Genomic DNA, 111,939 nt, shown 5'->3' on the forward strand with positions numbered 1-111,939 from the left:
AACGCCTGCGTCAGACAGCCGCCAGACAGGATAATCCCCAAGCCAATGAAACAAATGTAGATGTTGAGACATACCGTGAGCGGTTTACCCAGTATTTGGACAATGACTTTAATACCTCAGCCGCTTTGGCTACTATCTTTGACCTCAGTAGGGAGTTAAACCGTATTGAAGCTGAGGGTGGTAAAAGTACGGACGGACAAAAACTGTTTAAAGAACTTGCAGATATCCTCGGGCTGAGTCTAAAAATAGCAGAACCCGAGACTGGGACCGATGCCGTACCTTTTATAGAGTTGTTGATAGAACTCAGAAAAGACCTGCGTCTGGCAAAGCAGTACCAGCTGGCAGACAAAATCCGTACCAGTCTGGATTCTGCCGGGATACTTCTTGAAGATTCTGCCGGTGGCACTGTCTGGAAAGCAAAAAAGTAAAGTAAAACACGGAATCTTGGGGTTAAATAATCGCCCCGAGGTTTTATTATAAAGCTAAAAAAAGTTGCACTTGGTGTCTATTTGTGATAGATTATCTATCTGTTGCTGGGGCCGTAGTTCACTTGGGAGAACGTTTGACTGGCAGTCAAAAGGTAGAGGGTTCGAATCCCTCCGGCTCCACCATAAAGCTAAAAAGCAGTCCGGTAGCCAAAAATGAATGCTTTCTTACCATTTAACTACATCTGGTTCTCACGAACAACCCCTAGCTAAAACCTACCATTTAACTAATTTCAAAAACCTTTCTGGAAGGCTAAATGCCTTTGTCTTGACGTGCAAAGTTGCTCGTCTTTCTCCCCATACTATCAATTATTACACCTATGCCTTAAACTCATTCCTTAGCTATTGTGCAACACTCGGCATAAACACAGTTGAGGAGATAGAAGCAAACCACGTCAGGCTTTACCTAGTCAAACTACAGGAGAGGAATAACCCAACCTCAGTACTTGATTACTACAAGGCTGTAAAACGCTTCTTTAACTGGCTTGTTGAGGAAGGTGTACTTTCAAAAAGTCCCCTGGCAACCATTAAGCCGCCTAGGACAGAACAAAAAGTAATTCGGCCGTTCACCAAACAACAGATAGCAGATTTGCTTACTACTTGCGGAGACAGCCCAACTGGGTTAAGAAACCGGGCCATGATACTTACCATGCTGGATACTGGCTTGCGTGTCTCTGAAATGGCAGCTATCCAGTTAAAAGATATGGATTTTGATAAAGAAACCATAATCGTAATGGGCAAGGGTGCAAAGCAGCGGATAGTTCGCATTGGACACAAAACCCAGGAATCTATTCTGCGATATTTACTTACCAGGCAAGACGAATGCCCGGCACTCTGGCTTTCAACTACCGGTACAGACCTTTCGACTGAAGGGATAAAGGTGGTAATCCGTGAGCTTGGCAAAAGAGCTGGCTTAACAGGTGTCAGGTGTAGCCCTCATACTTTCAGACATACCTTTGCTACTCAATCACTTATAAACGGAGCAGGGGAGTTTGAAGTCCAATCCTTGCTTGGCCATAGTACCTTGACTATGACCAAACGCTATACAGCCAGCCTGAGAAGTGAGTATGCTGTTCAGGAGCACAAGAAGTTTAGCCCCGTGGATAATATGAGACTTTAAATCAATTTTTTATAGATAGATTCGATTCTCTTGCTTGCTAATACACCGTTTGCAATTTTATTCCAAATATATTCAGAAATCTCTTCTATAATACGTAATTCATTTTTACTATTTTTTGTGATTAAGTCTTGAAGAGTTATGGTATGTAGTTCATTACAGTCAATTATTGAAGGAAATTTTAGAATAGGATATTCTTCCGGGCCAATAAACACCAGAGTATCCCTAGAATTATTATTGCAACTTACTACTCTAGAGACATTTTTTGTAATATATACATATATTAATATAGGATCAGATAGAGGGTTTTTGTTTAAGATAATACAGTAATGAGATTTCTCAGGGAATTCGTCTATAGGAAACAAATATACTGCGCCTTGCTTGATTTGAGCTCGAATGATTTCTGGAGGGAGATCCACCACTATATCGACCAGGCAATCTCGATCTTATTGCGCTCCACTATTTGTTCGCGTAGGCACTCTTTATCTTGGTCGCTTAGTTCAAATATCTTATCAATATCTTCTCGAGGATCGTCTAAGAAATCTATTATCTCCATATCAACCCGACGATTTCGCTTAGCTACTTTACTATGTTTTTGCCATTCAGGATAATCATGCGTCATTTCAGCAAGTCTAAATGGCTCTATTTCTCCGAATTTTTGCCAAACATAGTTTATTGCCTCTATATCTGTCTCAGAAAATAAATCCAAATCAGCGCTTTTAATCGAATTATATTCGATAGAGTTTTCACAGCCATTGTCAATTGGATGAATATATTCTCCTGCATATTCTAAATAACTATCGTCTAAATACGCATCAGATTCAGCAATATCACAGGCTAATGATGGCACAGGGCCAAGCTTCATCGCATAATAAGTATCATTTGAGATTAATCGCCCATATTTGCGCAAGTGATATCTATCGGCAAAGTAAATTAGCTTTAAAGCCTTTAATTTGTTTATTCTTCCCCCTGCTTTAATAGCAAGATAGTTCAATACCTGGACAATCTTTTGCATTTTCATGAACTTAATTGGATCATCACAAGTATACCTTCCATTGAAAGCCATTTTTACTCCTACCCTTCTAATGTATGGTATATCATTTGATAGTCAATATTAACATGAAACTTGAAAATAAACAACCATTGTGCTAAACTATATGCTCATTTTTTCAGGTTTTATATATAATAACAATATAAATTTTGTATAGTGGTATTTTAAAAGTTGTTAATGCATAATTCTGCTCCGATTTTGATTGCTTCCTCTACTAACTTAGGCAGTTTCTCATTATTCATACCGCCAACTTCTATAATCCGATTTTGAACTTCAACCCGGAATTCATCAGAGTTAAACCATTGTGCTGCTTCCTGATTCACTTGACTGGCGGCGTGTATAGTACCAGTTGAAACACAGCATAAAGCCGCAGCTGTCAAGAGTACTCCTCTGGCCTGCCTCATAAGGTGATCATATTTACACTTCTTCTGTTTATATCTCAACACCCCGTAGAGTTCTCCAAAGAAGCTATAACCTTCTTCTATTACATTCCACCAGTCTTTGATCTTCCATCTGTGGCGGTGGCTGTCATTACCCGGGGTTCTAATAGTAAGCCAGTCCTGAGCGCAGTATCTCCATATGTCGCTTATACGTTCAGTAAGAGACCAGAAATCATCAACGCTCATTTCCTTGAGAAAGTCACGTCTGCATTGGAATTCAACCCGGGTTACTGCGCTTACACCATCCCAGCCATTGGCTGACCAAAGGGTTTGAAACCACTCTTTTTGTGAGATAACAACTTCCAGGCTTTTATCATATATCCGGCTGATAATTGCACCCTGGCCGAAACGGTAACCAGTATCCCTTTTACCATTCACATAGTGTTCAGCCGGTAAGCTGCCATAGTATTCAGTCTTGCCTCTGGCCCGGGTTACTACGTCATTAGCCAGGTTTATTTGAGGCATATCCATTTGCAGGTCTATACACAGATCACACCGGGAGACTTTATCACCGGTTATAATAGCCCAGGTACTTAGCCAGTGTTTGAGGTCATAGACAACGTTACGTTCATTGAAAGACCAAAGATATTCGGCCCTGAAGGTTACATATAATTCAGGATAGATCCGGCCATTCTCCGGCTTTCTGGCAATACAGATGCTTACATCGGCGTTTTCAAGCACCCATTCATAGCCCTTAGCGCCTCTGGCATGGACTACAAAAGGCTTGCCGTACCAGTCTATACCTGTACCTTTACCACCAAAGAGCTTTTCGCCGGCTTCTTCTTTGGCTTGCTCAAGGATTTTAAAGCTCTCGGGGTCTCTGTATCCTGCTACGTTAAAACCTATTACCAGGCTATCTATTCCAGAACCAATAACTGTATACATTTTGCTGCCTGCCTTTATCCGGGTGTATTCATATGGCGTTTGCGACCTCCCTGTTAGTAGGTGAGGGAGGTCGCCGGTCTTCCCGGCATTTCTTAATCCCTTGATATTTTTAAATTCTTCCCCATTGTTCAGCCATAGCCCTTGCGATTCCAGGATATGTCCTGCTTCGATTCGCCGCTCTGTCACCGTGTTCCTGCAATACATTATGCAAGTAACCTTCTCTGCCGCTGAATTCGGCCATCAGCGGAGGAACACCCTTAAGCCATAAACAAGTTGCTTTCCGTGCGGCATCTCCATAATGATATGGCTGAATGATTTGGTCATAATGAAGACCAATCTGTTTTAATGCGTAGCTGCTGGGTATCGGATTTTCTACAACCAGCCTCTTGCATGGCAAGCCTAAACACCAACGAAAGAATTCAGCAGCTATTTGAAGCTGTTTCCATCTGTCTGGATATCTATGCAGCCACCTTACGCCTGCATTACAAAGGTAAGTGCAGGGCGGATGTGCAATAACCAGGTCGTAATCATGCCAATCATAGTCTCGTATGTCCCCCTGAATATGATTACCCGGTTGTTCAGCCGGTAAAATATCGCAGCTGACGGCGTCATGGCCAAGTGCTTCAAATGCACTGGCAACACGTCTGGATTTTTCACAAAGAACTGCTACCTTCATTTTGCATTCCTTTTTAAACTGTTCCCCCGACCTGAGTTTTCCAGTCTAGCCCTTGGTCAAGGCCTCGCCGCCCTGATCGGCTATCGCCGGATCTGGCGGCTTGTTACACAGCCTTGACTGGCAGGGCAACAGTAAAAACTGTTCAAGTCGGGGGATGTTCATTTTTAATAGACTGTCTGCTTCGTGTCATATAGCTTGAACACTTCAGAGGCCGGTGCGATTTCAAGCAAATAAGGATCTCCGCCAAACCGGCCATCTATGGTATAGATGACTATCCGGTCTCCGGTTATTTCGGGAAGAAGTGACATTATGGTTGCTTCACGGAATATCAGGTCTACGCCCAGGCCTTCGTGCATGGTGTATATAATGAGGTTATCCAGCTTCATGGTCTGCCAAATGTTAACCAGTACCTGGCTTTGCTGCTTACCGGTGTATCCCCGGTGGCTGAACAGCTGATCTGCTTCGTCTATAAGTATCAGCCAGCTTCGCAGCTCTTCTTCTTTCATTCGGGCCAGGAAGTCTATTATTTCCGAGTTGCGCTTCTGCTCTATGCCGTAAGAGGGAATAGAAACGTTAGAGATAACTTTGTCAGGTCTGAAATGGCCAAGTTTTATCTCATTAACAGCCAGGGCTACCATGCTGGCAGTCTTGCCGCAACGCATATAGCCCCGGATTTTTACTACTCCCTCTATCAGGCGGTCAGTTTCCATTTTTTACACCTTGCCGATTCCGAACTGGAAAAAGCCCTGCTTTCGTTTTTCTTCCAGGGCTACCGCTTCATACTTGGCAACTGTGGCCGCCTGATCTCTTACCAGAGTATCAGCTGTATGGGCGTATCTTTCGCATTGGTCTGCAATCTGGTGAAAGCAGGAAATGCCAAGTACCTCAGATGTCATATGACAGAGCTGTAGAGTCCTGGCCAAAGCTACCGGACAGTTGCGGTTAGTGGATGAATATTCCAGCATCTGGCTGGAAACATTTTTATTCCCCAACTGGCTGGGATGAATTCCGATTTTCTCCTGTTCTTCTAAATATGACATTTAACTGCCTCCAGCCGGAGGATTAGTCGGTATATAATCCCCTTCGGGTATTTCCGTGCCGTCAGAAGGGTTGTTTGCCGGATTGTCAGGATAGACCGGATTATCCGGTATGGTCTGTTCAGTGGCAGGCTCATTACTGCTGAGATTGAATATTTTGTCTTTGTTCTGAAGTACGAATAAGCCGCCGACAAAGATAGCCACTACCAGGAGAATGGTCATAAAGTTGATGGACATCTTCTTATTAAGCCCTTTTATCTCCTTGAGGGCGTCTGAAGTAATCTTGCCGTTTACAGCCTGGTCAAACATATTGCCGTCAAACATGGCTTGCCCGGTTACTACGTCATAATCTACCGCCGAGCCAAAGACATGGGCGAATAGGGGTCTGTTCCATAACTGAGGCACCCGGTATTCTTCGTCGTGTTCATGATAAACATGATGCTTGCCATTGAGACGGTATTCAAAATGCACACCCTTGTCTGTTACATCAGTAACCAGCCCTTTTTCCAACAGCCGTCTATCCATATAATTCACCAGTACATAACACCGGTTTGAGGGCCGGAATATTTCCAAATCACGCATTGTCTTCACCTCTTATTAAAATCATCATGGCCCAGACAAAACACCAGGCCATGCCAACCGCTATGCCTATCTTGGCAAACTGGGGTATAGCTTCATTGGGCAGCAGTGACATCAGGAGAAAGCCGCAGGCACTCAGCAGAAGCCAGCTGCCCCTGGCCAGTATTGCCCCGATAAAAAGCACTGCGAATACCACCAGGGTGATTATGAGTCCAATATCTATCATTACTCTGTACCTCTCAGCAGCTTAAGTACGATATAAACCAGGATATAGCCGATAGGAGTAAAGAGTATGATGTTAAACAAAACGGGCACGCCTTCCAGCTGGAAGGTTACAGCGCCCCACAGGAAGGCTACGCTGTCTCCTATCTTGGTAAAGGCATCGACTATACCCGTTGGCTGTTCTATGGGTACTCCGCCAGTGTAAGAGCCGACTCCGCCAATGCCGAAGTGAGCGCCCACCAGACTAAGCAGCATAACCAGCAGTACGGATAAAATCAGCAGCCCGTTATTGCTGAACATTACCCGTCACCACCCATCAGCCGCTTGCCGCTTCCCATCTGCCAGACTACAAAAGCACCCAGGGCAGCCAGTAAAAGCACCAGCCAGATATCTATCCACTGCATGGCAATAAACGCCCCCACAACTAACAGAGGGGTTACAATAGCCATTATACGTACTTTCCAGCACAGAGCTATGGAAGCAGCTACGCAGGTAAGCATAATAAGCCAGCGGACACCGCTATCCTGCTCCCCGATTTTACCTATCGTATCGGGTATTATTTGGAGTAAGTCACCGATAGTGGGAGTTTCCGGCGGCGGTACATAGAAAGCCCCGTTTACATAAGTAACTATGATATAGGGCTCTATCTTTACCGTATCTTCGCCCAGTGTTATATCCGAACAGCCGGGGCTTACCCATTCGTCAATATAAGCTTCCCCCGGATTCCAGAGTACATTATTGCTACTGTCATAAGAGGGATAGCCCAGCATGGCATCTTCCAGTATTACCCCGATGCGTAAATTGTCATTGTCATCTAAATAGGGGGTAAGCCAGGAGACTTGATTAGCCGAATCCCATTCTGTGGGTACTAAATCCCAGCTGTGCAGGCCGTTTGCCCCTTTATCCGCATCCGTTTGACCTGCCGGGTAATACTGGGTTGAGTTATAGGCATTGGCCATAAACCAGCGCCCGTCAGTCTGGCTTTCCAGATTTGCCGGGTTAAATACCAGTACCGCTTTGGTCTTATGGTAGATAGTGCCGCCCTGATGCAGGACTACCTCAATACTGCGTATCTTGGAGTTATCCAGCAGCCCTTCAAGGTTGAAGTACAGAATATTCCGGTAGTAATCATCTAAAGACATCAAACCGGTCATTCTGGTCACGCTGAAATACAGGTCAGCAGTTGTCTCATAAACTGTACTGCCATCAGTGGTCATTACAGCGCCACCGCTGTAAGGGTTATTGGTGGCACAATAAAACTTGTAGTAGTTTGAGGATGTGCCTGTACTGCACTGGCCAACTACCACATATTTAAGCCCTTGTTCTATGGGCAGATTGCTCATAGCCCAGGTGTAATTGGTAGTAGAGGTGCTTATTTGTGCCTGAGGTATTACTACACTGCCTATAAGCGCCCCTAATGATGTAGGCGTATTATAGGAATACAGCTTTAGTGTCAGGTCGCCCGGTGTGCCTGTTTTAGACACCTTGAATGTTATATATTGCAGTCCGCCCGAACCTAAAGCAGTAAACGACTGTCCTCTGATATATTGCCCGTATATCATGACGCTGTCTGAGGTGCTGGCCACATTCTGGGCATCAGTTACACTGCCGGCTGTAGAGCAGGTATAGCCGTTATAAAAGGTGCTGCCCCCGTCACCCAGCATTATTGAACTGGCTATTGAGGTCTGAAAAGGGTTGCCGGATACGGCCAAATCAGACCAGGTAAGGTTTAAGTTATCTGCATAATATTCATAGGCCGAGGTTGCTGTAAACGTCTTGGTTTGCAGCGTTTCGGCAGCAGATACCGTACCGGGCAGCATAGCAACCAGCATTACCGCCAGGCTGGATATTACCCTGATTATTCGTTTAATGTTTGTCTTCATTCCATTTGTCCTTTCTGTATTAATCTAACTATCTCTGCCCTGAAAACTACCTTATCGCCTTCAGGGCAGGGGAGAGAGATTAGTCGTTTTTGAACAGGTTTACAGCCGCCATGATGATACCGGCGCCGCCGCCCAGAGGAATAGCCCAGACAAGCAGGTCCATAATGGTTTTAACCATTTCGCTGGAACTGACATCGGCCTGAATGGTAGCATTGGCACTTACCAACGCCGGGGTGAGGGCCATCAGGAAGAAGGCCGCCATGAACAGCATTATCAGGCCGCCTACATTTACGTTCCCAACCTGATTACAAGCCAGGCTGGTAATGAAGCTTTTGGCACGGCCCTGCAATACTTCTACCCGGGCAGGGTCAGGGATGATTACGTGTTTTATCATTGAAAACAATTTGCCCATTTTCTTTTTCACCACCTTTCTTTTGCGTATATCTCAAAGCTGCGCAGGCTTTAAAACCTAGTGTTTGCCGGCTTTTTCCTTGTTGTTGCTTTCAGCCAGCAGCTGGCGTTCGCCGGTATCAAGTTCTATCTGGATATCTTCGGCCGTCAGGGAGTCATACTTTTTGCCTTTGTATTCACTGGTTTCTTCTATCCCTTCCAGGTATACGAACTGGCCTTTTTTAAGTTCTTTGTAACTGTTTTCGGCTAAAGTTCCCCAGCATTTAATGTTCTTCCAGGTAGAGGCTACAGTTTCCTCTTTCTTTTCCTTGTCCCAGTAACCGCCGTAACTTACCGAGAACCTGGTTACGGCTTTGCCGGTGGGTGTATAGGTCATTACCGGTTCTTTGGTTACCCTTGCCCTGTGGATTTTCATCTCACAATAAGATTTGCGTTCATACTTCTGGTCCATGTGTTTTCCTTTCGTTTTTAAAAGTTAAGCCGTACCACTTACGCAGTACGGCTTGCCCACATCAGCTTTAGCTCCTTTAATGAATAACCGCCGGTAGCCACTCCTTTGTTATTTTCTATATTTGAAGCTTTCGCTTTGCGGTCTCGTATCTCCTGAAGGGTAGGCAGCCGGGGTCTACCCCCAAGCTTGCCCAGTTCCTTCATATGTTCCCGGCCATATAGGGCTACTGTTTTAAGTCCACCCAGGCGGCCAGCCTCTTTATTTGTTAGTTTGTGTCTCATCTAGCACCTAATGTTAAAAATACAACAGAATTGCCTATAATGTAACCGAATACTGTTTTAAATACAACAGTGAATACGGTTAAATAGACGTAAATACAACACTAATTTAGTCTCAATACCTCTCCATATCTTTAAAATTCACAACGATACTGTTACAATTGCCACAGTTGAGGTAAAAGATGTCTAATTTAGGGATAATAATTAAAGAGTTGAGAGAACGCCGGGGGTGGCCTCAGACTGAATTAGCTGATAGAGCTGGTATTTCCCGGTCTAGTCTGGCCACAATTGAAATTGGCCGTTCTGTGCCGAAGGTAGAGACTTCAATAAAGATTGCCAAAGTTTTCGGCATGACTGTTGAAGAACTCTATTCAAAAGCTGGATTTGAAACAGGTAAAGCCTTTACTGAAACTCCTGAAGATATCCTGGAACGCCTAAGATTGGCTTCGCCCATAGCCGTACCAGTTTACACAGATTTCGTTATTCATGCCGGTGATAATGTTGAAGCCCCGATTGAATATATCTACCTGGCACGGCCTAAAGCCACTGGCAAGAATATAGAGGCTTACCTTATAAAAGGGCAGTGCATGGAGCCGGATATCCGGGACGGGGATATTGCCATTGTTGACCGCGACACAGTCCCGGAAAAAGGTAATATAATCCTCTGCCTGATAAACAATGAGATTGTTATCGGCCGCTACCTTATGGATAAAGAAGGCAAGCCTTATATTCAGAATGGTCACGGCAAACATGACCTTAAAGAGTGCCAGGCTACAGCCGTAGTTATTAATATATCGAGAAATATGAGATAAATAGGATTATTAAATGACCAATTCTAGAAGTGATAATAGGGAATACTCAGCAACAAGTCTAGCTAAAGAGCTCAATATCACGCCTCAAGATACGTTTAATAATCTTCAAACACTTGGTTTTATAGTAAGAAAAGATAGCACCTGGGAATTAACGCCTTTAGGTATTTCTAAAGGTGGAATATATAAGAATAGTGAAAAATTTGGCCGCTATATTTCTTGGCCAGAATCTGTCAAAGACTTTTTATCAGATGATAAACTAGGACAAAGCAATTCAGATATTACTTCCACAATTATAGGTAAACATTTCAATGTCCCTGTTACAAGAGTCAATTCTATCCTTTCAGAATTAGGTTGGATAAAAAAGCATCCCGTAATGGGTTGGGAAATCACTGCTCAAGGTAAACGCTTTGGGGGTGTGCAGCATAAATTCAGTGCTACCGGTGCCCCTTTTGTTAAATGGCCAAATGAAATTCTCAATAATAAAATACTTATTATGAACGTTGAAGAGACGCAAGGCCAAGTGAGTAAAGTAGGTAGCGATAATAATCATTCCACAGATGACCAGGGCTTTAGAGAAAAATTTAAGGCGGAATTCAGAGTTAAAGATGGGCATTATGTTCGTTCAAAATCTGAAATGATTATTGATAACTGGTTATACGATTCTAAAATAATTCATGCCTATGAAAGAAAACTTCCAATAGAGGAAGATCTTTATTGTGACTTCTATATTCCTACAGAAAAAGTCTATATAGAATATTGGGGATCAGAAGAAGCCGCCTATTTGAACAGAAAGAAGAAAAAACTTGAAGTTTATAATAAATATAACTTTAGGTTAATTGAATTGACTGAAAAAGATATAGCCAATATTGATGATGTATTGCCTGCCAAGTTACTGGATTATGGTATTGCGGTTGAATAGGGTTTTCAACTATTTCATGCAAAGGAATGGTTATTGTTTTGACATCTAATAGTGTTATAAATTTAGATTCTGAAATAGTATATGGAATAACAGCTCGCCAGATTGAATTTTATAAAGAGGCTGCGGTAGTTTGTTTTTATAAACAAGATCACACTAGTGGTGTTAAGATGGAATTTTCGGGTATTTTTAATGGAGAATATATATTAGTATGGAATAATTTTCCACGAGATTCCGAGCATTCTTGGAAAGATTTACAAGAGGCTATAGAATATGGGGCATGTGCAATTGCTTGCATTATGATTACAAAAATTACTCCGTTTAATTATATTGAGCGTTCTCAAAAGGGAACAGGTTTTGATTTTTTTATTGGAAATACTTCTGATGAAACTTTAATTTTTAATAATAAGGTGAAATTGGAAGTATCAGGAATACTGAGCGGAGATGACACAGATATTAATAATAGAGTTAAACTCAAAACAAATCAGATAAATAAATATGATAATAATTCAGGGTATGTGTTCGTTGTTGAATTTAGTAAGCCAAAGTCGTGCATAAAAGAAGTATGAATACGATAAAAGAACTTCATCAACATGCTATGGAACTTGCCGATAAAGCCGTATTTGAACGTATAAATGGCAATGTAGAGGCATCTATAGATTATTATAAACAAGCTTGTGAATACGAAAAACAAGCGGCTAATTCTATATCTAAAGACGCGCAAAATGAACCCACGAGATCAATTCTGTTTCGTAGTGCCGCTTCACTGGCTATTAAAGCAAATGATAAAGCTGTTGCTGAAAACTTAGTTTTTAATGGATTAGCAGGTTTCCCCCCAGATGATATAAAGGCTGAATTATTAGAATTATTCGACCAGATTGATTTTGAAAGGCATCTAGATGCGAAAGGGATTGTTTTAAATTCAAATGACTGTTTAATTACTTTTGACGGTAATGCCATCGGGCCAGGAACTACACCTGGTACTATATTAATTAAAAAACTCCAGAGTTTTCAAAAATTATTATCTCGTACTGTTGAAAGGAAGCTCGGTCATCCTTTCAGAGAATTTGGAACACTTCCTAAAATCATACAAGACTACGATTTATATATTACAGCTAGTAGATCTGGTAGTTTTAAATTAGCTTTGAGAGTATCAAATCCTAAAGCGAGACCTTTACCAGGATTTGGAATTGAGTTTATTGAGCCAGATTTAATTGTTGAAGAAATCATGGATTGTCTTGATGTTTATAATAGAGGAGATTCTAAAGAACTACTGAATAGGATTACTGATGAAGCATACTATAGGAATTTTGTTAGCATAGCTAAGAACTTATCCCCAGATGGAGAAGATGTAACGAGTGTAATATTTGAAGCGAATAAAAACAATAATAAAAAGCTGGTAGTGCTAAAAACTCCTAGAACTCAAATAAAATTCCCAATGTTAAAGACTGCAGATTCAGATAAGATCGAATCAATTGAAGTAACTGGATATCTCAATTCTGCGAATAAGATCCGAGATAATTATATTATAATAGTAGATTCGAATGAGAAAGAATTAGGTAAATTTGAAGTTCCCAAGGGTATAATGGATGATATCGTAAAACCTTTGTGGGGTTCTTTTGTAAATGTGATTGGGCATAAAATAGGTGCCAATAAATATTTAGACGAAATAAAAGAAGTGCCTGAAAACTATTAAGAATAACAGCTTCTATTTTTTATAAAGGAGTTAGTGCATTGGTTGCTTAACGCTTTTATAGCTGGCAGTCAAAAGGTAGAGGGTTCGAATCCCTCCGGCTCCACTTAGCTTTAATTTTAATGACCTAGGGTAACAATAGGCAGAACTTTTACGTATAAATCATGATAAATATCTTCGGGGGGAGCTAGCTCCCCCCGAAGATATGTTTTTCTACTTAGACTAAGACTGTTTTGCTTTCCTCGCGACTAACTGCCATGCAACCAATAAGAGTATTAGGGCTGGCACACCTATTATCGCAAACCCGACCCAAGCGGCAAAGGGAAAAAGCTCTGTCATGGCTCCGAATAAGTGCTGAATAGCGAGGAGCAGTAAGGCTAAGCCTGCTATTCCTATCAACCATTCATACCAGCTTGCCTTTATGTTTCGCTTACGTAACCAAGAGATACCTCCAAACAGACTCGCTGTAACAATAGCGCCAACCAATATGACAGGAATATAATATGCCATGTTTTTCTACTACCTCCGTTAGTAATTATTGCTAAAGCATTAATTTAGAATTGGCCCCGTAGACAAACCAGGAATTTGGGTCATTCCACCATGATTCTGGATCCTTATCCTGTTTCCCATAATGTAATAAGCCTTCCATCTCGCGGAAGAAACTATTAAAAATTGGGGTCGTAGAAGAAGTAGCTTTCACCACACTGTGCAGGAAACTCGAATCTGGGAGAGTATTAAAGGGACAGGAAAACTTGCAACTGCAGCATCCCTGGCATTTACGCATATCCAATCTCCAGCCTTTATATCCAGGGATATTCCACATTACCTGCGAACCGCCTTCCTGAATATCATCACCCCAATTCTGTCCACTGGCATTATCCCAATTTCGTTGGATATCTCTTGGAGGAATAGCACCTACAGGGCAATTTTCTGAACAGATGCCACAGGTTTCACAGAATTTGGTTACACCGCCATCAGTTGGAGGTGTATATGCCTGAGGCAAATCAGTATATACAATCATATGGGTCCTTAAGTTACAGCCGTAAATCGGCGAAACAAACATACTGCCCATGCGAGCATGCTCTCCAACGCCGGATAATTGAGCCCACGCCGCTGCCGGCTGAAGTGTATGGCTATAGAAACAATGATAACCTATACCGCGAATAAATTGCTCGAAGAAAACCTTAGCCATCTGAGTTCGGCTATAAGATATTGTCTCCACATGGGCACCTACATTTACAAGCCGAGACCCGGTTAGGACTGAAGGGGATCGGCGACCCAATTCGGTAGTTCCCATATTGTTTGTAACTACCACATACCTGTGTGAAGATGGTAAGTACTGGATCTTTTCCGTTTCAGAATAATAAGTTTCAGTAATATTATCATCCCACACATATTCAGGGTAATGATTCTGATAGAAAAAATTCTTAGTTTTTGTATTTAACTCTGCGCAACCAACTGCTGGTCCCATACCAATAAATGTTAAGGCAGCCCTAACCATACGTTGGTTTTCTTCCGGCGTTCCTTCCCAACGGGGTACACCCAGCTCTTCAGGAGTTGGTGCCTTGACTATTCGCTTTAGTGCGCTCCCGTTAAAGAGGTTTCCTTCAAGTGCTGCATCCGTAAATGGAGACCCGATACCAGCTGAGGAACAGGCATTAGCAAAAGCATAATCTCTGGTAGATGGCCTATAATCCGGCCAGAGCTCCTTTGTTTTGGCATCTACGGCTTTATCAAATGCGGCTGCATTGAAACTGGGTATAGCTGCTTCTTTAGCTGCATTGTTCCATGTGGGACTAAAACCAGGCACCAAAGCACCTAGACGCGGCTTTAAAAGGTCCCAGTCAAGCTCTATGCCTATATCCCCATACTCTCTATTCTTTACATACCAAGGTTGTTTTAATGTTGCCGACGGCGAAGAAATTAGCTCATCTAAGTCATGAAATACGGGGGTGCTGACTGCTGCAGCTCCAAGCCCCACAGTTCCAAGTCCCAGTGCTTTCATAAAATCACGTCTTCCCATGATACTATGGAATCTCGACATCTAAACCTCCTTATGTGTCATAATTTTTCAGGTGATATTTAGCTTAAGTTATTACGTTTCATACCTCCTTATAAAAACATTTAATAGCTCTACAAGCACTGATTTACGCTGGTTGAATTGGAAATACTGGGGATTTCTACTGTTTCCATGATTTGTAGAAACCAATATCCATCTTTCAAGAGTGCCTCGCTTTTAATTATTTCCATACGATTTTTAAAAATTGGACCATCAATAATAGTCGTGTGGTATATGCCTGCTTTTTTATGAGGACTGAGATTTATGACATCGCTTAAGCTGTTAATCTGTTCCAAAAAACCACGATCAATTTTCCGACCTAACCACTGCTTACCGAATACATCCGCTCTGACAGTAACTGTAATAGCTTCAAATCCTAAGTCGACAAGTTGTTTTATTATTTCATCCTCGTTCAAATCATCCAGCGGGAAATATGGAGTTACATTAACTTCCTGGCAAACTCTGCCAATCCATGAGTGCTCAACATCACCATTCCCAAAAACAGCTCCGCTTATTCCTTGTTCCCTAAAATCGCAACATAGTTTTTTAAGATCTGACTCGTACTTTTCGCCATTAGTTCGAAGCTGTATTATCGGTACACCTATTGAATGTGCCTGTGCCTGCAGGAAACTAGTTGGCAATCCATGTGTACAAGAATATTTACCATCTTGATTAGTTATATTTACTAAGCAACTCACTTCTAAACCATTTTCCAGTGCTTTGTAGTAGGATAAACAACTATCCTTGCCGCCACTCCAGGACACAAAAACTTTATTCATCAGTATCTCCCTGAATATTTGCTAAACGTATTTCTGAAAAATAATTGCTTACGAGTTCTAGCCCTTCTTCAGTTTTTGACAATGACTGTAATTGCCTGCTACCCTCACGATAGCAAATGGCACCTTTAAGCCCTTCTTTATAAGCCAATATAAATATGTTAGCCACATCTTCCTTAGTCGCATCTTTAGGTAGGTTAATCATCTTTGAAACTCCGTTATCCACATACCTTTGGAAAACTCCCTGCATTTTTACGTGCAATTCAGGTTCAATTTCGTGTGTAGTTACAAATAATCGGCTTATACTATCCGGAATAATTCTGTTATCTTTCCATCCATTACCTGCAACGATTTGCAGCAATAAATCTTGTGAATAGAAGTTTTCCTTTTTCGCAATCTCTGCAAAACACGGGTTTATCTCAAGTAAATGTTCACCTTCAAGAATATTACGAACAAATACCATGGCGTAGTTCGGTTCTATGCTATGAGAACAACCTGCTATTAGGCTAATGGTCCCTGTAGGAGCAATGGTATTGCAAGTGGCATTCCTTAATGGGCAACTCCCTGAAATATCATATTTGCTTCCCTTAAATGCTGGAAAGGCTCCCCGGTCCTTGGCCAATAACTCAGAAGTTCTAACCGTTTCTTTTCTAATAAAAGACATGATATTATCTGCAAATTTAATAGCTTCCTCAGAGTTGTATGGAATACCTATTTTTATCAGCATGTCAGCAAATCCCATTACGCCCAGGCCAATTTTTCTAGTCTTCTTAGTAATTTCCTCAACTTGGGATAAGGGATATGTAGTAACATCTATGGCATTGTCCAAGAAATTTACAGCGGCAGTTACTGTTTGTGATAATTTGGTGTAGTCAATTTCCAAAGTCCCGTGGATATTTTTAAGCATTTTGGTTAGATTAATAGAACCAAGAATACAAGCCTCGTAAGGTAGCAATGGTTGTTCCCCGCAACCACTAACACTCTCAATCTTGCCTAAATTAGGGGTTGGATTATCCAGATTGATGCGATCAATGAAAATAATGCCAGGGTCACCAGTCTTCCATGATTGCATAGATATCTTGTTAAAAACTTCTTTTGCTTTAAGTTTTCCAACCACTGTTCCAGTGCATGGATTTACCAAGCTATAATAATTATTATTTTCTAACGCCTGCATAAATTCATCTGTAATGGCTACAGCAAGACAAAAGTTTGTCAGCGAAAGAGGGTTATCTTTGGCTCTTATAAATTCAAGAATGTCTGGATGATCTACTCTAAGCACACCCATATTGCATCCGCGGCGAACACCTCCCTGCTTAATGACATCCGTTACCGCAGAGAAAATGTCAATGAAAGGAACAGGCCCATTGCTTATAGAATCGGAGCCCAAAATATTACTTGCGGGTCTTAACTTAGAGAATGAAAATCCAGTGCCGCCACCGCTCTTATGAATAATGGCCGAATCTCTAACGGCACTAAAAACTCCTTTAACAGAATCTGTAATAGGAACAACAAAACAGGACAATAGCTGTTTTGTTCTGGTACCTGCGTTTAACAGCACAGGAGAATTGGGAAGAAATTCGAGATTGCTCATCATGTTAAAAAATTCTTCCTCTTTGGCCGCCAGATCTGCTTCTGGATTATAGATAAGCTCGCCAGCAGCTATTGCTCTGGCTACGCGACGGAACATATCTGCAGGCGTTTCAGTAATATTCCCCAAGTTGTCTCTTAACAAATACCTTTGTTCTAAAACTCTCAGGGCATTACTCGTTAGACTTGTGCCTGGGCATAGAGGAGGCATTACTTCTGCATCCCGTAAAACCATAAAATAATCTATCCCTTCTAACGTTAATTCGGATTACTAACAGCATTTGACGTAATGCCGGATGTTATTGCCATTTTTATGCGTTTAAATACTTTTCATTCTGTCAAACAGGCTATTCGATTCGTCTTATAGCTTATTTGGCATTGAGTTTTTTGCTTTGAAGACTTACATTCGTAATATGCGACATAAATGCACATGGAAGGAATATGCTAATTACTAGGATTTATTTTAGTATACGAGTATAAAATAGAGGTAAAATGTAGAAGAAAGTAATGATTTTTTGTTAAGCTTACTGTATCAATATAGATACGATGGTATGACAATTTTTTAATAATAGAGAAAATGATCTAGCTTAGTTGGCTATTGGTGATTGGTATTTTTTATTGCGAACTATGATTCATATAACGCATAACCTATGCCCACAATAGTACGAATTAATCTTGGTTTATCGGGATCTGCTTCGAGTTTTCTGCGTAATCTTCGTATATATACCCTAAGGCAACACCTTGCCGTATCAAGCTCATCACCCCATATTTCATTCGCTAAGCTAGAATAAGTAACCGGATGCTTGAATTCATCCATCAGCTTACCTAATATCTGGCATTCAGTATGGGTCAAGGATATATTTCTACGATTGTATTTTAAGCTGAGTTTAGATGTTTCCAGATAAAATGGACCGGCACTTAAGCTAATATCATTATTATTTTTTTGTCGATTACGAATGATAGCCCTTGTACGCGCAATCAACTCAAGTGGTCGTACTGGTTTAACCAAATATTCATCAGCCCCCAGCATTAGTGCTTTAATGATAGAAGATTCATCATGAATCAAGGTCAATATAATAATGGGAATATGTGAAAAAAGCCTTACTTGCTTAATTAGCTGAAAACCATCCATATCATTGAGTGTTAATTCGCTTATTAGTAAATCAGGGAATTGATTTTCTAGCATATCCAGAGCTTCATTCCCAGTGTCGACAGATAGTACGCTATCTTCCGGATTTGATGCTTTAAGGGATAGCTTGAAATATTCAGTAGCATTTTGATCAGGATCAACAACAACTAACTTCATATCTATATATCTCCCCATACATAAACATATTTTAAGACGAGATTTATGATATTGCGGCTGTGTACAATTGGAAATTCTAATAAAAAAAGAGGGGGAAACTAGCTTCCCCCTCTTTTCGCATGACTTTTGCAGTCCAAATTACAGTTATTTGGCTCTTCTAATTACCAATTGCCATGTAAGTGCAAGCAATATTACCGCTGGCAAACCAGTAACCAGAAGGAACAGATAAGCAGCCTTTGGCTCTAGTTCGGTGAAGCTTCCCAGAAAATTCTGCAATGTGAATACGAGCAAAAACAGACCGATTATTCCGATTACCCATTCATACCAATTCAAGGCTAATCCTTTATTCTTAGTCCAATTAACTAGCCAATAGGATAATATACCCAAGACAAAACCAATGATTATCCACATATAAATATCTCCTTAAATATTTGTTTAAAATCTAGTAACGTCTAAGATTGCCCGGTCGGTCTTCATCCCACCATGAGTCTATATCATCTCGCATCCCATACCCGAAGAAATCATCCATATTGCGGAAAAATCCGTTAAATAAAGGAGTGCTTGCCACAGTGGCCTTAACAATCTCATGGACAGATGCATTATCAAATTTTGTGAAAACACAAGAACCTTGGCATATACCACAGCCAAATGTATCACCCTGTAACCAGTACTTAAAACATGATGAATAGTTATTCTTGAAACCTTTTATGCCAGGATTATTCCAAGGACCTGTCACGCAATCCCAAGAAGGTTCAGAATCTTTGTTTATTGAAGATGAGGGACAAGCTTCAGCACATTTCTTACAGGTTTGGCAAAATTTAAACATACCCGCATCTATAGGCTTTGTAGGTTCTAACGGTAAATCAGTAAAGACAACAGTTGACTGTCTTACTGTTGCGCCATATTCCGGTGATAACATAAAACTGGCACGGGAAGATTCACCGAGTCCACTGACAACTCCAAACCCAGTAACCATTGCGTTGAAAGTATTTCCAGCTAACCCCTGATAGCCGAGGCCCTTCAAGAATTGCTGGGTGAAGCCTTCCATGATAATGAGATCAGAGTATCCTCTAGCAAACCCGGCGACTCCTAAGGGAGTAGTAGTGCGTCTTGAAAGTTCATTAGATTGTGCAACCGTATAGACTATAGCCCATTTACATTTGTTAGGAATAACTACTTTAGTAGTAGTCTCGTAACCTTTATCTACATCTTCAAACACTATTTCCCTGGCACCGGAGCGCAAGATCGGTGTAGACATTTTGCCGTAAGACAATATAAGCTTTTTGGTTCTCTCATCAAGCGGCAGGAAAGCCACCTGCCAAGCACCCAGATGTTTTAAAGCGGCACGAAGTGTTTTACTATTTTCCTCAGGGGTGGCTTCCCATTTGGGTAGGGCAGCCCATCTCTCATCAGATTCAAATTCTCTATAGAACAACGCATTCATTACTGGGCCTGTCCAATTGCTATAGGTTAGACTGCCGCCTTGATAAAGCCAACAAGTTTGACTAAGGGATCTATCCCGCATCCGATATCCAGGTTTATTATCTAATGTGCCTTGATCCCAACGGTCCATTTGTGCTGCTTGTAATTGCTGTGACTCTAGTGGGTCAATAACAATAGATTTGCGTACATCGTATCGTTCAAGCTTATCCCAGTCAACCTCCATTGTAGGTTCATCTGTTTGCTTGACATACCAAGGGCGCTTCCATGTTGCAGACGCACTGCTTGAGACTTCATCCAGATCATGAAAAACAGGACTAGCAGCACTTGCTACTCCAACACTCGCACCTGTCAGACCCAGCGCTTTCATAAAATCTCGGCGTGAAATGGTAGAATGAAATCCAGACATAACTCCTCCTCCTGATTATTTCTTAAACGATATCAGATAGAGGATTACATTCTGCTAACTTATAATGCCGAATACATTACAAAATGGTAATACGATTTAGTAATTCTTCGGTATATAATATATTTTAGTTATACTTGCAGATATTTTATACCCACCAATCGAATATAAGCGCTGAATAAAAATAACTGCAAACCCAACAATTTTTAGGGATAACTTTTTGTTAGGTCCATACTCTGAGGATATTTGACACAAAGGCTGTGCCTTAGTTAGTTCATATAAGAATAAACTTAAAACCATTGCGAGTGTGTTTGTGATGAAAATTGGAAATCGTAAAGATAAGCAAAAAGATCCCTTCCGATACTTTTTTGATCATTGTATTGATGGATTGGCAATAGTTGATTGCTCTTGTGTACCAATTGAATCAGGGAAATACCTATTGGTGAATAAAAGTTTATGCAAAATGTTAGGATATACTAAAGCAGAACTCCTAAAAATGTCACCTGCCGAAATAGCGGCACCTGACCAAATGCCAAAGCATATTGAACGTGTAAAAACCCTGAACTCAAACTCAAAACTGTGTTTTGAAACAGTCTACATCACGAAATTTGGTGAAAGATATCCGACAGAGTTAACCGTAAGTCTGAGTGAATATAACAAAAAAGTTTCTGCTTTCAGCGTGTATCGGAATATCAGCGAAAGAAAAGCCCTGGAAAATCACTTAAAGCAGCAATACAACGAAGCCAAACAAAGGCTTCAAACTAATAAGGCATTTGTCAGAGGCATGATACATGAATTGAAAACACCCATAACATCTCTGTTGGGGCTTAGCGAAATCCTCTCAAAATCTTTAGTTAACGATCCCAAATTAAAGGTGTTAGCAAAGAATTGTTTACTAAGTACAAAAAAACTCGATAAAAGGATTTCGGATTTAATAGATCTCGTCAAAGGTGAGATCGGAATACTTCAAATTAAACCAAAAGCTGTTGATATATCTGGTCTATTGCAAGATATTGTTTCCCAGAGGCAACTTGAAGCGAAGAAACATGGTCTTGAAATCGGATTGGAAATAAAATCCGCCCCCAGCATTTTATGGGCAGATGAAGACCGATTGATACAAATAATTGATAATTTGCTTAGCAATTCAATAAAATTCACTAAACCCAACGGACAAATACTAATAACAAGTGATGTTATTGGCACTACAGAAATAATCACGGTTGAGGATAATGGTTGCGGTATCCCTATGAAAGATCAAAAGGTAATTTTTGAACCATACAGTGTTAATCTGCGGAGTAAAGATAATCTCAGCGGGTTTGGAATGGGTTTATCTCTGACAAAAATGCTAGTTAATCTACATGGTGGTACGATTTCTCTTTCAAGCAGAGTCCATAAAGGTACCCGCGTTTCATTCACGTTACCATTTCAAGTAGGATAGATGTATGAAAGTACTTTTAGTAGAAGATGATTCCGGGATTATCGAATACATTTGCTTTGCTTTTGGCATAGGCTGGCCTAATTGTCAGATTATAACAACCAGCACAGGAGAACAGGCTATAGACTTAGCAGAACAAGAAACTCCCGATATTGTAATATTGGACATAGGGCTACCAGATATTTCTGGGTTCGATGTCATAAAAGAAATCAGGAAATTTTCCGATGTCCCCATTCTCATAACATCTGTGCGAGACAGTGAGCAGGATATTGTGAAAGGCATTCAGCTTGGAGCAGATGAATATGTTGTAAAACCGTTCGGCCAGCTCGAACTTATTGCTCGTGTTAAGGCACTTATACGCAGAAACTCACATAATCTTAGGTCTCCGATCGTAAAGGGGGCACTCTCTTTCAATCCGATATCTGGTGAGTTATTTAATAAATCAAGAAGGATTATTTTAACTAAAACGGAAAGTATCATTATAGGAATTCTCCTTAAGAATTCACCAGAGCTAGCCACTTTTTCAGAGCTTTCAGAGGCAATTTGGGGAGAAGAATACGATGGTGCAATTGAAGCATTGAGGGTTTACATTAATCGTTTACGCTCAAAGATCGAAACAGACCATCAAAATCCTGTCGTTATTGTCACAAAACTTGGCAAAGGTTATTGCCTTGAAAATGTTTCTTCAAAAATCTAGTCTCGTAACAAGCTCTATTCTATTAATAAATTCGCTTTTACTTGGCTAATGACGCTGCAGATTTATGCTAAAAGTTAAATCAAATTCTTTAAGCGTTCCGCCTACTGCCACCTCAGCTCCACCATAAAGCTAAAAAGCAGTCCGGTAGCTCGAAATGGCGCATGAATGACCGTTTGTCTACTCAAAAATCCCACGATTGCTCCAATATAGCGAGCTACCTGTTAACTGCCGAAAATAATCTCGAAAAGAGCCTTGCCTCATTCCTTTTGGTCTGCAAGGTGGGGCAGTTAAGCCTGGCAACAATCCACAATTACAGCTACATGGTGGGCAGATTTATTGCCTTTTGCTCACGAAATGGCGTTACTAAACCCCCTCAGATAACCCAGCTGATAGTCTGTTTATTTATTCAGGAACTCCAAGAGACTAATTCGGCACAATCAGTCCTGGACTACTTCAAACAGGTGAGAAGGTTTATAAACTGGTTAATAGAAAATGACCAGATAACCACTTACCCGTTAAAGAATATCCGCTTGCCTAAAGTGCCTAGAAAAATAATCCAGCCGTTCAATAAAGAACAATGCCAGGTGTTATTAGATCTGGTATCAATGGACACCTTTGAAGCTTGAAGAAACAAGGTAAATTGTTCCTGCCGGTTGATAGGGCTGTAACAGTGCGTTTTGGTAATTACTGCAGGTAAGAACGGAGCAGGGATAAGCAGTGTAGCCTTGTATTAAAATCACTGGCGGTAATACAAAGGGACATTGCCCGACTACAGACAGCGAGGTATATGAACGGGCGGTATTTGGGATTAGGCCCGTTCATATACCCCATTTGTTTAGAAACAAGCGTTTAACTGTTCTGCAGTACAGAATACTCCGAAGCAGATAAAGTCAGACTACTTGTTTTTGCGTTTTTCTATTTCCTCTTCTACTTCTTTAGCTCCATCAGCGTAGAAAGATTCTTCGTCGGGGGCAAGCTCCTTCAGAAGCCTGAGGAATTCACCTGCGTGTACTTTTTCTTCATTGGCAATATCTCTGAGTACTTCTATAGCCAGCCTGTTTGTTGTAGATTCGGCTAACTGCATGTATAGCTGGATAGCTTCATATTCGGCTGCTACCATAAACCTTATCGCACGGATAAGTTCTTCATTACTCAGTGGCTGGCTTTTGGCCATGCCGGAAAAGGGTGATCCAAACTCTGGCATTGTATCCCTCCTGACCCAATATTTTTGTCACTATTTAATTATAATATATTTTTTGTTCTTAAGGGGATGCCTCTTTGGATTTCACGCTGTCTTTGGGGGTAAGAAATAGTTTCAATCGGTGTGATGTTTCGGGAAGGGGGATGGCGGGTAACGAGAAATAGGGTATACCTGAATAGCTATAGCTGTTTAGGTATCTGCTATGTTTCTGGCCTTTTCCAAATCTTCCGGGCGGTTGATATTGAAAAAACTGCGGTGTTCAGGGTCGAAGCCGTTTATCTCGTCTTCTTCGATATAGCGTGTTTTCAGGCAGGCAAGTAGGTCACTTACCGCAGATTTGCCCTCTTTTATCAGGCGAAGGGCTTTTTCGCCGGCTGATTTAGAGTAGATTGCATGGAGAGGTTCAGGCTTTTGCCCGAGTCTGGGTACGACAGCCTCAAAACCTGTTATCTGGTCTTTCATGTACTCAAGCAGCGGGCGGTTGATAAAGGGCATATCACAGGCTATTACCAGATTAAACGGGGATTTTGATGCCGTAAGGCCGCTGTAGATACCGGCCAGAGGCCCTTTTCCCGGCAGTATATCTTGTATTATTCTTACACCAGGTGGTGGCTTTATTTTTTCACCTGCTTGGCCGTAAGCGGTAACCACCAGAATTTCACGCCCGTAACCGCTAAGGTTAGATACAGCCCGTTCCAGCAGTGTTTGTGAATTTAAGGTGGCGGTAACTTTATTGCTGCCTAAGCGGGTGCTTTTGCCGCCTGCCAGTATAATGCAGCTGATATCAGTTTGGTCAGGCTTATTTTTAAAAAAGGCGGGGTGTATGTCTGCATCAGTATCTATATCATGTATGATGAAGATATTGCTGGATTCCTCCGGTGCAAAGGCGGTCAGAAATTTTGGCAGGAGAGATTTGCGGACTACGGATATAGTATGGGGTGCTTTTTGGTAAGCCAGACGGGCCTGTTCAGAGAGCCCTTTGCCGGCTATTTCCAGATGCCCTATTTCATCAAGAAAAATAACCTCACAACCTGTCTTGAGAGCTTCCCTGATGGTGTTACAGGCAAAAGCGAGGCCGCTTTGGAGGATAGAGTACTTGCCAACCTTTTCACCTTGAAAATCAGCCTGGGGGTCAGTCAGGCTGAAAACTGCCTCTGCAGAAGTGCGGATATCAACGGCACTGTAACCTACTTTAATACCTCCCTGAAATACAGGGCGGCAGATTACACCGCCGGTTTTAAAACCGCACTCCTGCAGGTGTCTGGCATATCTCTGGCAATGTGAGCTTTTTCCGCTGCCCACTTCTCCGGTGATAATAAGGTTCACCTAACCTCCCAGATGAAATACTGCCGGAATAACCCAGCATGACACCACTGTCACAGCCGAAGTTATGTAGTATGCGCGGGGATAACTGGTCTTGAAATTTGCCAGTTTTGGCATACCGAATTTACCCAGATAGTAGCCGGCGGCAAGGGTGATAGTACCGGCCAGTGCAACCGGCAAACCTGTACTTACGATAGTATCTATCTTGCCGGCCATATCAAGCATAGGCCATTTGCCCAAACCGAACACCGAGGCTATAACGGCATATAATACTATACCCAAACCACCTGCCAGAAAGCCGGTGGTTATTTGAGCTAAAAGATGTTTTTCCATAGCCTTTTTGAAGATAAAGGCTACCGCTCCGAAGGCAACTGCTTCCATTATGATGGCTATGGCGGGGTTTATTACATAAGCCGAAAATACCGGTTCGCCGAATATAAACGCGGAGAAGGGTTTGAAAGCGGCTGCAATGACACCCAGCAGGGGAATCAGGGCAGGTTTTTTTGTAATGCTCAGGAATATAGCCATAAGGGATATAGCCAAACCGCCCATAACTGCCCCTTGATTGGCAAAATGAATTGCGTGCAGGAAACCTCCCAATGCCATTTCCAGAAGCCCCCAAACAGAGCCTACAACTGCCAGGGTCAGTACGGCTGGGATACGGTTTTTTTCAGGGTTTAAATATGTACTCATAATCAGTCTCCTCTTGCTTTAGTTAGATATTAACTTTTTCCAGTCTGACCTTGGTATCGTAGAAAACTGCACTGCCTCCAATGGTATCAATCAGGCAGGTATTTTTCAGATAGGGGTCTACTCTCATGGCAGCGTTGGCATTGACACCCTTGGTACGTTTTGTCTCACCCGGAATCAGCTCACCGTCAATGGTGATATCCAACCCACCGTAGGCAAAGTGGCCGTACCCCAGTGAGAAGGCTACTACCCCGGGGCGGATACCCTGCATAATGCTTAGTTTGGCGTTCATGGGCCATTCCTGTCCGTTACGCAGATTCCAGACACCCCTGGGGTTGCTTTCGGATACTACCCTGACTATATCTGTTTCGATCAAGCCAAGCCTGTCCGCATCAGCTTGATTAATAAGTATCGTATTTTCAGGCAGCAGGGGGTTCAGATAATAGTTGCTGGCGGTGGTGGGAGTGCGGGCAATCTCTCTGTAGGTGATTAAGTTCAGGTCATACCCATTCTTTTCGTCATTCAGTTCCTGCCCGTAGCAATCACGCCCGGCGGTAATATAACAGGCATGGCCGGTAATGGGCGCACCCGTTTGCGAGTTTTTAACTTCGGTGGTTTTTTCCAGAAATACATTCAGCAGACGGCCGTATTTGTTGCCCAGCTGCTGATTAGCCGGGTAGCCACCCTCATAGTCCTGGAAGCGGCCGCCTCTGTTCAGCATGTATACAACCTTTGGCCAGTTTTCACCCGCCAGGCTTCGCCAGCGTTCAAGATTGTAAATGTTGTTTGGCATATGGCGTCTGGCTTGGGTAAATATCCGTATTTCTTCTTCGTCTGCATCAGGCACAGCATCAGAGCCGTCAGCTTTTTCACCGAAAGCCAGATTTGCTGCCATCCTAAGGTAAAGGTCATCAAAATGGCTAAGAGGGATACCTGCGCCCAGTCCGTCCGGCCCGAATCCCGGCAAGCCTATTTTTTCGGCCAGCCCCAGCAGCATGGCTTCCATTGAAAGGGGAATATCCTGCCCGAATACTTTTACTATTTCCACCAGCGGGGCAATAGCGGGCTGTCTGACCGGCTGGGATTTGAACGGGATAGTATTCTGGCTGCCGGCAAATTCCCAGCGTTCCATATTGGTCAGGTCCGGGAAAATATAATCTGCATACATGGATGTTTCACTGACCACTATATCCGTAACAACCAGCAGGGGCAATTTCGCCGTATCTGTCAGAAACTCCAGAGCGGTATGGCCGGCCGGGACTACGTAAACAGGTGAACCCATGTGCAGGAAAAGAGCCTTGATAGGGTAGGGATAAGCATCTCCTGCCGAAGGGATAACCTCTTGATAAATATCTTCCGAAAGAGGATACCAGTTCCGCTTGGCCGGGTAGCCCTGACTCTTAAATAGGGTGGTATCCTCGTATACATTTCCGTGCCTTACTATATTTACACCGGATGGTGTGAGTGCGCCGGGTTTCATCTTGCCCAGATTAAAGGGGCCACCGGCTTTGCTGCCGCTGATGTCATAGGCAGAGCCTTTGAGCATGCCTCCCTGCCAGTCATAGTTGCCTATAAGCATATTAAGGTTCCACCAGGCAAGGGCGTTATAAAAGCCGTTTGTATGCTGGCTGACTCCCCGGTGGACATCTGCTGCCGCTTTTTTGCCGTGGCTGGTAAATTCATAAGCTATTTCGGCAAGGTCATCTGCCTTGACCCCGCAGATATCGGCCCATTCCTCCAGAGTGTGGCTGGAAGCTTCGTCATGGAGTATCTGCAAACTGCTTTTCACCCGTACACTATTTATAACAGTATCAACCAGCAGTTCGCCTTCAGCCGCATTTACTGTGTCATTTGGGTCAAACCGGGTAGGCTCTCCATTTTTCATAATAAGCGGAGTGTCAAAGCTGAAGCTGCCCTGTTCCAATCCTATATCCGAAGCTCGAAGAAGCCTCTCAGCCTTGCCTTCGTCATCTATCTTTACCAGCCAGGTGGAGCCGCTCCAGGTAGGTTCTCCATCTGCATTAGCCGCGGCTTTATTGGCATTTGCCAGATATCTGGCGTCATAGCGGTTGTTATCAAATATCCAGCGGATTAATGCCAGCGCCAGTGCCCCCTCGGTGCCGGGTTTAGCCGGAAGCCATTTCCAGGCCTTTGAAGCAGCTTTGGAGAAGCGCGGGTCTACTACGGCGTATTTCATCCGTCCGCTGTCTAGTCCGTCTGCTATCCGCATGGCGCGGCTGGTCGGGCCGAAGCTGGCCTCGAAGGGGGATGCGCCGGTAAAAATAACAAATTCGCTTTTGCCTATGTCTGCCATCCAGTAAAATTTATCACCTTCAAGAAATGCGCCGGTTGAGGAATCAAACCTGGCACTTAGGGCTTTTGATGCCTGAAACAAACTGCCCTGACAAACTGTTGTGTGCCCGTGAGCGTTTATAGAGCCCATGGCGTCATGGGTAAACCGCTTGATGAAGTCCACCCGTCCGCCCTGAGTCCGCCCGAACATAAAGCAAAAACCGTTGTTCTTAGTGCCCAAATCAGGGTGGTCGGGGTCTATAAATTTGTCCAGATAATCCCGGTGTTTTTCTTTAAAAGCCTCTACCAGAGCTGATTTTTTAGTTTCATCTTTTTCAGCCCAGATAGCCTTTATATCTGTGCTGATAGTCTTGGTGATTTCGGGTGAACGCAATGCCCAGATATCTTTCAAACCTTCAATTGTGCGGTTTTCTTCACCGGGAACGTTTGAAAAGAGTTTGCCGCCGCTGGCTATTTCTTCTACTGCCTGGTCAAAGGGAATGCTCTTCCATTTGTTGGAGCCGCGGGGACCGTCACGTTTTATCACTTTGACCAGTCGGAACGGGTCATATGATGTTTGGGCACCCGAATGTCCTTTGGGGCAGATGCTGGCATCTGTCAGGGCAGATGTTGTCACCGGAGTTTTATAGTCCAGCTGGGGCATCATATTCCAGGGGCTGAACGGGTTTCCGTCCACTTTGGCAATGACGCCGTCAATCAGCTTTACTTTTATACTGCACTGAGTGGCACACTGCTGACAGGTGCTGTAGATGATATCCTCAGGCTTGGATAGGGTATAGTCGTTGTTGCCCAGTATCTTTCTGGGTTGGGTTACCAGTTCGCAGCCGGACAGCAGGGCGGTTCCTCCCAATAAAGCGGAAACCTTTATAAAATTGGCCCGGGTTATACCCCCGGAGGGATTTTTTGCTGCTCTTTCTTTATTCATCACCGGCTTCCTCATTTCCAATTCTGATAGGTATCAGTTTCATCATCTTGGCTACAATGTAAAATACCAGAATGACGGCGGCGGTAATACCCGCTGAAAGTGCCCATTCGGGCAGGCTGGGGATATAACTGTCTATGTATCGGCCATCTACTATGGGGCTGGATAAGAAATCTGCCCCGGCCACTATTTGAGCCGGAATGATAAAATTTAAACGGGCAACAGCCGCCCCAATCAGTACCAGAACGCCTACGGTAAGTCCCCAAGCCGGTTTCTTAGATAAACCGGGTTTGGACAGGATTTTTATCAATGCACCCAGAGCTACCACAATACCCAGACCCATCTGGACTATCCAGAAGCCGTACCAGTACTGTCCGAACATTATATAGTTGGCGGCCTCAATAGTAGGCGGGGTAGCGTCATATATGCCCACAAACAGCACTGAGCCTATTATGTAGGTAATGGCAAGCAGCAGGGTCATGGTGGAAATAACCATAGTCTTGGCTAGACGGGGATAGCCGGGGCTGGTTTTATCCCCGTACAGGGCAACTATTATACGTGAAAGGGCAAACCCGGCGGACATACCGAAGATAGGGAAGAGTACAGGGAAAAGTCCTACGCTCCAGAATGAATGGGAAGATTGGGTGGAAAGGGTAAAGCCGACCGCGCCGCTGGCAATGACTGCTACCGGAAAGCCCAGAATCATCAGCCATTTTATTACCGGTTCTTTGCGGAAAGGCAGGCGTTTCTGAGGCATAAACAGAACAAACAAAATTGCGGCTGTAGCCAGTGCAATCAGGGTATAAATCCAGACGGACCAGGCCAGCACCGAATCAAAATTCGGGTGCAAAAATACGTTCATAACCCGTTCGGGTCGGCCTTCATTGATAAGAATATGTACCAGACCGGCACCCAGGCTGGTCAGTGAAGCCAGCATGAATATTTTACCCGTGCCGGCAAAAGTTTTAACTTTAAAAAGAAGATCAAGCGATGCTATGAAAAACATACCGGCTGCGGTACTGGCAAAAAACACGTAGAGTGCCATCCACAAGCCCCAGACTACGAAACTGCCTAGTCCGAGCATTTGCTGACCGTTGTTGAGGAGCATCAGAAACCCCCAGACTCCGGCAGCAAGGGAAAGGATTAATATGCCCAGTGCTATCCTTTTCCAATTCATGGTTTACCGTACTCCTCCCGCTAAAATAAATAATAAACTGAGGGGTCAGTGCCCAACTCTGATTTAAGTTGGATAATGCCTGGGTTTGCTATAAGCTCCGAAACCAGACTGTCAGGGTCATTGGCGTCACCGAAGTAATTCACCCGGCCGATACAGGTGGTAACACAAGCTGGCAGCATACCCTTTTCCAGACGGTGCAGGCAGAAATGACATTTACGGGCGTTGCCGATAGGCGAATCCCGCTTGGGTGTGCGTGAATGCGCGTTGCCGTATTCAAAATTGGTCGTACTCTGCCAAACTCCGCCTTGTTCATAACCCAGCACCAGACCGGAGTCCTCAGGTTCGTCTTCCAGATAGTTGTCACCGTAATCCATAGTGCGGGCGGTATAGGGGCAGGCTACAATGCAAAAACGGCAGCCTATACAGCGCTGGTAGTCAATAACCACTATCCCGTCCGGCTGTTTAAAGGTGGCACCTACCGGGCAGACTTTGGTGCAGGGGGGGTTATCACAGTGCATGCAGGGGCGGGGAGTAAAGCGTCTGGAGACATTGGGGTACTGCCCCATTTCCTCGTCCATAACAAAACGGTAAATTACTCCCGGAGGTAATTTGTTTTCCGAGACGCAGGCTTCGGTGCAGGCATGGCAACCGACACACTTCCTAAGGTTGATTACCATAGACCAGTGGCGTTTTTCAGCCGGTTTCTGCATGGCCCGGCGAAGGTCTACCTGCATACGGATCAGGGGGTCTTCTTTGGTAGAACCGGGGACAAATGCCGTTTCTTCCAGCGGGAAGCTCACCGTAGATGGGGGTGCCACAGCCGCCGAAAGTTTTTGGGCACGTTCGTCCAGCTTTAGTATTGCCGCCAATCCCAGCACGCCTCCGGAACTTTTTATAAAGTCTCTGCGTGTCGGGGGCGGGATTGACCGGTTAGTCCCTTTTTTGCCTTTATCTGTCATCGCTTACTCCTGCCATAGTTGATACTTATCTAACAAGATACCTTGTATAGTTAGGCTGTTTCGGAGGTTAATGGGTGATAGATATTGTGAGGCTTGCTTATTTAATTGCCGGTATTAGGGGGGGTATTAGTCCTAAGGTACTAGTACCACTTGAGTAAAGTATAATAAATAAATTACCTCGTTGTCAATTTATTCAGGTTTACGTTTATTGTCAGAAATAATATAGCACAGACTTCAGACATATTGGGATATGGCTATAAAATGTATCCGTTTATCACTCTAGATATTTGCGTTGACGCTTTTTTTATATTGGTATAATATTACTTATGGGCATATGCCCATAATAACAAAGCAAGTTTCGGACTGCAAATCAATATTTACCAGCCGGATTATTTTTTCTAAAGGATCGGAATTTGGTCAGTACACTTGTCAGTGTTAATATATGTCAAAAAAATATACAGGGGAATGTATAAATTATGTCTATTGAACCTGAAATAAGAGAAGCTCTGGGGAAAATATATGTGGCTGTTGCCGGGCGTATTTTGGCAGACCTGAATCTGCTGAGGAATGTAGAGGTAGAGCCGGATAAGATAAAGCTAAGCTTGGCCAGAGCCGGTTTATCTGAAGACAGCCGGAAAGTATTGCAGCAGGAAATAGGTCTGGCGCTGAAACCGCTTCTTGATAAACAAAAGCTTGAGATTGAGTATATTACCGTGCCGCTAAATGAACTCAACCGGGTTAAAAAAGTAGTGGCTGTTATGAGCGGCAAGGGCGGGGTAGGCAAATCACTTATAACTGGTTTGTGTGCGGTAGCACTAAACAGGCAGGGATATAGGGTGGGCATACTGGATGCTGATATCACCGGTTCAAGCATACCCAAGATGTTTGGTGCCAACGAGCACCTTTCGGGCAACGAGGAAGCCATTTTACCGGCTAAGTCACCTGCGGGCATTTCACTGGTTTCCACCAGTCTGCTGCTTAGCAACCAGAGTGATGCCGTCATCTGGCGCGGGCCGCTTATTTCCAAGATGATTAACCAATTTTGGGATGACGTACTTTGGGGAGAGCTGGATTATATGATAGTTGATCTGCCGCCCGGAACCAGTGATGCCGCACTCACAGTCTTACAGTCGTTGCCCATTTCGGGTATTGTGGTGGTATTTACTCCGCAGGGATTGGTGGAAATGGTAGCCCGAAAGGCGGTCAATATGGCGGGGAAAATGGGCAAATCCATTATCGGTTTAGTGGAGAATATGGCATATTTGAAAGTTCCAGAATTGGATAAAAAGATAGAGGTTTTCGGTTCCGGACACGGCGAAGAGTTGGCAAAATCAATAGGTGTACCGTTTATAGGGCAGATGCCATTGGATCCCGCACTGGCGGCTTTATGTGATAACGGGGATATTGAAAAATACAGCCATCCTCTGCTGGATGAATTGGAAAAAGCTATTTCCCGTTCATAATTAAGTAATAACAGAAATAAAAGGGCAGATTTTTAAGCTCTGCCCTTTTATTATATCCGGTTTAAACTGCGGCTCAGCTATTTTTGACTATGGTTTTACAGGAACAGTATTATTCCAAGTATAGCCAGTTCCAAAGCTATGGCATAAGCAGCCACTACCGACCAGTTTTTTTGCTGAACAAAGTAACCGGGGCTATTTATCGCTGAATAAATGAACATGCCGGTTGCCAGCAGGTATATGCTTTCCCCCCAGCTCTGTTCAGACAGCAAGCCGGTGCCTGCCAGAATAAGCATAAGGGCGGTGGCAAATTCGGCAGCTGAGCGGAGTATAAGCTCATAGGTACCCCATCTGACCTTGTAACCTTTGTTGGGGTCTTGAATTGCCCGCCGGTTAAGGTTTTCCCTCCACTGGAAAATCACCAGTGCGCCCACAATTATTGAAAATATAGCTGCAAAGCTCATTTGGCCCTCCCTGTGTGTTGGGTAGCTCAGGGGGTAGGAAAGAAAACTCCCCGTATATAAAGTATAGCATGTACCGATCTTTGGGATAATACAAAAAGGGGGGATTACGCCCCCCTCAATTAAATACAGTATCTATTATATGATTATCAGGCTTCTTTATATGCTACCCATAGAGTGCCGGGTCCGCCGTGAGTACCCAGAACAGCTCCCAGCTGGGCAATGATGGTCTGGTCTTTGGGGAAAATATCACTAAGCATTTCGGCCAGTTTATGGGCGGTCTCCGGAGTGGTGGAATGAATTACGCTAAGATCTACGATATTTTTCCCTGTTTTGGCAAATTCTACCAGCCGTTCCAGACCTTTGGCGGTGTTGCGTACCCGTCCGCAGGGCTGGTACTCTCCGTCCGCCACTGTAAGTACGGGTTTAACCCCCAGTAGGGAGCCCATCAGTATTTTGGCTTTGCCCAGCCGTCCGCCTACCTGAACGTAACGCAGGGTATCAAAAAAGCCCATCAGTTTTATCTTGGGGATATTGTTTTTACAGTCTTCAACAATATCGCCCAGCTTTTTGCCTGAGCGGGAAGCTATGGCGGCAGCTTTGATAATAAGCCCCATCCCCATGGAGAGCAGGCGGGAATCTATAACCTCTATAGGGCAGCTTACCCCTGAGATTTTGGCACCTTCCATGGCGGATTGGTAAGTGCCGCTGAATTTGGATGAAATATGTATGGATACAATACCGGTGGCGTTGTCTTTGGCCAGCTCACGGTAGACATTTGCAAAATCTTCGGGGCTGGGCTGGGAAGTTTTGGGGTGAATGCCGCCGTTTATAAGCCTGTCAAAAAAGGTTTCCTTGTTTATATCCACTCCGTCACGGAATACTTCATTTCCAAAATGCACATAAAGAGGCACAACCGTAATACCCAGATTTTTTACTATATCAGCCGGTAAATCAGCTGTGCTGTCAGTTACTATCTTGATAGTCATCAGGACCTTATTAACTCCTTGTTGAAATTTTCGGGCAGTGCACACAGTATACTTGTATAATCCTGTTGTGTAAAATTTTACTAATGCAATTAAACAAATGGTAATATTGTAAATGTTAATTCGGGGGTTATCCGTCTGAAAGGCGGGTATGTTATTATAAAGACCCTGTAATTTGCATAGGGGAGTGGCAAATGGAACTTCAGATTTGGGGTTATCCGGTTTTTGCACTCGGTCTGACAGCTCTGGTGCTGGCATTCCGGACCATGCGCCGCAAACGGCTGGTAGATGATATCCCCACCTCGCGTACCCGCGGGGTTTTTATTGGTCTGGTTGAGCTTAAAGGCACTGCCGAAAGCGAAAAACCTTTTACCGGCTTTCTTTCTGCCGAGAAATGTGTTTATTACCATTACAAGGTGGAGGAACGCTGGTCACGCATGGTGACTGAAAGTTATACCGATGCCAAAGGGCATGTCCAGTTCCGTACCCGCCAGGAGAGCGGCTGGACACAGGTGGCTTCCGGTAAAGAGATGCAGCCGTTTTACCTTAAGGATGAAACGGGGATTATCCTGATTCAGCCGGAAGGTGCGGATATTCAGCCCAAAAACCTGTTTAACAAAACCTGCGGGCGTAATGACCCGCTTTATTATGCCAAAGGTCCGCAAGGGAGTGTAGCCAACTCGGACCACCAGCGCCGTTTTACCGAAGAAGCTCTCCCTTTGCATGCAGAGCTTTACATAATGGGTCAATCCAGAGAGAGACAGGATGTGGTTGCCCCTGAAATAGCCAAAGACAAGTCTGCCCCCCTGTACGTAATTTCCACCCGGACTGAAAAACAGATAAGCCGCCGTTACAGCGGCTGGTTCTGGTTTTGGATAATACTGGGTTTGCTGATATCTTTGGGCAGTGGCTTGCTCTTGTCTCAACGGGATACGGAGAGCTTTAACCCGGACTGGGGAATTGTGGCTTTGTGGTCTGGGTTTTTCCTGCTCAGCTGGCTGCTGGGTTGGCTGTGGGCGGGTTATAACAGTCTGGTTGGGCTTAGAAACAGGGTTTGCCAAGGATATGCCCAGGTGGATATTCAGTTGAAACGACGTTTTGATCTGATACCCAATCTTGCAAAGAGTGTGGAGGGATTTAGCAGGCACGAGCGTGAACTTCAGGAGATGCTGGCCGAAGTACGTACTGTCTCAAAGGTAAACGGCCAGGATACTATGGATATCAAGGGTGCATCTGCCATACTGGTTTTTAATATGGAAAAATACCCCGAACTCAAAGCGGATACAGTGTTTCTGAAACTGCAGGAGGAACTGGCGGCTACCGAGTCACGGATAGCTCTGGCCCGTGATTATTATAATTCTATAGCTACTTTTTACAATACCCGCCGCGAAATATTCCCTGACCATCTGCTGGCCGGTATTTTCGGTTTTAAAGAACGGGTGCTTATAAATGCCAGTGATTTGGAAAGAGCGGCGCTTAAAGTAAAACTGGCTGAATAAGTAAACAACTTTTAAACATAAATGTTTTCAACGGGTCAACCTTGGTTAGAGAGTGAGGTACGGCAGGTATGAGGGGATTTCTTCAGGCAAAGCCGGGTGCAGTGGAATTTTTATTGCCGGCAATGGTTTTGACCCTGGCGATAAGTTTGTTTCCTCTATTCAGTTCGGGTATGACCTGGATACTGGGTGACCGCTTCGGGCAGGGGGCAGGGGTGCTGGGACTAATTGCCCTTGTTATTTTCGGTCTGTCCTTTCTGGCAAAGCCCCTTCGCCGGTTTTTGTGCAGTTACAAAGCCATTATCTTCAGTGCAGGCGGAGTGGCTATATTGAGTCTGCTTGCCCAGATAGGCTTTGCCGAGCCTCTTATAAACTTTATCTGCTCTGCTTTGGGGTTGTCCCTGTTTGCTGTTTTCTTAGCTGTTTATCTGGATAGTGCCCGGGTGCGGGGGGCATCTTCAGTGGGGCATTTCGGGGCGGGTGTTGTCTTCGGCTTGCTTCTTAATACCGCTTTGTCTGCCGGATTTGGTACTTATGACCTGATAAATCAGCCTTCGGTTTTTCCTTTGCTGATTAGCACCGTAATAGCGGTGTTTATATTATTTTTGCTTGGGGTGCATATGCCTCTGGCTGAGGGGCCGGCTGCTAGTAACAACGGCCTGGGCTGGCTGGTGATAGGGCCATTCCTGTTTTTAGAACTGGTAGTTTTCGACAATATTGCCCGCTTGTCTGCACTCAGCGGATTTTCCAGCCCGGTTGCCTCGATATTTGTGCTGGGGGCTCTTTCACTGGGATTGGTGGGTATACTCTGGGTATTTTCACTCCACCAAAGACATATCAGGCTGCTGACCCTGATTGCCAGCTTGTGTCTTATACTTTCACTGACAAGTATTTCTGAAGAGGTGGCTTTTATGAGCCTTATCCAGCAGATGCTTGGGCAGCTGGCAGTGATACTCCTGTTCGGGGTGATTCTTCGCTATATTGGCGGCAGAAAGGCTGATGGAGTGGGTGAAAGCCTGAATCTGCCTAACGGGCTGGGTATGATTTTATTCGTTATACTCCTGCTGGGGTATTATGCGGTGTATCAGGTGGCTGTGCCGTATGATAATACAGTCTTAGAGCTTGTGGCCGGGCTTATAGTGGTGGGTTTGGGTTTGTATTCGGGGCGGGAGTGCCTGCCTTTGCTGGATTTTAAGGGTGAACGCTTTATTTTGCCGGCTATGTCCATACTGCTTTTGACGCTGCCCCTTTTAGGTTTGCTTACCTATAAAACGCCTCCGGCTGCACCTCAGTTTAGCGACACTCTGCGTATTATGACTTATAATTTACATAACGGGTTTAACACCCAAGGCAGATTGGATATGGAAGCTCTGGCAAGAGTGATTGAAAATAGCGGGGCGGATGTGGTGGCTTTGCAGGAAATTTCCCGCGGCTGGGTGATAAGCGGGCGGGTGGATATGCTTGAGTGGCTTTCCCAGCGGCTGAATATGTACTCTGCTTTTGGGGCTACCGCCGGTGAATACTGGGGGAATGCCATATTATCCAAATACCCCATACTGGATACCCATAATGTTAGTCTGGAAAGTGACGGGCTGCCTATAAAACGTGGCTATCTGAATGCGGTGCTGGATTTGGGGGGCAGGTATTTGTATCTGGCGGCCACCCATTTGCATCACGTACCTGAGGAAGGGGATGTGCGGCTTATTCAGGCAGGGGAACTGGCAGATTTCTGGGATAATGCTCCCTCTACCGTAATGCTGGGTGATTTCAATGCCGAACCGAACTCTGCGGAGATAGGTTTGCTGCGTCAGGCAGGTCTTTCGGATAGTCTGGAAGGACAGACATCTGTTCTTACCTACCATTCAGCAGATTTATACCAGAGGATAGACTATATCTGGGCTTCACCTGATATAGTCTATGTAGATTCGTTTACTATATTTAGTCTGGCATCAGACCATCTGGCTGTTATAGCCGATATACGTCTTTCCTGAGGATATTTTAGTAATAAAAAATGGGCGGTGAAAAGCCGCCCATTTTATTTTCAGTTTTTACACTTAAGGGGGTTATTTAATGCCCAGCTCTTCCTTCATCATTTCCACTACTCGGTTTACTGCTTTATCTACTGCCGGGGTCAGCTCAAATCCCGGTGCCATGCTGCCGGGCTGGATGCCGTAAATAATAATATCTTTGGGCATAGCGTCATGATATTTGGCCAGATTAAGTATTTCCATCAGCCCCATCTGGTGGAAAGAGATATCAATTTTTTGCTCGGTCTTGATATCCTCGGGGCGGAAGCGGTATATCATGCCGGGTTCGTCTCCGCCGTGAACCGCATCCAGTATGAACATTTTTTCGCGGCCGGATATAACGTCCAGCAAATCCATGGCAGCAGTGCCGCCGTCATACAGCTCTACATCTTCAGGAATAGGAAACCGGGATAGCCGCTCTATGCAGCGTACCCCGGCACCTTCATCACTTAAGAGTATATTGCCTGTACCCAGGACCAATATAGGTTTGGGAGATTCATCTCCCGGATTAAAAAACATACTTAGTAAACGCGGAAGCGGCTGATTTCATTGCCGGTGGGTGAGACCAGATGAACGGCACAAGCCAGACACGGGTCAAACGAGCGGACAATGCGAACCAGCTCAAACGGATTATCGTTATCACGTACCTTAGTACCGACAAGAGCCTGCTCAACAGGACCGTAAACACCCTGATTATCTTTGGGTGAACAGTTCCAAGTGGAGGGCACTACGCACTGGTAGTTGCTTATCTTGTGGTTTTCAATCTTTATCCAGTGGCCAAGAGCACCGCGGGGAGCTTCCCAGAGACCCATGCCTTCGGCACTTTCGGGTATTTCGTAATCAGCGCACACAGGTTCGCCAATCTTGAGTTCCATAGCCCACTTGACCATTTCATCAGCTACGATCTTGCATTCAAGGGCACGGGCGGCATGTCTGCCGAGTGTGCTGAAAAGGGCGGCAGGGCCGGCACCGAAATGAGCCAAGGTATCGTTTACCATCTTCTGAACCACGGGGTCACCGGCTACGTAGTTAACCACCATACGAGCCAGAGGGCCTACTTCGTAGGGGGTATTCTCGTATCGGGGGGCTTTCAGCCAGGAATAGCCGTCCGGCTTGGTAAATTCAGGTTCGGTTACTTCGTTCAGGGGGTATTCATTGGTTTCACCGCTGAACCAGCTGTATTTGATTGATTCGGTAATCTTGTTGGGATCAAAGGTGCGGAGTTTCAGGTCAGAAGCGGAGACCACACCCTGAGTGAAGAGTCTCTGGCGGGTAGCCAGATTAGTGCCGTTTGCTTCAAGATCAAACACACCATAGCTGAGCAGATTGCCGCAACCCACACCGATACCGAAGTAATCAGGATAGGTTTCGGCTACTGCAATAACGTCAGGCAGATATACATTGTCAATAAAGTGACGCAGGGTATTCAGCTTGCTCATAAAGTTTGAGATGCTGTCTATGCTGGGGTGTGAAGTAACACCGCCGGCTACCACTGCTACACTGTGCGGCATGCGTCCGCTGTAAATAGCGGAAAGTTCGTGAGCAAGACGGCGCATGTTCAAAGCTTCAACATAATGGGCAACTGCGGCCTGGGCAACCTTCTTGGGAAGGCGGTAATCACCTTCGTATCTGGGGTAGAAGGGAGCCAGCATGGACATATCACCGGCAGCCAGAGCCCGGGCAATAAAATCCTTTACTTTTAAAAGTTCAGGATCAGTACCATCATAATCGGCTACTTCGGTTACGTCTACGAAATCCAGAGCGGCCAGATGGTAAAAATGAACTATATGGGAAGCAATATAGTTAGCACCCTGAATAAGGTTGCGGAGTATCCGCCCGTTATTCGGTATTTTGTCAGCTACGCCAAAGGCGGAGTCCAAGTTTAAAGCGGCGGTAGTGCCGTGGGATGTGGGGCAGACGCCGCAGATACGCTGGGTAATATGAACAGCATCACGCGGGTCACGGTCTTTCATAAATATTTCAAAGCCGCGGAACAGAGTGCCGACACATTTGGCATCTTTAACCTCACCGCCGTCTACGGTGGCTTCGATTTTTAGATGACCTTCAATCCTCGTTATGGGATCAATTACTATCTTCTGCATTTTCTTCTCCAAAGGTAAGATTACGGTCTACTAACCCTTTTTCGCGGCATTCCGCTTGGCTTTTTTAGCGAGCTCTACAGCAGCCACACCGGCAGTCAGTACCACGGCAGTGCCGGCAATACCGATAGCCAGTTTGTCAGTACTATTGATAACAGGTGGGGCTTCAAACATGGGAGAAACCTCATCCGGGAAGCCGGGGTGAGCACAGCCGATACACGGCGAATCAGCTTCCACGCACCAACGGGTTTTATTGTTCCAAAGCCTGTCAGAACAATCAGCATATGTCACCGGACCTTTGCAGCCTACAAGGAACAAACAGTAAGGCTCAGACAGCTTGGTGGCAAATAAACCCTTTTCATAGTGGCCGCGGCGCGGACACTGGTCATGAAGCAGTTTGCCGTAGTAAGCCTTGGGGCGACCCATGTCATCAAGGTCAAGTGCATCAAGCCCGCTCATAAGTACGGTAGCCAGAGTGCCCACTACCCAATCCGGGTGAGGGGGGCAGCCAGGCAAATTTACAACCGGGGTAGTTATATTGTGCTCTTTAAGAATCTCTGAAACGGCTTTGGCGCCAGTGGGGTTGGGGGCAGAGGCAGTGATGCCTCCGAAGGCGGAACAAGTACCGGCAGCTACCACGGCCAGTGCCTTGGGAGCAAGGTTCAGTACATGCTCAAGCATGGTGATACCTTCGCCGTCTTTTTCGCCGATTTCAGCGTAAACTCCGTCATCTTTAAGAGGTACAGAACCTTCGATTACCAGTACAAACGGTCCTTTGGCGGCAGTATCGGTAATAGTGCTCATGGCCAAATCACCCTGAGCGGCCATAATGGTGGGGTGGTACTGCATGGATACATGAGTACCGGGCACTACCGAAGTCAGCAGTAAGTCCTGGATAGTGGGTGAGACAACGTTGATAGTAGAGATAGTGCAGCCATTGCAGCCTGCACCCTGCAGCCATATAACCGGGATTTCTTTCAAAGCCTCGGCGAACATTTTTTCAAACTCGGGGAGCTTTAAAGCACCCAGACTTAGGGCGGCAGTAGAGCCGGCGGCTAGCTGTACAAAATCCCGTCTAGTAAGTTTAGTATTAAACATTTTTCCTACTCCATTCCAAAGTGGTTCTTTTGTCTAAACCCGCTTACGCCGGTCTAGTGCTTGCCAGCCTTATTTCCAGCATGCTCGGCATCGTGTGCCTGAGCCTGAATTCTGCGGCCGCGGAAGTACCATACACCAACCATCAGCGAAGCTACTATGGAGATTTCCAAAGGTATATTGCCAAGGAATTCTCTGGTAAAGCTGGGGAAGAACTCATGCTCGTGCATGTCAAAGCCGAGTTTTTCGGGATGGACGCTGCTTAAGTATAAAACATGAGTACCGCCGGCTTCTTTTTCGCCGTAGACATAGGGGTAATATCTGTCAGGGTTGTTTGAAAGTCTTTCATAGGCTTCGGCAAGCAGGTCAGCCCGTTCGCCGAATTTAATAGCGCCGGTGGGGCAGGTAGTTGCACAAGCCGGTTCCATGCCTTCATCTACCCTGTTCCAACACATAGTGCATTTGGTGATTTTAGCCCAGTTGTCATCCCACTCAAATTTGGGGATTTGGAAAGGGCAGGCATTTTGACAATAGCGGCAGCCGAAGCATTTATCTTGATCCCAGACTACTGCGCCGTTAGGCCGTTTGTGGAGGGCACCGACCGGACATACTGAAACACAGGCCGGTTCATAGCAGTGTAAACATCTTTTATGAGCGAAGATCCATTGAAGTTTTCCGTCTTCTTCAATCTCCCTGCACTCCAGCAGGTTGTAGTTGAATGCATTCTGTTCCAGGGGATTGGTCACTTCAGGACTGAAAGTTGTCTTGACAGCGGGGTTTTCGTTCCACTGTTTACAGGCTACCTGGCAGCCTCGACAACCAGTACATCTAGTGGTATCAATCAGCATTCCATTAGGCATTCCTGTTGCCCCCCTTGTGCTTTAATCTATAAAGGGCATCGCCCTGTATTGCATAAACCAAATGCCATTGTGCAGGCATTTTGCAAAAGAGGTATAAAACCCATATTGTCTAGAATACCTCTAAATGCTACTCACGTGCAACTTGCAAAGTTCTAATACTTTCCTTCTGCCTTAAGTCCGTTGGCACTAGGCCTTTTTTCGGCCAATAGCAGACGGAGTCCTGATTGGTAATTGATGTATTGTAACATACAGGTTTTTACATCGTCAAAGGGGTATTAGTACTTTGATACTAAGTCTTAATCGTAAAGTAAAAAATATTGTATATATTTTTACAAAAGATTATAAGGAACTAATATTTTTGGAAGTTATCTGTAATAGAGCAGGCCGGAATACCTTGCGGTTTGTCTGCTAAGCGAGGCATTTTAACACCCTTAATACTGAGTGTCAAACAGATTCTTTGCTTTATAAATACGGTAGGCTGAACACCTGTTCAGTTTGCTTAAGGCGGTACGGATGCAAAAGGATGCTGTTTTCTTCTATGGAAGAGTGTATGGCAAGGAAAAGCTGACGCAGGAGGTTTTAACTTATCTGGTTGAGTAAACTTAGCCAGAGATGGTATCTAGAGAGTAACAGCATCTGACATGGCTAATACGATAAACCTGATGTGATTTGAATAAATAGCCAGGTTTTTCCTCTATAGTATTCTGTTTGCAGCAGTATCTGGATAAGCATAAAAAGCCGCCCGGTTCTGGACAGAGCGGCTTTATGTTTTAACCCAAAGAATTTTGTCAGGTATAAAGGCGCAGGGCAGAGTTTGACATGCGTTTGACTACGTTGGAAACCACTGCCAGCAGTATAGCCACCAGTATCACGGTTATCCCTGCGTTCAGGGCTATATCAGACCAGCCGGCATCATATATGCTCAGGTCTACTACCGGTTTTAAGATGTAATAGGTGGGGAAGAAGTAGCCTATCCACTGGGGTATCTGGGGGAAGAGGTAGATAAAAGCCGGCCCGAAAAGGAGCAGCCCGCCAAACTTCCAGACGGCAAAAAGGGTGTTCATATCCTTTATAAAGGCACCTGCCAGAAGCCCCAGCAAAGACGCCATTAGCGAACCCAGTACCAGCATCAGTACCAGCGGCAGAGGGGCATTGCCGAAAGCTGAGTTCATACCGAGTATAATAAGCCCCATAATTAAGCCCAGCAGAGTGCCTATGGCCCCCTTGGCGGTAAATATTTCGCCCAGAGTGGCCGGGGTGATATTGACTGCTTCCAGAGTGCGTTTTTGTTTTTCATCTATAAGGGAACTGGCCGGCAGCATCAGTCCGCTGAAGAACATGGCCATGAGTACCACGAAGGGAAACAAACGGTCAGACCAGGGTACGTTCTGCTCATCTCCCAGTGAGATGGAGTTTATCTCCACCGGCACTTCCGCTCCGGTAATCTGTCTGGCGGTATCAGCCAGCACCGCCGGGATAATCATGCGGTTTTTAGCCAGGCTTTCCCCCCAGACATAGGCACTAGATTTAAGGGTATTGGTCTGGAGAAGGGTGGTATCAAAATCCGCCGGCAGTACCAGCCCCATGTCTACCGCACCGCTTGTGGCCGCCTCTTTAAGGGCGGCTTCGTCAGGGTATTCCTTAATAAGCAGGGTATTATTGTCTTTTAGCAGGCTTACAAGCTGGGAGTTGCCCAAATCAGTCAGCCCCAGCTTGGGTTTTTCCGAAAAAATATTACCGAAAGCCAGAGATATAAAAAGGGAAATAAGTATGGGGGTTACCACTACCATTATAAAGGTAACGTCCTTAGGGCCGTGGATTACTTCGCGGTTAAAAAGGGTGATTATATGCTTTATGCTCATTGGTAACGCCTCCGCAGGACAACAATACCGGCTGCTACTATTACGGCGGTAAAGCCCAGCAGGATAAGCAGGTTTCCGCCCACTACGCTTAGGTCTGCCCCGTAGTTAACCACCCGGTTTACGGTATCTGTCAGGTAGTACGAGGGTATTACCTTAGCCCAGCTGCTTATCAGGCCGGGGAACATTATGCCCATGCCGGGTATAGCCAGAATAATAAACAGCAGCATCCCCCAGGCGGTCACTGACATAAGGCTCTTGGTAAGCGAGGCTAGCAGGAAGCCCAGCCCGGTTACCATAAGGCTGCCCAAAATAAGCACGCTTAAGGTTATAAGCGGCTGGGAGCTGAACCCGCCGACCAGCAGCATAAAGAGCACCACCTGCCCCAGCGCCATGCCAACCCCTATTATACCTTTGGCGGCAAAGAGTTCGGGTACGCTCATAGGGGTTACCAGCAGGGCTCTGGCCGTACCCTGTTCGTTTTCTTCGGCTATCAGGCTGGCCAGACTGAGTATTTCCATCATAAGTATAAATATGGCCAGCAGTGGTACCATCCGGTTGCGCATGGGTATCTGTTCACCCAGCATATCCTGTCCCATTACCTGCTCGTTGGTATCGAATGTAAGAGACTGGCCGGTCTGGATATATGACAGCTCTTTTACCATGCTGATTATGGCATCCCGCAGCTCAAGCGGGGCGGATGAGGAATAATATATTTCTATTTCGGGTTTGCCGCCTGAAGCCCAAACCTGCATGATATCTTCCGGCAGGGCAATAACCGCTTGGATATCCCCGTTTTCCACTGCGGCTTTAGCTTCATCAAGCGAGTCATAGCTGGAGAGGCTGTTTGCCGGGTCTGCCACCAGTACTGAAAATGCCGGCGGCATGACCGGGGCGTATATACCCGCTTTAAGCTGTTCGTCCACTTTGTTGGGCATGATAAAGAAGATAATGATATAAAATACCAGCCCGACAATAGTCATCAGCATATAAAAGCGGTTTTGTAGGAAAAGGGAAAAATCCTTTTTCAGCAGGGCTTTTATAATGCGAAAGTTCATTCGGTCAGCCTCCGTCCGGTTATCTTTATAAAGATATCCTCCAGAGTGGCTTCTTCGCTGTGCAGGGTCAGCACCTGTTCGCTATCAAGGAGCTTGCTGACCTCTGCGGAGGTTTTACCGGTATCCAGGGCAATCTCTCTGTTTTCCAGTTTTCCGTCCGGGGTTTTTATCTTGGCTACCAGGGAACGTTTGCCGTACTGCTGTTTTAAGTTCACCGGGGTATCCAATGCGGCAATAGAGCCTTCGTTGATAAAGGCTACCCGGTCACACAGTTTGTCTGCTTCCCACATGTCATGGGTGGTTAAAAATATGGTTGCCCCCCGCTTGCGTTCTTCCAGTATGATGTCCCGGATAGATTCTGAAGATACGGGGTCAAGCCCGGAGGTGGGTTCGTCCATAAAGAGTATGCTTGGGGTGTTTACCAGAGAGCGGGCTATCATAAGGCGCTGTTTCATGCCCTTGGAGTAACCGGATACTTTGTCTTTTTCCCGTCCGCTCAGCCCCACCCTTTTTAAAAGAGCATAACCGTCAAAGTTTTTCACTCCGAACAGGTCAGCAAAAAGCTGGAGGTTTTCCAGAGCGGTCATTTGTTCGTACAGATTGGTCTGTTCAAAACAGATGCCTATCCGCCGGTGGATTTCCTCGGTATCTTTAGCCACATCAAATCCCAGCAGGGTAGCCCGGCCATCCTTCGGTTTGAGCTGGCCGGTCAGCATTTTCTGGGTGGTGGTTTTGCCTGCCCCGTTGGGGCCCAGAAAACCCAGAATTTCACCTTGTCCAACCTCAAAGCTTATCTGGTTTACCGCTTTCAGGTCTCCGTACCAGTAGCTCAGTTTTTCTACCGAAATTGATATTTGACTCATCAATTACTCCTTAAGCCAGTTTTTGGGTGCCTGTTATTGATATCCGGTATCAGGCAGGCATCGTTTTTAAAGAAGCCGTACATCATTATCCGGGAAAGTTCCATTATAAGGTTTATTTTGTCTTTGGCGGGTTCAAACAAGGCGGCGTTGGCATTAAAACCATCACGGACCACTTTCAGGTAAATAAATACCGCTTCTTCGGAAAGAGACGGGTCTACATATCCTTCAGCTTTGCCGTCCGCTATCAGTTTCTGCCACATGGGCTGGATTTCTTTCTGGTAGATTTCCTGTATCAGGGCGGCTACCTCATCATCCATGTGCACCAGTTTTTTCAGTATCTCTTCCGGCATTTTGCCGGCCATATCGTTTTTGTTGGAGAGTATCAACTGTATTTTACCGGGAAAGGGCAGGGGACGGGATATGATATCTTTTGCCTGTATCAGGCTGTTGTCTATTATTTTTTCCACCACCCCGTGCACCAGTGCTTTTCTGCCCCCGAAATTGTTGTAAATGGTAGTGGGGGAAACCTTGGCCTTGCGGGCAATATCTTCAATACTTACTTTGCCGGCATCATGTGAGTTCAAAAAAAGGTGGGTAGCGGCCGAGATTATTTTGTCACGGCTGGCAGTGCTCTGTTTGGTTCTGGTCAAGGGAATTTGCTCCCCCTTTGGAATATAATACTGTAGAAATGCTATAACCTTACTACAAGTAAGTCAATATCTTTCGGAAAATATTTTTTGCAAACAGGTGATGCTATGTGGAATAGTCAAGCTGTTTAAATACAAAAGGGGGCTTTTAGCCCCCCGTTTTATTTCAGATGGTGCGGTATCTAAACCAGCATTTCGTCACGTACCACCTTAGAGGCCTGGGGTTTGGCAAACATATCCATCAGGGTCAGGGCAAAATCCATGGCGGCCTGAGGGCTTCGCCCGGTAATAAGTTTGCCTTCCACCTTCACCCGCAGGTCACAGGCAGTACAGTTTTTTAGCAGGTGCTTAACCCCCGGATATATGGCAACCTCTTTGCCGTTTATCACCCCGGCTCTGGAAAGGACTGCCGGACCGGCACAGATAGCCGCCAAATATTTGTTTTCGGTATGGGCAGTGCGGATAAGCTCAAGCACCCGCTGGTCTTTGCCCATATTTATAAAGCCGGGATTACCTCCGGGCAGAACTAGTACTTCGTAATCTGTGGTCTTTAGGTCATCTATATACATATCCGGCATGATGCGGATTCCCCTTGAGCCGCCGGTAAGACCGTTTTTAAGCCCCACTATCTTAACCTCAAGGTCTGCCCGCCGGAGGATATCCGTAATGGTGCAGAACTCTATTTCTTCAAAACCTTCGGCTAACAAAACGGCAAAGCGGCTCATAGTTTCCTCCGAAAACAAATAAAAATAGTGATACCCGCACTCGGGAGCTTAGCCCATTTGGAGGATTAATATTATAGCCCAGAAATTTGCCGAAGTGAAATGTGCCTTTTTCAGCTACAAAGTCACAGGTTTGCAGGCCTTTGGAGTGAACGGCTAATGCTTGCCGTTTCTTGACAGTACAGTAGGGCTAAGATAGAATAAACTTCATTTCTGTCTTTTTGCCTCAGTATTTTCATATGTCCTGTCTGAGCGAATAGCAACCGGATTACTAATATAGACGGTAGGTTAATAATATGGGTATAAAGATAACAGATACAACTCTGCGGGATGCGCACCAGTCACTGATAGCCACCCGAATGCGTACCCGTGACATGATTGATATTGCCGCCAAACTGGATAAGGTTGGCTTTTATTCACTGGAAGTCTGGGGCGGTGCTACATTTGACTCCTGTATCCGTTTTCTGAATGAAGACCCCTGGGAACGTCTCCGACTGATACGCCAGAAAGCGTCCAATACCCCTCTTCAGATGCTTCTCCGCGGGCAGAATCTGGTGGGATACCGCCACTATGCAGATGATGTGGTGCGTGAGTTTGTCCGTTTGTCCGTTAAAAACGGCATAGATATTTTCCGGGTTTTTGATGCCTTGAATGATACCCGAAATATGGAAGTTTCCATCCAGACGGCCAAAGAGCTTAAGGCCCATGTTCAGGGTACTATCTGTTATACCACCAGTCCCATTCATACCGTAGAGAAGCTGGCCGAGATGGCAGTGGAACTGGAAAAAATGGGCTGTGATTCCATATGTATCAAAGACATGGCCGGGCTTATCACTCCTACCGCTGCCGCCCAGCTGGTCAAGTCTATAAAAGCCAAGGTCAAACTGCCGGTGGACCTCCACTCACACTGCACCAGCGGCATGGCGCCTTTGGCTTATTATGCTGCGGCCGAGGCCGGGGTGGATATAATAGATACCGCCTTTTCCGCCTTTGCCTGGGGTACTTCCCAGCCCACCACCGAAAGTTTCGTGGCCGCTTTTCAGGGTACGAAACTGGATACCGGGCTTAATCTGGAACTTATGAGCGAAATAGGTGAGGAATTTAATAAAATAAGTTCTACTTACCGCTGCCTTTATACCTGTGAAGCCACCCAGCCGAGTATCGGCGTGCTTCTCCACCAGATACCCGGCGGTATGATTTCAAACCTGGTCAGCCAGCTTCGCCAGCAGAATGCCTTTGACAAACTGCCACAGGTATTGGCCGAAGTACCCAAAGTAAGGGCGGATTTGGGCTACCCCCCGCTGGTTACCCCGTCAAGCCAGATTGTAGGTACGCAGGCCATTTTGAACGTGCTGAGCGGCGCCCGCTACAAACAGGTAACCAAAGAAACTAAAAACTATCTCATGGGGTACTACGGTAAAATACCCGGTGCGGTAAATGAAGAAATACGCAAAGCTATTATCGGTGATGAAAAACCCGTCAGTGTCAGGCCGGGGGCTTTACTTGAGCCGGAACTGCCCAAGATGAAAGCCGAAGGCGAAAAGTTGGGTATACTTAAAACCGAGGAAGACCTTTTGACTTATGCCATGTACCCTGAGGTAGCGGCCAAATTCCTCAAGGGTGAGTGCAAGGAAGAGTGCCTTTTGCCGTCCACCCCTGAAACAGACAAAGCTGCCAAGGCTGAAGCCAAAACCGAAGCTAAATCCGCTCCGGTCTTTAATGGTTCGGCTGAATACAGCGTTGAGGTAGACGGAGAAGTCTTTACGGTTAAGGTTTCTTCCAAGGCCGGTATAGTTGGTGAAGCCCCCAAGGCTGCTAAACCTACTGCCTCGCATCCAGGTGCGGTTGTTTCTCCCATGCAGGGTATGCTTCTTTCACTGAAGGTGAAGGAAGGGGATAAGGTAACCGAGGGTGAAGTAGTGGCTACCATAGAAGCTATGAAAATGGAAAATGATGTCACTGCCGCTGTAAGCGGGGTGGTTTCGGAAATATATGCCTACGAAGGCGAAGTGGTAGGCAGTAAAGACGTTATCATGGTGATTGAGCCAGATGCTAAATAAAATACTGGTTGCCAACAGGGGTGAAATAGCCATACGCATTATGCGTGCCTGCCGTGAGCTGGGCATAAAGACTGTTGCCGTCTATTCCGATGCTGATAAAGGTGCTCTCTTTGTAAAGTATGCAGATGAAGCTTATCATATTGGTCCTGCCCAGCTGTCTGAGAGCTATCTTAATATTAAAAAGATAGTTTCTGTTGCCAAAAAAGCGGGGGTAGACGGGGTTCACCCCGGATACGGCTTTTTATCAGAAAACCCCGGTTTTGCACTGGCTCTGGAAAAGGCCGGCATCAAATTTGTAGGTCCCAGCAGCCGGGTTATAGAGTTGATGGGCAACAAGATTGCCGCCAGGCGTGAAATGAAAAAAGCGGGTGTGCCGGTACTCCCGGGTACCGAGGGTTGTGTTTCCGGTATTGAGCAGGCCACCGAAGCGGCAGCAGCAATTGGATATCCGGTTATTATAAAACCCAGCGGCGGGGGTGGCGGTATAGGCATGCGGGTGGCCAACGGTCCGGATGAGCTTAAAGATGCCATAGAATCCTCCCAGAAAGTAGCCGGAAACACCTTCGGTTTAGCCGAAGTTTATATTGAAAAATATATATCCAAGCCACGCCATATAGAAATCCAGATAATGGGTGATTCCCAGGGCAATGTGGTTTATCTGGGTGAGAGGGAATGTTCTATCCAGCGGCGTTATCAGAAACTGATAGAAGAAGCCCCTTCGCCGGTTATTACCCCCGAACTCCGCAAGAAAATGGGTGAAGTGGCTATCAAGGCCGGCAAGTGGGTTAACTATGAAGGTGCCGGCACTATTGAATTCATCTTTTCAAACGGCCAGTTTTACTTCCTTGAGGCTAATACCCGGGTGCAGGTAGAACATCCGGTTACCGAAATGGTTACCGGCATAGATATAGTCAAAGAACAGATAATGGTAGCTTCGGGCAACGAGCTTTCTTTCAAACAAGAAGACGTTCAGATGCGGGGCTGGGCTATAGAGTGCCGTATCAATGCCGAAGATCCCTTAAATGAGTTTGCTCCCTCAGCTGCCAAGCTTAAGGGTTACCGTTCACCTGGTGGTATCGGGGTACGGGTAGACAGCGGTGTTCATACGCGTTATAACATACCCTACCTGTATGATCCTATGATATCCAAGCTTATTGTTTGGGGCCGTACCCGTGAAGAAGCAATAGCCCGTATGCGGCGCGCTCTTTACGAATACATTATAGTAGGTGTGAAGACCAATATCCCCTTTCACAAAGCGGTTATGGTCAATCCCAATTTTGTGGCCGGTAATCTGCATACCCATTTCATTGAGAAAGAAACAACCCTGCTTGATGAAATGAAACGCATTATGAGCGAAGAACAGCCTCTGGAAGAGAAGCTGTCTGAGATATTTGATGATACCCGGAGAATTGCCGCTATTGCGGCGGTTACTGCCTTGACCCAGCTTCCGGCTGAAATTGATGAAGATGAGATAACCGGCGTTTAGAGATTTTTCTTTAAACGCCCTATCTCTTTCTGGATTTCCTTGTTTTCCCAGTCACTTTCGTCGCGCATAAAGCCGAAAACACTCAGAAAGTGGAAAATCAGCCCTATACCCCAGCCGCCCAAGGGGAAAATAAACCATGGGTATGAACTGCCGGTAAATGCCCAGATACCTATAAGCATCAGGTTTATCACTATGTATACTGAAAGGTGATTGTAAAATTCCTTCTTTTCCTTGACCCTTTTCTGGGCAATGCGGTAGATTTCGTCGTCAGTCAGCTGTTTCATCTTGTATGCCTTCCTTCACTTGAAATTATGATTTATTTCCCCGGTGTAATCAAGCCCTCCGCGGGGCAAATCCGGGCATAAAAAAACTGCCGGGTTTTAAAGCCGGCAGTCTGCAAGTGCTAACAGTTATTTTTACTTGAAAAGTTTGGCAACAGCGGCAGCCAGTATCATAAGACCTATGGCAATAGGCAGAATACGGATAGCGTAGTTGTAGACGCTGTGCTTTTCTTCCAGAGCGGCTATTTCAGCCTGTCGTTTTTTGGCGGCGGCTTCATAACCGTAACCGCTGGTAATTGCATCCCAGTAGCAGGCATTTACGCACCGTCCGCAGTAGGTGCAGCTGGAGGTATCCAGACTATAGTCATGTACCTGGTGGACAATGTCACACCGCAAACATCTCCGGGCTTCTTTCTTGGCAGCAACGGGGGATAGAGTTTTTTCAATTTCCACCTTATCACCACCGGCTTGTTTAACCAGATTCAGCTCTATCTGAGAGCGGTTTTGTCCTTTGGGTTCGCTAAGGGGTTTGATATCTTTTTCAGGCGGGGCCAGAGTTTCATCCAGATTGCCCTCACCCCCCAGATATTTGTCAATCAGACCGGCTACCGAACGCCCGGCGGCCATAGCCTCAATGACCGAGCGGGCGCCGCTGATGCCGTCACCGGCGGCAAATACGCCGGGTTGGACTACGGTCAGGTAATCCGCACCGGGTTTTTCATCGGGAGTGACCGTGGTGATGACGGTATCTGCCAGTATCAAACAACGGGTATCGTTTATTATTTCATAATGAAGTCTATTGTCTTTGTCATATCCGTATGAGCGGATACGGAAGAGTTCCACTCCCTCAATTTTGTCATTAGATTTAACCAGTTTTACAAAATCCAATGAGGGGTGAACGGTTACGCCTGCATCTATTGCGCGGTCAACTTCTTCGGGGGAAGCTTCCTTGCTGCCGGTATGGCGGCTGCAAACCAGATGCACCTCTGAGACCCCTAGGCTCTTAGCGGCAAAGGCACTATTATAGGCTTCACTGCCGCCGCCTATTACAACTACCTTGTCGCCCAGGCTTTCTTTGGTGGATGATTTTATATTCTTTAGGAAATCACTGCCCTGCATCAGGTCTGATTCAACGGTTTCGTCGCAGGGGAGAAGAAGACCTTCGTCCAGACCGAGTACGCCGGTGGAAAGCAGAACCGAATCGTATCCCTGTTTGAACAGGGTCTGTACGGACTGCACCTGGCAGGAGGTATGGATGGTTACGCCCAGGTCGGTGATGGCCTTAATTTCTTTATTGAGTATATCTTTGGGCAGCTGGTGTTCCGGTATACTGTAAAACATCTTGCCGCCGGCATACTCCATTGATTCAAATATAGTTGCCTCATGTCCCAGCAGGGTTAAAAAGTAGGCTGAGGTAAGTCCGGCCGGGCCGGAACCGATAATAGCTACTTTTTTGCCGGTGGGCGGGGCAATTTTAAGGTTATTTTTCCAACTGCCGTCATCATTTTCAGCGGCATATCTCTTCAATGCCCGAATGGCAATAGGTTCGTCAAATTTCTGGCGCTGACATTCAAGTTCGCAAGGGTGAAAACAGACATAGCCGCACACGGAAGGGAAGGGTATTTTTTCTCTCATAACAGCAGTTGCGGCTGAAGCATTGCCGTCAGCTACGAAACGCACATAGCGGGGGATATCTAATCCAGCAGGGCAGGCACGTGTGCAGGGGGAGGTGCCAACCCGTTTGGTAGGTGTTTTATCCCTGTCCAGTTTGATAGCATCTACCGGGCAAACGCTGGCACACCGGTTGCACCCTGTGCAGCGGCTTTGGGTCCAGAAAAATTCACTGCCCTTGGTACGCTTGGTAGAGACTACCTTGCCGTCCTTTTGAATTTCTTCGGCTGATTCCAGTTTTTCTACAGGTGCTTTTGTTTTGGCCATATATGTCTCTTTTTTAAAATATTTACGCCTATATTTAAAAGACCTAGTTCCTGATATTATACTTGCAACATATAGTACATTGTCAATCCGTGAAGCCCGCTGTCGGGACAAGCAGGTTAATTCTACCACCCCTTCGGTTCTTTGGCCAACTTGGTGTCCGGTATCGGTGTGCAGGGATAAAAGAGTCTCAAACAGGGGATTGACAAAACAGAAATAACTAATTAAAATCAATTCTAATTGAATAAGGTCTGCCGGTGCTTTGTAACAAAAGCTTAAAAGGGAAGCCTGTTAAAATCAGGTGCGGTCCCGCCGCTGTGTACGGGGACGAAAACTGGAGTACGCCACTGTTTCATTGGAATGGAGCGGGAAGGCCCGGTGAGTAGGTTGAGCCGTAAGCCAGAATATCTGCCGGCATAGAGTTTCGCGGAAAATGGCCGTGGGAAATGGTAAATCCCTGAGCCGAAAGGTTTGGGGTTTTATTTTTTGTTTGAATCCTCAAACCTTGGTGGTTTGGGGATTTTTTTATTACGCGGGGTGAAATATGAAAGCGGTCTTGCTGGAAAAACCGGGAGAACTCCTTCTTGCGGAGGTGGCTACTCCATCCTGCCCGAAAGGCGGGGTACTCTTAAAGGTTTCCTGTTGTGCAATCTGCGGGACAGACGTAAAAATGTTTCGGCGGGGGCATCGTGACCTTAAGTACCCCCGCGTGCTGGGGCATGAAATAGCCGCCGAGGTAGTCTGCTCCGAACACCCTGATTTTAAGGCAGGTACCCGGGTGCAGGTTTATCCGGGTATTGCCTGTGGGGTTTGCCCGCTTTGCCTGCAGGGTAGGGAGAACCTGTGCGGGCAGGTGAAAATAATCGGTTTTAATTATGACGGGGGCTTGGCCGAATATATGGCACTTCCCCCTGAAAGCCTGCCTGGCGGGCTTAACATAATACCTGAGAATGTTTCAGATGAAGAAGCCTCTCTGGCAGAGCCGCTTGCCAGCTGTATTCACAGCCAGTCTGCTTGCCGGGTGGGGGACGGAGACCGGGTGTTGGTATTGGGGGCTGGACCTTTAGGGTTGCTGCAGACCATGCTCGCCAGATATAACGGAGCGGAACAGGTGCTTGTGGCTGAAATCCTGCCGGAGAGAGTGTGCGGAGCGGAACTGGCCTGCCCGGACGGGGTAATAGATTTGGGTAAGACCAGCCTTAAGCAGGGGGTTTTTGAGCAGACCGGCGGGGTTGGTGTGGATGTAATCTTAATTGCCAGTTCGGGGGTGGAAGTGGGAGAACTGCCCTCTGTTTTAAGCCCCGGCGGGCGGATAAATTTCTTTTCCGGCCTACCCAAGGACCGTTCTGGATTTACCATTGATGCGAATTCCATCCATTATCAGGAATTGATTTTGAGCGGCTCTTACGGCTCTACCGCAGCGGATAATGCTGAGGCTGTCCGCCTGATAGGGCAGGGAATTATACCCGTAAAGAGGCTTATCAGCCGGGTGACAGGTATTTCATATATAGAGGAGGCTTTTCTGGGAGTAGAAAGGCTGGAAGGTCTTAAAACCGTAATCAAATTTTATAAATGAAGGACACAAAAATGGATGAAAACAGGGTTAAAAATTTCGGGGCTGTCATAAGCCGCCTTATCTCAAAGGAAAATCTGAGTCGTGAGGAAGTAAAAGACTGTTTTTCCCAGATAATGCGGAATGAACAGCCTGATCTTCAGCAGGGTGCATTCATGGCCGCCCTAACTGCCAAAGGCGAAACGGCAGCTGAGATTGCCGGTGTCTGGGAAGCTATATATGAGCAGGATACAATTCGGGTGAGGCCTCTGGTAGATAAACCTGTGGTGGACAACTGCGGCACAGGCATGGACAGCCTGAAGACCTTTAACATCAGCACGGCTGCTTCCATTGTGGCGGCGGCGGGCGGGGTGGTACTGGCAAAACACGGCGCCCGAGCCCTTTCCGGGAGCTGCGGCACTATTGATATGCTGGAATCACTGGGTGTTGATGTGGAAACAGACGTTGAGACAGTCAAACGGAGTATTGAAACTGTGGGTATAGGCATTTTTAACGGTATGAGTGCCAAGGTTCACCCGCAGGCTCTTTTCCGTATTCTTTCCCAGATACGTTTCGGGACTACCCTTAATATTGCCGGTTCACTGGCAAATCCGGCTTTGCCCCATTATGCGGTTAGGGGTGTATATTCGGCTGAACTATTGCAGCCGGTGGCTGAGGTGATGCGCGAGATAGGCTATAAAAGAGCTCTGGTTATATACGGGTCTGCCCCAGGCGGACGCGGCATGGACGAGCTTTCAAATCTGGGTGAAAGCCATATTGCCGAACTATGTGAAGACGGGCAGATTATTAAGTACAGCTTGTCTCCGTCGGATTTCGGTTTGACGCCCTGTCTGACTGAGGAAATCGTAACTTCAGGTGACAAACAACGTGAAACTCTGAGGCTGCTGCGGATTCTTTCAGGTAACGACGAAGGGGCTGCTTTTGAAGTTGTTTGTTTAAATGCGGCGCCTGTTTTTTATATAGCAGGTATGGTTAAAAGTCTTCAGGAGGGTTATGCTAAGGCGGCAGAGATAATCCGTTCCGGTGCGGCTATTGCCAAGCTTCGGCAGTGGATAAAGGCACAAAACACCAACCCTGAAGCGGGTATTGCCCGGCTGGAGAGTCTGTTGGGTGAACTGGATGGGGCTAAAATCAGCTAAGGCTGTAGATATATGTGTTTGAAAGTGAGGTTGCCGGGGAGTAAGCTTGGGCAGCACTTCCGGCAGCCTTATTTCCCTTTTAAGATTGTAATTGGAAAATATGCTCTGACAAACGGGCGGGGTATAGGTAAGAAAACTAACCTGCTGTTTGGTTGGGGGTTTCAGCCGTGGACAGTGGCTGAATATCTGCAACCGGCAGTTCTATACGGAAAGTAGCCCCGTTTCCCGGGGTGCTTTCTACATATATTCTGCCGTTGTGTTCCTCAATAATACCATGGCAGATGGAAAGCCCCAGTCCGGTGCCTTTGCCGACCTCTTTGGTGGTAAAGAACGGGTCAAAAATACGTTTTATATTCTCAGGGCTGATACCGGGGCCGTTATCGGAAATACTGATTATTACGTGCTTGTTGTGCTGGCTGGTCTTGATAATTATCTGGGGGTGCTCTTTCAGTCGCAGGAAAAACTCTGCGTTGATAATAATATTTATAAGAACCTGCTGAATCTGGAAGAAGTCCAGCATCACCCGGGGCAGATCAGGATCAAGCTCAGTGATGCAGCGGATGTTATTAATCCGGTGGTCATGTTTGCGTAATTCAAGCACCTTATGGATACTCAGATTGATATCACCGGCTTCGCGGGTAGGTGGCTGTTGGCGGGCAAAGGTCAGTAGATTACGTACTACTTCGGCTGCCCGCAGGGCTTCACGGTGAATAGTCTGAACATCTTCCTTTATAGATTCTTCCAGTTCGTTCATCAGTAAAAGTTCGCTGAAACCTACAATACCGGTAAGGGGGTTGTTTATTTCATGAGCCAGACCGGAAGCCAGTTCACCCACGGAAGCCATGCGGTCAGTCATAATAAGCTGCTGTTCTATCTGCTTGCGTTCGGTAATATCTACGCTGAGTATTATTATGCCCTTAATCTCACCGGCATATCCGCGGAGTACAGCCCCGCTTATCTGGCTGAAATATTCGGTTCCATCCGGGCGTAAACACCGGAGCTCCAGATTGCGTATTTCATTCAGGCTGTCCGCCTGATTCATATATGACCTGGCCATATCACGGTCTTTAAGGGAAACAAACTCCAGTGCGTGTCTGCCTATCAGCTGGTCTTTACTGGTGCAGTTGTTCATTTTCAGCATGGTTTGGTTTATTTCGGTAACATATCCACTGGTATCCATAACCGCTATGCCTTCATTAACCCCGTTGAACATGCTGCGGATTTTTTCCTCCGAAGCTATCAGGGCGTAATGTGTTTGTTTCTGCTCAGTCATATCAGAGATAATGCAAATAGCGTTCAGTACACTGCCGTGTTCATCAAGCAGTGTAGAGCAGTTTACCATGACATCACGGTACTGTCCGTCCTTGTGCAGCATGCGGCAGTCTTTGTTGTAAATGATATCTCCGCGGTTCAGGCTGGCAATATGGTTGCGGACTTCGTCGCGGAAAGATTCATGAATAATATCCAGAAAGTTTGTACCCAGCATTTCGGCCGGGGTATACCCCAGAATTTCCTGAATACGCATATTGCAGTCGTTGATAATACCGTTCCGGTCAAATGAAATAATTATACTGGCGGCGGTTTCAAATATTGAACGGTAACGGTTTTCACTGCGGGTCAGGGCATCCCGGGCATTTTTCAGGCGGCTTATATCTGTAAAAGTGGTGTAAACCATATATGAATTTTCCTGATTTATGCGGAAAAGGGGAAGGGCGAACAGGTTTACCCAGCGGATTTCACCGGAAAGGTTGTTTTTTATACCCATGAAAACATTGCGTATGGCTTTCCCTGTTTTCAGGGCTGCTATCACCGGGTTTTCACCGGGCGGCATGATTGAGCCGTCCTCATGTACATATGTCCAAATGGGGTCGGCAATATTTACACCCAGCAGTTCGCTCTCGTGCCTGCCGAAAATGGTATTAGCTGCAGGGTTAGTTTCAATTATGATACCTTTATTATCAACATAAATAGCACCCTGAGCCATGGTTTCAAACAGGGTATGGTACTTTTCCTCGGACATGCGCAGGGCTTCTTCGGTATGCTTCAGTTCGGTTACATCTTCACCTGAATACAGTATGGAACTCATCTGCCCGTTTTTGCTGCGGATAGCGGTAGAATGCCAAAGAATTACTTTTTCCTGGCCGTCTTTAGTCAGGACTACATCCATATAGCGTTCGGGCAGTTCGGTTTTACCGGATATAATCTGTTTATACATGGAACGTTTTATCAGGCGGCGGTATCCGGGTATAAAATTTTCAAACCAGTTTTGCCCCAAGATATCCTGATACTCATACCCCAGTATCTGACAACCCCGCTTGTTAATCTGGGCAACAGTCTCATCTTCATTCAAGACAACTATAATTACTCCTGCGATATCCAGATAAAGCTGGGCTTTGTCCCGTTCTTCTTTAAGCCGTATTTCTGTCCGGGCAAGTTCCCTGCGCCGGCGTATTTTTTCTACCCCCAGTGATATATCTTGGGAGACTTCACGCAGCAGGGAGATTTCTTCCCTTCCGAATACATCCGGTTTATTTGAGCAAACGCATAATATACCCAGCAGTTCCTCTCCGAAATCTATGGGTGAACAAAGCAGACTGCGGCAATACTGGCAGTGTGTTGCATAGTTTTCAATTGGCTGGCTGTGAATATCCGGCACTACTATCAGACTGCGGCTTTTAATGGCCTGTTGTATGGGTTCACCCGGCAGGTGCAGGCAATGATGTGCGGGGCACGTTTCGGCTGAAAGATGGGGTTGCCCGTAGACAGCGTGGTAACGGGGTTCAACCATCTGCTGGTCAGGGGTTGCATAACCTATCCAGGCTACCTGATACCGTCCAGCATAAACCAGCCTTTCACATATCCTTTCCATAAGCTCTTCTTCATTATCTATATGGGTAATATGGTGGCTTATATCCCGTATCATGGACAGGATCTGATTAAGATTTTCTTCGTGGCTGATTACTCGGCGGTGGTTGTTGATTATCAGGCTTACCAGACTGCTGGCGCCCAGGGTTATTAAGACAAGTAAAAAAGTAATCGGCTTAAACAGGTTCAGTGTAACTAGCACCAGCATACCCGGAATAAGTATGCCGCTGGCCCAGAACATGGAAACTTTAAATCCCCAGCGCCAGGTGGCAATGGCAATAATAATTATGGTAGTGGCTGCTTCTACGCTGGTGGTGAAAAGTTGCCAGTTGGAATTTTGGACGAGGTCCGGAGGGGAAAAAACTGTATATAATCCCAGAACGATTACCAGTACGGATAAACCAGCGACGTATGTGAAGTATTTGTCCTTGAAAAGTGGAGGGAACTGTTGTTTTGTCACTGCTCCGTTCTTCCCTTCCCTTTTGCTGGTTTATATTAAACCAGAACCAATTTAATTATTCAAAAGAATAGTAAAAGAGCTAAATTGTACAGAATTTTTTGGAAACGCGTATGAAATGCCTTGCCAGATTTGGATTTGTGCCGAAATGCAGGTGCAGGTAACTGGCAAGTACATTAGTACTGTTCCCTATAATAAAGCCTTCGCTTTGACCAACAAATTCGGCTGGCTCCAGCAGGGTGTAGGCGGGTTTGGTCTGAGGGGAAGGTAATTTTGACCAATGGAAGATATGACCGCGGAGTTCGGTGCCCTTGGCAGAAAGGATATTATCGTTCTGTACTGCTGCTCTGGTATATGCCAGACGATGGAGTTTCTTTTGCATAACGGATATGCCGGGAAGCAGCCCCAGCATCAAGTATTTTGTGCCGTCAAAGTCCTCTATTGCTTCGGATAAATACATAAGCCCGCCGCATTCGGCGTAAATGGGCATGCCGCTCTCTGCTGCTTTGGTCAGGGCGGTCTTCATGAGTTGATTGGTACTTAGTTCAGCGGCCATTATTTCCGGAAAGCCGCCCCCTATATATATGCCGCCGATATTTTCAGGCAGGCAGGTATCATGTAATGGGCTGAAATAACAAAGTTCCGCCCCCCAGTCTGACAGCATATCCAGATTGGCTTGATAATAGAAGCTGAATGCTTCATCTTTGGCTACAGCTATGCGGGTAACCGGGCAGGCAGGGGTTTTGGGGAAGATGTGCGGACAGGGTTTTTCAGGCAGGGGCGGGGCATTTTGGGCAATTTCCCAAATGCGGTCAATATCTATAGTACTTTCAATATGGGTAGCCAGGTTCTGGATAAAGGTTTCCAGTTCACCGCCTTCAGAGGTAGTCTTCAACCCCAGGTGGCGTTCCGGTATAACCAGGTCTTTATTGCGAAGCAGATAGCCTATTACCGGGGTAGAGGCATATTTTTCAATTGCGTTCCGGCAGATTTCATAGTGGCGCATACTGCCTGCCTGGTTGAGTATCACGCCGGCAATATTTATACGGGGGTCCAGATTTTTGTAGCCTAGAACTATGGCCGCGGCACTTTCAGCCATATGCGAGATATTGACAAGCAGTATGACAGGGGACGAAAGCAGTCTGGCAATCTCGGCGGTAGAGCCTCCGGGGCGTTCCCCGCTGTATCCGTCATAAAGCCCCATTACGCCTTCCACCAAAGCTATCTCTCTGTTTTTCAGGCCGTGGAAAAACACTTCCGCCAAGGCATCTTTGTCCAGCATCCACGAATCAAGATTATGGCAGGGGTTATGCGAAGCCAAAGTAAGGTATCCGGGGTCTATATAATCAGGGCCGCACTTGTAGGCGGCTACTTTATGTCCGCGTTTGGTAAGGGCGGCGGTAATGCCGCTGCTTATAGTGGTTTTGCCGCTGCTGGAGGATACTCCGGCTATAACGATGCGTGGGAAATTCATATTGCAGAGTATATCACTCGGAGTTTATTTGCGTAAAGCTCACTTTTCTTTGAGGATTTTTATATTCACAGTGCGTTTGCGCGGACCATCAAACTCCGCGAGGTAAATACCCTGCCAAGTCCCCAGCAGCGGCCTTCCTGCTTCTATAATAAGGTTCAGGCTGTTTCCTGTCAGGCTGGTTTTTACATGGGCGGCCGAGTTGCCTTCCGCATGAAGAAAATGGGTGACAGAAGGGACTATCCGTTCAAGCTGGGCTTTGATATCGGTAATAACGTCAGGATCGGCATTTTCATTTATGGTTAATCCGGCAGTGGTGTGGGGGACAAATATATGGCACAGGCCGGAGGTAACGCCGCTTTGGCTTATAACCAGACTAATCTGACTTGTAATATCTATAAATTCGGTTTGGCTGCGGCTTAGTATTTCAAGACAGTACAGGGGTGTGGCATCAGTCATGCTTGATAAATTCACTTACCTTGTTTCGCAGCTCCTGCGGATTAAATGGTTTGGTAATATAGCCGTCAGCACCCAGTTGCTGGCTGAGTTTCTTGTTCAGTTCATAACCCACTCCAGTCAGCATAATAATGGGAGTGGAGCTGGTCTGTTTATCCCCTTTGAGCATGCAGCAGGCTGCCAGCCCGTCCAGCTTGGGCATCATGATATCCATGAGTATCAGGTCAAAGTTCTGCTCGCGTGATTCTTTTACGGCTTCCTCGCCGTTTTTAGCCTGAACTATCTGATAGTTTTTGTCCAGTATACTGCAAACCAGCTGCCGGATATGCTCTTCGTCATCAGCCACCAGTATCTTTATTTTGGACATCACTGCCTCCCTAGGATACTTCAGATAATAATGAATAATAGTATATCATTAGGGGTAAAAAAATAGATAGAGTTCTTAAAAAACCTTAGTTACAGTTCTCAAGTTTTCCCAGCGTTTCGGTGATTATCTTCTTGAGATCGCTCGGGGTGAAGGGTTTGGGTAAAAAAGGCTGACCGGCGGCATCCAGAAAACCCTGGGTGGTTTCGTCCATCAGGTCACCGGTAGTGAATATAATCCGTTTGGCAATATCAGGATAGTGGTTCAGTGCGTATGCGTACAGGTTTTTACCGTTCATGATAGGGGTGCGTATATCTACCAGGCAAAGATCAAAAGTTTCCTGCTGAATAAGTGCCTGACCTATCTGGCCGTTTATGGCAATAGTTACTTCAAGCCCCATGCCTTCCAGAGTGCGCAGGCACACCTGACATATGGAGGGTTCGTCTTCAACTACCAGTACCCGGTATTTTTTGTCTGTCATAGAGTCCTGTTTTCGGTAGGAGAATTTGGGTTATTAGAATGGGTAATGAATTTATACTAATGGTATTGTATCACAGAGTTGACAGCTGTCAATAGAGGGGTACAGTAAAGTGTTAAAAAAGCAAAAAAGAAGTCAAAAATACTTAGAATCTAAATTTACCCTGCTTGATAAGGTAACCGCAGGCAGCTCCTACTAGTAACCCTCCCAAATGTCCCTGCCAGGCGACTGACGGCAGGAAGGACAGGATAATAAAACTGCCTATGACTGCAATCCACAAGGGGATGGGTACAGGCAGAGGGAAGACCATAACCTTGGAGTTCGGGCGGAGTACTGCCAGGGTTCCGCCAAGTGCAAAAACCGCCCCCGAAGCACCTATGACATATCCGAAAGAGCCTGCATTGAGGAGTATAAACAGCAAACTGCCCGCCAGGCCGCCCCCGAAGAATATTATCAGCCAACTGCGCTGGTTTATCATCTGGAGCAGGGCGTTGCCGAAGAAATACAGGGTAATCATATTGGCAAAGAGATGCCAAAGGTCTGCATGAACAAACAAACTGGTTATAATGGTCCACGGGTGGCTGATAGCTGTTGCCGGCTGAAGTGCCAGATAAGGCCCAATCTGGGGGGCAAAATTAACCCCGAAAAACACAATAACACAGGTGATTATTACAAGGAGTATTATATCCGGCTGGTTACGGTAGCTGGTATATCTCATACAGCGTAATTCTGACAGTTTTATCCAAGGTGTGTCAAATTTTTATTGACAGCCGGATTTGAGCGGCACTAAAGTCTTATAAGAAAGGTATTAAAGAGGTGAAATCATGCCCACTCTTATTCTTTCGCGCAAAGATATTTCCGGATTGATTTCCATGCCGCCGGTTATACAGGCTGTGGAGCAAGCATTCAGGGATTGGGCAACGGGATTAGGTGATATGCCCTCTAAGGTTTATTTGACGCTACCTAAAGGGGACTTCAGGGCTATGCCGGCCTCTCTGCCGGGTGCCGCCGGAATAAAGTGGGTAAATGTTCATCCGGGGAACAAGGCTTTGCAGATGCCTACTGTAATGGGACTTGTGATTTACTCTGACCCGGATACCGGTTATCCCTTGGCGGTTATGGACGGCACGGATATTACCGCTTACCGTACCGGGGCGGCTGCCGCCATAGCCTCAAAGTATCTAGCCAGAGCTGATTCTGCCACGCTGGGGATTGTGGGTGCGGGCAGACAGGCTGTTACCCAAATAATGGCTCACCAGGTGCTTTTTAATCTGAAAGAAATACGGGTATATGACATATTTCCCGATTCGGTTCTAAGGTTGAATAAGTATTTTCCTGAGCTAAATATAAGGCAGGCCAGCCTTGCTGAGGCTGCTGCTTCGGATATTATTTGTACTCTTACTACCTCAAACAAGCCAGTGTTACTCTTAAAAGACCTTAAACCCGGCTGTCATATCAATGCGGTCGGGGCGGATGCTCCCGGCAAACAGGAACTTGATTCCCGTATTCTCCGTCAGGCGGTAGTGGTGGTAGATGATATGGAGCAGGCAATTCATGCCGGCGAGCTGAATGTGCCGGTTCGGACAGGGATTTTCAGTAAGGAAATGGTGAAGGCCAACCTGGGACAGATAATACAGGGTAAAAAAAGCGGACGCGGCTCAGCCAGTGATATAACGGTGTTTGATTCTACCGGGGTGGCTATTGAAGATATTGCGGTAGCCAAAATGCTGTATCAGATGGCAAGCGAACTCGGAACCTTCCGTAGCCTTGGGCTGGTGGATTAGGTTTCAGGATTTCGGTTTTTTAGAGGGCATTTCTTTGGGGGCTTTGAGGTTTACTTCTTCGGCTGAGAAGGGGGAGTAGCCCTGAATGACTTCATCTTCAGTGGTTATCTCCAGTTTACCCCCGCATTGGGCGCAACTTTGATGACGGGCATTTAAAAGTGCCCATCCGTGATAATGCCCTCCGCACTTGGTACATCTTGCCTCTGGTATCTGCATGCTATTATATTACCATTAAGGTAGATATAACCTGTCAACTACTTTTTAGTTACTATTTTAGGGGGAAAACAATTTTTAGCAGTTTCTACTGCCATGCCCCGTTTACGAAAGTAAGACCTTCCCAGTCACTGCCTTCGGGCATCTCGGCACTCACTATCAGTCCCTTTTCGTTCAAAGTATATATACCGATTACTTCGCCCATAATAAAACTGTAAACCGGTAAATCAGTGGAGGGTGAGCCGTAGGTTACGTTTGAGGTATGGCCAGGACCTACCGTTCCGCCATCATTCAGTGTATTCGTTTCCACATCTACCATAGCGGACAGGACAGCCAGACGGACATTCGCCAGTTCGGTATTGGCTGACTCTACCTTGCCTTCGTGCATAAATTTGATTACATTTGGGATTATTACTCCTGCCAGTGCTCCCAGTATGGCCACAACTACCAGTATTTCAATCAGTGTAAAACCGTTTTCGCGCTTGAAAATGGTTGCCGGTATTTTCATAAATTTCCCCCTGCGGCTGCACTTGTGCACATTTATATATCCAATAGTACTAAAATATGGTAAAAGGTTGCAATACCCCCGGGTATTTACCCTCCTGTCTTGCCGAAAATACCCTCCGGCTTTATACTTTAGCCATGCCTGAGCATAAAATACTGGTAGTTGAAGATGACGCCACTCTGAGGGAGCTTTTGTGTTATAACCTTGCCAAGGAGGGGTATACGTTGGAATGTGCCGAAGACGGGCTGAAGGCACTGGGTATTTACCGCCTGTTTAAGCCGTCATTGGTTATACTGGATGTGATGTTGCCGGGTATAGACGGCTTTGAACTTTGCCGTCTTATCCGTACGGAGAGCAGTGTTCCCATACTTATGCTGACCGCTCGTTCAAGCGAGTCTGATAAGGTAAACGGGCTGGAAGCCGGGGCGGATGATTATCTGTCCAAACCCTTTGGCATGAGGGAATTGCTGGCCAGAATGAAGGCTCTTCTTCGCCGCAGCCAGACGCAAAACTCCCAAACAGAGACAACAGGCGGGCTGAAAATAGGTGATTTGGAGATATTTATTGAACGCCATCTGGTCATGCGGAACGGGGTGGCTCTGGATTTTTCGCCTAAAGAATTTGATCTGTTTAGTTTTATGGTGCAGAACCGCTGCCGGGTTTTCAGCCGTGAACAGCTGCTGGAAAAGGTCTGGGGTTACGATTATCCCGGAGGAACCCGCACTGTAGATGTGCATATAAGCTGGCTTCGCCAGAAGATAGAGGCCGACCCCTCCAGTCCCCGTCATCTTATAACGGTGCGGGGAACTGGTTACAAGTTTGAGGAGTGATATGACCAGAAGCCTTAAATGGCGTTTGATAACCCTGTTCTGCCTGCTTATTGCCGGTTGCGTGGGTATACTCAGCATATTTCTTTCCAATCACCTGGAAGATTCGTATATGGACAATCTTCAGTCACGCCTGATACAGGAGGTTACTCTGTTTTCGCGGGTAGTGCCCGAACATATTACCGAAAGTGCTGACAGTTTTGATGCCTATATAAAGAAGCTTGGGGCTTCGCTGGACATACGGCTGACGGTGATTGCCCCTGACGGACAGGTGCTTGCAGATTCACTTCAGTCTCCCTCCGAAATGGAAAACCACTCTACCAGAGTTGAGTTTATTGATGCCCTGAAAGATGGTATCGGTATAGACATGCATCAGTCTGCCAGCTTGGGTTACGAAATGCTGTATGTGGCTGCGTCTGTTAAAGACGGGACAGGTGTGCTGGCGGTAGTGAGGGTGGCTTTGCCGGTGGAAGAAGTGTACGCCGCCGTAGGGGATGTAGACCGGACTATTTTGCTGGGTGCGGTGGTAAGCATACTGGCGGCCGGACTTTTGGCGGTTTGGGTAGCGGCTAATATCAGCCGCCCGGTTAAAGAACTGACAGCAATTTCCCGGCGTATTGCCCAGGGGCAGATTGATACCATTCAGATAGATGTAAGCGGCAAAGGCGAAATGGAAGAATTGGCACACGCCTTCCGCCTGATGACAGAGCGCCTGCGTGACAGTATTAAAGCAGTCAGTTCGGAGCGTGACCGCCTTTCGGCGGTGCTGCAGCGGATGGGTGACGGCATATTCCTGCTGGACCGTGAGGGGGTAATAAGTCTTTTAAACCCCGCCTCCGAGAGGATATTTAAGCTGGAAGCAGAAGGGATAATAGGGCATAGCTTTGTGGAAGCGATACGTGACCATGAAATCCACTCTGTTTTTGAGCATGCCAGATCCTCGGGTAAACAGGAGATGGGCTTTGTCGAGCTTGCCGCCGGCAGGCGTTTTCTGGGCATTATTGCCACTCCGCTGGTCAGCCAGTCAGGTTATCTGGTGCTGGTGCAGGACCTTTCAGAGCTTCGTCGGCTGGAAAAGGTAAGGAGGGATTTTGTAGCCAATATTTCCCATGAATTGCGCACCCCTATCAGCTCTTTGAAACTGTTGACCGAAACTTTGCAGGAAGGTGCGGCGTCTGACCCAGCGGTTGCGGCCGGGTTTATTGATAAAATTCACCTTGAGGTAGATAAATTGGCTCAGCTGGTTACCGAATTGAGTGACCTTTCAGCTATAGAGAGCGGGCAGGCGGTTTTACGCCTTCAGCCGGGAGATATTTCAACCGCAATCAAGCTTGCGGCGGAAAGGCTTAGGCCTCAGGCTGAACGGGCAGGTATAAGCCTTGGGGTAGAACTGCCCGAAACTCTGCCGCAAGTAAAACTGGATGAAAACCGGGTTGAACAGGTGTTGGTCAATCTGGTGCATAATGCTATCAAGTTTACCCCTAAAGGCGGCAGGATAAAGATTGGGGCCCGCACCCAAGGGCAAACACTGGTAATCTATGTATCTGACAGCGGTATAGGTATACCCGAAGAGGACCTTACCCGGGTGTTTGAGCGTTTTTACAAAGTAGACAAAGCCCGTTCCAGCGGGGGTACAGGTTTGGGTTTGGCTATTTCCAAGCATATAGTGCAAGCGCATGGCGGGACTATTTGGGCAGAGAGTGTTTATGGCAAAGGGGCTACATTCAGCTTCAGTTTACCCCTGACCTGAGTAATTCTAAATGCAGTTAGTGGATAAGCCGGTTTGAAAAACCGGTTTTTTTATTTTCCGGGAAGCCCGGAGCTCAGGCTTTTATCTTACGGGTTACTTTAAAATTTTTACACAACCTTAACATGTTCTTTATACAGCCTTAATCTTGTGGCTTTAAACTAGTAGTGTGAATAAGGAAAGAGGAAAAGAAACAAGAAAGGAGGTGAATATAATGGAAAGAATAACTTTAGCTCTGGTAGCCCATGATAACAAGAAGCAGGAAATGGTTGAACTGGTAAAAAAGCATGAGACGGATCTGGGAAGCCTTAATCTGGTAGCCACCCGCACCACCGGTAAGCTTATTCAGGCCAGCACCAGTTTGAATGTAAATCTGCTGCAAAGCGGCCCTCTGGGAGGTGACCAGCAGATTGGTGCTATGGTAGCCAGCGGGGTAGTAACCGCTATCATATTCCTTCGTGACCCCCTGACCGCCCAGCCCCATGAACCTGATATTTCCGCCCTGATGCGAGTGTGTGATGTACACAATGTACCCTTGGCTACCAACATATCTACTGCTGAAGCCGTGCTGCACCTTATATTCGAGCATCCGGAGGAACTTAAGGAGCATAGGCTGAAGAGCCAGCTTTTAAATAGTCTGAACAGCTGATATACAGGCTTTGCAAAGAAATAAAGAGAAAAGGAGGAAAAAGTGAACAAGATAGTAAATAAGAAAAAAATTATGCTGCCTGCGACTGCCGTAATGCTGCTGGCATTGGGCATGGCAGGGTGCAGCAATGATACAGATAATACAGATAACCCGGACAATACTTCCGCTCTCTCAGGAACTATCAACGAGGCCGGTTCTACTACTGTTCAGCCTCTGGCTGAAAAATTGGCAGCCGCTTTCAAAGTTCTGTACCCGAATGTTAATGTGGTAATAGGCGGCGGCGGTTCATCAGTTGGGGTTAAATCTGTAACCGAGGGGACTGTAGATATCGGGGCGGCTTCGCGTGACCTGAAAGACACCGAAACAGGCCTGACTAAACATCTGCTGGCCAAAGACGGTATTGCCATAGTGGTTCACCCTGATAATACCGCGGTAAATAACCTGACTATAGACCAGGTGCGGGATATCTTTGCCGGCGTAATAACCAACTGGAGCCAGGTGGGCGGCCCGGACAAGACAATCCATGTAATGGCCCGTGAAGAGGGTTCCGGCACCAGAACCGCCTTTGAGGAACTGGTCATGGGTGCTGATGTGCGGATTGTAGCCAATGCAGTCCTCCAGAACTCCAACGGCGCTCTCAAGACTGCCATTTCCGGTGACAAAGATGCCATCGGCTTTATCTCCTTCGGCTATATAGATTCAAATGTAAAAGCCCTGAGCATAAACGGTATAGCTGCTACCTCCGAGAATGGTAAAAACGGTACTTATCCCATTATCCGCCCGCTCTACTTCCTGACCAAAGGCACTCCCAGCGAACTGGTACAGGCCTTCCTGGACTACTGTATGAGCGATGCAGTCCAGCAGATAATAACTGAAGAAGGTTACTTATCTGTAAACTAAGCCCGGGTCGGGTAAATCAGACCATCTTAATGGGCAGAGACCGACACTCTCTGCCCGGACTGGTTTAGAAAAATGTTGCCCAGATATCTTACTGATAAATTAGCCAAATACGGGGTTTTTATTACTGCTCTTGTTTCCATACTGGTACTGCTGGCTATTGCAGTATTTATTATAAAAGGCGGTTTGCCATTATTCGGCGAAGTAAACCCGCTGGATTTCCTGTTCGGGGAGAGCTGGAGCCCCACCTATGGCGAATACGGCATACTATCCATGATAGTGGGCTCTCTGCTGGTTACTCTTGGCGCTATGCTGATTGCAGTGCCGCTGGGTATTGCCTGTGCTATTTTGCTGGCAGAGGTTGCCCCCCAAAGGGTGCGTAATCTGCTTCGTCCGGCAGTTGAGCTGCTGGTGGGTATTCCCTCTGTGGTTTACGGTTTGGTAGGCATAATGGTAATTGTACCGGCTGTAAGAAGCCTGGGAGGGACAGGTTATTCCATACTGGCGGCAGTGCTGGTACTCTCAATTATGGTTTTACCAACTATTATCAGCATCTCCGAAGATAGTCTGCGGGCTGTACCCCGCACCTATCGGGAAGGGTCTCTGGCACTGGGTGCCAGCCATTGGCAGACTATCTGGCATGTGCTGCTGCCGGCCGCCCGTTCCGGGGTAGGGGCAAGCATAGTGCTGGGCATGGGGCGGGCTATCGGTGAGACTATGGCTATGATTATGGTTATAGGGAATGCGGTTATTATTCCCTCTTCCCCTCTTGACCCCGCCAGAACACTCACAGGTAATATTGCGGTAGAGATAAACTATGCGGCAGGTCTGCATGAAAATGCCCTTTTTGCCACCGGTTTGGTGCTTCTCATCTTGATACTTATACTAAACAGTCTGGCTACTTTGGCGTTGAAGCGGGGTGAACAACATGCTTAGATTTACTTCCCGCAGTACCCAGAAAGTGGCTTTTGCGCTGTTGTGGACAGCAGGTATTATCACTCTGCTGGTTCTGCTGCTTATCATAGGTTATATAATTATCAGGGGATTGCCCGGTTTCTCCTGGGATTTTCTGTTTACCCCGCCGGCTGGCGGTCTGGCAGGAGAGGGAGGTATTTCCTCTACAATTGTGACTACTCTTTATCTGGTCGGGCTGACCCTGCTGATACTGGTACCGGTGGGTATCGGGGCGGCTATATACCTGGTGGAATATGCACCAGACAACCGCCTGACCCGTTTTATACGTTACGGAGTTCAAACTCTGGCGGGTGTGCCTTCTATCCTGTTTGGTTTGTTCGGGTTTGCCCTGTTTGTTACTGTTTTGCATTTCCGTTTTTCCATACTTTCGGGCGCGCTTACACTGGCATGCCTTCTGCTTCCTGTGCTTATCACTGCTACGGAAGAAGCGTTGAAGACAGTTCCCCGTTCTTACCGGGCAGGGGCAATGGCTTTGGGGGCTACCAAGTGGCAGGCGGTGACTCACGTGATACTGCCGGCGGCTTTGCCGGGTATTGCAACCGGGATAATTTTATGTGCCGGGCGGGCACTGGGTGAAACCGCCTGTTTGTATGTTACTATGGGAGGGAGCGCTGCCATGCCGGATTCACTCCTTTCAGGCGGGCGCTCACTGGCACTGCATGTCTTTTATCTGGCTACCGAAACTAATGCCATAGATAAAGCCATGGCGACAGCCGCAGTTTTAATAGTGATTATTGTGGGATTAAATGCCTTGACCAATTTCATTTCCCGGCGTTTCCAGAAACGCATAAGCGGAGGAGTTTAAATGGAACCTAAAATCAAAATCCGCGGTGTAAATTTCTTTTACCACCAGCACCAGGTACTTAAAAATATAAATATGGGTTTCCCTGACCGCCAGATAACCGCCATTATCGGCCCTTCGGGATGCGGCAAAAGTACCCTTTTACGTGCTCTTAACCGGATGAATGACCTGGTCAGCGGAGCCAGGCTGGAGGGTGAGATATTGCTGGATAATGAAAATGTTTATTCCCCCAGCCTGGACGTGGTCAATCTCCGCAAACGGGTTGGTATGGTCTTTCAGCAGCCCAATCCCTTTCCAAAGAGCATTTTTGACAATGTGGCTTTCGGTCCGCGCATGCTGGGTACTACTGCCCAGTCACGTCTGGATGAGATAGTGGAAAAAAGCCTGCGGCAGGCGGCACTTTGGGATGAGGTCAAGGATAATTTGCACAAATCCGGTCTGGCACTTTCCGGCGGGCAGCAGCAAAGGCTGTGTATTGCCAGAGTGCTGGCGGTAGAGCCGGAAGTTATCCTGATGGATGAACCCTGTTCCGCACTTGACCCTGTGAGCACTATGAGAATTGAAGAATTGATGCAGGAACTGAAACAGAACTATACTATCGCTATCGTAACCCACAATATGCAGCAGGCAGCCCGTGCCTCAGACTGGACAGGGTTTCTGCTGACGGGTGACCTGGTTGAATACGGGCGTACCGGTGAGATTTTTTCCCGACCCAAAGACAAGCGCACTGAAGATTATATTACCGGCCGGTTCGGTTAAAGGAGGATATCATGCCGCGAATGGGATTTGACCGTCACCTTAGGGAACTTGAAAATGACTTGCTCCTGTTGGGAAGCATGGTAGGCAAGGCTATTGACCGCTCTATGCAGGCTATGAAAGAGCGGGATTTGGAACTGGCCAAACAGGTTATAGAAGAAGACAAATATATTAACCAAAAACGTTTTGAGATAGAAGAAAAAAGCATAGAGCTTATGGCTACCCAGCAGCCGATGGCCCGTGACCTGCGGATAATCGTAGCTGTGCTTAACATAATAGTTGACCTTGAACGTATTGGCGACCATGCCGAAGGTAATGCCAAAATAGCCCTTATGCTGGGTGAAGAGCCTCCTCTTAAACCGCTTATTGACCTGCCCCGTATGTCTCTGAAAACAGAGGAAATGCTCAACCGGGCACTGGGGGCTTTTGTCAGGCGTGACTCTGCTGAAGCTCTGCGGGTAATAGACGAAGATGATGAAGTAGACGGCCTGTATAATCAGGTTTTTCGGGAGCTTCTGGTCTTTATGGCTGAAGACCCCCATACTATCTCACGTGCAACCCGTCTTATCTGGGCGGCCCATAATCTGGAAAGAAGTGCGGATAGGGTTACCAATATTTGTGAAAGGGTGCTCTTTGTGATTACCGGTAAATCTGAAGAGTTTGGTTCATCAAAGTACTGATATGAAAGACAAAAACCAGGTCTTGTTTGTATGTTTGCATAATGCCGGCCGTTCTCAGGCAGCCGAGGCTATTTTTAATCATCTGGCCGGGGACAAAGCTCTGGCACTTTCCGCCGGGACAGAACCTTCTTTAGCTCTTAATGCGAAGGTAGTGAAAGTGCTGAAAGAGGGCGGCATAAATACAGATGGTCTCAAACCTAAACTGCTTAATCCGGGTATGCTGGATAGTGCCAGCCGGGTTATCAGTATGGGGTGTGATGTTACTCTGTCCTGCCCGGGGCATCTGTACGGCAAGGAAGATTGGGGCATAACCGATCCGCGGGGTAAAAATCTGGCGGAAGTTCGCCTGATAGTGGAAAGTATCCGCCAAAAGGTGGAAAAACTGCTGGATGAGCTTGGTATAAAATACGGGGTATAAAGTTGGGGGATTTACGGGGTAAAAGCCGCATCTTCCGAATGCCAAGCGGTTTATTTTGACAGCAGATAATCGTTGCGAAGCATCCCGCAGTATTCCACATCTTCAAAAACGCCGTTTTTCAGCAGATGCTTGGGGAAACTGCCTTCGTGTTTTAGCCCGGCTTTGGCCATTACCCGGCCGGAAGCAGGGTTTCTTTTAAAATAGTAGGCATACAAGCGGTGCAGATTCAAGTCCAGAAAAGCGTAATCAACTAAAGCCTTCAGTGTCTCGGTAGCATAACCTTTGTTCCAGTAGGGTTTGCCAATCCAGTAACCCAGCTCGGAACGCTGGTGGGGAAAGCAAAATATCAGCCCGCAGGCACCCAGCAGTGTTCCGCTACCCTTTTCGGTTATGGCAAAGTGCTGTTCAGTATCGGTGACCAGTTTTTCTGCATGGCCGGATATCCACTTTTCAGCCATTTCCGGCAGGTAGGGGTGGGGAATATTAAGGGTAGTATCGGCTATCAGGGCATCTCCTGCCAGTCCGGCAACTGTAGCCGCATCTGCCAGGCTGAAAGGCCGCAGTACAAGACGGGGTGTTTCCAGTACAGTTTTATATAACATGCCGTTACCGTTCCGAAATATTTTTTACATTATATCAGGGTTAAGCCTGTTAGGGGATAGCCAAGCCTTGCATTATATGGTAGTATATATAAAGTACTAGTACCTTTCTTTACCCAATACGGCAATAGCGTATACATTCAGTAACTTACCCACGAATGGAATACGGTGCTTAATGGCAAACATTTGCCTATTGTTTTATTAGTTTATAGCTATAAATATTATTATAATCCACTAATTTGATATTGTTTGCCGTTATATGCTAGTATGTACAGGTCTTTTACGCCCCCTATTAAAATAACCGGAGTTACTTCAATATGGAAAGTATCTGGAAAGAAAAAGTAGACGGCGTCATTACCCAGAGCGGAAGCTCTCGGCTCTCCCTCCTTCCATGTTTGGAAGCGGTTCAGGAAGAGTGTGGCTACATACCCCACGAAGCTGTAAATTATTTGAGGGAATGCTTAAGCATTCCCTCAATTGATATTTACGGCATGATTACCTTTTACAGCCTGCTCTCCACTAACCAAAAGGGAAAGTACGTTATCCGCCTGTGTAATTCGCTACCCTGTTACCTGAACGGTACGGAAAACATTCTGGATACCCTGGTGGACAACCTGGGTATAGAACCGGGCCAAACCACTCTGGATCAACGTTTTACCCTGGAGCTGGTACCCTGTCTGGGATTATGTGACCAGTCACCGGCTATGGTAATTAACGGGGTGGTTTACGGTAAGCTGACTGCTCAGTTGGTAACCGAAGTCCTGGACGAATTGAGGACTTACTAAGATGAAAGACGTGAAGATTATTACCCGTCATCTGAACACTGCCAATTCAGCTGATATTGATGTATATCTGGCTGACGGCGGTTACCAGGCCCTTAAGAAAGCTTTATCTATGACCCCGGAGGAAGTGATTGCCGAGGTCAAACGCTCAAAGCTGGTGGGCAGGGGGGGAGCGGCCTTTCCTACCGGGCTCAAATGGGAGCTTACCCGCAAGGAAAAGGCCAACCCGAAATATATTGTCTGTAATGCCAGCGAGGGCGAACCGGGCACTTTTAAGGACCGGCTGATACTTAAAAATGACCCCCATATGGTACTGGAAGGTTTTATTATTGCCGCTTATGCGGTGGGCACTTCCCAGGGCTTTATTCACGCCCGTGAGGTTTATACCGAAGAGATAGAGCTTTTCCAGAAAGCCATAGACCAGGCAACCGAACGCGGTTTTCTGGGGCAGAATATCATGGGGAGCAATTTCTCGCTGGATATTCAGTTTTACAAGAGTGCCGGTGCTTATATCTGCGGTGAGGAAACAGCCCTTTTTGAGTCCCTTGAAGGGCACAGAGGTATTCCCGCCGCCCGCCCGCCGTATCCGGTACAGGTGGGGCTTATGGATAAACCCACTACGGTTAACAACGTAGAAACTCTCTGTAATGTTCCTGCCATTATAAATAACGGGGCGGACTGGTTCGCTTCAATAGGCCATCCGGACTATCCCGGTACCAAGCTTTTCTGCCTTTCCGGCAACGTGAAAGAGCCGGGTGTTTTTGAAATGCCGCTGGGAACCAATCTGAAGGACTTGCTTGAGGCCGGGGGGGGCGTAGACGGCAAGTTCAAGGCGGTTTTACCGGGCGGCATATCTTCCAGCCTGCTGACCGAAACTGATATCAGTCTGGATTTCAAGACGCTGGCCAAGGCCGGTACTATGCTTGGGTCAGGCGCGGTTATTGTTATAAACTCCGACACCAGTATGGTCAATGTAGCCTCCAACGTAGCCCACTTCTTTGACGAAGAGGGTTGCGGCAAGTGCTCTATCTGCCGCGAAGGTACTCGCCGGGCGGCTGAAATCCTGAGCCGCTTTTCCCGCGGGCAGGGTAACCGCAATGAACTGGAGTGGCTGCTGGAACTGCATGAGGTAATGAAAGATACTGCTTCCTGCGGTCTTGGGCAGGTGGCCCTGAATGTGGCTGCCAGTGCTATCCGTAACTTCAAGGGTGAATTCTTGGCGCAGGTGCGTAAGGAGGAAGGCGTATGGTTACGCTAAATATTGACAACAAGCAGATAAGCGTACCTGAAGGTACGACTATTATGCAGGCCGCCAAACAGGCCAATATCAATATTCCCCACCTGTGTTATTTCGAAGGCCTGAAAAGTTACAGCGGTTGCCGGGTATGTGTGGTGGAGATTGAGGGTGAACCCCGTTTGGCTACATCCTGCTCACGCAAGGTAGCCGAAGGGATGAAGGTTAATACCCATTCTGCCAGAGTCCGCCGCGCCCGCCGCACTATACTTGAAATTTTGCTGGCCAATCACCCACAGGACTGTTTTAATTGTGAACGCAACCAGAACTGTGATTTGTTGCGGCTGGCGTTTGAATGCGGAGTTAAAAAGCTGCGCTTTGAAGAAAGCGAAAAGCGGGTACTGCCTATAGACAGTACCAGCCCCAGCATTATCCGTGATCCCAATAAATGTATTGCCTGCGGACGGTGTGTCCGCGTCTGCCACGATATACAAACAGTAAATGCCATAGGTTTTATAAATAAAGGTCCGGATACCATGGTGGCAACCTCTATGGATAGGGGTATGGGCAATGTTGCCTGTGCCAACTGCGGCCAGTGTATACTGGTCTGCCCGGTGGGTGCTATCAAGGAACGCTCGGCGGTGGATGCTGTCTGGGCGGCCATAGCAGACCCGACCAAACACGTGGTTGTTCAGGAAGCCCCTTCGGTCAGGGTTTCTCTGGGTGAAGAGCTGGGCTTGCCGGCAGGTACGCTGGTTGCCAAAAAGATGTATGCCGCTTTAAGGCGTCTGGGTTTTGACGCCGTATTTGATACCAACTTTACCGCTGACCTGACCATTATGGAAGAGGGTTCGGAACTGGTGGAACGGGTTAAGGATGGTGGGGTGCTTCCCCAGATAACCTCCTGCTGCCCCGGCTGGGTCAAGTTTATGGAACACTATTATCCTGAGCTTGCGCCCAACGTTTCCTCCGCCAAGTCCCCCCAGCAAATGTTCGGGGCGGTCTGCAAGACCTATTATGCTGAAAAGGCCGGTATAGACCCCAAAACTATTATTAATGTTTCGGTTATGCCCTGTACGGCCAAGAAGTTTGAGTGCCAGCGTCCCGAAATGAATGATAGCGGTTTTAAAGACGTGGATTATGTCTTAACTACCCGCGAGCTGGCCCGCATGATAAAAGAGGCCGGTCTGGACTTTGCTTCGCTGGAAGAAGAGCCTGCCGAAGACCTGCTGGGTCTTTACACCGGTGCGGCCACTATCTTCGGAGCTACCGGCGGTGTTATGGAGGCGGCTATCCGCAGTGCCTATACGCTGATAACCGGACGTGAACTGGAAAATCTGGACATAGAGCCGGTGCGCGGTCTGGAAGGCATAAAGACAGCCAGTGTTAATATTGACGGGTTAGAGGTTAAAGTGGCGGTGGCTCACGGGCTGGGAAATGCCCGGCACTTGCTGGAAGAGATAAAAGAGGGTACTTCACCGTATCACTTTATAGAAATTATGGCTTGCCCCGGTGGTTGTGTCGGCGGCGGAGGCCAGCCCATACGCTTTGATTCCAGCTTGAAGAAAAAGCGCGGCGAAGCCCTTTACGAAGAGGATAGAAATATGCCCAAGCGGTGTTCCCATCACAACACCTCCGTAGAGAAGATATATGCCGATTATCTGGAAAAACCGCTTGGCAAGCGTTCTCACAAATTGTTGCATACCGAATATACAAGTCGCCCGGTGGTTTAAGGGCAAATAATAAAACAATACGCGGGAGGAACAAAACATATGTTCAATGTCCAGAGTATTAGCCTTAGGAAAGAGCTTGTTATTGCCTTTTTGGTTATGCTGGGGCTGGCTACCGCTGCTCCGCTGCTAGGCAACCAGTATCTGACCGGTTCACTGGTAAACGCCGTTTTGTTTATCAGCGCTGTTACACTAGGCTGGAAAAATGCAGTAGCTATTGGTCTTATTTCCAGCAGTATCGCTTTGGCTACCGGTCTTTTACCCGTAGTTATGGCTCCCATGGTGCCCTTTATCATGGCGGCTAATGCTCTGCTGGTTGCAGCTTTTAGTACGCTTCGCGGCAAGAGTTTCTGGCTGGGTGCCGGAGTGGCTGCGGTTTTGAAGTTTGCTTTCCTTTGGGCTACTTCCAGCCTTGTTCTGAACCTCTTTATAGAACAGAATGTAGCTGACAAGATTGCCGGAATGATGGGTTTGACCCAGCTCCTCACCGCCCTGATGGGTGCGGTTATTGCTTATGGTGCTCTGCGTCTGGGCAAGAAGATATAGTTTTTTAGTAAACCCTGTAGTAAACGTTAAGGGGGGCTTCAAAGCCCCCCTTTTTATTTGGATAAATTTCAGATACTCCGGTTCAGAGGAACTCTTTAACAATATCTGGGCAAATTGCCTCTAATAAAAAACGCCTGCTGACATATGTCAGACAGGCGTCAATTACCAAAGAACCTTAAATATGGTTTTCAAGCCAGAAGAAAAGGTCATTCCAGACCTGGGGGCAGTCAGGCTCATTAAATACCTCGTGATACATACCGGGGTAGGTTATCAGGGTTTTATCCTTGGAACTTATCCGTTGCACCAATTCACGGCTGCCGTTTATATTTACCAGATGGTCTTCTTCGCCGTGAATAACCAGACTGGGCAGGCTGATTTTCTTCAGAAAATCGGGCAAATCCTGACAAATGCGCAGAAATTCGGCTGCCATGTGGGCACTCATACGGTGGTGCAGTACCAGCGGGTCTTCATTGTACGCTTTGACTATATTTTTATTGTGGCTGATAGTGGAAGCGTCAATTTTGCGTACGCCAAGCATCGGGGCTATTTTGGACAGGGGTTTAACAATCTGATTTAAAATACCCGGCATGCCGGTATACGGTTTGAGGGCTATGCTGGAAAAAATAAGGCCGCTGGCGTCATACTGGTGCTTGCTGGCATAAGCCGCGGTAACCAGGCCGCCCATGCTGTGGCCGAAAATGAATATTTTAGAAGTAGGATGTTTAGCCTGCACCATGCTGAAAGCGCTGATGAGGTCATAAATATATACATCGTAACTGGATACATAACCGGCCTTGCCGTCTGTTTTGCCGTGTCCGAAATGATCATAAGCATAAACGGCATAACTTCGGTCTGCCAGATAATGGGCCAGCTCGCTGTAACGGCCGGAGTGTTCACCCAAACCGTGAACTACCAGCACAATGGCTTTGGGACTGCCGTTTGGCAGTAAGGCTTGATAGTAACAATTGTAGTCCTGACAGCCTTTGAAATGCCCTTCGGTGAACCTCATCTTGTTTTAGTCTTCCACTCCTGCTTCAGCTTCCATTTCAGCCAGACGGGTATAGTAATCTTCTATTTCATTCAGGTGGGCCAGGGCTATTTTACCGGTCAGTACCGGGTCATCATTGGTGACGTTGGTGTGCGGGTCTCTGGTGCCGTGTTCCAACTCTACGTCCATGCCCATGCGGAACTGTTCTATGTTGTATTTGTTAAAGGTGATACCCAGTATTTTGGCTACTGCTTTAGCTTCGTCGGTTGAAAAACTTTTCTTAGACATTTTCAAGTTTCCTCCCCTGCATAATATTAAAGCTATTCTGAAGGTAAATTGAAAATATGTCAACCTGTTTCACCCCCCAAAATGGCAAAGGCTAAACGGGGTAGAAATAATTTATGACGGGCGGGTGGCTGGGGGTATTTTATTCGTAGGTTTTCAGCTGTTTACGCAGAGTTTTCCAGTTTGGGCAATACTTTTCCACCACTGCCCAGAATCTATCTGTATGGTTCATTTCCACCCGGTGGGAAAGTTCGTGAATTATCACGTAGTCTATGAGCGGCTGCGGCATGGTTGCCAGTTTCCAGTTAAAATTAAGATCGCCCTTTGAGGTGCAGCTGCCCCAGCGGGTTTTTTGAGCGCGTATAGAGAGCTTGCCAAAGGTTAATCCCATAGCGGCAGCATTTTTTTCAAGGCTGACTTTAATAGCCTCGGCAGCCTGATGGCGATACCATTTTCCCATCACTTCGACTGCAGATTTACTGCCGGTAAGCAAGTGAATTGTATTTTCAGCCAGACTAACGTGGCCTCTTTCTCCGCCTTCTCTTATCCGCAGGGTATAAAGTTTGCCCAGATAGGGGACTTTTTGTCCGTCATGCAGTCCGTCTTCAAGTATAAAACGGTTGGCATTCATTTTAGTCTGGTGTTTCAAAATCCAGGCTGAACGCTGCAGCAGGATATCGTCCAGCCCGTTCATATTGTAGTGGTGGGGAACAGTAACTACCAGGCCGGTGGCAGAGCGTATAGCCAGGCGGATGAGGTCTGAAAAATGGCTTTTTCTCAGTGTATAGTGAACCTCTTTGCCTTCCAGGACTATGCTTTTCTTGCCGATAACCTCAGGACGGGAATAAATATTACGGGGACTCAATGCGGTGTCTCAGCCTCCATTTTTCCGGTGCGGGGCTGGTTTAACATAACAACAAGTATGCCGGCTAGTACCAGCATACCGCCCAGAAATTCATTAAGGGTAAGACCTTCCCCCAGAAAAATATATCCCAGTATAATAGCACCTGCCGGTTCACCCAGTATGGCTACTGAAACTACCAGAGCAGGTACCAGCCGTAAAGCCATATTCAGAGACGAGTGGCCTACCAGTTGGGAAATCACTGCCAGCAGGAAAATCATCAGGTAGGTAGTGCCGGGATATCCGCTGAATTCTTCACCGCTGATAAACGCACCCGCCAGCAGTATAAAAGCGGCACTCCCGTAAAGGAGAGTGATGTAAGGCAGAAAATCTATACGGTTACGCATCTGGCGGCCGATAATCAAATATCCTGTAGTAGGTATAGTAGCCGCTAAGGCCAGTATGTTGCCCAAAAATGCCTGTTCACCTACCTGAGCGGTGGCTAGATTTATTAACGCCATGCCTCCGAAGGCTGCCAGTACACCGCCTATGGCTTTCGGGCTTAGCCGTTCACGCCACATTATATAAGACATAACGGCTACCAGCACCGGGTGTGAAGTTACCAGAATAACCGAGCTGGCGATGGATGTGTATTCAAGCGAACTTACCCAGAAAAACTGGTCAATACCCACCAGAAAACCGGCCAGTATGATAAGCAGCAGGTTTCGCCGTGACAGGCGTTTTACAGCCTGATATACCGGTCCTGCGGCAAACGGCATAAGCAAAAGGGTAGCCGTAAGCATGCGCAAACTGGTGATTATAACAGGCGGAGCATCTGCCAGACGGGTAAAAACCGAAGCCGCAGCAATGCCAAACACCCCGAGAAGCAACAGGAGATACGTCTTAGCTTTCATGTGAAGAACCCAGCATACCCTAATTCCTTAAAAAATACCAGTTTACGCCTGTCCTTATGGATTATAATATTATCAGCAAACAGGGGAGGCAGATATGAAAATTATAGACCTTAGGAGTGATACTGTTACCCGTCCCACCCCCGAAATGAAAAAAGCCATGTGTGATGCCCCTCTGGGAGATGATGTATTCGGGGAAGACCCCACCGTAAACAGTCTGGAGGAAATGGCAGCCGTGAAAACTGGTAAAGAAGCGGCTTTGTTTACTCCCAGCGGTACCATGAGCAATCTGCTGGCAGTTTTATCCCAAACCCGCCCGGGTGATGAAATAATACTGGGGAGCGAATCTCATATACTCTGGTACGAGGTAGGCGGGGCATCAGCCGTTGGTGGAGTGGTTATGAGGGCTGTGCCAAACCAGCCTGACGGCACTATTCACCTCGCGGATATAAAAGATGCCATCTGGAGTTCAAATCTTCATTTCCCGCCGACCCGCCTTATCTGTCTGGAAAATACCCATAACCGTTGCGGAGGAGTGGTGCTAAGCCTATCCTACACCGCCGGGGTGGCAAATCTGGCCGGGGCGCGGGGCATCAAGGTGCATCTGGATGGTGCCCGCCTGTTTAATGCCTGTGTGGCTTTGGGTGTTTCGGCTAAAGAGCTCTGTTTGGGTATGGATACAGTCAGTTTTTGCCTGTCAAAAGGGCTGTCGGCACCGGCAGGTTCGCTTTTATGTTCTGACAGAGAAACCATAAACCGGGCCAGAAAATTCCGTAAAATGCTGGGCGGTGGTATGCGTCAGGCCGGGGTATTGGCAGCCTGCGGTATTGTGGCTCTGGAAACTATGATAGATCGTCTGGCTCAGGACCACGCCATGGCAAAAACTCTGGCTGAGGGTCTGTTTAGTATAGACAACCATACGCTTGATAAGAATACAGTTCAAACCAATATAGTTATCTTTAACCCGCCGTTTGGTTTGGATGCCGATAAATTTCTGGTACAAGCTAAACAGGCAGGGATGCTTTTTACCACGGGTAGTCACGGGCGTGTCAGGGCAGTTTGCCACCATGACCTGAGTGAATCAGATATACAAACAGCTCTCAGTCGTATTGCTGCTATGAAGGGTTGCTAGCCGTATAAAAGCAGGGTTTTATTAAGTGTGGCGGATGCACTGTATGGCTATTTTATCGCTAAAGGGGTGATTATTTGTGAAAAAAAGGTTATTAAGTTAAAATTAGATACGATGAAAAAATTCCCCAAGCGTACATATTCAAATCCCGTCCAGTTTTTCTCCGATATAGGTTTTATTCTGAAAAACCGCCGAAAGTTAAAGGAATCCCGCATAAGCGGATTTCCATCTGCGGCTTTTCGTGAAAGGTTGATGCTGGCGGTAACCGGGGTTAATGCGTGCCGTTTTTGCACTTACGCCCATACCAAGATGGCACTGGAAAGCGGTCTTTCCCAGCAGGAAATAAAAGCTTTGCTGGATGGTGATTTCGGGAATTGCCCTCCGGGCGAATTAAATGCAGTTCTTTATGCCCAGCATTGGGCAGATACTGTCGCCAAACCATCGGCGGATATGAAGCTTAAGCTTGAGGCAGATTACGGGGCTGAAAAATCTGGTTTTATACATCTGTATCTGCGTCTGATACGTGTTGGCAACCTTAGCGGCAACACCGCTGACAAATTTCTGTATTATCTTTCCTTCGGCAAAATGGGGCTGGACCGCTAGCTGTAGCTGCATTGAATTTAGATTTTCTATAAGATATAATCGGCCTGAGTTCTTTGGGCGGTTAGCTCAGTGGTTAGAGCACCTGCTTCACACGCAGGGGGTCAGTGGTTCAAATCCACTACTGCCCACCATACTGTACAATAGGCAGAACTCCTATCTTCTGCTCAATCAGTCCGTTCAACGGCATCACGTAAGTTAAGGTCGCTTCGTCTCCAACAACCTTAATACCTTGAACAAAGCTCCGGATGAAAGCCTTCTTTTCAGTTAATTCACTTACCGTAAGCAACTTCCGCAGGTCATCGACATATTGGCTAAGAACTTCCGGACTGGCTAATTCAATATGCCTGTCCGTTAGTTTTTGCTCGACTTGAATCTTCCTTTCGTTTAACTTTTCATGTCTTATTCGCAGCTCACGGATTCTTGGAGCCAGATCAGCCATAGGGATATTCCCGCTTTCGACGGCATCATAAAGTCTTTCCAGACGATGGTTGATTTCGGTCACCTCATCAAGGACAGTATTCAACTCTTCTCGATACTGTGTAGAGTTCTCATCCATCTCCTGGTTGACTACTTCAGCCAGATGGGTCAGATTTTCTTCGGTCAATATATTATCCTTAATTGTCTGTAGCACCTTTTGTTCAAAGGCACGGCTATTATGATAGTGAGCTGGACATGATCCAGCTCCTTTCTTATTCAAAGTCCCGCAAATATAATAGGCAAATTTACCACTCTTAGCGACCTGGCCAGTTAATGCTTTGCCACAATGTCCGCAGGAGGTGATACCGCTTAACAGGAAGGGGCTAGAGGCTCTCTTCGGGTGAATATTTTTGAACGTCCTTCCCTTAATTAATTCCTGAACCTGTTCAAATACTGCACGGCTGACAATGGTCGGGCAGGCATTCTCTACTCTTATCGGCTCCAACCCGCGTTTACTGTTCCTCCCATAAACAAGAACGCCGGTGTAGGCTTCATTTAGAAGGATTATGCGCACACCAGTTTTGCTCCAGCCTTTCCCCTTTGGAGAAGCGATACCCTTTTGGTTTAGCTCTTTGGTTATTGTGGTCAGGCCTTTCCCACCCAGGATATCTTGATAAATAGATGCGACAATAGGAGCCTGATTCGGCTCTATTTCCAGCTTGGTTCGCTCCTTCTCACCATCCTTGGCGCGGACCTTAATAAATCCATAGGGTGGTTTGCTGGATAGATAAAAGCCTCGCGTTGCACTTTCCCTCATACCACGGGTTACCTCTTCGCCAAGATTGTCGGAATAGAACTCGTCCAGGCTCTCTATGATAGCTTCCAGCAACCGGCCAGTTGGCGTATCATCGCGGGGTTCGTTAATGGAAATTAACTGCACACCGTTTTTCCTGAGCATAGCCTTGTAAACTATTGAATCCTCACGAGATCGGGCAAACCGTGAATACTTCCAGACAAAAATTATCTCGAAAGGTTTTTCCGGGTGCCTGGCTAAAGAAATCATCTCCCGGAAAGCCGGTCTTGCGGTTGTCCTTCCGGTTTCAGCTTCATCAATAAACTCACGTACGATTTCGCAATTATTGTTCTTCGCATATTCCTTTAAAGCCCTGAGCTGGGCAGAAATAGATAAATCCACATCCTGTTTATCCGAAGAAACTCTGGCATAAATTGCGGCTTTCTTAATGGCGTTTTCCACTTTAACCTCCTTTGATTAGAGATGTTGATGAAACCTTTCAACTATAACTGGCTTCATCTTTTCAACTTGTGGTGATAACAAATCTCTATTGTGTGATAATAAAACCATCAATATTACCTTGGCAGGTTGATTCTGTATTAGAAGCGGATTGGCGATAGCGATAAGCCCCTCGTCCTCCATTTCGTCCAGTAAACTGATCTGTTCGACCATGTGGGATTTGCCTTCCTTTATCGTCATCTCAACGAGGGATCCGACAGTGACCGACCGATTCTTTCGCGGAAAGAAGCCATCCAACCCATAAACATTGGCTTCAGAGTCGTTGTGATTACTGCTTCCTGTCCAGTAGGTAACCCGCCAGTTGTTATCCGTATCGGGCTCATACATGCCCGCGTAGAAAAATAATTTCCCCTGCAAAACCTCTCCGATTCTTAGCAGTACCTGTGAACAGCTTTTCGAATAATGACTTGCCAGCTCGATGACATCAAAACCTGTCTCGTAAACTTTCTTAGTAAATGTTTCTTCGGGTAACAGCACAGCGGTAGCGAACTTGTTGGCTGCATAGTGTTTGGCGCTTGTTTTCAAAGGTTTGTAGTCACGGCATACAGTAGGGAAAATCCCTTCCATAATTTCCCGTATCTCGTGCAGTATGGTGTTCTGCATACCGCTGACAGTGTCACCGTCTTTTATGACGATGTTACTCTTGCCGTTAACCACTTGGTTAAATCCCCTCATATTTTTCGGCATCTTATCTGAGCTATCGAGATTGCAACCGCAACAGCTAGCCACAATTCGAAGCGCTTTGACGGTCGGAGGTAAATCCCTCAAGTAATAATGCCTGAATTCTTTGGCTTTTTGTTCCTCGGAGATACTTTCGGGACTCCCATATTTATGGACAAGACAATAACAGAAATACCGGAGGTCGGACGGGTTCTTCATGAAGTTATTCTCCTGGTAAAAGTTTTTTCCCCGTCGCTTTCTCATACATCTCTACGACGAAGCGCTTCACCTCAATGGTTATCGGCCCCGTTACCCGGGTGCCGGACTGGTACCGCGGATCGCCTATGACGTAATTGAAAGCCCTCTCCACTTCCTCCTCATCAGATAAAATCGATTTGAATTCCTTGACGTCATCCATGTAGCCGGCAGCTTTAAGAAGTTCTCTCACCGGCACGTTATAAGCCGGTGCCAACTTTTTCAAAACTTCCGGACCAGGTGCCTTTCTTTTCCCATTTTCTATTTGAGTAATGTAGGAAACTGAAACACCCGTTTTGGCCGCCATCTCCCGGAGAGACAACTTTTGTGCTTCGCGTAACTTTCGCAAGTATTCGCCGAAGTCATTCATCTTAACCCTCCAAATCTAGTTACACTAGAATAACACACTTTGTGATACTTGTCAACTATCTTTGGAGACATTTTGTTACATCATTGGCGTCATTAACCCGTTGACTATCCTTTGGTATTGTAATATTATAGTGTTCAAGATGTGATACTGGAGTATTACACGAATGGTCAGAGTTGAACTGAAACGAGAAGCCCTGGAGAAAAACCTTATCCGGCAAAATTGCTCAAAGAAGGAACTGGCTTATCGCATTGGAGTCTCTCGGAGTTATCTATCCGGGGTATGTAGCGGCAGAATCGAACCCTCAGCGAGCATGCGCCAGCGCTTTCTTGAGTATTTCAAATGTACGTTCGATGACCTGTTTCTAATCAGGGACGGTGAAAAGTGCAAGACGAATTAACCGTAGAGCAAAAAAGGTCTTATGAAAATGGTATCCGCATATTTGCCAGGTGGATAGCACGAGCTTATATCAAGGATCAACTTGAACGAAAATCAGCAACAAGCGCAGTAGATATAAATATTACGAAGGAGGATGACAATGCCAATCAAAGGTGTGACAGGAGTGGTGAGGCTTCCCCGCCTGGGAAAAGTAAGGCTGGGAGTAAAGAAAGAAAATGCTAGCGGAATATCTTACCCCTGCCCAACGGATCATTTTGTCTGCCCGGAAGAGGTCAAGAAGGTCTTCGGGGAAAAGCCTAAAGAGTTGCGAATCATGTTCCCAACCGATGACCAGACACAGTGGGCCAGCCAGTATTTAAGATGTTACTCGGCATCGAGAGGACTCGTTTGCCGCGGCGACGGTGAAACGGCAGTCGCCAAGATTGACACCCGTACCGGTGAGATTGCCAACAGAGATTCTGTTGAGACGGAAATGAAGGAAATCACCTGTAATCCAGCCAAGTGTACCTTCTATCAAGTAGCACGGTGCCGCCGGGTGATGAACCTACAATTCCTTTTGCCTGACTGTCCCGGCTTCGGCGTTTACCAGCTCGATACCAGCTCTTTTTATTCTATTGTAAATGTTAATTCCAGCCTGGAACTGATTCGCGGTACCTGCGGCCGACTGTCTATGATTCCGCTATCACTGAAGCTTGTGGAACAGGAAGTACAGCCGGAAGGAAAGAAAAAGACAGTCAGGGTTCTCAGCATGACAGCACCGTTTTCACTGGTCGAAATCCAGAGATACGCTCAAATTCCACCCGGCCAGGTACTGCTTCTACCCCCACCTGATAATGAAGCACCTGATGATCTTTTCCCGGATGAAATCCTGGGTAAAGAAGAACCGGCGAAGACAATTTTGGGTTCGGACAAAGATTTAATGCTGCTCTGGGACCGTGTCAAGAGTAAGGTCTGGCAAATGAACATGCAGGATTACCAGGTATCAAACTGGTTTCAAAAGAATTGTAACCTTGATGTCCATATAACCGACTTTGATCTTTTGACCCCTCCGAACAGGATTAAGGCCGAGTACCTGGAAAACTTCTTGAAGACTCTGGAACGATATACAGATCGCAGCTAGAACACAGGATTCTAATCACACCGTAGAATAGTTTTCCTGAAGGATTGCCATGACTGAACTTGTTTTTTCAGAAGCTGTCCCGCAGCTCCTCACTGAACATCTTACTCATCTGAGTGAGGGAAGCGGTATCAGCCTCGATGTCATAAAAGAAAGAGGATACCGGAGCATACTCGGTAAAGACGAGCTTGCCAAAGCGGGGTTTATTTCGTCTCAGCAGAGAACTACCGGTATCCTCATACCCCTGTGGGGAGTTGATGGCGGTCACGTAGGTTACCAGTACCGCCCGGATAACCCCCGCATGGATTCAAGGCAACGGCCGGTAAAATACGAGTCTCCGGTAGGGTCCTCCAATCATCTGGATTGCCCTCCACGTTGCAAACAGATGCTCGGCGACCCAAAGACGCCATTATGGATAACTGAAGGCTCTAAGAAAGCTGATGCTTTGGCTACACACGGTGCCTGCGTGATTTCGCTCACCGGTGTCTGGGGCTTTAAGGGCAAGAATGAGTTCGGTGCTATTACTATACTTTCGGACTGGGACCGCATTGCCATCAAAGACAGGTTAGTGTATCTCGCCTTCGACTCTGACATTGTTTCCAAGGAGATGGTACGAAAAGCCCTCGAACACCTGGGCGAACATCTCAGCCGCAAAGGCGCCGCTATACTGGTCGTTTATCTCCCGCAAGAAGGTAACCAGAAAGTCGGTATCGATGACTATCTACTCACCCATACACTGGAAGAAGCCCGGAAACTGGCGACTGATTTCAAGATTGATGATACCGCGAGCAGAGAGCGATTTGTCCCGGGCTTTGTCCTGCATGACGGCACCGTAGGCGAAATGGTAGTGAGCAAAGAGGATGAGCGTGCCTTTATTATCGTCGTCAGCGGCTCGGTGCGCAAGGTCTTTCGTTATGAGACACCCAAGGCTATATATCTTCCTACCGACGATCCCCTGGTAACCGAGGTCGTCCACTTCGCCACGACCGCTACCCCTTATGATTCACAGGCACATTTGTTTGAAGAGATACGGAGTTTTGTTCACAAATATCTCGAACTGCCGGCTGACTTTGAGGAAATCTCTTCTCTCTACGTGCTTCTCACCTGGGTGTATGAGTTTGCTCCTTCCATACCCTACCTCCGGGTAATCGGCGATTGGGGTACCGGCAAGACGCGGTTTCTACAGGTGGTAGGTAGTGTCTGCTTTCGACCGACATTTGCCTCAGGAGCGACAACCCCAGCACCCATCTTTCGCATATTAGAACAATTCCGTGGAACACTAGTACTCGACGAAGCCGACTTCAAGGATTCTTCATCCTGGGTAGAAATGGTGAAGCTCCTGAATAATGGCTACCGACCGGGTATGCCGGTGCTTCGGGCAGACAAAGAAAACGGTAAATGGTTCCCACGCAGCTACCAGGTGTTTGGTCCGAAACTTATCGCTACCCGTTTCCCTTTCAAGGACGAGGCGCTGGAAAGCAGATGTTTGACCTCGGAGATGATGTCGCTGACACGGGATGATATTCCCAGAGTATTACCACCCTCTTTTGATAAAGAGATAGATGACCTACGGGCGAAACTATTGACCTTCCGGCTGGCAAACCTGATTAAGCTCAAGGGCAAGACTTTTGGTAACGACCTCCTGGAACCCAATCTTCAACCCCGCTTGCAGGAGATACTCATACCTCTCAAAGCGATGCTTAATGGCGACCGCTCCATGGTCGAAGCAATCACCGGCTTCGTTCACCGCCTTCAGGATAGCCTCTTTATCAGGAGGAGGGAAAGCGCACCAGGTAGAGTACTGGCGGCGTTAATGGAGCTTCATGAAGAAGGTAAAGAACTAACGTCTGAAAACGTGGCCAAGAAAGCCAATGAAACGGACGATGAAGTAGAACAGCTTAGTGCGGAAAAAGTCGGCAGAATGACGAAGCGATTGGGCTTTGCCAAAGAGCGGACCGGAAAGTCGCGGCAGCGTCTTATCTGCTGGGATGAAACCCGAGTTACTAAACTAATAGGGTCATATGGCTTGCAGATGGCTCTTCCATTATCCCAGGAAAAACCGTCCGAACCGTCCTTACTGTCCGCTTTAGCTACAAAACCGGCGGACAGTAATAAAACGATCTCCATATACCGTCCGCCATACTGTCCGCCAAAAACTGAAGCTGACTCAAGCGTGGGGGCGGACAGTAGGACAGAGCGGACAGTAACTGACGATGAATTAACAAAGGAGGCAAGTGGCGGTGAGTAAAAAGAACAAGAGGACGCTCTATGAATGCGCTCACGCACGGGTGAGAAACGAAAGAATTTGCTGCGATAAAGAATACCCGCTATCACAGGTATCGCCAGATGGCAGCCTGGACATCCAGCACTTAGCGGAGGGCAAGGCGTTAGCGCCCAAGATTTGCCAGCAATGCCTCAACTTCGACCGGATTGGACCGCCTGTACCCGAAGAGGAAAGGGGCTGGCTCAAGGTAAAGGAGGCAGTAAAACATGATAGAAATCATCGGCAAGCTTTACGAGAAGTTGTGGCGTAAGGTGGGCGGCAAGCCTTGGACGGAGATAGTTCGGGAAGACCAGAAAGCTTCACCCCTGGTGTACCTGCTTATCTTTCTGGGTTTAGGAATTCTCATCGCCAGACTAGCTGGTAAAAACTGGTGGCAGATACTGGTCGGGTTTTTACTCGGCATAATCTGCGGACATTTCTGGTGGTAAAGCCATGGAAGACCAGGTAAAAAAAGCACAAAAGAGGATGACAGAAGCAACGGCAGAAATGATGTCAGGGTGGTTAAGCCAAATGTTGCAAGGTATGTGTAACGACCCGGTATTGGGAGAGCTTTGGTCGGCCATGAAGATGCAAAGTCAATCTACCCATCATGCCGGCATCGATTCCTACCAGGTACTCGGATTAGACAAAACTGTTGCCGATGATCAGGTTAAGAAACGGTACCGGGAGCTAGTAGTAAAGCTACATCCCGATACTGCCGGAGTGAAGGGAACCGAGTTTCTCTTCCAGCTCGTAACGGCAGCCTATCAGCAAATCTCAAAAGAGAGAGGGTGGCGATGATGAAAGACGGTGACATGGAGCTAATTACAGAGATCGCGAAGTTTGAAGCATCGGTAGATATGGAAAAAGAGTACCGGATTGGTTGGTCGTGGCGTCATGTAAGAATCTGGCCGGCAACACTGAGCAGGTTATTTAAGGACGGATACCTGGACAATGTCTTTCGCTCCAACTCATTTACCGGCTACAAACTCACTGAGAAGGCTAAAGCCATTCTTTTAGCGAACCAGCAAGAAGCTTCTGCTAAACCTCAATCAGAATCACCGGTAAATCCTGGCGATGACCTCTTTACGGATATTATCGGGCATGAGGACGTTAAAGCTTTGCTTAAAGCAATTCTTTTGTCAGAAAAGCCAGTACACGTCATGTTGACGGGACCGCCTGCCCTGGCCAAGACCCTGTTTCTCTGGGACATCGAGCAGACCTTCGGCGAGCAAGCAATCTGGCTGGTCGGCTCTGCTACTTCCAAGGCGGGATTATGGGACCTGGTAGCCGAGAGAGAACCGAAAATACTCCTGATTGATGAGATGGACAAGATGAATGCCGTTGATATGGCAGCATTACTTACCATGATGGAAGGTGGCAGGCTGGTCAGGGCTAAGCGAGGTCGAGAGCTCGACATCAACAATCCCCTCAAGGTCATTGCCGCCAGTAACCGGCTGGAGAAACTATCCCCTGAACTGCGGTCCCGTTTTGCTATCCGCAAGCTTAATCCCTACAGCCGCAGCGAATTCTTGACTGTGGTGAAAGGTGTATTGGTACGTAAGGAAGGCTTATCCAACGACATGGCGGAAGAGATTGCGAGGAAACTCGACGGTCGGAGTCAGGATGTCAGGGACGCTATCCGTATCGCCCGGCTGGCGCCGCAGGTCGGTGTGGATAAAGCAATCAGCCTTTTGCTGGGAGGTGAAACAGGTACAAGTTCAGACTAGACCGGTGACCGGTCGGGAGATAAATTAGCTACGATTTTAAGGATGGCAAGCGTGGTTAAAACCAGACCATTTAGCTTCAAGTGGTCTGACCAGGTGACAGCCAGCCCAGATTTGAACGATAAACCAGTGAAAACCACTTTAGCTTTGGTGGTCGGAAAGGAGGATATATGGACGACCAGTTTTTAGAAGAAGTCAAAAAACGCAAAGAGCAGGGACAATCGGAAAGGCAGATGGCAACCGAGCTCGGTGTCAGTCGTAGTAAGGTCCACAATGCTTTGCAGGATCTCAAGCTATCTGATACCGGCACTTCCCTGGTACCGGAAGACAAGCTGCGGGTAATTATCCGGGAAGAGTTGGAACGGGTCCGTAACGGAGAGGAAGAAGAGGCAAAAACCAGCAGCGAGTTCCCCATCATCCGCAAGATGGGCGGTGGCATGGAGATGATTGCGCCGGAAGCTGTGCTCAAGCACTACATGGGAGGCACTCCCGAAGGTGAGGTTGAGCTCAGAGCTATCATGAAGTTCCGGGCGGCCATGTTGATGGTAATGGACCTGGTGAATATCCAGAAGGGTTCGGCTGAGGCTGACGCCAGGCGTATGGAGCCCATTTTACGGCTGATGAAAGAGACTCGAGAAGAGCAGGATGCGGCAGCGGCCAGGGCAAAGGCTTCCAGTGAGGAGATCGCAGAGCGAACCGCTCAGGCAACAGCAGGTCAACTATTTGGAGCAATCTCGCAAAGCAACACCCAGGTAAATAGCACTCTTGCCCAGATTAAGCAGATGGTCGGTGGACAGGCGAATGATCCTTTCAGCCAGGTTGTAAGCATGCTCCAGTCCATGCAGCAGATGTCCCAGATGTTCGGGATGCCATTACCCGGCATGATGCAGGGATCCCTGCAGGGAGGCGGACCTCCTGGCGGTCAGCCGCCTTTAGACCCGCCGCCGATTGAAAAACACACTGCCAAAGAATGGGAGGAAAGAAATGTTTGATTTTATGCAAATGGCCAACTCACCCCAGGCAAGGGATATGCTCTTCAAAATGATGAGCCGCCAGATGGGACAGTCTCCGCAGGATGTAAAAGAGGCGATTTCGAAAGTCGAGATTGCCATCAAAAGAAATGAGCGTGGTTTTGAGCTGCGTCTCGGCAAGAGCGAGCATCAGCAGGTCGAGAAGATGCTCCAGGAATCAACCGATAGCTGGATTGAAATGCTCAGCCGCGGCTTTCAGGCGGTGGGCTATAAGGTGAAGATCTATGAATAACTGGTTTGCGCCTCTCCAGTGGCTGGTATTTCTGGCACTCTGGAGGATGTCTTACGAGACTGCCAACGGAAATAAGCTTGCTAACTCCGAAAAGAGTTTCCTTATTGAAAAGACATCGCTATGGGAAGCCGGTAATCCGAGGGAAAAGGAATGGACGGAGAAGGCGATCAAAAAGTATGCCGATGCCCAGGAAAAGAAATGGCAGCACTGGAATGAAGCGATGTTTGAGAGGTCGGATTGATGCCACTCCTGGTGGAAAGAAAGCTTTTCAAGATTGGAGAGGGTGGCTTTGCTGTCACCCTGCCCAAAGCCTGGATAAACTACCACCGGCTTAAACCCGGCGATACGGTCGAGGTCGTGGTAGATGGAGACCTTATTATCCGGGTTAAGGTGAAGCCGGAAGAGAAGCTTATATAAGCGTTTATAGACTTGTCAGGCGAGCCAGGACGCGGTACGCTCTTAATGAAGCCCTGCGAGCTTGCCGGTGAAAGTTGGCTCGCAGGGCTTGCTTTATTACCGGCAGCTTCGGGGCTTCAAAAAAGGGGTTAGCAACCTGGACCGGAAGGGTTCAAGGCTAACCCCTTTTTCCTTTTCAGCCAGGTTGCACCCCGCCATTACCCGGCCGCGACCGGGCACGAACGAAATAGGAGGTGCCCACATGGGTAAGTACGCAAGCTGGAACGAATTCGAGAAAAACGTCCCTATCACCTACAAAGAGAAGGCCACTCCCGAGGCTTTCCGCACCGGTATGAACGGCATTGCACCGACCGGACTGAAGGTCAAAGAGGGGCGGGTAAATCACTACCGCGATGGCGTGGATGGTAAGGGCGAGGTCGTGGTCGCCGGCTACAAGCGCGCTATGTTCGAGTAGCGCTTTTACCGCTTGATGCCTATCCAAACGAGGGCACTGCCCTTATCGGTTTTACCGCTGTCGCGGTAGCGGTAAAGCTGATGGACCGGATGAGCATCGAGCCTGAAAATTTAGTTTTAGGAGGAGAATATGTTCACAGCACAGCAACTGACCGGGCCGGTAGCACCGGGGCAAATGAGCCCGATGCAGGTCAGCGGTCCGGGCGCCTACTATCCCACACAAACCACTACTGACCCCTTCTCAGGCATGTTCACCAGTATGATGCCGATGATCATGATGATCATGATGTTTGCCATTCTTATGCCCATGATGAAAGGCATGACGGCATCAGCCAAGGACTAACCCCATAAATATATTATTTTTAGAATTTTAGGAGGTAATCAACAATGTATAAGGCACAGCAGATCACCGGCCAGCAAATTCGACCCCAGCAGTATCAGTACGGCACGGTCAGTGGTTATTATCCCCTTCAGACCACCGACCCGATTTCGGGAATGTTCACCAGCATGATGCCGATGATCATGATGATCATGATGATGGCCATTCTTATGCCCATGATGAAGGGCGTCACCGGCTCCAGCAAGTCCTAGTGGAGGTGCAATTACATTAAGGAGGTTAATCCATGAAAAACAAAATTGTTCCACAGCAATATGCAGGACAGCGGCCTCCGAAGGGTTGGGTGCCTCCCCTGGGACAGGAGTTAAACCTCCTGGGAGTCTATGATAATGACTCCGGCTACTGGATGGGATTGCCGCTCCAGATTCTGCGGGAAGCGCTGCTGACCGCTGAATCTTTGCATACCGAAGACCGCATTGACGAGCGGGACAAAATCGAGGCCACAGTTCCTAACGCTTCGGCGCAAGATACCGTTAAAACCAAAGAGTTCGAGGTGCCTGCCGGTGAGGTCTGGTATCTCAACCGTCTCAACCTTATAACCGAAGCTGAGATTTCCGGCAATGTCCGCGTCTCCCGATTCCCCAAGGTCGATACAGTGGAAAAGAAGTACCTGGGGACCGACCTGGCAGCCAGCCAGAATGAAGATTATGATCTGGCAAGTCCCGGTCAACTCGGTGCTGATTTGAGGCTCCTCGGGGGCGATAAGCTCACCGTAGTCGCCACTGTAACCGCAGTGGGAGGTACTACGGCCGACCGTAAAGTTACCCTGAATGTTTTCGGCCGGAAAGCCAGGAGACTGGTATAGCGGCATAAGGAGGTAATCCTATGCCCTATACCATGACACCACCGGGATATAGGGCTGTCTTAATCGGACAGGCCGTTGCTATCGAGGAACTGGGCACCTTCGCCCCGCTTGAAGAAAGTTCGGCTGAAGGTGCTCTTTTCTTAATGAGGCTCGACTTTACCGAGTCTCCGTCTACGGAAGCACTGTCTCAGCTTGAACAGGCGTGCTTTGACGCGGGAGTCGAATTGTGGCCGGGTTATAGTCACGTTGTCTTTGCCGATGTAGATCAGCCCACAGTTTATCTAGCCTGGCAAAAAGGATTTGCCTGGCTGCCAATCATTATCGGGCTTCTGGTTACCACCGTTTTGCCGCCCTTGTTGGGTTCGCTGGTTTGGTGGCTTATGCCGGAGTCCTTAAAGAACCTGATCAGCGGCATCGTCAATATGGGAATCATGCTTTTGGTCATGCTTCTTATCAGTAAGCTTATGCCCTCGTTCACCCAGGATAAAGAGAAGGTGAGGAAAGTAAAACAGGTAGAACCGGAGAAATTAGAGGAGGCGAAGGCATGAGCCAGTACCCCATCGAATATCAAAATTATTACCCTTACCAGTACCAGACTTCGCAGTGGCAGGGCGTTGTGGGCACGCTAATGGGTGTGGTCATGCTGATAGCTATGGGCGCCTGGGCTCTATCCCTAGTAAAGAAGGCATTCAAGGGCGAGGAGGTAAAGTTCCCGCTATGACGACACAGGTAAGCGTCATGTCAGGCTCTTTGGGCGACATATTCTGGGACCTGCCGCCGTGGATGACCTACACGCCTGGGTTCGACCTGGGTTGCAGCATTTACGTGGCTAATCCCACCGGTGTGGAAAAGGAATATGCCCTGATGGCCAGGTTGAATCGGGAAAGCACCTTGATTAGCGAAGAGGCTTTGCCGGTATTCGGTTACGCCTGGTTCAAGGTTGCTCCCGGCGATTTTGTCAGGCTTCGCGGTGCACTCCGGTTCAACGAAAGCGATGCCGACCTCACGGTTTTACTGGTAGAGCGCGAGACAGAAGAGGTCACTGACTCAGCGGCTACTCGGTTGGTGGCGCCGCAAGGAACGAGTGCTTTGCCACCGACGTGGCCCGGGTCCACCGGTACCACAGATACCGGCTTCAACTGGAACTCACTACTGGCCATGATGATGCCGATGATGATGCTGGGGATGGTCGTGGTAGCTGCTAAACCTCAACAAGAGAAGGTGGAAGCGAAAGCCACGGTTGAAACCCAGAAGTTACTGCCGGAAGGGAGGAACCGGTAATGCCTGGAGAGTTTTATGTTGAAAATAAAGCGGAAAAGGTCAGCCTTGAGACAGTAGAGTCCAGTCTCGCCGGTCTCAACACTAAGGCGGATGCCATCAAAGCACGGACCGATAACCTGGCTGGGGAAAACCCCTGGCAGGGAGCCACGATGGCTGACTGGCAAACAGTTGAGGCTAATGTCGTTAGCATTGGCGCTGCCGGTATCCGGAATAAAATACATGACCTGACTCTTAGCATTCATAACCTGGTAGGTACACAAATCAGGGTGAGGCTTTATAAGAAGGTCAACGGCGCCGAGCGGAAAGTATACGACCAGTCTTTTGATGCTACTTCTGATCCTATGGGTCTTCCGGTTATTAATGGCACCTGGGCGATTCACGATGTGCTGAGAGTGACCTTGCAGAGCAACAACGCCGCAGATAACGGGAAAGCCGTGGATTATGACTATATGCTGGAAAAGATGCTGTCTTAGGCAGGAAGGTAATAAACATGAGTTTGCTAAGTAAAGGAGCCAATCGACTTTCACAGCTTGAGATAGATGTCAGCAAGGACTGGGCTGGCCGTTTGATCAAGAACCTGGGAGACGCTGTTGATAGCAATGATGCTGTGAAAAAAGCACAGGCAATCCTGCAATCGGTTATGACTGGCAGAGGCGATATCCTGTATCGCGGTGATAGCGAAGCGGTAAGGTTAGCCCCGAATTATGGCGTCGGCTACAACTTTCTCCATATGAAAAATAGCGGCCAGTTCGAACCCGAATGGCTGGATATACAAAGCTTGATTATCTACCTGACCGGGGCAGTAAACCGGGTGATAGTCCCACCGTCATTAATTATCCTGGCGCCGGCGTTATCGATGGCTATTGCCGAGGATCATTCCGGAGGTGGGTTTACGGATTCTCGCAGTTTATCTATACCCGGGCCCGGAATCGCACTCAATACAACAGAAGAGCACACCGGTGGTGGGCAGGAAAGTACGCCGGTCTTAACCATGCCGGTGGCCACAATCGGCGTAACGGCCCAGCTGGTTTAAGTAGAGGGGAAAAGATATGGAGATATTGCGCGAACCTAGAGAAAGAAAATATCAGCAACTGAGGAGGCTGGGGCAGGAGCTCAAGATTCCCACCTTTGAAGCGTTCCTTGAACTTGAAGTCAGGGATGGCAGCGGACGGACAATACATCATCACCGGCAGAGAAGTCATAGCTGGGTGAGAAATGCCTACAACCAGCTCTTCTGCCAGATGGCGGCCAAGGATTCAAACGATGCTACTTTCGGACCGGGAAAGCTTAGTGGTAAGCAAACCAGCGGAACGGTACGTGGAGTCGCCTATCCCTTCGGCTATGGTGAAAGCAACTCGGTGGACGGAACCAGCTATGGCCTTCGTGCTGCCGCCGGTGTCGATACCAAGGGTATCCAGGTAGGTTCTGGCACGAATGCGGAGAGCTTTGAGGACTATGCCCTACAGACTCAAATTGCCAACGGGACCGGTGCCGGGCAGATTAGCTACATTGCCAGTGAGTTGCACTCGATAAGCTACGATGCAGGGACCAAAGTTCTCAGGGATATCCTTATTCGCTACTTCAACAACAATAGTGGCGGCAACGTAAATGTAAACGAAGTCGGTATCGTCGCTTATCTCCAGGGACAGTACAACCAGAACTACATGATGTCCCGTGATAAGTTGCCTGCCACCATTACCGTGCCAACTACTGGGCAACTGCGGGTGACCTATACCATTCAGCTCACCTATCCGGCTTAAAGGAGAACAAGATGAGATATTCAGTAATCGCGAAAGGAATAACGCCAACCCAGGCAGAGGCGGAGATCCGCAAGCTGGGCATAACCGATTTCAAACCTGCCAGGCTGTTGGGGCAATTCTTTTGCGAGCTCAGCGAAGAAAAAGTAAAGGCATTATCAGCCGTTTCGGGCATTGTCTTAAAGCCTGTCAAAGACTATAAAGCCGAGCAGGTACTGAGTGAAGTGGCACCGGTTGAGAGCCTTTCGGATGTATTTTATTTGCTGCGCTCTTATTTCAACCCACCGCTTACCGGGACCGGTCTTACCGTAGCTGTGTTAGACAGCGGTATCAGGAAGACCCATCAGTCTCTTAGAAGCAAAGTCGTCTATGAAGCTAATTTCACAGATTCGCCAACAGCCGATGACATATTCGGACACGGGACCCAGGTTGCCTTCATTATTGCCGGTGGCATGCATGCCATAGGTGAGAAAGCCGGCGTCTCTCCCAGTGCTTCAATATTGAATATCAAGGTAATCAATGACGATGGCATTGGCAGTGATGAAGGTATCGTCATGGGAATTGAGCGAGTCTGCGGGTTAGCCGAGCAAGCGAGAAAGAACGGGCTCTGGATAACCGATGATTTATACCCCAACATCATCAACCTCAGTTTGGGAGGTGAGGATGACGGTGATGCCGACAATCCGGTGAGAGCAGCCTGCCGCAAGGCAAGTACGGAATACGGTCTGGACGTTATTGCCGCTGCGGGAAACTCCGGTCCGAAAATGACTACTGTTATGCTTCCTGCCTGTGATCCGGAGGTCATCGCTGTGGGCGCTATTGAGACCAATGGTGAGCTAGCTATCTGGGAAAAATCATCCCGCGGACCAACTGTACAGGGCGAGACCAAGCCAGATTTTGTTATCTGGGGCACCGACCTTGAAATGGCGAGCCATCAAAAAGACGACGAGTACCTAGTGAAGTCGGGCACCAGCTTCGCCGCTCCGATGCTGTCGGGGCTGGCCGGTCTACTGTGGGAGAGTGGCCGGCGGGCTTATGGAGAAGCCTGGGTATTCAGCTGGCGAGAGGCCAAGAAACTGGCTCCCTATTTTTCGACCAAACCGCAGGATGCTCCGGTCAATAAAGATAACGTCTATGGTTTCGGATTGCCAGCAATGGGCTCGATGCTGGGACAGGTATCCCAAACCGGTTCAACGGCACAACAGAGCACAGAAGTATTTCCCATGTTCATGATGATGGCTATGATGGCGAGCATGGTAGGAGCATAGAAGATGGCAGATAGTGAATTAGTAAAATCCCTGGTAGCCCTGGGCGGAGTGCCCCTTATCCTGGGATTCGTACAGCTTTTCAAGCCCTTTATCTCGGATACCCGCTACTATCCTTTACTGGCGGTTGCTATGGGATTAGTGATTAACCTGGTGGCCAGCTGGGCACTTGGCGTCAGCACTATGTCGGACTGGGTAGCCGCATTATTTAATGGCATCATCGCCGGTATGGCCGCCAGTGGACTTTATTCTACTGGTTCCACGCTGCGGGAGGGTCCGGCAGCCGATAAGAATAACCGCTCAACTGAAGGAGAGACTGATGAAACTAAGTAGAAACCTGGCGATAGGACTGGAAACCGTGGGTTGCTGTATCACGGTTGCCGGGGTCGTTACAGAGTGGGCTACGGGTGCTGACTACGGCTATTGCATTATCACGGGCGGAGCGCTGGTGGTTAGTTTCGGTAGCATGATATTCGCCAAGGTCGTCAAACGCAACTGGGACGATGGAGATAAGGGTTAAGGAGTAGCAATGAGCTTATTGCTTAAGGGAGTCGCCAAACTTTCCCAACTTGAAATAGACACCGATAAAGACTGGCAGGCAAAGGAAATGACCAATCTTAAAAGTATTGCCGGATCAATGAGTCACGGCGATATAGCCTTTCGTGGAAATGACATCCTTGAAAGGCTATTGGCAGATGCCGGTAAAGGGTATAGCTTCCTGAGAAGTCGGGGCCCTGGGCTATCACCGGTCTGGCAGGATATTGAAAGTTTGGTCCAATATCTAACTGGCTCAGCGAACCGGGCGCTGGCATTTGACCTGTCCATGCCAATGCCAGCAATGAGCATCGCTCATATAACTGGTCCGGGCGGCGGGGGATCTTCCTCTCCAGTCCTTGGCATTCCAGCCCCTATATTTAACGGAGAAGCCAGGGCAACCACGGTAAATTCTGTTGGCGGGGCAGTATCACACAACGATGATGTCGGCAATATCGATGAGACAGTGCAGGCAAATGATGATACGGGAAATGATATAACGCTTCTCCCGTCCGATGGCTCTATCAATGATTACTGTGCCATGGGACATGCTGGGCTCTTTGATGCTGTGTCCGTTCTGGTCGGACAGGCAGGCGCTAATTACACCCTTGCTTACGAGTATTCCAGGGGCGCCGGGGTCTGGGGCACACTGACCATAAAGCACAACAGCACCGGTGATTGGAAAGCGGCAGGAAAGGGCTGGCTTACTTTCGTTCGCCCTTCAGACTGGGCAACTGACACTCTTGCAGGATTAACCCTCTACTGGATAAGGGCGCGGGCTGCCAGCATTAGTGGTGGTTTTATCCAGCCTTTAGGGACGCGGGCATGGATATTGGTTTACGCGTAGGAGATTACGATGACTGAAATGTTTTTAGAAACCGAATACGAAGAAATGAGAAAGCTGGCAAAGAAGCTTCATATTCTGCTTCCGGAAGCTTTCTGGGAGTTTGAGGTCAGGGATAAGCGAAATCGCATCACTTTTCACTCGAAGCAAAGAAGTCATAGCTGGGTAAGAAACGCCTATAACCTGATGGTGTGCCAGGCTGCGGCGGTACCAGGTGATTCCGCAGTTGGATTGGCAATTGTTGATACTGGAGGATCCACCAGGTCGGATACCACCACACAACCTGCATCCGGTTTATCCAGTGGCGGCGCCAGTAATTCGAGCATTTACGTGAACCTGACTAACGGTATTTATGCCGGTGCCGGGATTGACACTTTTGGAATCGTTGTTGGGACAGGTGCTAACCCGGAAAGCCTCGAAAGTTATGCCCTGGGGGCGAAGATAGCCAGTGGAAATCTAGCCGGCCAGCTTTCTTATAGCGCTACTGATCCACCCGCCATATCTACGGTCGGAACTATCAAGACCGTTGCCTGGGTGAGGTATTTCAACAATAACAGCGGCGGCACAATCATTGTGAATGAAGCAGGTGTGTATACCAAGGGGACTTACGATAACTCCTCGGCTACTTTCATGATGTGCCGCGATTTGCTGGCGGGTGGCGTCAATGTCCCGAATACAGGTCAGTTGAAAGTGACCTACACACTACAGCTTACTTACCCGGCTTAGGAGGAAATTCCGTGGCACAGTACGCCGATATTATCGAGATAGTAGCTCCCAGCGAGGCGACTTCGGGCAACCTGGTGGATATAACCGTTCGGATTAAGAACACTTACTCCGGGGTGATATCCATCATGGTGGGCGGTGCTCTAGAATACGGCGTTTCTCCGTGGCCAGGCATTGATGTTCCGGAGAACTGGGTGAATGTGGATGGCGGTGCGGTCCATTCATTCAGCGGGTCCTTCGTGATGCCGGATGCCCGGGTGACCATCCATGCCTATAGCTACTGGTACGGCGCCGACGGCTACTGGCATTTCGATGACGAGATGACGAAAACCATCAACCTGTCGGCGCTGACGCCCCAGGTGAGCGAGTTTAAGATAGCAGACTTCTACAAAGTGTAAGGAGGCACACCATGAAATTGAAAACACTGTCTATAGAGCTCGGAGAGTTTAAGGCTCTCCAAGAAAGTGCTCAGGGACAAATGCCGGAGCCGTCCGCGGCTGGCTGGTATATTGACCCGCGTACAGGGGAACGTGTTTTTTATGACCCGGATAGCCACAAGTTCTATACCCTGGCGGGCGGCATCTATATCCCCTTGGGCTATATGAATCCGGCCCCGAAGCAGGTAACTTTGGCCCCAGGGGAAAAGCTCAGGATAAACATGTCCTTCAAGTATTCGGGACCGGCAATCAGCAGCGCCATCTGTTATTACTCCATCGGAGTCTATGGACTATTCGGCTTTGATGAGAAGATGGTGGGGCAGAACTCGAAGAGCCTTCCCCAGTATACGACGCCGACCCAGGTAACTGACTCATATACGTTCACTCTGCCGACGAATGTGGGCAATGACTGGGACGACATCTACTGCAAGATATACGGCGGCTCACCGGGTGTTCCTCAAACCCTGTTTGGTTATGAGCAAGCCCTGCTGATTATAGGCAAAGACCCGACCATCAGTGAGTTCATGATTGCAGATTTTGCCAAGGTGTAGGAGTAGAGCATGGCACTTGAAATAGTCTTTGCACCGATGGCGCTTGAGCCAGGAACGTTCAACGTAGGGGATAAGGTCCGGGTGACCGTCTCCTTCAAGTACGTCATCGGTGTGAACACCACCGTAAAGCTGCTGGCTGGTCCTTACTACACAAACCTCTTCGGCAAGCACATGGTTAGCGCGTGCGTGGGACAGGCTGATGTCCAGCTGCCGGCGTCTTCTACACCGGCTGATGGAACCGCCACGGTGGATTTCATACTCATAGCTAAATCCCTGGGTGGCATTGAGAACGGCACCTATGGCTTAAGGGTCTGGATTGAGGATACCAGCGCTATTGCCGAGCAGGATAACGTCATCATCGTATCCGGCAACACCAGCGGTGGGGATATGTTCTCATCGGTGATGCCGATGATAATGATGTTGATGATGATGGGAATGATCATGCCGATGACCCAGCAAATGAGCGAAGGAGTCGAGGAATAGTGAAAGCCTACCTGGAACCGGAAGAGGTGGAACGGCTTGAGCAGTCGGCAGAATACCTGCGGGACAGGCTGCTTATCCGTTTGCTATTTCACCTCGGTTGCCGCGTCTCCGAAGCTTTGGGGATCAAGGTAAGCGACATCGACTTCAAACAGGGCTTGGTAACCATCCAGCACCTGAAACAGCGTATTAAACTTTCTTGCCCGAAATGCAGCGCCAGGTTGGGGAAAGGACACAAGTTTTGCCCGGTTTGTGGGCAGAAGGTGGAGAAAGCGGTTGCGGATGAAAAAGAGCACCGCAAGTTCCGCAATATACCCTTGGATACAGACACCTTGGGAATGCTGAAGGAATATATCAAGCGCGGCGGTGCTGTTTCCAGGAAAGGGAATCAACAGCTTTTTAATTTAACCCGGCACCGGGCCTGGCAGATAGTAAAAGAATGTGCCGAGAGAGCCAGGTTGCCTAATCTGGTTAACCCGGAAAGCGGTAAGGTACACAATGTGAGCCCTCATAAGCTACGTGATGCCTTCGCAGTGCACGCGGTTAAGCTGGATGACTCAGGAGATGGTATCAGGTTACTCCAAGAGCACCTTGGGCACCAGAGTATCGTCACAACGATGAAGTACCGCAAGGTATCAGGCGAGGAGCAGAAAGAGTGGTACGAGAAGTTATGGCAAGGAGGCAAACAGAATGGGTAAATATGCCAGTCACGAAGAATTTGGAATTAACGCCCCGATAAACTACCGGGAAGACACCACCAGTGAGTCTTTCCTCAAAGGCATGTCCGCTGTCTGCCCTCAGGGGATGAAGCCGAAAGTTTCCCGCGGTAAAAAGTTCGAGGAGAAAACCGATTTTAAGGCTTCCGCCCGGTGGCACAAGAATTTTGATGTGGCCATGTTTGGCGGATCGGACATCGGAACATCGGATTACGAGTCTAGGCAAATGAGTTTGGAAGGAAAAATTAACGGGATTAAGCGAATACCTGGGAGGCACTAATGGCAGGACAGGTCAAAATAACGATTGGAGATAAAGAATGGCTGGCTTCTCTGTCCAGCACATACTGGGAGCTGGTGCAGGGGCTTGGTGGTATTTCAGGAATCGATGCCGGCACCGGTATGCTTTTCGACCTGGGATTTGCCCAGGATATAACCGTAACTACCGAACCGATGCTTTTCCCGTTGGATATTGCCTTCCTCTCTGAGGACCTGGTGGTCACCGAGATTGACCGTAATATTCAACCCGGATACCAGGTGCATTCAACCGTGCCCGGTCGCTATTTTATTGAGGTTAACGCCGGTGAACTGGAGGGGATTGAAGTTGGTAGCCAGGTCTCTGTTGAAATACTGGCTTTGCAAGAAGTCATCACAGAGTCATCATGGGTCCCTGCCATGATTTCTTTTACCGGATTTACCTTGATGGGGTTCTTGATGGTAGGTGTGATTAAAGATATGGTCAGTGATATGTCAGACGACTTGCCGAAAACATTACCGGCAAATAGTTATGCAGCCACCCCAGTTTACAATCGAGTGAGCAAGCCGGTTTCTAGGGGTGAATGTGCCTTCTGCGCCACTTCAGTCCATCAATGTGAAGTGTGCGAAAAGATCTCACCGCATGACTATCACCTGCTTAGCTGGGTTGGAGTTCCGGTTCCGGATTACAGTTTTTCCGTAGAGCCGGAAACAAAAGAGCGTAAGATTGACGATGTCCTGAAACGGCTCAAGGAAGGCGTTAACGGTATCCAGCAGAGCGAGAACTTCCGAACATTTCTGCTTACCATGTCCAAATTTCACGATTACAGCATTGGTAATCTGATACTCATCATGCTACAGAAGCCTGACGCTACCCGGGTAGCTGGTTTCAGCACCTGGAAAGACCTGTACCGGTGGGTCAAGAAGGGCGAAAAGGGAATTGCCATCCTGGCGCCATGTATTCCTCCCAAGAAGAAACAACTCGAACCTTCTGATGTTGAGAACGCACCGGGTGGGGAAGAAAAGCCCGAAGATGAAACCGAAATCCGTCCGATTTATTTCAAGGTGGTCTACGTTTTTGATGTCAGCCAGACGGAAGGAAAATCTCTACCTGAATTTGACGTACCGCCTCTCACCGGTGAGGCAAATGAAGAGCTATTCGAACAAGTCATGCGCCTGGCAGAATCGCAGGGGCTTGATGTCAGTTTTGAGTCAAAGCCGGACCAGGATCCGGATATCAAGGGTTACTACACAGGTAAGACTATCTGGGTTCGACCGGAAGAATCTCGCGCCCAGCAGCTAAAGACACTGCTGCATGAAGTGGCTCATTATTATTCTGAGGGAGTATTCCGTATCCCGCGAAGCGATGCCGAAACTATTGCCGAAAGTGTGGCATTTACCATCGGCGCTCATTACGGCTTTGATACCGGTGCCCGCTCGTTTCCCTATGTGGCAGTCTGGTCCAAAGATAAGAAAGTCCTTGAAGCGAATTTGGCTTCTATACGCAAGGTTTCAGAGAAGATATTCGATAGCCTTGAGCAAGCTATCAAGAAACCAGTGGGGGTAGCCTAACCAATGGTAATTCGACTGGCACCCACCAGAGGAGGCTTCCTTCGGCCGTTTGGCTGCGGATGGTTTATCAGGGAGTATCTTCTGGGGAATGGTCCCGAAGGCTCAAGGAAAGTCGATCCCAAGCGAGGTGCTCCCCAGGCTGACATCAACTTTGAGTACAAAGAAGCTCTGGCCCGGGCTACAGCCAGGGAACGAGCCGAGAGAATCATCAGTAACATGGTGGTTAAACATGCTGATGTTACCGAAGCGGAAGCGGAGAAAATCTACCAGCGGGAATTGAAACGAGTCTCCCGCAAGTTTACCCACATGCGGTATCACTCGTTTCTGATGTACTTCGGAGTCCTAAAAAGGCTGGGTTGGGTTGAAGTCACTAGCCAAACCGAAGCTTCAACAATTCAGGATAACTATCCTTCAGCTCCGGAAAGAACATATTATCGTCTCACGAAGACAGGCGTACAAGCAGGCGATGAGCTTTGGTCCAACCCTCTATTTACACTGTACCCTGAGATCGGTCCTAGCCACATGAAGAAAACGGATTAGCAAATTACAACATGATATATCCGTCCGCGTAATTTTATCTTACCCTACTCTATGATTTAGTTTTTTATCTCATCGCTCTGGTAGCATTTAAAATGGCTAGCATTGCAACACCGACATCGGCAAAGACCGCCTCCCAGATTGTCGTTACTCCGGCTACACCTAACGCAATAAAAATTCCTTTTACCGCAAATGCCATTAAAATGTTCTGCCAGACAATAGTGCGGGTCCTCTTTGCGACCTCAATTGCTTGGGGCAACTTGGATGGAGCATCAGTCATAATCACTACGTCAGCCGTCTCAATGGCGGCGTCAGAACCGAGCCCACCCATTGCGACTCCGATATCCGCACGAGCTATCACCGGAGCATCATTGACACCGTCACCCACAAAGACAATTTTTCCTTTCTCCTGGGTAGTATTTTTCATCTTCTCCAGAGCTTGAACTTTATCCTCAGGTAACAAGCCAGCATAAAAGATGTCTATTCCCACCTGCTTGGTGACGGCAGCAGCCACTACCTGGCTATCCCCAGTTAGCATGGCTACCTGTTTCACGCCTAATCTCTTTAAAGAGATGACAGCTTCGGCGGCATCTTCTTTAACTTCATCCGCAATAGTAATATATCCTGCATATTTATTATCGGCAACCAGGTGGACCACTGTCCCTTCGACGCAACAATCATTATCATCATGTTCGATGTTCTGGCTATGGAGTAGTCGGTCGTTGCCAGCCATGATGATTTGTCCATTAACCTGCGCTCTTATGCCATTACCCGGAATTTCTTGGTAATCTCTGACTATTGAAGGGTCCACCTTTTTACTGTAGGCTTCAAGGATAGATTGGGCTATCGGGTGGTTAGAGTGTACTTCTGCTTCCGCAGCCAAGCGCAGCAGTTGGTCCTGGCTGAATCCATTTCGAGTAACCACCTTGGTAACTTTGAACACGCCTTTGGTCAAGGTGCCCGTCTTATCGAAGACAACAGTTTTCACCGCTGTGAGAGCATCGAGGTAGGTGGATCCTTTAATTAATATTCCTTTGCGAGAAGCTCCGCCGATGCCCCCGAAATAACCCAATGGAATGCTGATAACAAGCGCACAAGGACAAGAGATTACCAGCAAAATAAGAGCACGGTATATCCACTCTGAAAAGGTGGCTCCCTGAATAAAAAGCGGTGGGACAACAGCTACAAGCAGTGCACCGAATACAACCACAGGTGTGTAGTATCTGGTAAAGGTGGTGATAAACTTCTCCGTGGGCGCTTTCCTCGCTGCCGCGTTCTCTACAAGCTCTAATATTCGGGCTATTGACGATTCGCTAAATAGTTTGGTCACCTTAATGGTGAGCAAGCCGGTCTTGCTTATCATTCCGGCCAGTACCTGCTCGCCGGGTTTTGCGCTTCTGGGGACTGATTCACCAGTCAACGCTGAAGTATCCAGTAATGTCTGACCTTCGATAATTTCCCCATCCAAAGGAATCTTCTCACCGGGTTTAACGATAATGATATCCCCCACCTTCACTTGGTCGGGGGATACTTTTTCCAGCCCTTTATCAGTCTTCAAGTTAGCATAATCAGGGCGTACGTCAAGCAGGGTTCTTACCGACCGGCGAGAACGGCTTACAGAGAGCTCTTGCACAAATTCACCCGTCTTGTAGAATAGCATCACGGCAACAGCTTCGGGAAGCTGGTGGATTGCTATGGCGCCGACGGTAGCCACAGTCATCAAGAAATTTTCATCGAAAACCTTTCCATGTGTAAAATTGCGCAAAGCAGTCCATACCACCCGCCAGCCCACCAACAAATAAGCGGTTAATAGCACCGCATATTCAGCCATGCTGTAGGGTGTATTATGGAGTGCGCCATTAAAGACCATTCCCAGAATAAAGAGTAGTAAGGCACTACCAATGAAGGATAGCTCTTTCGGAATGTTGAACTCTTCTTCAGCGCATCTATGGCAGTAACCGGATACGCCGTGCTCGCAAGTCTTTGCTTGTTCATCGACTACGGGTTGAGTGGTCATTAATCCTTCCTCTCTCTGTATTCCCCTGCATTACTTACCTACGAGACAACCTATACTTAATAACCTTGTTCAAGACTTATCTTATAAATCGGTAAGGGAGATAAAACACACTAAGGATGCTTCGTGTGTTCCAGGCATATTTCTAAAAGTTGGCGGATATGGTTATCGTTCAGCGAATAGTACATCATCCGGCCTTGTTTCCGTTGCTTGACCAGACGGAGCGTTCGTAGTATTCGAAGGTGCTGGGATATAGCCGATTCAGAGATCCCAACGACACAGGCGATATCGCATACACAGAGTTCCTGATTCAGCAAGGAATGCAGGATTTTAGCCCGGTTAGAATCTGCTAAAGCTCCGAAAGTCTCAGACAGAACGGTAAATGCCTCATCGGGTGGTAGTCCCTTTTTCGCCTTTAACACCTTTTCTTCGTCAACCGCCCATACCTCGCACTTGTCTTCAGCCTTTACCATCATAATTAACCTCTTAACATCTGCGTAGTCGCTAATATATTATTGCATCTTTTCAACATGCACGTCAATCTTAACGAACTTGGTCTACATGAGATTCTAATCAGCCACGGGTCATAGACTGAAGGCTAACTCAAATATTCGAGTCCCGTCTACTGGACAGTACCGCCCATTGATGTCACCTTTTGAGTAAACGGGACTCTTGGAGACTTCTTTCAGAGCCATAGATCGCTTTCTACAATAAAATTATCAAGATAGCCATTATAACGAGAATTGCAGCACTAATCTTCGGTACGTATTTTTCAAATCGTGCGAGTTTAGGCTGGAACATTTTATAAATTTTTACGCCAAGTATAGTTACTACCATAAGCCCGATCAAAACTGATACTGCGTAGGACATCATAAGTACCCATGCGTTAAGCCCACTTGCTACTAAAGCGAGTAAGGCAATTTCTTCTTCATGAGCAAAACCAAGAATAAAAGCAAACGAAGCTAATCCTAAGAGACTCAGCACAACTGCTGGTCCATGCTTATGCTTATGGGTATGCGGAGCTTGTCCCGGGTGCTCATGTTCGTGTTCATGTTCGATTTCTGTAGCATCCGGATGAGTATGACCGTGCTGATTTTTAAGATCGTCGAACTTTTCCATGTATAACCTGACAGCTAAAATTAACAACAGACCTGCAGCGACATATTTTAACCATGGTGCGTCAAAGTTTAACCACTTTTGTAGCAAAACGTACGCGACAACGACCGCTATCGACGACACAAGATGACCTAGTCCAATGACTAACGAACTGACAGTAGCACTAAAGACAGGATTCTTTCTTTTCATCGCGTACAGTACAGCAACCGGCCAACCATGCCCTGGCTCAAAGCCGTGTAAAAGACCCAATAATATTACGCCAATGTATGTTGGATTAAACATTTTTCCGCCTTACTCACATTACATATTTACCAAGAGCTTCTTTTAAATTCTCCCATTCCTTTTCCGGAGCGTTTGCCTTGGTTGCTTGATACAGACAGGATTCCATGTGATCTTCAAGGACCAACCTGGAGGCTTTAGTAATCGCTGACTTAACAGCTGCTAATTGAATCAGTATCTCAGGACAGGGTCGCTCTTCCTCAAGCATAGATTTGATAGCTCGGATATGCCCTTCAATTCTTGAAAGACGATTAATAACAGATCTAGTTTGCTTGTGAGTGTGTTTCTTACTCATAATATCCCCCCTAGGGGGATATTATTGCATAAAAAGCTTGATTATTCAACTGCTCTCGCTTCCGGGGGGAGGGGCGATAAAACAGCTAGTTCTTGAAATTTTACCTTATGTATTTTTGTTGGAAAATGAAGCTAAACAGACACAAAACACGAAGCACATTAACAACAGAATACAGAGGACAAAGACCTTGACCTGAACGCTTGCCCGAATGAAAAGGGGGTTTAAGCGTGGTAACAACTTTATGCTGTCCGCAAGATGACAATCCCCTATCCTATGACCGACTTAACGGCGAATGGGCACAATGGTTTCGCACCGCCCAAAGGTTTGAACACAAAGTGCCTGCACAGGATAGGGGGGACATCAGACATAGTATCATACTGGAACTGGCAATGGCGAGGGCTAGAGACGGCGATAAGCCGTTCAGTGAAGCGATGATGTGCCGTGTTGCAAGCTGTGTGGTAGCTCTCTACTGGCGGAAGCAATACAGGCTCACCAATGGGCTTGATTGCGGAAGCTGTAGCCAGAAGCAAAGGCAAAAATGCCGTTCAGAGGACTTATACCGTCAGTGCCAAAAAGCTATCAAGATAGAAAGCCTGTCAAAACCGATAACTGATAATGAAGGGAACGTAACCGAACTTGGGGACACGATAGCCGATGACAAGGCGATTGATGTTGGAGCTTGGCTTGACGCCCGAACTTTCCTTCTCAGTTGCCCGAACAGGTTACTCCAGATAGCCCATAAGATGAGGAACGGCGATACTCTGGGCAAGACGGATAGACAATACCTCTGGAGATTTAGAAAACGGGAGCAAAATACTTTACTGGCAATGTAGACGTTGGACACCTTCTTACCAATATATATAGTGGGAGCACCGATAATGCCAGCGAGTTGCGGATTATCGGTAGCTTACTACTAGACGAAGCCGATAGCCTTGCCCACTGTCGGATAGTCAATAGGGGGTGTTCAAATAGAACAATTGAATATTGAGGGCAAGCGTTCAGGTGAGGGCTTTTGTGCTCACAAGGCGATACTGGTAAACGCTCTATCAAGGGCACTAGCCGAAAGGGTAGTGCTTATGGACTTCACGATAGGGCGTAAAGGCTTTCTTACCTACATTAAGTCATTGGGCGGGAGTAATGTCGTTAAAGTCGTTCCCTCGTCTAACGGCGATGCCAGCGGGTTGCGGGTTGCCGATAAAAGACTGAAGGTGGTTTGCGGAGCTAATACCAGTTACCTTGACGATATGGCTTGGGTAGGTGAGAAAACACCTCTAACACTCTGCGATGTCAGGGTAAGCCCTTCAAATACCGTCAAGCCTAACCTCGGAGCACTGGAGCTATCGGAAGCACTATCAAGGGTCGTGCCGTTTACCGCTAAAGAGGATAACAGACCTGTCTTACAGTGTGTCCTCTTCAAGGTAGCAGACGGCAAGCTCACGATGGTAAGCGCCGATGGTTACAGGCTTGCGATGGTGAAGCTGGATTTTGACGGCGATGAGGGGCAAGTCCTGATAAATCGGGATGAGCTAAGGGGTGTAATCAGTGCCCTGCGAAGGGCATACAGGGTGAGGGTAGGCTTTGAGAAAAGCGGGGAAAGCCTTGACGGAATGAGCCTAGTGCTGGACACGGAGCTAATCCGCTATAAATGGCGGGGGGCTGATGGGAACTTTCCCGAATACGAGAAGCTCATACCCGCCGACTTCAATACCTTTGTTAGTTTTGATACTAACGAGGCAATCAGGGCGGTAAGCTCACTCAAAGTCCTGTCCGATAGCAAGGCATACCCGATAGACCTCACAATCGGCAATGGCAAGCTCACAATGTCCAGTCCCGATGATAAGGGAATGGCAGAGATACCCGCCGATACACAGGGCGAAGGCAAGATAAGATTGGATGGCAGTTACCTTGCTGACGCCTTAAGAGCTTGTGGCGGGATGGTAGAGCTTAAGCTGGTCAATAGCCAGTCTCCAATGCTCTTTACCTCTCCAGACTATGAGCTTGTGGTAATGCCGATGTTTGCTGGTGAAAGCCAGACGCCAAAAAGTGAGGCACAGACCGCCGAGCCAGTCAAGGTAGAAACCGAACCCGCCGAGGACACCGAACCAACCGAGCCAGAAGCCGAGATGGTAAGTGAAGCCGAGAAAGCCAACGCTGTAGCCGAAGCCGAAGCAATCACTAAAGCGGATAAGCCGAAGCACAAGGCAAAACGCAAGGCAAAAGAACCAGTCGCCGTAGCATAAAGCCTGAACTGAACGCTTGAACTCACAAAACAGCCAACGCAGGAAAGCGGGGGAGACCCCGCTTTTTTGCTTTTTTAGGGGTATTCGTTTCCCCAATGCGTGGGAACGGATACCCCTTTTTTTGTGGCAAACAGGGCAGGGAGCACCGATGCCCGATGGCAGAGGCAGACCTCGATAGACGTAAGCCCTCGATGGCAGGGACAGCACCGGCGGTTGCGTACTTTTGGAAGTCCTCAGGGACAGTTGCACAGTACGAACCACAACCAAAGAGAGTAGGCGCTCCCAGGTGTTCACTCGTAATTCATACAGAAAGGAGGAAGCCGACTATGGCGGATACGGACACTATTTTTGTCCTCAGCAAGGTAGATGTCATTGATTGCGCCAGGGAGATGGGTATCCCTGAAGAAGCGATAACCGATGACATACTCGCACAGGTCAAGAAAGGCGTGGAATGGGGACTGGAGTGCTGGTCTGATGTCGTCAAGGAAGCCATCAATATGGCTTTCAAGAGCTAGACCATCCCACTCCTACCCATTCTTGCAGGGGTACCTATGCCCAAAAAACTGAAAAAAGGAGGTCAACCTATGCCTATCAAATGGAATGCGCTGATGGTAAGCGAGGCTATGGATATGGTCGAGGAATACGTAAATCAAGCCATCGAGCCGATGGAGCAGGCGAAGCTTGTAGCTGCCGAGGCCAGAAAAATCCCCAATCTGCCGGGCTACATCGACCAGCACCTGGTACGCCTTATCAGTGAAATCGAACGGATTACTGGCGGGGTAATGTCCTGGAACCAGCAGCCTTATTCGGGTAATGTCCGCGCAGCGATAACCTCTGTCCGTGAGTCTATACCCAGTGGGACGATAGATTCGGAACGGCAGAAGGCGAACAGCGGCAGACAGCTAAGTCTGGTGAGCTGATAGAGCTTGCGAGACCAGTAATTGAAGGGGTTACTATGCCCAAAATCTGAACAGAAAGGAGTAAGAAATATGGCAACAGGTCAGATGGACTTGTTTGGCGGAGTAAAGCTTGCCGAACCAGAGCCGACTACTACAGTTAAGCTGGGACGGAAAGCTGTCCAGATACCACTTCGCAAGAAACGGCGGGAAGCCGTCAATCGCCTGATGGAGATACTGGAAAAGTTAGAAGGGAAGGACATCTGCATCGGCTCTTACGATGCCGGCGGACGCCACTTCTGGCTGGATAACCTTAAGCTCCAACGGCTTCAACTGGAATGGCATCCTATCAGGCTAAAGAGCGACCAGAACTATATCCCCGGGGTCATTGTGCTCTGGGGGAGTAAATCGGCAGCCGTCAGGATATTCACCGACTACCTCGTAGCGGTGCGTGAGCAGGAATATCAGGGATACTGGCATTATCTGCTGGATTTCCATAACGGTTTCTGGCAAAGCCCGATTGACAACTTCAGGTCACACTATGCCTGCCTGCACATAACCAGATTCAAGGACTAGAAGTCAAAATCTCAATTATTGAAGGGGTAACTATACCCTAAAAAGGAGAAAAATAATGAATACACTATTCGTAATCAATGCCGCTTTCAATACTGGTCAGATTGTCGCTTCAAGAGGCGTTTTCGACCTAGCGTGTGAGAACATCGACTTTGCACACTTCATCCAGAAGTCCCTCAATCGCCACGTAAAGGGTGACTGGGGTGATGTGGATGACGAGGATAAACAGACCAATGACCAGGCATTGAGGCAGGACACTCGCCTGCTATCGGCCTACAACGATGACCGCTTTCCCCAAAACAGCGTGGCCACCATCTGGATAATCACCGAGGCCGACCGGAGCTCAACCACCATCCTATTCCCCGACGAATACTAGACCTGTATCCACGAAATACAAAT

Annotated in this window: 129 protein-coding genes, 2 tRNA genes and 1 riboswitch (1 of these 132 running past the window's edge); of the genes, 72 read left to right on the forward strand and 59 right to left on the reverse strand. The window is 47.3% G+C overall.

Translation table 11 applies throughout. The annotated features are described in order from the left end of the window. The 3 genes from cysS to UCH007_RS00300 form a co-directional block, all read left to right on the forward strand. A protein-coding gene (gene cysS / locus UCH007_RS00290) for a cysteine--tRNA ligase (protein ID WP_046960733.1) crosses the window boundary here: on the forward strand, positions 1-428 show its 3' portion. It extends 946 nt beyond the left edge of the window; only the last 428 of its 1,374 coding nucleotides appear in the window; the start codon falls outside the window, past its left edge; its stop codon occupies positions 426-428. A 107-nt stretch (positions 429-535) separates the two neighbouring features. Next, positions 536-611, forward strand: a tRNA-Ala gene (locus tag UCH007_RS00295). 34 nt (positions 612-645) lie between these two features. Further along, positions 646-1,605, forward strand: coding sequence for a tyrosine-type recombinase/integrase (locus UCH007_RS00300; RefSeq protein WP_046960734.1), 960 nt, complete (start codon positions 646-648; stop codon positions 1,603-1,605). On the opposite strand, the gene UCH007_RS00305 is transcribed toward UCH007_RS00300, so the two are convergent. The 13 genes from UCH007_RS00305 to UCH007_RS00365 all read right to left on the reverse strand — a co-directional run bounded on the left by UCH007_RS00305 (position 1,602) and on the right by UCH007_RS00365 (position 9,518). Next, positions 1,602-2,021, reverse strand: a complete 420-nt coding sequence (locus tag UCH007_RS00305; protein ID WP_156171817.1) for a hypothetical protein — start codon at positions 2,019-2,021, stop codon at positions 1,602-1,604. The genes UCH007_RS00300 and UCH007_RS00305 overlap by 4 nt on opposite strands. Before the next feature lie 2 nt (positions 2,022-2,023). Continuing rightward, positions 2,024-2,668: a Panacea domain-containing protein gene (locus UCH007_RS00310; RefSeq protein ID WP_046960736.1), complete on the reverse strand. Its 645-nt coding sequence runs from the start codon at positions 2,666-2,668 to the stop codon at positions 2,024-2,026. A gap of 149 nt (positions 2,669-2,817) precedes the next feature. Further along, the gene (locus UCH007_RS00315; protein WP_046960737.1) at positions 2,818-3,978 is read right to left on the reverse strand and encodes a hypothetical protein; all 1,161 of its coding nucleotides are present in this window, start codon (positions 3,976-3,978) and stop codon (positions 2,818-2,820) included. 109 nt (positions 3,979-4,087) lie between these two features. Beyond that, on the reverse strand, positions 4,088-4,654 hold the full coding sequence (locus UCH007_RS00320; protein WP_046960738.1) for a DNA cytosine methyltransferase: 567 nt from the start codon (positions 4,652-4,654) through the stop codon (positions 4,088-4,090). A 164-nt stretch (positions 4,655-4,818) separates the two neighbouring features. Further along, positions 4,819-5,364 carry an AAA family ATPase gene (locus UCH007_RS00325; protein WP_046960739.1) on the reverse strand — a complete coding sequence of 182 codons (546 nt, stop codon included), beginning with the start codon at positions 5,362-5,364 and terminating at the stop codon, positions 4,819-4,821. A 3-nt stretch (positions 5,365-5,367) separates the two neighbouring features. Next, positions 5,368-5,694: a hypothetical protein gene (locus UCH007_RS00330; RefSeq protein ID WP_046960740.1), complete on the reverse strand. Its 327-nt coding sequence runs from the start codon at positions 5,692-5,694 to the stop codon at positions 5,368-5,370. Beyond that, the gene (locus UCH007_RS00335; protein WP_156171819.1) at positions 5,695-6,216 is read right to left on the reverse strand and encodes a hypothetical protein; all 522 of its coding nucleotides are present in this window, start codon (positions 6,214-6,216) and stop codon (positions 5,695-5,697) included. Between the two features lie 49 nt (positions 6,217-6,265). After that, the gene (locus UCH007_RS00340; protein WP_046960742.1) at positions 6,266-6,496 is read right to left on the reverse strand and encodes a hypothetical protein; all 231 of its coding nucleotides are present in this window, start codon (positions 6,494-6,496) and stop codon (positions 6,266-6,268) included. After that, positions 6,496-6,792: a hypothetical protein gene (locus tag UCH007_RS00345; RefSeq protein WP_041330395.1), complete on the reverse strand. Its 297-nt coding sequence runs from the start codon at positions 6,790-6,792 to the stop codon at positions 6,496-6,498. The genes UCH007_RS00340 and UCH007_RS00345 overlap by 1 nt, the downstream gene beginning before the upstream one ends. Further along, positions 6,792-8,375 (reverse strand): hypothetical protein, encoded by a 1,584-nt coding sequence (locus tag UCH007_RS00350; RefSeq protein WP_046960743.1) that lies wholly within the window; start codon positions 8,373-8,375, stop codon positions 6,792-6,794. Before UCH007_RS00350 ends, UCH007_RS00345 begins: the two co-directional genes overlap by 1 nt. A 79-nt stretch (positions 8,376-8,454) precedes the next feature. Then, on the reverse strand, positions 8,455-8,799 hold the full coding sequence (locus tag UCH007_RS00355) for a hypothetical protein (protein WP_156171821.1): 345 nt from the start codon (positions 8,797-8,799) through the stop codon (positions 8,455-8,457). A gap of 45 nt (positions 8,800-8,844) precedes the next feature. Then, a complete protein-coding gene (locus tag UCH007_RS00360; RefSeq protein WP_046960745.1) occupies positions 8,845-9,237 on the reverse strand; it encodes a single-stranded DNA-binding protein in 393 nt (130 codons plus the stop codon). A 38-nt stretch (positions 9,238-9,275) separates the two neighbouring features. Next, entirely contained in the window at positions 9,276-9,518 is a 243-nt protein-coding gene (locus tag UCH007_RS00365) for a hypothetical protein (RefSeq protein ID WP_023651775.1), read from the reverse strand. Positions 9,519-9,697: 179 nt separating this feature from the next. Between UCH007_RS00365 and UCH007_RS00370 the strand changes: the two genes are divergently transcribed. Genes UCH007_RS00370 through UCH007_RS00385 form a run of 4 tightly spaced genes read left to right on the forward strand, consistent with a single transcriptional unit; the run spans position 9,698 to position 12,939 of the window. Then, on the forward strand, positions 9,698-10,327 hold the full coding sequence (locus UCH007_RS00370; protein WP_081042204.1) for an XRE family transcriptional regulator: 630 nt from the start codon (positions 9,698-9,700) through the stop codon (positions 10,325-10,327). Positions 10,328-10,340: 13 nt separating this feature from the next. Further along, positions 10,341-11,246 carry a hypothetical protein gene (locus UCH007_RS00375; protein ID WP_046960746.1) on the forward strand — a complete coding sequence of 302 codons (906 nt, stop codon included), beginning with the start codon at positions 10,341-10,343 and terminating at the stop codon, positions 11,244-11,246. 38 nt (positions 11,247-11,284) lie between these two features. Further along, positions 11,285-11,812, forward strand: coding sequence for a hypothetical protein (locus tag UCH007_RS00380; RefSeq protein ID WP_156171823.1), 528 nt, complete (start codon positions 11,285-11,287; stop codon positions 11,810-11,812). Continuing rightward, a complete protein-coding gene (locus UCH007_RS00385) occupies positions 11,809-12,939 on the forward strand; it encodes a hypothetical protein (RefSeq protein WP_052753388.1) in 1,131 nt (376 codons plus the stop codon). Before UCH007_RS00380 ends, UCH007_RS00385 begins: the two co-directional genes overlap by 4 nt. Positions 12,940-13,158: 219 nt before the next feature. Here UCH007_RS00385 and UCH007_RS07820 read toward each other — a convergent pair whose 3' ends face one another. From UCH007_RS07820 to UCH007_RS00415, 7 genes are all read right to left on the reverse strand, one after another. After that, positions 13,159-13,446 (reverse strand): hypothetical protein, encoded by a 288-nt coding sequence (locus UCH007_RS07820; RefSeq protein ID WP_046960747.1) that lies wholly within the window; start codon positions 13,444-13,446, stop codon positions 13,159-13,161. Positions 13,447-13,477: 31 nt separating this feature from the next. Then, positions 13,478-14,980 (reverse strand): reductive dehalogenase, encoded by a 1,503-nt coding sequence (locus UCH007_RS00390; RefSeq protein WP_046960748.1) that lies wholly within the window; start codon positions 14,978-14,980, stop codon positions 13,478-13,480. A gap of 89 nt (positions 14,981-15,069) precedes the next feature. Continuing rightward, entirely contained in the window at positions 15,070-15,774 is a 705-nt protein-coding gene (locus tag UCH007_RS00395; protein WP_046960749.1) for a diphthine--ammonia ligase, read from the reverse strand. Then, positions 15,767-17,593 carry an adenosylcobalamin-dependent ribonucleoside-diphosphate reductase gene (locus tag UCH007_RS00400; protein WP_231854706.1) on the reverse strand — a complete coding sequence of 609 codons (1,827 nt, stop codon included), beginning with the start codon at positions 17,591-17,593 and terminating at the stop codon, positions 15,767-15,769. Before UCH007_RS00400 ends, UCH007_RS00395 begins: the two co-directional genes overlap by 8 nt. 390 nt (positions 17,594-17,983) lie before the next feature. Then, positions 17,984-18,664, reverse strand: a complete 681-nt coding sequence (locus tag UCH007_RS00405; RefSeq protein ID WP_046960750.1) for a response regulator transcription factor — start codon at positions 18,662-18,664, stop codon at positions 17,984-17,986. A 144-nt stretch (positions 18,665-18,808) separates the two neighbouring features. Next, positions 18,809-19,075, reverse strand: a complete 267-nt coding sequence (locus tag UCH007_RS00410) for a hypothetical protein (RefSeq protein ID WP_046960751.1) — start codon at positions 19,073-19,075, stop codon at positions 18,809-18,811. Positions 19,076-19,106: 31 nt separating this feature from the next. After that, on the reverse strand, positions 19,107-20,513 hold the full coding sequence (locus UCH007_RS00415; RefSeq protein WP_046960752.1) for a reductive dehalogenase: 1,407 nt from the start codon (positions 20,511-20,513) through the stop codon (positions 19,107-19,109). Between the two features lie 313 nt (positions 20,514-20,826). Between UCH007_RS00415 and UCH007_RS00420 the strand changes: the two genes are divergently transcribed. The 3 genes from UCH007_RS00420 to UCH007_RS00430 all read left to right on the forward strand — a co-directional run bounded on the left by UCH007_RS00420 (position 20,827) and on the right by UCH007_RS00430 (position 23,268). Next, a complete protein-coding gene (locus UCH007_RS00420) occupies positions 20,827-21,948 on the forward strand; it encodes a PAS domain-containing sensor histidine kinase (RefSeq protein WP_046960753.1) in 1,122 nt (373 codons plus the stop codon). Between the two features lie 4 nt (positions 21,949-21,952). Further along, positions 21,953-22,642 (forward strand): response regulator transcription factor, encoded by a 690-nt coding sequence (locus UCH007_RS00425; protein ID WP_034376935.1) that lies wholly within the window; start codon positions 21,953-21,955, stop codon positions 22,640-22,642. Positions 22,643-22,803: 161 nt separating this feature from the next. Next, entirely contained in the window at positions 22,804-23,268 is a 465-nt protein-coding gene (locus tag UCH007_RS00430; RefSeq protein WP_046961507.1) for a tyrosine-type recombinase/integrase, read from the forward strand. Between the two features lie 269 nt (positions 23,269-23,537). Here UCH007_RS00430 and UCH007_RS00435 read toward each other — a convergent pair whose 3' ends face one another. The 6 genes from UCH007_RS00435 to UCH007_RS00460 form a co-directional block, all read right to left on the reverse strand. Further along, positions 23,538-23,846: a ferritin family protein gene (locus UCH007_RS00435; RefSeq protein ID WP_012881457.1), complete on the reverse strand. Its 309-nt coding sequence runs from the start codon at positions 23,844-23,846 to the stop codon at positions 23,538-23,540. Between the two features lie 186 nt (positions 23,847-24,032). Further along, complete coding sequence (locus UCH007_RS00440; RefSeq protein ID WP_046960754.1) at positions 24,033-25,169, reverse strand: NTP transferase domain-containing protein; 1,137 nt, start codon at positions 25,167-25,169, stop codon at positions 24,033-24,035. After that, the gene (locus tag UCH007_RS00445) at positions 25,170-25,859 is read right to left on the reverse strand and encodes a hypothetical protein (protein WP_012881459.1); all 690 of its coding nucleotides are present in this window, start codon (positions 25,857-25,859) and stop codon (positions 25,170-25,172) included. It lies immediately after the preceding gene. 22 nt (positions 25,860-25,881) lie between these two features. Continuing rightward, positions 25,882-29,094, reverse strand: a complete 3,213-nt coding sequence (locus UCH007_RS00450) for a molybdopterin-dependent oxidoreductase (RefSeq protein WP_046960755.1) — start codon at positions 29,092-29,094, stop codon at positions 25,882-25,884. Further along, positions 29,087-30,268: an NrfD/PsrC family molybdoenzyme membrane anchor subunit gene (gene nrfD, locus UCH007_RS00455; RefSeq protein WP_012881461.1), complete on the reverse strand. Its 1,182-nt coding sequence runs from the start codon at positions 30,266-30,268 to the stop codon at positions 29,087-29,089. Before nrfD ends, UCH007_RS00450 begins: the two co-directional genes overlap by 8 nt. Positions 30,269-30,288: 20 nt before the next feature. Continuing rightward, a complete protein-coding gene (locus UCH007_RS00460) occupies positions 30,289-31,227 on the reverse strand; it encodes a 4Fe-4S dicluster domain-containing protein (protein ID WP_046960756.1) in 939 nt (312 codons plus the stop codon). 476 nt (positions 31,228-31,703) lie between these two features. On the opposite strand from UCH007_RS00460, the gene UCH007_RS00465 reads away from it, so the two are divergent. Further along, positions 31,704-32,690: an Mrp/NBP35 family ATP-binding protein gene (locus UCH007_RS00465; protein ID WP_046960757.1), complete on the forward strand. Its 987-nt coding sequence runs from the start codon at positions 31,704-31,706 to the stop codon at positions 32,688-32,690. A 95-nt stretch (positions 32,691-32,785) separates the two neighbouring features. Here the strand turns inward: UCH007_RS00465 and UCH007_RS00470 are convergent, their stop codons facing one another. Beyond that, positions 32,786-33,151: a hypothetical protein gene (locus UCH007_RS00470; RefSeq protein WP_023651799.1), complete on the reverse strand. Its 366-nt coding sequence runs from the start codon at positions 33,149-33,151 to the stop codon at positions 32,786-32,788. Positions 33,152-33,297: 146 nt separating this feature from the next. Beyond that, entirely contained in the window at positions 33,298-34,137 is an 840-nt protein-coding gene (locus UCH007_RS00475) for a DegV family protein (RefSeq protein WP_012881465.1), read from the reverse strand. 191 nt (positions 34,138-34,328) lie between these two features. Between UCH007_RS00475 and UCH007_RS00480 the strand changes: the two genes are divergently transcribed. After that, positions 34,329-35,633 (forward strand): LemA family protein, encoded by a 1,305-nt coding sequence (locus tag UCH007_RS00480; RefSeq protein ID WP_046960758.1) that lies wholly within the window; start codon positions 34,329-34,331, stop codon positions 35,631-35,633. Positions 35,634-35,701: 68 nt separating this feature from the next. After that, positions 35,702-37,621: an endonuclease/exonuclease/phosphatase family protein gene (locus tag UCH007_RS00485; protein ID WP_046960759.1), complete on the forward strand. Its 1,920-nt coding sequence runs from the start codon at positions 35,702-35,704 to the stop codon at positions 37,619-37,621. A gap of 72 nt (positions 37,622-37,693) precedes the next feature. Here the strand turns inward: UCH007_RS00485 and UCH007_RS00490 are convergent, their stop codons facing one another. The 9 genes from UCH007_RS00490 to UCH007_RS00530 form a co-directional block, all read right to left on the reverse strand. Beyond that, the gene (locus tag UCH007_RS00490; protein WP_023651803.1) at positions 37,694-38,176 is read right to left on the reverse strand and encodes a HyaD/HybD family hydrogenase maturation endopeptidase; all 483 of its coding nucleotides are present in this window, start codon (positions 38,174-38,176) and stop codon (positions 37,694-37,696) included. 2 nt (positions 38,177-38,178) lie between these two features. Continuing rightward, positions 38,179-39,759: a nickel-dependent hydrogenase large subunit gene (locus UCH007_RS00495; protein ID WP_023651804.1), complete on the reverse strand. Its 1,581-nt coding sequence runs from the start codon at positions 39,757-39,759 to the stop codon at positions 38,179-38,181. Positions 39,760-39,789: 30 nt separating this feature from the next. Further along, positions 39,790-40,854, reverse strand: a complete 1,065-nt coding sequence (locus UCH007_RS00500) for a hydrogenase small subunit (RefSeq protein ID WP_012881470.1) — start codon at positions 40,852-40,854, stop codon at positions 39,790-39,792. Between the two features lie 53 nt (positions 40,855-40,907). Further along, positions 40,908-41,711: a 4Fe-4S dicluster domain-containing protein gene (locus tag UCH007_RS00505; RefSeq protein WP_046960760.1), complete on the reverse strand. Its 804-nt coding sequence runs from the start codon at positions 41,709-41,711 to the stop codon at positions 40,908-40,910. 788 nt (positions 41,712-42,499) lie between these two features. Beyond that, complete coding sequence (locus tag UCH007_RS00510) at positions 42,500-43,573, reverse strand: ABC transporter permease (RefSeq protein WP_023651806.1); 1,074 nt, start codon at positions 43,571-43,573, stop codon at positions 42,500-42,502. Then, complete coding sequence (locus tag UCH007_RS00515; RefSeq protein WP_023651807.1) at positions 43,570-44,628, reverse strand: ABC transporter permease; 1,059 nt, start codon at positions 44,626-44,628, stop codon at positions 43,570-43,572. Before UCH007_RS00515 ends, UCH007_RS00510 begins: the two co-directional genes overlap by 4 nt. Then, a complete protein-coding gene (locus UCH007_RS00520; RefSeq protein ID WP_023651808.1) occupies positions 44,625-45,491 on the reverse strand; it encodes an ABC transporter ATP-binding protein in 867 nt (288 codons plus the stop codon). The genes UCH007_RS00515 and UCH007_RS00520 overlap by 4 nt, the downstream gene beginning before the upstream one ends. Continuing rightward, positions 45,491-46,141 (reverse strand): TetR/AcrR family transcriptional regulator, encoded by a 651-nt coding sequence (locus UCH007_RS00525; protein ID WP_023651809.1) that lies wholly within the window; start codon positions 46,139-46,141, stop codon positions 45,491-45,493. Before UCH007_RS00525 ends, UCH007_RS00520 begins: the two co-directional genes overlap by 1 nt. Positions 46,142-46,320: 179 nt before the next feature. Continuing rightward, positions 46,321-46,863, reverse strand: a complete 543-nt coding sequence (locus tag UCH007_RS00530; protein ID WP_012881476.1) for a DJ-1 family glyoxalase III — start codon at positions 46,861-46,863, stop codon at positions 46,321-46,323. Between the two features lie 293 nt (positions 46,864-47,156). On the opposite strand from UCH007_RS00530, the gene oadA reads away from it, so the two are divergent. Both oadA and UCH007_RS00540 read left to right on the forward strand, forming a co-directional pair. Beyond that, positions 47,157-48,920: a sodium-extruding oxaloacetate decarboxylase subunit alpha gene (gene oadA, locus UCH007_RS00535; RefSeq protein ID WP_046960761.1), complete on the forward strand. Its 1,764-nt coding sequence runs from the start codon at positions 47,157-47,159 to the stop codon at positions 48,918-48,920. Next, positions 48,910-50,406 (forward strand): acetyl-CoA carboxylase biotin carboxylase subunit, encoded by a 1,497-nt coding sequence (locus UCH007_RS00540; protein WP_012881478.1) that lies wholly within the window; start codon positions 48,910-48,912, stop codon positions 50,404-50,406. The genes oadA and UCH007_RS00540 overlap by 11 nt, the downstream gene beginning before the upstream one ends. On the opposite strand, the gene UCH007_RS00545 is transcribed toward UCH007_RS00540, so the two are convergent. Together UCH007_RS00545 and UCH007_RS00550 are read right to left on the reverse strand one after the other, a co-directional pair. Further along, entirely contained in the window at positions 50,403-50,690 is a 288-nt protein-coding gene (locus tag UCH007_RS00545; RefSeq protein ID WP_023651811.1) for a 2TM domain-containing protein, read from the reverse strand. The two genes, UCH007_RS00540 and UCH007_RS00545, sit on opposite strands and share 4 nt — an antisense overlap. A gap of 132 nt (positions 50,691-50,822) precedes the next feature. Next, complete coding sequence (locus UCH007_RS00550) at positions 50,823-52,625, reverse strand: FAD-dependent oxidoreductase (protein WP_046960762.1); 1,803 nt, start codon at positions 52,623-52,625, stop codon at positions 50,823-50,825. A gap of 235 nt (positions 52,626-52,860) precedes the next feature. After that, a riboswitch (cobalamin riboswitch) is annotated at positions 52,861-53,052 on the forward strand. Between the two features lie 114 nt (positions 53,053-53,166). On the opposite strand from UCH007_RS00550, the gene UCH007_RS00555 reads away from it, so the two are divergent. Further along, positions 53,167-54,198: a zinc-dependent dehydrogenase gene (locus UCH007_RS00555; RefSeq protein ID WP_046960763.1), complete on the forward strand. Its 1,032-nt coding sequence runs from the start codon at positions 53,167-53,169 to the stop codon at positions 54,196-54,198. An 11-nt stretch (positions 54,199-54,209) separates the two neighbouring features. Beyond that, positions 54,210-55,334, forward strand: a complete 1,125-nt coding sequence (gene trpD / locus UCH007_RS00560) for an anthranilate phosphoribosyltransferase (protein WP_034377039.1) — start codon at positions 54,210-54,212, stop codon at positions 55,332-55,334. 136 nt (positions 55,335-55,470) lie between these two features. On the opposite strand, the gene UCH007_RS00565 is transcribed toward trpD, so the two are convergent. From UCH007_RS00565 to UCH007_RS00590, 6 genes are all read right to left on the reverse strand, one after another. Further along, the gene (locus UCH007_RS00565) at positions 55,471-58,659 is read right to left on the reverse strand and encodes a PAS domain S-box protein (RefSeq protein ID WP_046960764.1); all 3,189 of its coding nucleotides are present in this window, start codon (positions 58,657-58,659) and stop codon (positions 55,471-55,473) included. A gap of 79 nt (positions 58,660-58,738) precedes the next feature. Next, entirely contained in the window at positions 58,739-60,130 is a 1,392-nt protein-coding gene (locus UCH007_RS00570; protein WP_046960765.1) for a cobyrinate a,c-diamide synthase, read from the reverse strand. Positions 60,131-60,169: 39 nt separating this feature from the next. Then, a complete protein-coding gene (locus tag UCH007_RS00575) occupies positions 60,170-60,586 on the reverse strand; it encodes a secondary thiamine-phosphate synthase enzyme YjbQ (protein ID WP_023651817.1) in 417 nt (138 codons plus the stop codon). Then, the gene (locus UCH007_RS00580; RefSeq protein ID WP_012881486.1) at positions 60,579-60,950 is read right to left on the reverse strand and encodes a response regulator; all 372 of its coding nucleotides are present in this window, start codon (positions 60,948-60,950) and stop codon (positions 60,579-60,581) included. Before UCH007_RS00580 ends, UCH007_RS00575 begins: the two co-directional genes overlap by 8 nt. Before the next feature lie 85 nt (positions 60,951-61,035). After that, positions 61,036-61,428 carry a response regulator gene (locus tag UCH007_RS00585; protein ID WP_012881487.1) on the reverse strand — a complete coding sequence of 131 codons (393 nt, stop codon included), beginning with the start codon at positions 61,426-61,428 and terminating at the stop codon, positions 61,036-61,038. 142 nt (positions 61,429-61,570) lie between these two features. Further along, positions 61,571-62,143: a rhomboid family intramembrane serine protease gene (locus tag UCH007_RS00590; protein WP_023651818.1), complete on the reverse strand. Its 573-nt coding sequence runs from the start codon at positions 62,141-62,143 to the stop codon at positions 61,571-61,573. A gap of 106 nt (positions 62,144-62,249) precedes the next feature. Here UCH007_RS00590 and UCH007_RS00595 point away from each other — a divergent pair, with 106 nt between their 5' ends. Then, positions 62,250-63,209, forward strand: a complete 960-nt coding sequence (locus tag UCH007_RS00595; RefSeq protein WP_046960766.1) for an ornithine cyclodeaminase family protein — start codon at positions 62,250-62,252, stop codon at positions 63,207-63,209. 3 nt (positions 63,210-63,212) lie between these two features. On the opposite strand, the gene UCH007_RS00600 is transcribed toward UCH007_RS00595, so the two are convergent. Further along, the gene (locus tag UCH007_RS00600) at positions 63,213-63,425 is read right to left on the reverse strand and encodes a hypothetical protein (protein ID WP_023651820.1); all 213 of its coding nucleotides are present in this window, start codon (positions 63,423-63,425) and stop codon (positions 63,213-63,215) included. An 85-nt stretch (positions 63,426-63,510) separates the two neighbouring features. Then, positions 63,511-63,930, reverse strand: coding sequence for a type II secretion system protein (locus UCH007_RS00605; RefSeq protein ID WP_023651821.1), 420 nt, complete (start codon positions 63,928-63,930; stop codon positions 63,511-63,513). A gap of 134 nt (positions 63,931-64,064) precedes the next feature. On the opposite strand from UCH007_RS00605, the gene UCH007_RS00610 reads away from it, so the two are divergent. From UCH007_RS00610 to UCH007_RS00650, 9 genes are all read left to right on the forward strand, one after another. After that, entirely contained in the window at positions 64,065-64,757 is a 693-nt protein-coding gene (locus tag UCH007_RS00610; protein WP_034377037.1) for a response regulator transcription factor, read from the forward strand. A 1-nt stretch (position 64,758) separates the two neighbouring features. Then, on the forward strand, positions 64,759-66,504 hold the full coding sequence (locus UCH007_RS00615) for an ATP-binding protein (protein ID WP_046960767.1): 1,746 nt from the start codon (positions 64,759-64,761) through the stop codon (positions 66,502-66,504). A 211-nt stretch (positions 66,505-66,715) separates the two neighbouring features. Continuing rightward, the gene (locus UCH007_RS00620) at positions 66,716-67,150 is read left to right on the forward strand and encodes a methylglyoxal synthase (RefSeq protein ID WP_012881494.1); all 435 of its coding nucleotides are present in this window, start codon (positions 66,716-66,718) and stop codon (positions 67,148-67,150) included. A 42-nt stretch (positions 67,151-67,192) separates the two neighbouring features. Then, on the forward strand, positions 67,193-68,050 hold the full coding sequence (locus tag UCH007_RS00625; RefSeq protein ID WP_023651824.1) for a phosphate ABC transporter substrate-binding protein: 858 nt from the start codon (positions 67,193-67,195) through the stop codon (positions 68,048-68,050). Positions 68,051-68,122: 72 nt separating this feature from the next. Continuing rightward, positions 68,123-68,983, forward strand: a complete 861-nt coding sequence (gene pstC, locus UCH007_RS00630) for a phosphate ABC transporter permease subunit PstC (RefSeq protein ID WP_023651825.1) — start codon at positions 68,123-68,125, stop codon at positions 68,981-68,983. Further along, on the forward strand, positions 68,976-69,827 hold the full coding sequence (gene pstA / locus UCH007_RS00635) for a phosphate ABC transporter permease PstA (RefSeq protein ID WP_046960768.1): 852 nt from the start codon (positions 68,976-68,978) through the stop codon (positions 69,825-69,827). The genes pstC and pstA overlap by 8 nt, the downstream gene beginning before the upstream one ends. Then, positions 69,828-70,583 carry a phosphate ABC transporter ATP-binding protein PstB gene (gene pstB / locus UCH007_RS00640; RefSeq protein WP_046960769.1) on the forward strand — a complete coding sequence of 252 codons (756 nt, stop codon included), beginning with the start codon at positions 69,828-69,830 and terminating at the stop codon, positions 70,581-70,583. 11 nt (positions 70,584-70,594) lie between these two features. Next, complete coding sequence (phoU, locus tag UCH007_RS00645; protein WP_023651828.1) at positions 70,595-71,260, forward strand: phosphate signaling complex protein PhoU; 666 nt, start codon at positions 70,595-70,597, stop codon at positions 71,258-71,260. Between the two features lies 1 nt (position 71,261). Further along, complete coding sequence (locus UCH007_RS00650; protein ID WP_023651829.1) at positions 71,262-71,678, forward strand: arsenate-mycothiol transferase ArsC; 417 nt, start codon at positions 71,262-71,264, stop codon at positions 71,676-71,678. 50 nt (positions 71,679-71,728) lie between these two features. Here UCH007_RS00650 and UCH007_RS00655 read toward each other — a convergent pair whose 3' ends face one another. Further along, entirely contained in the window at positions 71,729-72,280 is a 552-nt protein-coding gene (locus UCH007_RS00655) for a GNAT family N-acetyltransferase (RefSeq protein ID WP_023651830.1), read from the reverse strand. A gap of 314 nt (positions 72,281-72,594) precedes the next feature. Between UCH007_RS00655 and UCH007_RS00660 the strand changes: the two genes are divergently transcribed. From UCH007_RS00660 to UCH007_RS00675, 4 genes are read left to right on the forward strand one after another with little or no spacing between them, the layout of a single operon-like run. Continuing rightward, on the forward strand, positions 72,595-73,062 hold the full coding sequence (locus tag UCH007_RS00660; RefSeq protein WP_010935950.1) for a complex I 24 kDa subunit family protein: 468 nt from the start codon (positions 72,595-72,597) through the stop codon (positions 73,060-73,062). Position 73,063: 1 nt separating this feature from the next. Continuing rightward, entirely contained in the window at positions 73,064-74,317 is a 1,254-nt protein-coding gene (locus tag UCH007_RS00665) for a complex I 51 kDa subunit family protein (protein ID WP_012881503.1), read from the forward strand. Next, positions 74,305-76,026, forward strand: a complete 1,722-nt coding sequence (locus UCH007_RS00670; protein ID WP_023651831.1) for an NADH-dependent [FeFe] hydrogenase, group A6 — start codon at positions 74,305-74,307, stop codon at positions 76,024-76,026. Before UCH007_RS00665 ends, UCH007_RS00670 begins: the two co-directional genes overlap by 13 nt. Before the next feature lie 39 nt (positions 76,027-76,065). Further along, positions 76,066-76,569, forward strand: coding sequence for a hypothetical protein (locus UCH007_RS00675; RefSeq protein ID WP_023651832.1), 504 nt, complete (start codon positions 76,066-76,068; stop codon positions 76,567-76,569). Between the two features lie 175 nt (positions 76,570-76,744). Here UCH007_RS00675 and UCH007_RS00680 read toward each other — a convergent pair whose 3' ends face one another. The 4 genes from UCH007_RS00680 to UCH007_RS00695 form a co-directional block, all read right to left on the reverse strand. Further along, the gene (locus UCH007_RS00680) at positions 76,745-77,578 is read right to left on the reverse strand and encodes an alpha/beta hydrolase (RefSeq protein WP_023651834.1); all 834 of its coding nucleotides are present in this window, start codon (positions 77,576-77,578) and stop codon (positions 76,745-76,747) included. Positions 77,579-77,584: 6 nt separating this feature from the next. After that, positions 77,585-77,845, reverse strand: a complete 261-nt coding sequence (locus UCH007_RS00685) for a DUF5661 family protein (protein ID WP_012881507.1) — start codon at positions 77,843-77,845, stop codon at positions 77,585-77,587. Between the two features lie 139 nt (positions 77,846-77,984). Further along, positions 77,985-78,707, reverse strand: coding sequence for a M48 family metallopeptidase (locus UCH007_RS00690; RefSeq protein ID WP_023651835.1), 723 nt, complete (start codon positions 78,705-78,707; stop codon positions 77,985-77,987). Continuing rightward, positions 78,704-79,597 (reverse strand): DMT family transporter, encoded by an 894-nt coding sequence (locus tag UCH007_RS00695; protein ID WP_023651836.1) that lies wholly within the window; start codon positions 79,595-79,597, stop codon positions 78,704-78,706. Before UCH007_RS00695 ends, UCH007_RS00690 begins: the two co-directional genes overlap by 4 nt. 94 nt (positions 79,598-79,691) lie before the next feature. On the opposite strand from UCH007_RS00695, the gene UCH007_RS00700 reads away from it, so the two are divergent. The 3 genes from UCH007_RS00700 to UCH007_RS00710 all read left to right on the forward strand — a co-directional run bounded on the left by UCH007_RS00700 (position 79,692) and on the right by UCH007_RS00710 (position 81,457). Next, positions 79,692-80,726, forward strand: coding sequence for a GntG family PLP-dependent aldolase (locus UCH007_RS00700; protein ID WP_046960770.1), 1,035 nt, complete (start codon positions 79,692-79,694; stop codon positions 80,724-80,726). 27 nt (positions 80,727-80,753) lie between these two features. Beyond that, the gene (locus UCH007_RS00705) at positions 80,754-81,326 is read left to right on the forward strand and encodes a carboxymuconolactone decarboxylase family protein (RefSeq protein WP_023651838.1); all 573 of its coding nucleotides are present in this window, start codon (positions 80,754-80,756) and stop codon (positions 81,324-81,326) included. A 55-nt stretch (positions 81,327-81,381) separates the two neighbouring features. Further along, positions 81,382-81,457, forward strand: a tRNA-Val gene (locus tag UCH007_RS00710). On the opposite strand, the gene UCH007_RS00715 is transcribed toward UCH007_RS00710, so the two are convergent. Genes UCH007_RS00715 through UCH007_RS00725 form a run of 3 tightly spaced genes read right to left on the reverse strand, consistent with a single transcriptional unit; the run spans position 81,445 to position 84,340 of the window. Next, the gene (locus UCH007_RS00715) at positions 81,445-82,998 is read right to left on the reverse strand and encodes a recombinase family protein (RefSeq protein ID WP_082111129.1); all 1,554 of its coding nucleotides are present in this window, start codon (positions 82,996-82,998) and stop codon (positions 81,445-81,447) included. The two genes, UCH007_RS00710 and UCH007_RS00715, sit on opposite strands and share 13 nt — an antisense overlap. Before the next feature lie 15 nt (positions 82,999-83,013). Further along, positions 83,014-83,934 (reverse strand): ImmA/IrrE family metallo-endopeptidase, encoded by a 921-nt coding sequence (locus UCH007_RS00720; protein WP_046960771.1) that lies wholly within the window; start codon positions 83,932-83,934, stop codon positions 83,014-83,016. Between the two features lie 4 nt (positions 83,935-83,938). Continuing rightward, the gene (locus UCH007_RS00725) at positions 83,939-84,340 is read right to left on the reverse strand and encodes a helix-turn-helix domain-containing protein (RefSeq protein WP_012984098.1); all 402 of its coding nucleotides are present in this window, start codon (positions 84,338-84,340) and stop codon (positions 83,939-83,941) included. 163 nt (positions 84,341-84,503) lie between these two features. Here UCH007_RS00725 and UCH007_RS00730 point away from each other — a divergent pair, with 163 nt between their 5' ends. The 32 genes from UCH007_RS00730 (at position 84,504) to UCH007_RS00885 (ending at position 104,130) form a co-directional block, all read left to right on the forward strand. Then, positions 84,504-84,737, forward strand: coding sequence for a helix-turn-helix transcriptional regulator (locus tag UCH007_RS00730; RefSeq protein WP_046960772.1), 234 nt, complete (start codon positions 84,504-84,506; stop codon positions 84,735-84,737). Between the two features lie 138 nt (positions 84,738-84,875). Then, on the forward strand, positions 84,876-85,856 hold the full coding sequence (locus tag UCH007_RS00735) for a recombination directionality factor (RefSeq protein WP_046960773.1): 981 nt from the start codon (positions 84,876-84,878) through the stop codon (positions 85,854-85,856). Positions 85,857-85,905: 49 nt separating this feature from the next. After that, positions 85,906-88,101: a DUF3854 domain-containing protein gene (locus UCH007_RS00740; RefSeq protein WP_046960774.1), complete on the forward strand. Its 2,196-nt coding sequence runs from the start codon at positions 85,906-85,908 to the stop codon at positions 88,099-88,101. 242 nt (positions 88,102-88,343) lie between these two features. Beyond that, on the forward strand, positions 88,344-88,565 hold the full coding sequence (locus UCH007_RS00745) for a hypothetical protein (protein WP_046960775.1): 222 nt from the start codon (positions 88,344-88,346) through the stop codon (positions 88,563-88,565). Between the two features lie 4 nt (positions 88,566-88,569). Continuing rightward, positions 88,570-88,917 carry a J domain-containing protein gene (locus UCH007_RS00750; protein WP_231854708.1) on the forward strand — a complete coding sequence of 116 codons (348 nt, stop codon included), beginning with the start codon at positions 88,570-88,572 and terminating at the stop codon, positions 88,915-88,917. Beyond that, entirely contained in the window at positions 88,914-89,846 is a 933-nt protein-coding gene (locus UCH007_RS00755) for an ATP-binding protein (RefSeq protein ID WP_231854709.1), read from the forward strand. Before UCH007_RS00750 ends, UCH007_RS00755 begins: the two co-directional genes overlap by 4 nt. Positions 89,847-90,013: 167 nt before the next feature. Beyond that, positions 90,014-90,835 (forward strand): hypothetical protein, encoded by an 822-nt coding sequence (locus tag UCH007_RS00760; RefSeq protein ID WP_046960776.1) that lies wholly within the window; start codon positions 90,014-90,016, stop codon positions 90,833-90,835. Beyond that, a complete protein-coding gene (locus tag UCH007_RS00765; RefSeq protein ID WP_046960777.1) occupies positions 90,828-91,106 on the forward strand; it encodes a hypothetical protein in 279 nt (92 codons plus the stop codon). The genes UCH007_RS00760 and UCH007_RS00765 overlap by 8 nt, the downstream gene beginning before the upstream one ends. After that, on the forward strand, positions 91,099-91,347 hold the full coding sequence (locus UCH007_RS00770; RefSeq protein WP_046960778.1) for a hypothetical protein: 249 nt from the start codon (positions 91,099-91,101) through the stop codon (positions 91,345-91,347). Before UCH007_RS00765 ends, UCH007_RS00770 begins: the two co-directional genes overlap by 8 nt. Further along, a complete protein-coding gene (locus UCH007_RS00775) occupies positions 91,347-91,523 on the forward strand; it encodes an AbrB/MazE/SpoVT family DNA-binding domain-containing protein (RefSeq protein WP_012984043.1) in 177 nt (58 codons plus the stop codon). Before UCH007_RS00770 ends, UCH007_RS00775 begins: the two co-directional genes overlap by 1 nt. Before the next feature lie 241 nt (positions 91,524-91,764). Further along, positions 91,765-91,977, forward strand: a complete 213-nt coding sequence (locus UCH007_RS00780; protein WP_012984042.1) for a hypothetical protein — start codon at positions 91,765-91,767, stop codon at positions 91,975-91,977. A gap of 129 nt (positions 91,978-92,106) precedes the next feature. Next, positions 92,107-92,319, forward strand: coding sequence for a hypothetical protein (locus tag UCH007_RS00785; protein ID WP_012984041.1), 213 nt, complete (start codon positions 92,107-92,109; stop codon positions 92,317-92,319). 44 nt (positions 92,320-92,363) lie between these two features. Then, a complete protein-coding gene (locus tag UCH007_RS00790) occupies positions 92,364-92,567 on the forward strand; it encodes a hypothetical protein (RefSeq protein WP_046960779.1) in 204 nt (67 codons plus the stop codon). 89 nt (positions 92,568-92,656) lie between these two features. Beyond that, positions 92,657-93,178 carry a hypothetical protein gene (locus UCH007_RS00795; RefSeq protein ID WP_231854710.1) on the forward strand — a complete coding sequence of 174 codons (522 nt, stop codon included), beginning with the start codon at positions 92,657-92,659 and terminating at the stop codon, positions 93,176-93,178. A 20-nt stretch (positions 93,179-93,198) separates the two neighbouring features. Beyond that, positions 93,199-93,726, forward strand: coding sequence for a hypothetical protein (locus UCH007_RS00800; protein WP_015407502.1), 528 nt, complete (start codon positions 93,199-93,201; stop codon positions 93,724-93,726). Beyond that, on the forward strand, positions 93,723-93,899 hold the full coding sequence (locus tag UCH007_RS00805) for a hypothetical protein (protein ID WP_046960781.1): 177 nt from the start codon (positions 93,723-93,725) through the stop codon (positions 93,897-93,899). The genes UCH007_RS00800 and UCH007_RS00805 overlap by 4 nt, the downstream gene beginning before the upstream one ends. After that, entirely contained in the window at positions 93,896-94,459 is a 564-nt protein-coding gene (locus UCH007_RS00810) for a hypothetical protein (protein WP_046960782.1), read from the forward strand. Before UCH007_RS00805 ends, UCH007_RS00810 begins: the two co-directional genes overlap by 4 nt. Next, the gene (locus UCH007_RS00815; RefSeq protein ID WP_046960783.1) at positions 94,459-94,932 is read left to right on the forward strand and encodes a hypothetical protein; all 474 of its coding nucleotides are present in this window, start codon (positions 94,459-94,461) and stop codon (positions 94,930-94,932) included. Before UCH007_RS00810 ends, UCH007_RS00815 begins: the two co-directional genes overlap by 1 nt. A 17-nt stretch (positions 94,933-94,949) precedes the next feature. Further along, positions 94,950-95,492, forward strand: a complete 543-nt coding sequence (locus UCH007_RS00820) for a hypothetical protein (protein ID WP_052753389.1) — start codon at positions 94,950-94,952, stop codon at positions 95,490-95,492. 16 nt (positions 95,493-95,508) lie between these two features. Next, on the forward strand, positions 95,509-96,219 hold the full coding sequence (locus tag UCH007_RS00825; protein ID WP_046960784.1) for a hypothetical protein: 711 nt from the start codon (positions 95,509-95,511) through the stop codon (positions 96,217-96,219). 11 nt (positions 96,220-96,230) lie between these two features. After that, a complete protein-coding gene (locus UCH007_RS00830; protein ID WP_046960785.1) occupies positions 96,231-97,484 on the forward strand; it encodes a S8 family serine peptidase in 1,254 nt (417 codons plus the stop codon). Between the two features lie 3 nt (positions 97,485-97,487). Beyond that, positions 97,488-97,814, forward strand: a complete 327-nt coding sequence (locus UCH007_RS00835) for a hypothetical protein (RefSeq protein WP_046960786.1) — start codon at positions 97,488-97,490, stop codon at positions 97,812-97,814. Further along, entirely contained in the window at positions 97,801-98,001 is a 201-nt protein-coding gene (locus tag UCH007_RS00840; protein ID WP_012984030.1) for a hypothetical protein, read from the forward strand. Before UCH007_RS00835 ends, UCH007_RS00840 begins: the two co-directional genes overlap by 14 nt. 9 nt (positions 98,002-98,010) lie before the next feature. Beyond that, positions 98,011-98,862: a hypothetical protein gene (locus UCH007_RS00845; protein ID WP_046960787.1), complete on the forward strand. Its 852-nt coding sequence runs from the start codon at positions 98,011-98,013 to the stop codon at positions 98,860-98,862. Between the two features lie 9 nt (positions 98,863-98,871). After that, positions 98,872-99,585, forward strand: coding sequence for a hypothetical protein (locus tag UCH007_RS00850; protein ID WP_046960788.1), 714 nt, complete (start codon positions 98,872-98,874; stop codon positions 99,583-99,585). An 11-nt stretch (positions 99,586-99,596) separates the two neighbouring features. Further along, positions 99,597-99,980: a hypothetical protein gene (locus UCH007_RS00855; protein WP_046960789.1), complete on the forward strand. Its 384-nt coding sequence runs from the start codon at positions 99,597-99,599 to the stop codon at positions 99,978-99,980. Positions 99,981-99,991: 11 nt separating this feature from the next. Further along, a complete protein-coding gene (locus UCH007_RS00860) occupies positions 99,992-100,570 on the forward strand; it encodes a hypothetical protein (RefSeq protein WP_046960790.1) in 579 nt (192 codons plus the stop codon). 9 nt (positions 100,571-100,579) lie between these two features. Beyond that, positions 100,580-101,053 (forward strand): hypothetical protein, encoded by a 474-nt coding sequence (locus UCH007_RS00865; protein ID WP_046960791.1) that lies wholly within the window; start codon positions 100,580-100,582, stop codon positions 101,051-101,053. Continuing rightward, on the forward strand, positions 101,053-101,748 hold the full coding sequence (locus UCH007_RS00870; RefSeq protein ID WP_046960792.1) for a tyrosine-type recombinase/integrase: 696 nt from the start codon (positions 101,053-101,055) through the stop codon (positions 101,746-101,748). The genes UCH007_RS00865 and UCH007_RS00870 overlap by 1 nt, the downstream gene beginning before the upstream one ends. Continuing rightward, complete coding sequence (locus tag UCH007_RS00875) at positions 101,741-102,046, forward strand: hypothetical protein (RefSeq protein WP_046960793.1); 306 nt, start codon at positions 101,741-101,743, stop codon at positions 102,044-102,046. The genes UCH007_RS00870 and UCH007_RS00875 overlap by 8 nt, the downstream gene beginning before the upstream one ends. Continuing rightward, complete coding sequence (locus tag UCH007_RS00880; RefSeq protein WP_046960794.1) at positions 102,046-103,590, forward strand: ArdC-like ssDNA-binding domain-containing protein; 1,545 nt, start codon at positions 102,046-102,048, stop codon at positions 103,588-103,590. Before UCH007_RS00875 ends, UCH007_RS00880 begins: the two co-directional genes overlap by 1 nt. 3 nt (positions 103,591-103,593) lie before the next feature. Further along, a complete protein-coding gene (locus UCH007_RS00885) occupies positions 103,594-104,130 on the forward strand; it encodes a hypothetical protein (protein WP_046960795.1) in 537 nt (178 codons plus the stop codon). A 64-nt stretch (positions 104,131-104,194) separates the two neighbouring features. On the opposite strand, the gene UCH007_RS00890 is transcribed toward UCH007_RS00885, so the two are convergent. The 4 genes from UCH007_RS00890 to UCH007_RS00905 form a co-directional block, all read right to left on the reverse strand. Continuing rightward, on the reverse strand, positions 104,195-106,144 hold the full coding sequence (locus tag UCH007_RS00890; protein WP_046960796.1) for a heavy metal translocating P-type ATPase: 1,950 nt from the start codon (positions 106,142-106,144) through the stop codon (positions 104,195-104,197). A 110-nt stretch (positions 106,145-106,254) separates the two neighbouring features. Beyond that, entirely contained in the window at positions 106,255-106,617 is a 363-nt protein-coding gene (locus tag UCH007_RS00895; RefSeq protein WP_046960797.1) for an ArsR/SmtB family transcription factor, read from the reverse strand. Between the two features lie 229 nt (positions 106,618-106,846). Beyond that, positions 106,847-107,539, reverse strand: coding sequence for a HoxN/HupN/NixA family nickel/cobalt transporter (locus tag UCH007_RS00900; RefSeq protein WP_046960798.1), 693 nt, complete (start codon positions 107,537-107,539; stop codon positions 106,847-106,849). A gap of 13 nt (positions 107,540-107,552) precedes the next feature. Continuing rightward, a complete protein-coding gene (locus UCH007_RS00905; protein ID WP_046960799.1) occupies positions 107,553-107,831 on the reverse strand; it encodes a metal-sensing transcriptional repressor in 279 nt (92 codons plus the stop codon). A gap of 227 nt (positions 107,832-108,058) precedes the next feature. Between UCH007_RS00905 and UCH007_RS00910 the strand changes: the two genes are divergently transcribed. The 6 genes from UCH007_RS00910 to UCH007_RS00935 all read left to right on the forward strand — a co-directional run bounded on the left by UCH007_RS00910 (position 108,059) and on the right by UCH007_RS00935 (position 111,916). Next, the gene (locus UCH007_RS00910) at positions 108,059-108,664 is read left to right on the forward strand and encodes a hypothetical protein (RefSeq protein WP_046960800.1); all 606 of its coding nucleotides are present in this window, start codon (positions 108,059-108,061) and stop codon (positions 108,662-108,664) included. A 243-nt stretch (positions 108,665-108,907) separates the two neighbouring features. Continuing rightward, positions 108,908-110,071, forward strand: a complete 1,164-nt coding sequence (locus UCH007_RS00915) for a DNA polymerase III subunit beta (RefSeq protein WP_231854711.1) — start codon at positions 108,908-108,910, stop codon at positions 110,069-110,071. Between the two features lie 326 nt (positions 110,072-110,397). Continuing rightward, positions 110,398-110,586 (forward strand): hypothetical protein, encoded by a 189-nt coding sequence (locus tag UCH007_RS00920; protein WP_046961512.1) that lies wholly within the window; start codon positions 110,398-110,400, stop codon positions 110,584-110,586. 69 nt (positions 110,587-110,655) lie between these two features. Next, a complete protein-coding gene (locus tag UCH007_RS00925; RefSeq protein ID WP_046961513.1) occupies positions 110,656-110,991 on the forward strand; it encodes a hypothetical protein in 336 nt (111 codons plus the stop codon). Between the two features lie 69 nt (positions 110,992-111,060). Beyond that, positions 111,061-111,543: a hypothetical protein gene (locus UCH007_RS00930; protein WP_046960802.1), complete on the forward strand. Its 483-nt coding sequence runs from the start codon at positions 111,061-111,063 to the stop codon at positions 111,541-111,543. 55 nt (positions 111,544-111,598) lie between these two features. Then, positions 111,599-111,916 (forward strand): hypothetical protein, encoded by a 318-nt coding sequence (locus UCH007_RS00935; protein WP_046960803.1) that lies wholly within the window; start codon positions 111,599-111,601, stop codon positions 111,914-111,916. Positions 111,917-111,939: the final 23 nt, after the last annotated feature.

Origin of the sequence: Dehalococcoides sp. UCH007 (genome assembly GCF_001010485.1) — a bacterium.
In the GTDB taxonomy this organism is placed as follows: Bacteria; Chloroflexota; Dehalococcoidia; order Dehalococcoidales; family Dehalococcoidaceae; genus Dehalococcoides; species Dehalococcoides mccartyi_A.

Coding starts and splice junctions, on each gene's coding strand:
- UCH007_RS00300 (WP_046960734.1), top strand. CDS start 646: ATGCTTTCTTACCATTTAACTACATCTGGTTCTCACGAACAACCCCTA.
- UCH007_RS00310 (WP_046960736.1), bottom strand. CDS start 2,668: ATGGCTTTCAATGGAAGGTATACTTGTGATGATCCAATTAAGTTCATG.
- UCH007_RS00315 (WP_046960737.1), bottom strand. CDS start 3,978: ATGTATACAGTTATTGGTTCTGGAATAGATAGCCTGGTAATAGGTTTT.
- UCH007_RS00320 (WP_046960738.1), bottom strand. CDS start 4,654: ATGAAGGTAGCAGTTCTTTGTGAAAAATCCAGACGTGTTGCCAGTGCA.
- UCH007_RS00325 (WP_046960739.1), bottom strand. CDS start 5,364: ATGGAAACTGACCGCCTGATAGAGGGAGTAGTAAAAATCCGGGGCTAT.
- UCH007_RS00330 (WP_046960740.1), bottom strand. CDS start 5,694: ATGTCATATTTAGAAGAACAGGAGAAAATCGGAATTCATCCCAGCCAG.
- UCH007_RS00335 (WP_156171819.1), bottom strand. CDS start 6,216: ATGGATAGACGGCTGTTGGAAAAAGGGCTGGTTACTGATGTAACAGAC.
- UCH007_RS00340 (WP_046960742.1), bottom strand. CDS start 6,496: ATGATAGATATTGGACTCATAATCACCCTGGTGGTATTCGCAGTGCTT.
- UCH007_RS00345 (WP_041330395.1), bottom strand. CDS start 6,792: ATGTTCAGCAATAACGGGCTGCTGATTTTATCCGTACTGCTGGTTATG.
- UCH007_RS00350 (WP_046960743.1), bottom strand. CDS start 8,375: ATGAAGACAAACATTAAACGAATAATCAGGGTAATATCCAGCCTGGCG.
- UCH007_RS00360 (WP_046960745.1), bottom strand. CDS start 9,237: ATGGACCAGAAGTATGAACGCAAATCTTATTGTGAGATGAAAATCCAC.
- UCH007_RS00365 (WP_023651775.1), bottom strand. CDS start 9,518: ATGAGACACAAACTAACAAATAAAGAGGCTGGCCGCCTGGGTGGACTT.
- UCH007_RS00370 (WP_081042204.1), top strand. CDS start 9,698: ATGTCTAATTTAGGGATAATAATTAAAGAGTTGAGAGAACGCCGGGGG.
- UCH007_RS00375 (WP_046960746.1), top strand. CDS start 10,341: ATGACCAATTCTAGAAGTGATAATAGGGAATACTCAGCAACAAGTCTA.
- UCH007_RS00385 (WP_052753388.1), top strand. CDS start 11,809: ATGAATACGATAAAAGAACTTCATCAACATGCTATGGAACTTGCCGAT.
- UCH007_RS07820 (WP_046960747.1), bottom strand. CDS start 13,446: ATGGCATATTATATTCCTGTCATATTGGTTGGCGCTATTGTTACAGCG.
- UCH007_RS00390 (WP_046960748.1), bottom strand. CDS start 14,980: ATGTCGAGATTCCATAGTATCATGGGAAGACGTGATTTTATGAAAGCA.
- UCH007_RS00395 (WP_046960749.1), bottom strand. CDS start 15,774: ATGAATAAAGTTTTTGTGTCCTGGAGTGGCGGCAAGGATAGTTGTTTA.
- UCH007_RS00400 (WP_231854706.1), bottom strand. CDS start 17,593: ATGGTTTTACGGGATGCAGAAGTAATGCCTCCTCTATGCCCAGGCACA.
- UCH007_RS00405 (WP_046960750.1), bottom strand. CDS start 18,664: ATGAAGTTAGTTGTTGTTGATCCTGATCAAAATGCTACTGAATATTTC.
- UCH007_RS00410 (WP_046960751.1), bottom strand. CDS start 19,075: ATGTGGATAATCATTGGTTTTGTCTTGGGTATATTATCCTATTGGCTA.
- UCH007_RS00415 (WP_046960752.1), bottom strand. CDS start 20,513: ATGTCTGGATTTCATTCTACCATTTCACGCCGAGATTTTATGAAAGCG.
- UCH007_RS00420 (WP_046960753.1), top strand. CDS start 20,827: ATGAAAATTGGAAATCGTAAAGATAAGCAAAAAGATCCCTTCCGATAC.
- UCH007_RS00425 (WP_034376935.1), top strand. CDS start 21,953: ATGAAAGTACTTTTAGTAGAAGATGATTCCGGGATTATCGAATACATT.
- UCH007_RS00430 (WP_046961507.1), top strand. CDS start 22,804: ATGAATGACCGTTTGTCTACTCAAAAATCCCACGATTGCTCCAATATA.
- UCH007_RS00435 (WP_012881457.1), bottom strand. CDS start 23,846: ATGCCAGAGTTTGGATCACCCTTTTCCGGCATGGCCAAAAGCCAGCCA.
- UCH007_RS00445 (WP_012881459.1), bottom strand. CDS start 25,859: ATGAGTACATATTTAAACCCTGAAAAAAACCGTATCCCAGCCGTACTG.
- UCH007_RS00450 (WP_046960755.1), bottom strand. CDS start 29,094: ATGAATAAAGAAAGAGCAGCAAAAAATCCCTCCGGGGGTATAACCCGG.
- nrfD (WP_012881461.1), bottom strand. CDS start 30,268: ATGAATTGGAAAAGGATAGCACTGGGCATATTAATCCTTTCCCTTGCT.
- UCH007_RS00460 (WP_046960756.1), bottom strand. CDS start 31,227: ATGACAGATAAAGGCAAAAAAGGGACTAACCGGTCAATCCCGCCCCCG.
- UCH007_RS00465 (WP_046960757.1), top strand. CDS start 31,704: ATGTCTATTGAACCTGAAATAAGAGAAGCTCTGGGGAAAATATATGTG.
- UCH007_RS00470 (WP_023651799.1), bottom strand. CDS start 33,151: ATGAGCTTTGCAGCTATATTTTCAATAATTGTGGGCGCACTGGTGATT.
- UCH007_RS00475 (WP_012881465.1), bottom strand. CDS start 34,137: ATGACTATCAAGATAGTAACTGACAGCACAGCTGATTTACCGGCTGAT.
- UCH007_RS00480 (WP_046960758.1), top strand. CDS start 34,329: ATGGAACTTCAGATTTGGGGTTATCCGGTTTTTGCACTCGGTCTGACA.
- UCH007_RS00485 (WP_046960759.1), top strand. CDS start 35,702: ATGAGGGGATTTCTTCAGGCAAAGCCGGGTGCAGTGGAATTTTTATTG.
- UCH007_RS00490 (WP_023651803.1), bottom strand. CDS start 38,176: ATGTTTTTTAATCCGGGAGATGAATCTCCCAAACCTATATTGGTCCTG.
- UCH007_RS00495 (WP_023651804.1), bottom strand. CDS start 39,759: ATGCAGAAGATAGTAATTGATCCCATAACGAGGATTGAAGGTCATCTA.
- UCH007_RS00500 (WP_012881470.1), bottom strand. CDS start 40,854: ATGTTTAATACTAAACTTACTAGACGGGATTTTGTACAGCTAGCCGCC.
- UCH007_RS00505 (WP_046960760.1), bottom strand. CDS start 41,711: ATGCCTAATGGAATGCTGATTGATACCACTAGATGTACTGGTTGTCGA.
- UCH007_RS00510 (WP_023651806.1), bottom strand. CDS start 43,573: ATGAGCATAAAGCATATAATCACCCTTTTTAACCGCGAAGTAATCCAC.
- UCH007_RS00515 (WP_023651807.1), bottom strand. CDS start 44,628: ATGAACTTTCGCATTATAAAAGCCCTGCTGAAAAAGGATTTTTCCCTT.
- UCH007_RS00520 (WP_023651808.1), bottom strand. CDS start 45,491: ATGAGTCAAATATCAATTTCGGTAGAAAAACTGAGCTACTGGTACGGA.
- UCH007_RS00530 (WP_012881476.1), bottom strand. CDS start 46,863: ATGAGCCGCTTTGCCGTTTTGTTAGCCGAAGGTTTTGAAGAAATAGAG.
- oadA (WP_046960761.1), top strand. CDS start 47,157: ATGGGTATAAAGATAACAGATACAACTCTGCGGGATGCGCACCAGTCA.
- UCH007_RS00540 (WP_012881478.1), top strand. CDS start 48,910: ATGCTAAATAAAATACTGGTTGCCAACAGGGGTGAAATAGCCATACGC.
- UCH007_RS00545 (WP_023651811.1), bottom strand. CDS start 50,690: ATGAAACAGCTGACTGACGACGAAATCTACCGCATTGCCCAGAAAAGG.
- UCH007_RS00550 (WP_046960762.1), bottom strand. CDS start 52,625: ATGGCCAAAACAAAAGCACCTGTAGAAAAACTGGAATCAGCCGAAGAA.
- UCH007_RS00555 (WP_046960763.1), top strand. CDS start 53,167: ATGAAAGCGGTCTTGCTGGAAAAACCGGGAGAACTCCTTCTTGCGGAG.
- trpD (WP_034377039.1), top strand. CDS start 54,210: ATGGATGAAAACAGGGTTAAAAATTTCGGGGCTGTCATAAGCCGCCTT.
- UCH007_RS00570 (WP_046960765.1), bottom strand. CDS start 60,130: ATGAATTTCCCACGCATCGTTATAGCCGGAGTATCCTCCAGCAGCGGC.
- UCH007_RS00575 (WP_023651817.1), bottom strand. CDS start 60,586: ATGACTGATGCCACACCCCTGTACTGTCTTGAAATACTAAGCCGCAGC.
- UCH007_RS00580 (WP_012881486.1), bottom strand. CDS start 60,950: ATGTCCAAAATAAAGATACTGGTGGCTGATGACGAAGAGCATATCCGG.
- UCH007_RS00585 (WP_012881487.1), bottom strand. CDS start 61,428: ATGACAGACAAAAAATACCGGGTACTGGTAGTTGAAGACGAACCCTCC.
- UCH007_RS00590 (WP_023651818.1), bottom strand. CDS start 62,143: ATGAGATATACCAGCTACCGTAACCAGCCGGATATAATACTCCTTGTA.
- UCH007_RS00595 (WP_046960766.1), top strand. CDS start 62,250: ATGCCCACTCTTATTCTTTCGCGCAAAGATATTTCCGGATTGATTTCC.
- UCH007_RS00600 (WP_023651820.1), bottom strand. CDS start 63,425: ATGCAGATACCAGAGGCAAGATGTACCAAGTGCGGAGGGCATTATCAC.
- UCH007_RS00605 (WP_023651821.1), bottom strand. CDS start 63,930: ATGAAAATACCGGCAACCATTTTCAAGCGCGAAAACGGTTTTACACTG.
- UCH007_RS00610 (WP_034377037.1), top strand. CDS start 64,065: ATGCCTGAGCATAAAATACTGGTAGTTGAAGATGACGCCACTCTGAGG.
- UCH007_RS00615 (WP_046960767.1), top strand. CDS start 64,759: ATGACCAGAAGCCTTAAATGGCGTTTGATAACCCTGTTCTGCCTGCTT.
- UCH007_RS00620 (WP_012881494.1), top strand. CDS start 66,716: ATGGAAAGAATAACTTTAGCTCTGGTAGCCCATGATAACAAGAAGCAG.
- pstC (WP_023651825.1), top strand. CDS start 68,123: ATGTTGCCCAGATATCTTACTGATAAATTAGCCAAATACGGGGTTTTT.
- pstA (WP_046960768.1), top strand. CDS start 68,976: ATGCTTAGATTTACTTCCCGCAGTACCCAGAAAGTGGCTTTTGCGCTG.
- pstB (WP_046960769.1), top strand. CDS start 69,828: ATGGAACCTAAAATCAAAATCCGCGGTGTAAATTTCTTTTACCACCAG.
- phoU (WP_023651828.1), top strand. CDS start 70,595: ATGCCGCGAATGGGATTTGACCGTCACCTTAGGGAACTTGAAAATGAC.
- UCH007_RS00650 (WP_023651829.1), top strand. CDS start 71,262: ATGAAAGACAAAAACCAGGTCTTGTTTGTATGTTTGCATAATGCCGGC.
- UCH007_RS00655 (WP_023651830.1), bottom strand. CDS start 72,280: ATGTTATATAAAACTGTACTGGAAACACCCCGTCTTGTACTGCGGCCT.
- UCH007_RS00660 (WP_010935950.1), top strand. CDS start 72,595: ATGGAAAGTATCTGGAAAGAAAAAGTAGACGGCGTCATTACCCAGAGC.
- UCH007_RS00665 (WP_012881503.1), top strand. CDS start 73,064: ATGAAAGACGTGAAGATTATTACCCGTCATCTGAACACTGCCAATTCA.
- UCH007_RS00670 (WP_023651831.1), top strand. CDS start 74,305: ATGGTTACGCTAAATATTGACAACAAGCAGATAAGCGTACCTGAAGGT.
- UCH007_RS00675 (WP_023651832.1), top strand. CDS start 76,066: ATGTTCAATGTCCAGAGTATTAGCCTTAGGAAAGAGCTTGTTATTGCC.
- UCH007_RS00680 (WP_023651834.1), bottom strand. CDS start 77,578: ATGAGGTTCACCGAAGGGCATTTCAAAGGCTGTCAGGACTACAATTGT.
- UCH007_RS00685 (WP_012881507.1), bottom strand. CDS start 77,845: ATGTCTAAGAAAAGTTTTTCAACCGACGAAGCTAAAGCAGTAGCCAAA.
- UCH007_RS00695 (WP_023651836.1), bottom strand. CDS start 79,597: ATGAAAGCTAAGACGTATCTCCTGTTGCTTCTCGGGGTGTTTGGCATT.
- UCH007_RS00700 (WP_046960770.1), top strand. CDS start 79,692: ATGAAAATTATAGACCTTAGGAGTGATACTGTTACCCGTCCCACCCCC.
- UCH007_RS00720 (WP_046960771.1), bottom strand. CDS start 83,934: ATGAAGAACCCGTCCGACCTCCGGTATTTCTGTTATTGTCTTGTCCAT.
- UCH007_RS00725 (WP_012984098.1), bottom strand. CDS start 84,340: ATGAATGACTTCGGCGAATACTTGCGAAAGTTACGCGAAGCACAAAAG.
- UCH007_RS00730 (WP_046960772.1), top strand. CDS start 84,504: ATGGTCAGAGTTGAACTGAAACGAGAAGCCCTGGAGAAAAACCTTATC.
- UCH007_RS00735 (WP_046960773.1), top strand. CDS start 84,876: ATGCCAATCAAAGGTGTGACAGGAGTGGTGAGGCTTCCCCGCCTGGGA.
- UCH007_RS00740 (WP_046960774.1), top strand. CDS start 85,906: ATGACTGAACTTGTTTTTTCAGAAGCTGTCCCGCAGCTCCTCACTGAA.
- UCH007_RS00745 (WP_046960775.1), top strand. CDS start 88,344: ATGATAGAAATCATCGGCAAGCTTTACGAGAAGTTGTGGCGTAAGGTG.
- UCH007_RS00750 (WP_231854708.1), top strand. CDS start 88,570: ATGGAAGACCAGGTAAAAAAAGCACAAAAGAGGATGACAGAAGCAACG.
- UCH007_RS00755 (WP_231854709.1), top strand. CDS start 88,914: ATGATGAAAGACGGTGACATGGAGCTAATTACAGAGATCGCGAAGTTT.
- UCH007_RS00760 (WP_046960776.1), top strand. CDS start 90,014: ATGGACGACCAGTTTTTAGAAGAAGTCAAAAAACGCAAAGAGCAGGGA.
- UCH007_RS00765 (WP_046960777.1), top strand. CDS start 90,828: ATGTTTGATTTTATGCAAATGGCCAACTCACCCCAGGCAAGGGATATG.
- UCH007_RS00770 (WP_046960778.1), top strand. CDS start 91,099: ATGAATAACTGGTTTGCGCCTCTCCAGTGGCTGGTATTTCTGGCACTC.
- UCH007_RS00775 (WP_012984043.1), top strand. CDS start 91,347: ATGCCACTCCTGGTGGAAAGAAAGCTTTTCAAGATTGGAGAGGGTGGC.
- UCH007_RS00780 (WP_012984042.1), top strand. CDS start 91,765: ATGGGTAAGTACGCAAGCTGGAACGAATTCGAGAAAAACGTCCCTATC.
- UCH007_RS00785 (WP_012984041.1), top strand. CDS start 92,107: ATGTTCACAGCACAGCAACTGACCGGGCCGGTAGCACCGGGGCAAATG.
- UCH007_RS00790 (WP_046960779.1), top strand. CDS start 92,364: ATGTATAAGGCACAGCAGATCACCGGCCAGCAAATTCGACCCCAGCAG.
- UCH007_RS00800 (WP_015407502.1), top strand. CDS start 93,199: ATGCCCTATACCATGACACCACCGGGATATAGGGCTGTCTTAATCGGA.
- UCH007_RS00805 (WP_046960781.1), top strand. CDS start 93,723: ATGAGCCAGTACCCCATCGAATATCAAAATTATTACCCTTACCAGTAC.
- UCH007_RS00810 (WP_046960782.1), top strand. CDS start 93,896: ATGACGACACAGGTAAGCGTCATGTCAGGCTCTTTGGGCGACATATTC.
- UCH007_RS00815 (WP_046960783.1), top strand. CDS start 94,459: ATGCCTGGAGAGTTTTATGTTGAAAATAAAGCGGAAAAGGTCAGCCTT.
- UCH007_RS00820 (WP_052753389.1), top strand. CDS start 94,950: ATGAGTTTGCTAAGTAAAGGAGCCAATCGACTTTCACAGCTTGAGATA.
- UCH007_RS00825 (WP_046960784.1), top strand. CDS start 95,509: ATGGAGATATTGCGCGAACCTAGAGAAAGAAAATATCAGCAACTGAGG.
- UCH007_RS00830 (WP_046960785.1), top strand. CDS start 96,231: ATGAGATATTCAGTAATCGCGAAAGGAATAACGCCAACCCAGGCAGAG.
- UCH007_RS00835 (WP_046960786.1), top strand. CDS start 97,488: ATGGCAGATAGTGAATTAGTAAAATCCCTGGTAGCCCTGGGCGGAGTG.
- UCH007_RS00840 (WP_012984030.1), top strand. CDS start 97,801: ATGAAACTAAGTAGAAACCTGGCGATAGGACTGGAAACCGTGGGTTGC.
- UCH007_RS00845 (WP_046960787.1), top strand. CDS start 98,011: ATGAGCTTATTGCTTAAGGGAGTCGCCAAACTTTCCCAACTTGAAATA.
- UCH007_RS00850 (WP_046960788.1), top strand. CDS start 98,872: ATGACTGAAATGTTTTTAGAAACCGAATACGAAGAAATGAGAAAGCTG.
- UCH007_RS00860 (WP_046960790.1), top strand. CDS start 99,992: ATGAAATTGAAAACACTGTCTATAGAGCTCGGAGAGTTTAAGGCTCTC.
- UCH007_RS00865 (WP_046960791.1), top strand. CDS start 100,580: ATGGCACTTGAAATAGTCTTTGCACCGATGGCGCTTGAGCCAGGAACG.
- UCH007_RS00875 (WP_046960793.1), top strand. CDS start 101,741: ATGGGTAAATATGCCAGTCACGAAGAATTTGGAATTAACGCCCCGATA.
- UCH007_RS00880 (WP_046960794.1), top strand. CDS start 102,046: ATGGCAGGACAGGTCAAAATAACGATTGGAGATAAAGAATGGCTGGCT.
- UCH007_RS00885 (WP_046960795.1), top strand. CDS start 103,594: ATGGTAATTCGACTGGCACCCACCAGAGGAGGCTTCCTTCGGCCGTTT.
- UCH007_RS00890 (WP_046960796.1), bottom strand. CDS start 106,144: ATGACCACTCAACCCGTAGTCGATGAACAAGCAAAGACTTGCGAGCAC.
- UCH007_RS00895 (WP_046960797.1), bottom strand. CDS start 106,617: ATGATGGTAAAGGCTGAAGACAAGTGCGAGGTATGGGCGGTTGACGAA.
- UCH007_RS00900 (WP_046960798.1), bottom strand. CDS start 107,539: ATGTTTAATCCAACATACATTGGCGTAATATTATTGGGTCTTTTACAC.
- UCH007_RS00905 (WP_046960799.1), bottom strand. CDS start 107,831: ATGAGTAAGAAACACACTCACAAGCAAACTAGATCTGTTATTAATCGT.
- UCH007_RS00915 (WP_231854711.1), top strand. CDS start 108,908: ATGGACTTCACGATAGGGCGTAAAGGCTTTCTTACCTACATTAAGTCA.
- UCH007_RS00920 (WP_046961512.1), top strand. CDS start 110,398: ATGGCGGATACGGACACTATTTTTGTCCTCAGCAAGGTAGATGTCATT.
- UCH007_RS00925 (WP_046961513.1), top strand. CDS start 110,656: ATGCCTATCAAATGGAATGCGCTGATGGTAAGCGAGGCTATGGATATG.
- UCH007_RS00930 (WP_046960802.1), top strand. CDS start 111,061: ATGGCAACAGGTCAGATGGACTTGTTTGGCGGAGTAAAGCTTGCCGAA.
- UCH007_RS00935 (WP_046960803.1), top strand. CDS start 111,599: ATGAATACACTATTCGTAATCAATGCCGCTTTCAATACTGGTCAGATT.